This window comes from Citricoccus sp. NPDC055426, from assembly GCF_040677445.1.
Classification (GTDB): domain Bacteria; phylum Actinomycetota; class Actinomycetes; order Actinomycetales; family Micrococcaceae; genus Citricoccus.
The window spans coordinates 115344-229399 of sequence record NZ_JBFARZ010000002.1; the positions used below are offsets into that span (position 1 = coordinate 115344).

Here is a 114056-nt window from a genome sequence, read left to right on the forward strand (position 1 = left end):
AGTTGACCTCCTCGGGGACCGGACCCGCCGGCTCCTCGTCCAGGATCGCCAGGCTGCCCTCGCTCGAAGCCCCCTCACACCCCGCCAGGGCCGGAACGGCCAGCAGGGCGGCGACGGCCAGGCCGGTGGTGAGGGGACGGGCCGGACGACGGGGGCCGCCGGCGCGGCCGCTGTGGGACGGCATGGTGGACCTCCTCGGTTTCCACCCCACGGTAGGCAGTCCCCAGACCGTGCCACAAGGCCCGCCGCGCCCCGGGGCCCTCAGGAGACCGGGGCCGTCAGAAGATGCGGATCGGTTCCACGATGTCGGCGATGATCAGCAGCACGCCCATGCCCAGCAGGGCGATGCCGACCACGTAGGTCAGCGGCAGCAGCCGGGCGATGTCGAAGACCCCGGGGTCCTTCCGCCGGGTGAGCTTGGCCCAGCCGCGGCGGATGGACTCCCACAGGGCGCCGGCCACGTGGCCGCCGTCCAGCGGCAGCAGGGGGATGAGGTTGAACACCATCAGGGCCACGTTGACCCCGGCCACCAGGGAGAGCAGCAGGGAGGCCTTGTCCTGGATCGGGACGTCTTCCAGCGCCGCGGCCTCCCCCGCGATGCGTCCCACGCCGACCACGGACATCGGCCCGTTGGGGTCGCGCTCGGCCGGGCCGAAGACGGCGACGGCGGTCTCCCACAGCTTCACCGGCAGCACCACCACCACGTCGGCGGTCGCCTTCAGCTGCTGTCCCATGACGGGGAAGGTCTCGGTGACGGGCTGGGGGATGTTCTGCACCTCGGAGCCCATGCCGACGAAGCCGACCTCCCGGGTGACGGTGCTGCCGTCCGGATTCGTCGTCGGCCGGCCGCTGGAGTCCGTCACGGGCCGTTCGGTCAACTGCGGGGTGATGGTGCCGGTCATCTGGGCCCCGTCCCGTTCCCAGCCGATGGCGGTGGCCTGGCCGGCGCGCTCGCGGATGGCCTCGGAGAGCGGGTCCCAGCCGTCCACGGCCTGGCCGTTGAACGCGGTGATGGTGTCCCCGGGTTCCAGCCCTGCCTGGTAGGCCGGCGCAGGCGGATCCGAGGGCTCGCAGGCCTCGGATCCCTCCTGGCCGGCGGCGGCCCGCTCCTGTTGCACGGCGGCGGGGACCACGCACCGGAAGACCTCGGAGACGGTGGTCGTGGGGGTGGCCACCCCCGTGGAGGTCACGAGGACGGCCGTCAGCACGAAGGCGATGAGCAGGTTCATGAACGGCCCACCGAGCATGATGATGATCCGCTTCCACACCGGCAGGGAGATGAACATGCGCCGCTCGTCGCCCGGCTGGAGCTCCTCGGCGGAGATCTGGCGGGCGTCGGTGGCCATCTGCTGGAACAGACCGGTGCTGGCGTTGCGGGGCCGCTCCCCCTGCTCGGGGTGCTCGGGCGGGTACATCCCGATCATGGAGACGTAACCGCCCAGGGGGATGGCCTTCACCCCGTACTCGGTCTCCCCCCGTCTCCGGGAGAAGACCGTGGGGCCGAAGCCGACCATGTACTGGGTGACGCGCACGCCGAAGAGCTTGGCGGGGACCAGGTGGCCGATCTCGTGCAGGGCGATCGAGAGCGCGATGCCCAGGGCCACGGCGATGACGCCGATGATGAACCAGAGGACCTCCATGCTCAGAATCCTCCGGCCGGCCAGGCGGCGGGTGCCGCGCCCCAGCGTTCCCGCGCGGTGGTCCGGGCCCAGTCCTCGGCGGCGGCGAGCGCCTCCGGGCTCAGGGCCTGCCCGCCCAGCACGGTGGCCGGGTCGTACTGCTCCACGGCGGCCCGCACGGTGTCCACGATGTCCGTGAAGCCGATCCGCCCGGCGTGGAAGGCCTCCACAGCCTCCTCGTTGGCGGCGTTGTAGACGGCCATGTGGGTGTCGGAGGCCCGGGCCGCCTGCTTGGCCAGGCGGACGGCGCCGAACGCCTCCTCGTCCAGGGGTTCGAAGCTCCAAGTGGCGGCCCGGGTCCAGTCGCAGCCGGTGATGGCGCCGGGGACCCGGTGCGGCCAGCCGATCCCGAGGGCGATCGGCAGGCGCATGCTCGGCGGGGAGGCCTGGGCGATCGTGGAGCCGTCCGTGAACTCCACCATGGAGTGCACGATCGACTGGGGGTGGACCACCACGTCGATGTCCGCCAGGTCGATGTCGAACAGCAGGTGCGCCTCGATCACCTCGAGGGCCTTGTTCACCATGGAGGCCGAGTTGGTGGTGACCACCCGGCCCATGTCCCAGGTGGGGTGGGCGAGGGCCTCGGCCGGGGTGACGGTGGCCAGCTGCTCCCGGCTGCGGCCGCGGAAGGGACCGCCGGAGGCGGTGAGCACCAGCCGGCGCACCTCGGCGGCGGAGCCCGAGCGCAGGGCCTGGGCCAGGGCGGAGTGCTCCGAGTCGACCGGCACGAGCTGGCCGGGGGCGGCGGCCTGCTTCACGAGGGTCCCGCCCACGATCAGCGACTCCTTGTTGGCCAGCGCCAGCAGGTGGCCGGCGTTCAGGGCCGCCAGGGTCGGGGCCAGGCCGATGGAGCCGGTGATCCCGTTGAGCACGACGTCGGCCCCCTCCCAGGCGGCAACCTCGGCCGCCGCGGTGGGTCCGGAGTACAGCTCCGGGCTGGGCGCGCGGACGCCGGCCCGGCGGGCGGCGGAGGCGATGGCCTCGGCCAGCTCGTCCGCGGTGGCCGTGGCGCTGCCGACGGCCCCGGCACCGGTGGCCACGGCCTGGCGGGCCAGCAGCGCCGTGTTGGAGCCGCCGGCGAGGCCGGCGACCTCGAAGCGGTCCGGCGCGGCGGCGATGACGTCCAGGCCCTGGGTCCCGATCGAACCGGTGGAACCGATCAGGGTGACCCGGCGGGGTTCGGTGGGGCCGGCGTCGGGCAGGAAGGACGGAACGGTCTGGCGGGGCGCTTCGGAGGTCACCGGTCCATTATGGCCGGACCGGCTGGGAGTCCTCTCCACCACTCACAGGCCCCCGGTCGGGCCCCGCACCTCGCCGGACAGCACTCGGCGGGCGGAACGCACCGGTGCGTTCCGCCCGCCGAGTGAGAGTGGGGTGGGGTCAGTGGTCCACCGCCTTCTCGGCGCCGGCGCCCGTCAGGGACCGCACCTCCATCTCGGCCTGCTTGGACCGGTCCTCCGTGCGCCGGTCCAGCTTGGAGCCGAGGAAGCCGAGCAGGAAGGCCAGCGGGATAGAGACGATGCCCGGGTTCTTCAGCGGGAACCAGGCGAAGTCCGCGCCGACGATCATGGACGTGTCCGTGCCGGAGACCACCGGGGAGAAGGCGATCAGCACGATGGCCGCGCCGAGGCCGCCGTACATCGACCACAGGGCGCCCTGGGTGGTGAAGCCCTTCCAGAACAGCGAGTAGAGGATGGTCGGCAGGTTCGCCGAGGCCGCCACCGCGAAGGCGAGCGCCACCAGGAAGGCCACATTCTGGCCCTGGGCGCCGATGCCGCCGACGATGGCCAGCACGCCGATCACCACCACGGTGCGCCGGGCGATCTTGACCTCCTTCTCCGGGGACGTCTTTCCCTTGGCGATGACGTTGGCGAAGATGTCGTGCGCGAACGAGGCCGCCGCGGTGATCGTCAGCCCCGCCACCACGGCGAGGATCGTGGCGAAGGCCACGGCCGAGATCAGGCCCAGCAGCAGCGGTCCGCCGAGTTCGAAGGCCAGCAGCGGCGCCGCCGAGTTCACCCCGCCCGGTGCGCTCTCGATCCGCTCCGGGCCGATGAGTGCGCCCGCGCCGTAGCCGAGCACCAGGGTGAACAGGTAGAAGGCGCCGATGAGCACGATCGCCCAGACCACGGACTTGCGGGCCTCCTTGGCCGTGGGCACCGTGTAGAACCGCATCAGCACGTGCGGCAGGCCGGCGGTGCCGAGCACCAGGGCCAGCCCCAGGGACAGGAAGTCGAGCTTGGTGATCTCGCTGATGCCGTACTGCAGGCCCGGGTTGAGCAGGGCCTCGTTGCCGCCGGCGGTGTCCACCGCCGCGCCCAGCAGGGCGGAGAGGTTGAAGCCGAACAGGGCCAGGACCCAGATGGTCATGACGAAGGTGCCGGCGATCAACAGGCAGGCCTTGATGATCTGGACCCAGGTGGTGCCCTTCATCCCGCCGATCAGCACGTAGAGGATCATCAGCGCACCGACGATCGCGATGACCACGGACTGGCCGGCCCGGGAGTCGATGCCCAGCAGCAGGGAGACCAGGGCCCCGGCCCCGGCCATCTGGGCCAGGAGGTAGAAGAGGCAGACCATGAGGGTCGCCAGGGCGGCCGCGATGCGCACGGGGCGCTGGCGCAGCCGGAAGGACAGCACGTCCGCCATCGTGAACTTGCCCGTGTTGCGCAGCAGCTCGGCCACGAGCAGCAGCGCCACCAGCCAGGCCACCAGGAAGCCGATCGAGTAGAGGAAGCCGTCATAGCCGTTGATGGCGATGGCCCCCACGATCCCCAGGAAGGACGCCGCTGAGAGGTAGTCCCCGGCGATCGCCGTGCCGTTCTGGGTCCCGGAGAAGGAGCGGCCGCCCGCGTAGTAGTCGGCGGCGGTCTTGGTGTTCTTGGAGGCCCGCAGGACGATGATGAGGGTCACCGCCACGAACAGGCCGAAGATGAGCATGTTCAGCCACGGCTCACCGACGTTGGTGCCCTCGGCGGTGGCGGCCAGGACGGGGGTCGGCAGGGAGAGGACGTTCACTTCTGGCCTCCGTCGGTCGGTTCACCGGAGCCGGAGAGGCTCTGGCTGGCGATGCTCGGGTCCAGGGCCTCGAGCTCTTCACGGATGGCCGTGGCCTGTGGATCCAGCTTCCTGTTGGCGAAGGCCACGTAGAGCCCCGTGATGACGAAGGTGGAGACGAACTGCAGCAGGCCGATGAGCAGACCCAGGTTGATGTTGCCGATGACCTTGATGGACATGAATCCCGGCGCGTAGGCCGCGAGTATCACGTAGAGGAAGTACCAGACGATGAAGACCACGGTCCACGGGAACACGAAGCTGCGATGCGTCCTGCGTAACCCCTGGAACTGGTCCGTGGCCTGGACGGCCTGGAAATCGACGTGGCCGTTCTCGGCCAGGTCTGGATGTGGTGTTGATGACACGTAATCCCCCTGTCGGTGTGACACCGGATAGCTACCGGTGAGTATGACCCGCTCATCCTAAGGGGATAGTGACCCGCCTCACACCCCTGCGGCCGAAAATTCTCCGCAGGGGTGTGGTCCGCTCCGGGCCTCAGAGACCCAGTGAGCGCGCGATCAGCATCAGCTGGACCTCGGTGGTGCCCTCGCCGATCTCCAGGATCTTCGAATCACGGTAGTGACGCGCCACCAGGGACTCGTTCATGAACCCGTAGCCGCCGAACACCTGCGTGGCGTCGCGGGCGTTGTCCATGGCCGCCTCCCCGGCGACCAGCTTGGCGATGGCCGCCTCGGTCTTGAAGGGCTGTCCCGCGAGCATCTTGGCCGCCGCCTCGTAGTAGGCCAGCCGGGCCGTGTGCGCGCGGGCCTGCATGCGGGCGATCTTGAAGGAGACGGCCTGGTTCTTGCCGATGGCCTGGCCGAAGGCGGTGCGCCTCTGCGCATAGGCGATCGACTCGTCCACGCAGCCCTGGGCCGCCCCGGTGGACAGGGCGGCGATGGCGATCCGGCCCTCGTCCAGGATCGAGAGGAAGTTCGCGTAACCCCGGCCACGCTCCCCCAGCAGGTTGGCCTCGGGGACCTGGGCGCCGTCGAAGAACAGCGGGTGGGTGTCCGAGGAGTTCCACCCCATCTTGTCGTAGGCCCCGCCCACCGTGAACCCGGGGGTGTCCGAGGGCACCAGGAGGGTGGAGATCTCCTTGCCCGGCGCGCCGTCCCGGCCCGGACGGGTGCCGGTCACGGCGGTCACCGTGACGAGGCGGGTGATGTCCGTCCCGGAGTTGGTGATGAACTCCTTGGCCCCGTTGAGGGTCCAGGTGCCGTCCGCCAGGGTGGCGGTGGTCTGGGTGCCACCGGCGTCCGAGCCCCCGTTGGGCTCGGTCAGCCCGAAGCCGGCCAGGGCCTTCGCGGTCACCAGGTCCGGAAGCCAGCGGTCCTTCTGCTCCTCGGTGCCGAAGCGGTAGATCGGCATCGCGCCGAGTGACACCCCGGCCTCCAGCGTGATGGCCACGGACTGGTTCACCCGGCCCAGCTCCTCCAGGGCCAGGGCCAACGCGAAGTAGTCCCCGCCCATGCCGCCGTACTCCTCCGGGAAGGGCAGGCCGAACAGGCCCATCTCACCCATCTGCCGGGTGATCTCATAGGGGAACTCGTGGCGGGCGTCCAGCTCCGCGGAGACCGGCGCCACCACCTCGTCGGCGAACTCCCGGACCGTGGCCACCAGGTCCCGGTAGTCCTCGTCCAGCTCGGGGCCGGCCGTGCGCCCGCCACCCGGGGCGGAGTGATGCGTGGTGCTCATGGTGTGTCCCATCTGAGTAAATACTGATTAACTGAAGCTATGCTGTGATCGTATTCACCTCCACCGCCCGTTGTCCACCAGCACGCCCCAGGACGCCATGACCACCGAACAGACCACTCGGGCCGCCGCCAAGGCGGACCGCCGCCAATCCCTGCTGCGGGCCGCCGCACGGCTCTTCGCCGAGCGGGGGTTCACCTCCGTCCGGCTGGAGGACCTCGGGGCCGCCTGCGGCATCAGCGGCCCCGGCGTTTACCGCCACTTCCCGGGCAAGGACGCCGTGCTCGGCGAGCTCCTCCTCCAGGTCAGCGACGACCTGCTCACCGGGGCGCGCCGGGTGGTGGCTCGGGACGAGCCGGCCACCGGGATCCTCACCGCCCTGGTCCGGTTCCAGGCCGACTTCGCGGTGGCCCACCGGGACGTCATCGCCGTGCAGGACCGGGAGATCCGGCACCTCCAGCCGGCGGACCGCGCCGAGGTGATCCGGCTGCAGCGGGCGTACATCGACCTCTGGGCCGACCAGCTGCTCCGGGTGCACCCGGGCGAGGACCGGGCCACGGCCGTCTTCCGCGCGCAGGCGGCGTTCGGGCTCCTGAACTCCACCCCCCACTCGGTCCGCCGCTCCCCCGCTGAACAGGCCGGCCGCGGCGCCCTGTTGGAGCAGATGGCGGTCTCCGCCCTGCTGGCCGGTCCGCGGGACGGTTAGGATTCCACGTACAGTGTGATGGCCACACCGTGACGAGGAGGTCACCATTTCCGTGCAACTTCGTGAAGTCCGGTCCGAGGACCTGGACTACTTCTTTGAGCACCAGCAGGACCCCGAGGCCAACCTGATGGCCGCCTTCGCCCCGCGCAACCCCCAGGATCGCGGTGTCTTCGACTACCACTGGTCGCTGCTGCTGGACGACCCCGCCACCCGGGTGCGGACCATCGAGCAGGACGGGAAGGTCGCCGGAGCCGTGGTGGTCTCCGGCATCGGCACCGAACCTGAGCTCTCCTTCTGGACGTCCCGCGACTACTGGGGGCAGGGCATCACCACCTCCGCCGTGGACGCGCTGTTGACGTCCTTCACCGAACGTCCCCTGCGTGCACTCGTCCCGGCGGACAACATCGGCTCGCAGAAGATCCTGACCCGCCGCGGCTTCTCCGTGGTTGGCGAGGACAAGTCCTTCTCCAACGCCCGCTCCGAGGTGGTCACCGAGCTGGTCATGCAGCTCGGCTAGCACCTGCTGGGATCGGCTCGGATCGGCCGGGATCGGCCGGCACCGCCTAGAACAGGGCCAGCGCCATCCCCGGCCGGTTCAGCACGGCGCCCACGTCCGCCAGGAACCGCGAGCCCTGCTCGCCGTCCACCAGCCGGTGGTCGAAGGACAGGGACAGGGTCATCACCTGGCGCAGGGCGATCTCCCCGCGGTGCTCCCACGGGGTCCGCCGGACCTGCCCGATCGCGAGGATCCCGGCCTCCCCGGGGTTGATGATCGGCGTCCCGGCATCCACCCCGAAGACCCCCACGTTGGTCAGAGTGAACGTCCCCCCGGTCAGCTGGGCGGGCTTCAGGGCACCCTCCCGTGCCACGGCCGTCAGCTCGGCCAGCCGGTCCGCCAACCCCCTCAGGTCCAGGGCCTGCGCATCGGGGATGTTGGGCACCATGAGCCCCCGCGGCGTGGCGGCCGCGATGCCCAGGTTCACGTAGTTCTGCCGCACGATCCGCCCGCCGTCCCCGTCCCACCGGGAGTTGAGCTCCCCGGTGCGCTCCATCGCCAGGCACGCCGCACGGGCCACCAGGGTCAGGGGGGTCAGCTTGAGGTCGCGGAAGTCCCGGTGCCGCCTCAACTCCTCCAGCAGGTCCATGGACTCGGTCACGTCCACGGTCAGGAACTCCGTGACATGCGGCGCGGTGAAGGCGCTGGCCGTCATGGCCGCGGCCGTCGCCTTGCGCACCGAGCGGATGGGTTCCTCCTGGGTGCGCGGGCGCCCCCCGAGGGTGCGGACCCCGCGATCCGGCGCGGCCTCCAACGGCGCGGCCTCCAACGGAGTGTCCGACGCCGGCCGGGCGCCTTCCGCTGCCTGCCGGACATCCTCGCGGGTCACCACGCCCCCGCTGCCGCTGCCGTCGAGCCGGGCCAGGTCGACCCCGAGGTCCTTGGCGAGCCGGCGGACCGGCGGCGTGGAACGGGGCCGCTCGGCGGTGAGCGTGGCGGTGCCTGCGGGACTGGCGGACCCGGCAGACCCGGCTGACCCGGCGGCAGCCGACACCGGCGCTCCCGCGGGAGGGCCTGCGGGCACGGGATGTGGAGCGGCCGGGCGCCCCACCCGGGTGCGCCGGGCCGGGCGGCCGGCACCCTCCACGGCCGCGCCGTAGCCGACCAGCGTCGGCACGCGACCGTCCGGCAGGCTCGCCGAGCCGGCGTCGGGCCCGGTGTTCTGGGCGGCGGAGGCCTCCGGGGCGGTGCCGGGCTCGTCACCGGGTTCGTCACCGGCCAGGTTGAAGGAGATGATCGGCGCACCGACCTGGACCACGGTCCCGGCCTCGCCGTGGAGTGCGGCGATGGTCCCCTCATACGGGGAGGAGAGCTCCACCACGGCCTTGGCGGTCTCCACCTCGGCCAGCACGTCATTGACCTTGACGGTGTCCCCCACGCCGACCTTCCAGGTCAGTAGCTCGGACTCGGTCAGGCCCTCGCCCAGGTCGGGCAGGTTGAAGATCTTGAGCATCTCAGGCACCTCCGGCCTTCTCGGACAGTTGCTCGGTCAGGGCGCCGAGTGGCCGCGGTGCGGCGAAGGGGTCCAGCGAGTCGAGCGAGTTCGGCCGCTCCAGGGCCCGGTCCACGCCGTCGAGGATGCGGTCCAGGTCCGGCACGTGGTGGTGCTCGAGCTTGGCCGGCGGGTAGGGGATGTCGAATCCGGTCACGCGCACCGGCGGATGCTCCAGCCAGTGGAAGCAGCGCTCCGTCACGGTGGCGGCGATCTCCGCGCCCAGCCCGCCGGAGCGGGAGGCCTCGTGGGCGATCACCAGCCGCCCGGTACGACGGACCGAGGCCTCGATCAACCCGAAGTCGATCGGCGCCAGGGAGCGCAGGTCGATCACCTCGATCGAGGTCCCGTCCGCGGCGGCGGCCTCGGCGGCCTGCAGGCACGTCTTGACGAGGGGGCCGTAGGCCACGAGCGTGACGTCCGTGCCCACCGCGGCCACTGCGGCCGGTCCCATGGGGCGCAGCGGCGCGTCGAGGTCCACCGGCGCCTTGTCGTGATAACGGCGCTTCGGCTCGAGGTAGACCACCGGGTCGGTGCTGGCGATCGCCGCCCGGATGAGGTCGAAGCCCTCCTGCGGCGTGGAGGGGGACACCACGCGCAGCCCGGCGGTGTGGGCGAAGTAGGCCTCGGGCGACTCGGAGTGGTGCTCCGGCGAGCCGATGCCTCCACCGAAGGGGATGCGGATGGTCAGCGGCATCGTCACGGCGCCCCGGGTGCGGTGGTGCATCTTGGCCACCTGGGAGACGATCTGGTCGAAGGACGGGTAGACGAAGCCGTCGAACTGGATCTCCACCACGGGCCGGTAGCCCCGGTAGGCCAGGCCGACCGCGGTGCCCATGATGCCGGACTCGGCCAGGGGCGTGTCCACCACCCGGTCCACGCCGAACTCGTCCTGCAGTCCGTCCGTGATCCGGAAGACGCCGCCGAGCTGGCCGATGTCCTCACCCATCAGCAGCACCTGGGGATCCTCCGCCAGGGCGGAGCGCAGGCCGGCGTTGATGGCCTTGCCGAAGGTCATGGTCTCGGCGCTCACAGCGCACCCGCCGTCAGCTGCGGGCCGTCGAACTGCTCGAGGTAGAGGCGGTAGTGCTCCCGCTGGCGCTCCAGCTCGTGATGCGGCTCCGCGTACACCCGGTCGAATAGCTCGTCCGGCCCCGGCTCCTGCAGGGCCGCGACGCCGGCCCGCAGCTCGGCGGCCATGGCATCGGCCTCGCTGGCGGCGGCGGACCGGACCGCCTCGAGGTCCTCCCCCAGCTGTTCGAGGTGCTTCTCCAGGCGGTCGATGGGGTCCTTGGCACGCCACTGCTCCACCTCGGCCGCGTCCCTGTAACGGGTGGGGTCGTCCGCCGTGGTGTGGGGGCCCATCCGGTAGGTGACGGCCTCGATGAAGGTGGGTCCGCCGCCGTTGCGGGCCCGCTCGAGCGCCCGCCGGGTGGCGGCCATCACGGCGAGGACGTCATTGCCGTCCACCCGCATGGCCGGGATGCCGAAGCCCCAGGGGCGGTCGGCGATGTGGCGCTTGGCCTGCAGGCCCACGGGCTCGGAGATGGCCCACTGGTTGTTCTGGCAGAAGAACACCACCGGGGCGTGGAAGCTGGCGGCGAAGACCATGGCCTCGTTGACGTCGCCCTGGCTCGTGGCGCCGTCGCCGAAGTAGCCGATGGCCGCCGCGTCGGAGCCGTCCCGGGTGATCCCCATGGCATAGCCGACGGCGTGCAGCGCCTGCGCGCCGATGATGATCTGCTGGGCGGCCACGTTGTGGTCCGAGGGATTCCAGCCGGCATAGGTGGACCCGCGCCACAGGCGCACCAGCCCCAGGGGATCGATGCCGCGCAGATAGGCGACGCCGTTCTCCCGGTAGGACGGGAAGACGTAGTCCTCGTCCTGCATGGCCAGGGCGGAACCGACCTGGGCCGCCTCCTGCCCCAACAGCGGGGGCCACAGCGCGAGCTCTCCCTGGCGCTGGAGGTGGGTGCACTCGGTGTCGATCCGGCGGATGACCGTCATGTCCCGGTGCAGGGAGGTCAGCATCTGGGGCGTGACGTCCGTGAGCCAGGGATCGAGATCAGGGTCCGCGCGGCGCTGCCCCTCCGGGGAGAGGACCTGCAACAGGTCCGGCTCGGGGATGTGGTGCATACCGGTGGATGGGGGAATCAGGCTGGTGGATCCCATGACGACCTCCTCGATCTGGCCCGCACCGGGTGGGTGCTGCGCCACAGCGGATGCGGTCATCGGTGGCGACCGCTCGATAGTGTGAGAATAGTCACTGCGGTAGGATCTGCACAAGATATCCTGTACGCGTTGAGCACTCTGCGCGGATTTGCCCCAGACCTGCCGAGCGAATGTGAGCATCATGCGCACCCTGGACACCACCGACCTCAGAATCCTCGCAGAGCTGTCCAGGGCGCCGGACGCCACCACGGTGGCGCTGGCCCAGGCGCTGTCCGTCTCCCGCAACACGGTCCAGGCGCGGTTGGCGCGGCTCACCGAGGAGGGGGTGTTCCTGCCGTTCGAGCGGCGCATCAGCCTGGACGCGCTGGGGCATCCGCTGACCGCGTTCGTGCAGATCCACGTCCATCAGCAGCAGCTCACCGAGATCACCGAGGCGCTGAAGGGGATCCCGGAGGTCGTCCAGGCCCATGGCCTCACCGGCTCGGCGGACGTCCTCGCCCGGGTGGCGGCGCGCCACGCGGAGGACCTGTTCAGGATCCACTCACGGATCCTGCGGATCGAGGGGGTGGACCGGGCGGACACCTCCCTGGCCATGACCGAGCTCGTGCCCTGGCGGGCGGTGCCGCTCGTGAACTCGCTGCTGGAACAGGGGTGAGCGAGGTGCGGGGCCGATGCGGGCCCGGGGACCGACCCGTTCAGTCCAGGACGGTCAGGACGTCGATGGCGGCGTCCAGGTAGGCGTCCACCTGGGCCTCGTCATAGCCGTCGGTCCCGGCGCCGGGCGCGAAGACCGCGCGGCGCAGGTCGTCGGCAGCCAGCCCCCGCTCCCCCGGTCGCCGGTCGAAGCGGGCGGACAGCCGGTGGCAGAGGGCGTCCACCTCGGCCCGGTCGTAGCTGGCGTCCCGGCCCCGTGCCGGGCGGCGGAAGCGCTCCCCGTCCGGGCGGTCCAGCCGGCCCCGCAACACGTCGACGGAGGCCTGAACCCGGGCCTGCCAGGCGTCCTCCCCCTCCGCCTCGATCCGGCGCTCACGCTCGGACCGGGCCAGGGCGTCCTCCAGCCGGTCCAGCACGTCGTCGACCTGATCGGCCCGGTAGCCACCCTTGACGGCGTCGAATGAGAGGTGGCGGATATCCGCGGCCCGCAGGCCCCCGCCGCCCTCGTATGCCACCCGGGCGCGGGCCATGAACTGGTCCACCTGCTTGCGGTGATAGCCGTGGGTTCCGCGCTCCGCCAGGTCGAAGGGCTGGCGCTGGGCCGAGTCCATCACCTGCCGCTGGAGTCCGCCGGAATCCTGCCGCGTGCCGTGGTCCATCGAGAAGGCTCCTTGAGGATAGGGGGTCCGCCACCGTGTCCATCGTAGCCAGCGTGACCGGCGGTGCCCGTGAGGGCGGGCGAGCGTGCCGGGCGCGTCTCAGACAAACGGCAGGGCGAAGACCATGTAGGCCACGGGGGCGGAGAACACCAGTGAGTCCAGCCGGTCCATGGCGCCGCCGTGGCCGGGCAGCATGGAGCCCATGTCCTTGATGTTCAGCTCGCGCTTGATCATGGATTCGGCGAAGTCCCCGGCCGTGGCGGAGGCGACGGTCAGCAGCCCCAGTAGGCTGCCCACCCACCACGGGTGGTCCAGGAGCAGGAGGACGGCGAGCGTGCCCACCACCACCGAGCCGGCCACCGAGCCCGCAAAGCCCTCCCAGGACTTCTTGGGGCTGATCTTCGGGGCCATCGGGTGCTTGCCGAGGCTGGCGCCGACGATGTAGCCGAAGGTGTCATTGGAGACCACCATGAGCAGCATGCAGGCCACCATCAGGTTGCCCTGGTCCTGCCCCAGCAGCGCGATCGCGAAGGACAGCAGGAACGGGACCCACAGGACGATGAAGCCCGAGGCCATCACGGACTCCCCGCGCGCCGGCAGGTCCTCCACGGCGGCCCACACCAGGATCAACAGCAAGGTACCCAGCAGGGCCAGCACCAGGGCCTCCACGCCCCCGGCGAAGGCGCCGAGGGGCATGGCGATCGCCCCGACCCAGAGGGGGACCCGGGGGATCTCGAGGCCGCGGCCGGAGATCGCCCGGGAGGTCTCGGTCACGCCCAGCAGCAGCAGGGCGATGACCAGGATCGCCAGCACCACGGGCCACCAGATCAGGCCGACCAGGGCGCCACCGAGCAACAGCAGGCCGACGGTGATGGCGGCCGGCAGGTTGCGGCCGGCCTTCGCCTTCCGGGCCGAGGCCTGCTCGGACTCCCGCCGCTGACGCCGGGTCATCGGCGGCCCCGGCTCAACCGGTGGCAGGTCCGGCCGCGGGGTGGCCGGGGCGGGGGAATCGGTCATGGCAGGACGGGTCACTCAGACTTCGAGGAGTTCCGCTTCCTTGCGCTTGGACATCTCATCGATCTCGTCGGTGTACTTGCGGGTCGTGGCGTCGAGTTCCTTCTCGGCGCGGCTGCCGTCGTCCTCGCCGATGTCCCCGTCCTTGACCATCTTGTCCAGGGTCTCCTTGGCCTTGCGGCGCGTGTTGCGCAGCGAGACCTTGTGGTCCTCGGCCTTGGTCTTGATGAGCTTGACGTACTCCCTGCGGCGCTCTTCCGTCAGCTCGGGGATGACCACGCGGATGACCTTGCCGTCATTGGACGGGTTGGCCCCGACCTCGGAGTCGGACAGGGCCTTCTCGATGTTGCGCAGCGCCGTGGTGTCGAAGGGCGTGATGAGCAGGGTACGGGCGTCCGTGGTGGTGAAGGAGGCCAGCTGCTGCAGCGGGGTGAAGGAGCCGTAGTAGTCCACCATGACCTTGGAGTAGAGCCCCGGGTGGGCCCGGCCGGTTCGGACCGAGGCGAAGTCCTCACGGGTAGCTTCGATGGTCTTTGCCATCTGCTCGGTGGCGGCCTGAAGCGTTTCCTGCGTCACGTTCTCTCCTGGGGTCTGTGGTTTTGTCATCAATCCTAGGACACCGGCGTCTCAGACGGTGACGGTGGTCCCGATCCGGTCACCCAACAGCGCCCGGGTGACGTTGCCCTGTCCCTCCATGCCGAACACCATCATGGACAGCCCGTTGTCCTTGCACATGGTCATGGCCGTCTGGTCCATGACCCGGATGTTGTTGAGCAGCGCCTCGTCATAGGTCAGGCGCTCGTACTTCTGGGCCGAGGGATCCTTCTTCGGATCCGCGGTGTAGACACCGTCCACGCCGGACTTGGCCATCAGGACCTCGTCGGCGCCGATCTCCAGGGCACGCTGGGCGGCCACGGTGTCCGTGGAGAAGTACGGCAGGCCGGTGCCGGCCCCGAAGATCACCACGCGCCCCTTCTGCATGTGCCGGATGGCCCGCAGCGGGATGTAGGGCTCCGCCACCTGCTCCATGTGGATGGCCGACTGCACGCGGGTGGACACCCCGGCCTGCTCCAGGAAGTCCTGCAGGGCCAGGCAGTTCATCACCGTGCCGAGCATGCCCATGTAGTCGGCCCGCCGCCGGTCCATGCCGTTCTCGGAGAGCTCGGCCCCGCGGAAGAAGTTGCCGCCGCCGACCACGATGGCGATCTCCACGGCGCCCCGGGCGTCCGCGATCTGCTCGGCCATACCGCGGACGGTCGAGGGGTCCACGCCGACCTTGCCGCCACCGAAGACCTCCCCGGAGAGCTTGAGCAGGACACGGCGCTTCTCGGTCCGGCCGGTGTCACCGTGGGTGTCCCCCGCCTGGGCGCGCTGCAGGTCCCGCGATTCACTGAAGGACGTGGCATCGCGGATGTCCGGGCTGGTGCGCTTCTCAGGGCTCTCCATGGGCTGGCCTCCTGGGCTTGGCTGATCTCGTGGTTGGGGTGGCGCGGGCAGAACAAAGGGGGTGGCCATCCAGTGTGGATGACCACCCCCTTCCAGGTTCTTCCGCTACGCGGTCGGTCCGATCCTACCGTGCGGGCGAGGGGCCCGCCGTTCGGTGGATCAGTTGCCGACGCGGAAGCGGGCGAAGCCGGTGACGGCGGTGCCGGCCTCGGACAGCACCTTGCCCACGGACTGCTTCGGGTCCTTGGCGAAGGGCTGGTCCACGAGCACGATCTCCTTGAAGAACCCGGTCAGGCGGCCTTCCACGATCTTGGCCATGGCCTGCTCCGGCTTGCCCTCGGCGCGGGCCGTCTCGTCGGCGATGCGACGTTCGTTCTCGACGGTCTCCGCCGGCACGTCCTCGCGGGACAGGTAGGTCGGGGCGAAGGCGGCGGTGTGCACGGCGACGTCGTGGGCCGCGGTCTTCGCGGCCTCGGACTCGGCGTCCACGGCCATCAGCACGCCCACCTGGGCCGGCAGATCCTTGGAGGTCTTGTGCAGGTAGGCGTCCACGAAGGAGCCCTCCACGCGGGCGATGCGGCGCACAACGACCTTCTCGCCGAGCACAGCGCCCTCGTCGATGACGTGCTCGCCCAGGGTGCGGCCGTTGTACTCGGAGGCCAGCAGGGCCTCGAGGTCGGCGGCGCCGGTGGACACGGCCTGGCCGAGGACGACATTGCCCAGCTCGATGAACTTCTCGTTCTTGGCCACGAAGTCGGTCTCGCAGTTGACCTCGACCATGACGCCGACGGTGCCGGAGACGGTGGCGGCGACCAGGCCCTCGACGGCCGCACGGCCCTCGCGCTTGGTCGCGCCCTTGAGGCCCTTCACGCGGATGATCTCAATGGCCTTCTCGGAGTCGCCGTCGGCCTCGTCCAGGGCCTTCTTGACGTCCATCATCCCGGCGCCGGTGCGCTCGCGCAGGGCCTTGATGTCAGCAGCGGTGTAGTTCGCCATGCGTGGTACCCATCCTTACCTGTAGCGGGGTTGTCCCGAAGTGGTGTTGTGGTAGTTGGTGGTTCTGGCGCCCGGACCCAGGCCCGGGCAGACACCGGCCGGCCCCGTGTGGGGCCGGCCGGTGATGGATCACTTGGCCTCGGGGGCCTCTGCTGCCGGGGCTTCAGTTCCCTCGGCGGCCTTTGCGACCTCGGTCGCATCGGTGGCGGAGGGCACGGCGCCCGCTGCCTCGACGTCCTGCTCGGCAGCCGCGCCGGTGGCCGGAGCAGACTGGTCGGCGGCGGCCTCTGCTGCCGGGGCCCCAGCGGCCTGGGCGGCCTGGTGCTGCTCGAGGAGCTCGCGCTCCCACTCGGCCATGGGCTCCTCAGCGGCGGCGGAGCCGGACTTGCCCTGGTTGCGGGCGATCAGGCCCTCGGCCACGGCGTCGGCCACCACGCGGGTGAGCAGGTTGACGGACCGGATGGCGTCGTCGTTGCCCGGGATCGGGTAGGTGACCTCGTCCGGATCGCAGTTGGTGTCGAGGATGGCGACCACGGGGATGCCCAACTTCTGGGCCTCGTCCACGGCGAGGTGCTCCTTCTTGGTGTCCACGATCCAGACGGCGGAGGGGGTCCGGGTCATGTTGCGGATGCCACCGAGGTTCGACTGCAGCTTGGTCAGCTCGCGCTGAAGCAGGAGCAGCTCCTTCTTGGTGTGGCCGGAGCCGGCGACGTCCTCGAAGTCGATCTCCTCGAGCTCCTTCATGCGCTGCACGCGCTTGGAGACGGTCGCGAAGTTGGTCAGCATGCCGCCGAGCCAACGGTGGTTGACGTAGGGCATGCCCACGCGGGTGGCCTGCTCGGCGATGGCTTCCTGACCCTGCTTCTTGGTGCCGACGAAGAGGATGGTGCCGCCGTGGGCCACCGTCTCCTTGACGAACTCGAAGGCCCGGTCGATGTAGGACAGAGACTGCTGCAGGTCGATGATGTAGATGCCGTTGCGCTCGGTGAAGATGAAGCGCTTCATCTTGGGGTTCCAACGGCGGGTCTGGTGTCCGAAGTGGACGCCGGAGTCCAGCAGCTGGCGCATGGTGACGACAGGCATGTCGCTCCTTGTAGAGGTTGTCGGTTGTCGACCGGCCCGTGGTGGTCCGGTCCCTGGCATGGCCTGCGGGCGAACCCGGCGCCCCCGACGCTGACCCGACCACGCCCGCGGAGGGGCGATGTCGAGACCGATGGTGGGGACCTGCCGTACCTGGAACAGGTCGGCATCAGTCATACGCGTAGTCAGCGATGCACCACGGACGCTCGGCTGGAGGCCCGGGCACACAACTGCTGGGTCAATCTTACCCCAGCGTTGCCCCTGCTCCGAACCGGCGGACTGCTCCACAGGTGCCGGTGCGGCCCCTCCCCTCCACAGCGGGAACCAGCCGGGCCCCGCGCACGACGCCGGCCCCGCAGGATGGTGGGCATGTCACCTTGGTCCTGGCCCCGGCTGCTCGGCTTCGCCCTCCTGCTCGCGCTCTCAGCCGGCGGCACGGCCCCGCCGCCCCCTGCGGCGCCGGCGGCTTTCGCCGCGGCCGCGGGCAACGGCACGTGGTCGCCGCCGGCGGCTGCAGGCCTCCTGCGCGGCTTCGATCCTCCGGCGCGCCCCTGGGCCGCGGGGCATCGCGGGACGGACTGGGCCGCCCCGGACGGGAAGGTGGTGGCCCCGGCGGCCGGGACGGTGCACTTCACCGGGAACGTGGCGGGACGTCCGGTCATCACGCTGGCCCATCCGGACGACCTGTTCTCGTCCCTGGAGCCGGTGTCCGCCGCCGAGGGCCTGGCCGTCGGCGACCGGGTGGGTGCCGGCGAGGTGCTCGGCACCGTGCCCGCGGGGCCAGGGGTGACACCGCACTGCCCGCAACGGTGCGTGCACTGGGGTGTGCGGATCCCGGACGGGTGGGTGGTGGACGGCTCCTCCTGGGACCGCTACCTCGACCCGCTCGTGCTGCTGGGGTGGTCCGGGCCGTCCGTACTGTGGCCCCTCGAGGGCGGCCCGCCGGGCGACGCCCGCGGCTCAGCCGCGGGCCCGGGAGCGCCTCTCGGCCAGGGCACCGGCCAGGTGGACGAGGGCCCGCGCCGAGTCGTCCCAGCTGAAGGCGGCCGCGCGGTCCACCGCTGACCGGGACGCCGCGGCGAAGGCGCCGGGCGCTTCCAGCTCGAGCACGCGGGAGGCCACGGCGGCGGCCGCGTCACTCCCGCTGGGAGCCGCTCCCGGAGCCACCGGCTGGGGCCCGAGGGGCACATACCGGGCCGCGCCGCCGTCGAGCCCTCCGATCTCACGGAAGATCTCCAGGTCCGAGACCACCACCGGGGTGCCGTGGGCCATGGCCTCGGCCAACGGCAGGCCATAGCCCTCGGCACGGGACAGGGTGACCAGCGCGGTGGCCGTGCGCAGCAGGGCGGTGTAGTCGGCGTCCGTGGTGCCGTGGTGGAAGACCACCGCGCCCTCCGGAGCCCCGGCGGCCTGGCCGGCGGCGACGAGTTCGGCCTCACGGTCCGCGGTGATCCGGGACAGCAGGTGCAGCCGATAGCCGGGCAGGTGGGCCATGGCCCGGACGAGCGTCTCGACGTTCTTGTAATCCATGAAGGAGCCCATGTAGACGAGGCTCTTCTCGGGGGTCAGCGCGGGGTCGCGGGGCGCGGCGACCGCCTGGGGGGCGTTGCTGATGATCCGGATCTCGCGGCTCGTCAGACGGTGGCGGCGCATCAGCGTCCGGGTCGTCTCCGAGACGGTGGCGACCGCGTCGGCCCGGTCCAGCACCAGGCGCTGAGGCCAGTAGGCGAGGTGGAAGGCCCGCCACAGCAGCCGGACCGGGGCGGGCAGGTCCCGCGGCGGGGTGCGGTGCTGGTAGTAGATCAGGTCATGCAGGGTGAGGATCAGCGCGTAGTCCCGGCCGGCGGAGCCCATGGTCTGCATGGGTGAGAAGACCACGTCCGGCCGGTGCGGGTTCAGCTGGCGGGCGAGCAGCGGCTCCGCCGGGGACGTCGGGTCCGTGACCTTCACCCACGGCAGCCCGGGCGGCAGCAGCGCCAGCTGCGCCTCGTCCGAGATGACCATGGTGACCTCGACCCCCGGGGACAGCCGGGCGACGGCCGCGATCAGGCTTGAGCCGTAGCGGGAGATCCCGTCATGGAAGTCGGTCCGGGTGTAGCGGGCGTCCATGAACAGGCGCAGGGGATTCTCGGCGGTGGGCACGGTTCCACGGTACCGGGCAGATGCGGGCGGGCCGCCGTGGGGCGGCCGCAAACCATTGCGGCACCGGTCTCATCCCGAGCACCGCACCTCAAGGTGACGTTTCTATAACGGTGCGATATTCTCGATCACGGTTGCGATTCACCCGGACACACAACACATGTTCCACCCGTGCCTCGCCACCGTCTCCGCGCGTCTTCCCCTGGACTCGGATTGTCCGGCGTGGGCTCCGTCCTGCTCGCGATCGCATCCTTGAAGGGGATCACTGTGTCTTCATCCGCACGCCGCCGCCCCCGGCCACACCGCACCCTCCGTCATCGCCTGGTCGCCGCGCTGGCCGCCGGAACGCTCGCCGCCGGTGTGGCGACGGCGGGACTGGGCGCCCACGTTGCCACCGCCCCGGCCGCCGACGCGGCCCAGTGCTCCTCCTCGAACTTCACGGATGTCCCGCGGACGAAGAGGAACTACTATCCGGCCGTGACCTGGATGTCCTGCAACGGGATCACCCAGGGCTACGCGGACGGCTCGTTCGGGGTGGGCAAGCCGGTGACCCGCGGCGAAGTGGCCACTTTCCTCTACCGGCAGACGACCCCGAACCATCCGAAGAACGGCGCGGTGTACTTCACGGACGTCCCCGCCACGCAGCGCTTCTACTCCACCCCCGTCGCCTGGATGGCACAGGGCGGGTTCGCGAATCGCGACGCTCCCACCTTCCGGCCGAACGACCCGGTCACCCGCGGGGAGTTGGCCGCGTACATCTACCGCCTGGCCGGGGCCACCGCGAAACGCCCACAGGTCTCGGCGTTCAAGGACATGGGCTGGTCCACGCAGTTCTACCAAGAGGCCAGCTGGCTCAGGACTGCGGGGATCGCGAAAGGATACGCCGACAAGACGTTCAGGCCTGAACAGATGATCACCCGCGGCGAGACCGCCATCATGCTCCAGAACGCCAACCGGCACCTCATCGGCCGGGGGAATGTCACCACACCGGCGCTCAATCCCCTGCCGCACGGGGCCGGCAATACGGGATCCACCGCCGCGTGGAAGGCGAAGGCCGCCACCTGGGCCGTGGCCAAGGCCCAGAGCTCCAGCTCGTACTACCAGTACGGCGGCAACGGCCCGAACGGCTACGACTGCTCCGGATTCATCATCGGGGCGTTCGCCGCCGGTGGCAAGGGCGGCCTGCCGCGTCGGGCCGCCGATCAGTACAAGGCCGCGGACTCCTACGTCCCCCTATCCCAGGTGCAGGTGGGTGACCTCGTGTACTGGTCCAGCGGCGGGTCCGTCTACCACATCGCCATCTACGTGGGGAACGGCCAGATCGCCCATGCCCGCAACCCGAAGGAGGGCGTGTCCGTCACCAGCATCAACTACGCCCCCTACAACATGCTCTCCGTGGCCGGTCGATACAGCTGAGCGTCACTGACGAGCACGGCCGGTGGGCCGGGGCCGAGCTCTCGTGTTGTTACGGTGGATTGAAGAGATCCAGTCGGCTCACCGACCGGACGACCACAGAATGGAGCACCACGCATGTCTGAGTTCACCGAAGCCCGGAACGAGGCGGCCACCGCCCTGCTGCAGAAGATCACCGAGCAGGTCCAGGCCGAGGACAGCCCGAAGACGACCCGCCTGCTCGCCGAGGCCTACGCCCTCGTGCAGGGCACCTTCACCGGCGGTCCCCAGCTCAACGTCAAGAAGTAGGGCGTGCGGGACTTGAACCCGCGACCAAAGGATTATGAGTCCTGTGCTCTGACCAACTGAGCTAACGCCCCGCGGCGCCCGGCGAGACCGGGCGCACGAGTGACCATCCTAACGCGCGGCCACGGGCTCGATGACGACGCGGCCGGCAGAGCGGATCCAGTACTGACCGGTGGCCCGGCGCTCGGCGCGCGTGGCGAACCGGTACCGGAAGGTCCGCACCCGGATGAACCGGGGTGGGCGCCCCTCGAAGGGGTCGCGGCGCAGCAGTCTCAGCACGGCCGGGTCCGCCGCCAGCAGCCGGGCGAGCAGGGCGTAGAACCAGCGCTGATGGATGCCGCTGAGCGGCAGGAACCACATCATCCAGTCCAGCCGCAGGTGATACGGCGCGAACTGGCGTGGACGCCGACGGACGTCGCCGGGCTTGCCCTTGAACTCGTAGGCGTGCCACGCGGCGTCGTCTCCGGGTGGCGGTCCTGGGGCCCCGGCCTCCATGCCGGCGCCGGTGCCGGAGCCCGCCGGAGGATCCTCGGTACCCTCGATGACGACCTCGATCCGCTCCTTGGTCACGGAGCCGAAGGCCCCGTAGGCGTTGCCCACCTGCCAGCGGTTGAACGAGGCGTTCATCAGCTGCCGCGGCGAGAACAGGTTCCGCAGCGCCGGGATGCTGGCCACCACCACCGCCAGGGTTCCGGCCAGCACGATCACGGTCCAGTAGGCCGGGATCCCGCCGGGGTCTGCCACCAGTTCGGCCGCTCCCAGGTCCACCGGCACGGCAGGCACCAGTGTGTGCAGCGCCGTGTCCCCCAGCGATCCGGCCGCAAGGACGATGGTGGCCCAGTTCAGCCACGCGAAGTTCCCGGTCGCCACGAGCCAGCCCTGGGTGAGGATGATCACCGCGGCCCCGATCGAGGCCACGGGCTGGGGCAGGAAGAGCAGGAAGGGCACCCCGAGCTGGGCCACGTGGTTGCCGAGGACCTCGCAGCGGTGCCACCAGTGCGGTTTGAGATGCGCCTGCCGGCTCCACGGGTTCGGCATCGGCTGGGTCTGGTGGTGGTAGTCCAAGGCGGTGAGGTCACGCCATTCGCGGCCGCCCCGCATCTTGATCATCCCGGCCCCGAACTCGAGACGGAACACCAGCCAGGCGATCAGCAGAATCACCGGCGCCGGCGGCGGCACCTGGTTCGACCCGAGCAGGCCCACCGTGAATCCGGCCTCCAGCAGGAGCATCTCCCAGCCGAATCCGTAGAACACCTGGCCCAGGTTCACCACCGAGAGGTAGAGGCCGTACAGGACCAGGAACAACGCGAGGGGCAGCCACGGCGGCCCGGCCTGCGGGAGGCCGACCACGAGCAGCAGCGCGACCGCGATCCCGAGGGCGGCCACCGCCACCAGCTTGGCGTCGCTGTAGCCCCAGCGGCGGAAGAGCGTGGGCCCGCGCTGACGTCCGGCCGCCAGCAGGTCGGTGGCCGGCAGCAGGCCCCGCTCCCCGAGCAGGGGACGGAACTGGTTCAGGGTGGAGACGAATGCCACGAGGTACAGGGCCGCGACCCCGCGTTGCAGGACCTGCCGCGCCCACTCCGCGTCGGGCGCAGCCAGCCATTCCGGCAGGACCTGGGTGAACCACTCCACAACGCCGATCCTAGACCTCGAACCGGATCCCGGCCCGGACTCAGAACCGGCGCAGGCTCAGAGCCGGGCGCGGACCTCTTCCACGGTGGCACCGCGGTAGAGCATCTCGAACAGGTCGACCGTCGTGTCCTGCGAGTGCTGCATGGCGCGCTCGTGGGAGGCCCGCCCCATGCGGGCCCGTTCCTCCTCGCTGGCCGTGAGCACGGCGGCGAGCTTGGCGGCCAGGTCCTGCGGATCCCCCGGCGTGAACAGGTAGCCGTTGTCCCCGTCCTCCACGAGGTGGGGCAGTGCCAGGGCATCGGCCAGCACCACAGGACGGGAGGCACTCATGGCCTCCAGGGACACCAACGACTGCAGCTCCGCCGTGCCGGGCTGGCAGAAGACGTCGGCACGCAGGTAGGCCCGGTGCAGTTCGTCGTCGCTGACGTGACCGAGGAGGTGCACCCTGTCCTGCAGCCCCAGTTCCGCCACCAGGGACCGCAGGGCCGTGCGTTGCTCACCGTCCCCGACGATCTTAAGGTGTGCATCCACCGTGCCGGCGAGTTCACCGATGGCCCGGATGAGCACGTCCACGTTCTTCTCCACGGCCAGCCGGCCCACGAACAGGACGGTGGGGTGTTCCGGACGGTCGATGCTCTCCCCGGGCGCCAGCTCATAGGCCGAGGAGTCGATGCCGTTGGAGATGGGCAGCACGAAGTCGAGGTCGGCATGCTCGGACATGGTCCGGGCGGCCAGGGCGGTGGGCGTGGTGACGGCCGCCGTCTTGCGCATCAGCCGGCCCATGTCCTTCCATGAGTTCCGGGACACGATGTCCAGGAACCACTGCGGGAACGGCAGGAACGGCTCCAGGTTCTCGGGCATGAAGTGGTTGGTGGAGATGGTGCGCACCCGCCGCTTCTCCGCCTCGGTGATGGCCGCGTCCCCGATCATGTAGTGACACTGCACGTGCACCACGTCCGGCCGGATCTCGTCCAGCAGGGCACCGATGGACGCGCGGGCGTGGCGCGGGAACACGAGCCGGTAGTACTCGTGGGTGAACGCCCGAACGGACTGCAACCGGTGGACGGTGGCCTCGTCGTTGTACTCCACGGAGTCCGGCCCGGACTCGTTGCGGGCCGCCACCACGTGCACCTCATGCCCGCGGGCATGGAGCGCCCGGGCGAGCCGATAGCAGAACACCGAGGCCCCGTTGACGTCCGGTGGGTAGGTGTCTGCTGCGATGAGGACCGTGAGCTTCTTCTCGGATGCTGCCGTCACGGGGAAGGGGCTCCTTAGCGAAGGTGGTGGGTGGTGCCTCGCGGATCTACTCCGCCACCGTCGGGGTGGCGGCACGGCGGGACATCTCCCGGCGCTTGATCACGTCCGGGTGGTGACGCGACAGGGCGATCACCCCGAGCGTAGCAATCCCGGCCGCCGTGACCATGCACCAACCCACCCACCAGGGCTGATCCGGCTGCAGTTCTCCGAGCACGATGATCCCCGTGAGCACCCCGACCATGGGGTCCACCACGGTCAGTCCCGCCACCACGAGGTCCGGCGGGCCGTGCCGGTGCGCCATCTGGACGAAGTAGATCCCCAAGAGCCCGGCAGCGGCCATGATGCCCAGCTGGTACCAGGGGATGCCGGCCACCCCGCCCGTATCACCGCGCAGCAGGTGGATGGAGGCCAGCCGCACGAAGACGGCGACGAAACCGAACAACACGCCGGCGCCGAGGATATAGACGAAGGCGCTGGGCCGGCGTCGTACGACCACCGCCAGGAGCGCGAACAGCGCCGTGGCGGTGAGGGCCACGATGGCCGTGAGGTACTCCTGGGACCTGGAGGGCGCCGGGTTCTCCTCGGTGGCCACGATGGCGATCAGCACGAACCCGGCCGAGCCCGCCACGCAGGCCGTGATGGCCCAGATGGTCACGCGGTTCAGCCGCAGCCGCTGGATCCGGGCGTTGAGCACCGTGGTGATGACCACGGCGATCGCCCCGATCGGCTGCACCACGGTCAGCGGCGCCGTGGCCAGGGCGTAGACGTTGAGGATGGTCCCCAGCACCATGAGGCCGCCGCCGGCCAGCCACACCGGGGAGCGGAACAGGGTGAGGAACCCCGAGCGTGGGTGCAGGCGGAGCGTGGACTCGTGGCGCCGGACCCCGACGGACTGGCGCTCACTGCCCAGGGCGAGGCAGAAGGCGGCCGCCAGGGCGGCCAGGATGGAGATCCATTTCATGAACGGGCCCAGCTGGGCCGGTCCCGGGGGTCCAGCCCCCGCCTGATCAGCTGCCGACGCTTGCGCAGGCTCCCCACCAGGTAGTCCCCCGCGGCCCAGAGGTGGCCGAGGCAGCCCAAGGCCAGCAGGATCGTGGCCACCACCGTGAGTGGGGCCTCCGCCAGTCCGGGAACCTGGGCCAACAGCAACAGGGGGGCTCCCACCAGCAACAGCGCCGTGCGGATCTTGCCCAGCGCCGTGACCTCGAGCTCGGGGCTGCCGCGGAACATCATGAGTGCGGCCGCCGCCAGGACGACATCCGGGATGACCAGTGCGGCCACCAACCACCAGGGGGCGATCCCCGTGGCCACGAGGGTGACGGCGACGACCACCAGGGAGAGCCGGTCCGCCAGGGGATCCAGCCACTGCCCCACCGTGGAGATCTGGTTGAAGCGCCGGGCGATGTACCCGTCCACCCAGTCGGTGCTGGACAGGACCGCGAGGAGGATGAAGGCCGTCAGGTACTGCTCGGTGACCACCAGCCACACGAAGACCGGGACGAGGCAGAAGCGCAGCAGGGTGACACAGTTCGGGACGGTCCAGAAGCGGTCCGTGACCACGTAGTCGATGTCATCACGGGTGCCCGCACCGATCAGCCGCATGTCCCCGAGCGCCTTGGGAGGGTGACTACTTCTTGAGCTGACGGGCGAAGACGGCGATGGCCGTGGAGGCCGCACCCAACAGGGCCAGCGGCTGCCAGCGTTCCTTCACGTACTCGCCGGCGTCGTTGGCCTTCTGGCCGGCCCGGGCCCCCGTGTGGTGCGGGGCGGTCTGGGAGGTCTGGTCCTCCCCGGCCGCGCCGGCCGCTGGACCGTGCTTGGCCTGGGAGGTGAAGGCGGAGAACTGCGACTTGAGGTCCGTCTTCTCCTCGAGCCCGGAGCGCAGGTCCCCCAGGTGCTGCCGGCGCAACTGGGTGCGGCGGCGCAGCTCGGCGTAGGAGGCGGCCTGGACGGTGGCGTTCTTCGGGGCCTCTCCGCGCTTCCTGGCAGCTTTGTCCTCCGCGGCGGCCGCCTTGCGGCGTTCCTCCTCGCGGGCTGCGGCGATCTTCTTCTCCTCGGCCCGCTGGGCCTCCAGGCGGTCGAACTCCGCCGGGTCGAAGGCGTTGCCTTCCTTGAGGTAGCCGATGTCATACTTCACGCCCTGGATGGTCTCAGCGGGGACCAGCGGCATGGCCGCCTTGACGCGCAGCAACCCGATCAGGATGAAGATCAGGGCGACCACCAGCGCGCCGGCGGCCACCATCAGGGCGGAGAACCAGATCGGGCGGTCCTGGGCGAAGCCGCCGATCATCGCGACGATCAGGGAGACGACCGTGATGAACAGGAACGCCAGGCCGACCACGGCCAGGCCGATGCCGATGCCGGCGGTGATGCCCTTCTTGCCCATCTGGCCCTTGACCATGGCCAGCTCGTCCTTGAGCTGCAGCGGGAGCAGACGGACCGCAGTGGTGACCAGGTCGCTCAATGAGCTGGAGCGAGTCTGGTCCGAAACGCGGGGAGAACCCTGGTTGGCCATGGAGGAGTGCCTTCCCTGTGGTCTACGACTGGAATCCGGAACTGACCCGGACGGGTCCGGGCAGGACAAACCTACCACCGACTTTCGTGGCCTCCACCCTGCTCGATTGACAGTTCAAGTGACTGGGGTAGAGTCGCGTCCAGCCGGTGCCGCCCCACCCCCCTTTCAGGCGGCACCGGCTTTTGCGCGCCCGCATCGGGGCTCGCGGGGTGCGGCGTCAGTGGGCCTCTGTGGTGCCCACGGAGCGGGAACCGAGTTCCGCATCCAGGCGGAGCAGGCCGGCGCCGTCATCGCCGATGAGCTTGATCCGGCCGACGATCTCGCTGACCGTGGCCTCCTCCTCGAGCTGCTCATCCACGAACCAGTTCAACAGCGGGCGGGAGTCCAGGTCACCGGCGGCGTCCGTCTCGCGGTACAGGTCCCGGATGGCGTTGGACACCTTCACCTCATGGGCCAGGGAGGCCTGGAAGATGGACAGCGGCGAGAGCCCCCGCTCGACCTCCGGGGCGTTGATCGCACCGATCTCGGCGTGGTTGTCCCGGTCCACCACGTGATCGATGAACTTGTTGGCATGGACGATCTCCTCGTCCGCCTGATGACGCAGCCATGCGGCCATGCCGCTCAGGTCCTGCTCATCCGCCTCGATGGCCAGCTGGCGGTAGACCAGCGACGCCTCGAATTCGAGGGTGATCTGTTCGTTGAACTTCTTCAAGAGGTCATCTGAAAGCTTCATGGGACCACAGTAGGACTGCGGGTTCGCCTTGTCACCGAAGGGAAGGCTGGTCTAAGGAAGGCAAGGCACGCCTGACCGGGAGCCGGAGGCCTGGCGCGTCAGGCGCCGGAGGCAGACACTCAGGAACCGGCAGCCTGGCGTGGAGCCGCAGTCACCCGGTGGCTCAGCACCGCCTGGACGGCGGAGACCACCAGAACGACCACCAGGGCCGCCGTCCAGTCCCCCAGCATCCCGTTCATCAGGCCCAGGCCGAACGGACCGAGGGCAGCGCCGAGGTAGCCCAGTGACTGCGCGAGGGTGGACAGGGCGGTGGTCTCCGCCGAGGTGCTCCCGCTGCGGCTGATCAGCAGCATCAGCAGCGGGAAGACGCAGAAGCCGAACCCCATCAGGATCGAGGTCCCGACCGCCCAGTCCACCGGCGCGAACAGCAACACCACATAACCGCCCAGCGAGGCACCGCAGGTGATCATGAACGCCGTGCGCAGCAGCCACGGCCGGCCCGCCATCGCCAACAGCACCATCATGGTGGGGATCCCCACCAGCTGCATCAGTCCCAGCATCAGCCCGGCCGTGGTGGCATCCAGTCCCCGCGAGACCAGGATGTGCGGGTACCACCCGAGGACGCCGTAGGCCAGGAAGGCCTGGGCCGCGAACAGCGAGGTGAACAGCAGCCCCTTCCGGGTCTTGAGCAGCGGCCACGGTGAGACGTAGGGGACGCCCTGGCGTGCGGCCCAGTCATCGGCCACTCGGCTGCGGACGGCCAGGGGCAGGAACACGGCGAAGGCCACGGCTGCCGGGACGGCCCACGCCGCCAGGCCCAGGGTGGGCGAGCCGAGGCCGCCTGCGATCGGCACGGCCACCGCCGCGGCGGTGGTGGCACCGATAGTCATGGACACCGTGTACACGGCCGTCATGGTGGCGGCACGATCCGTGTGGTGCTGACGGATGTAGGAGGGCATGGCCACGTTGCACACCGCCAGTCCGCTCATGCCGATCACCGTTCCGGCCATCAGCATCAGGGTCGAGTCCACCGCCCGGGCGGCCAGGCCCCCGGTGAGCAGGAGCAGGGCCAGGGCGATGGCCGGCTCCAGCCCCACCCGCCGGACCAGCCAGGCGGTGGCCGCTCCGGCCACCGCGAAGCACAGCACCGGGACGGTGGGCAGCAGGGCGGCGGCCAGCGCGCCGTAGCCCAGGAGGTCCTGCAGATCATGGAACAGCGGACCGGCCGAGGCGATCCCGGCCCGCAGGTTCAGGCCGATCAGCACCACGGCCGTCACGGAGATCAGCACGAACCGCGTGCGCCGGGGCTCACGCCCGGGTGGCTGCGGCGGTCCCGCGGGCGTTCTGATCATGGATCGAGGATATCCGGGGGTGACACGCGGACCCTCCCGGATAGAATGGCCCGCATGCATGATCTCGGCATCGCCTCGGTGAGGCTGCGCCCCGCCCGCTGACGGCGGCCGGCCCCTCACCCCTCACCACCGACCGTCGTCCCGGTTCCCGCCGGGCGGCCCTTCGGCGTGCCCGGCTCCATGACGAGTCGAAGGCAGTACCGTGAACCATCCCCATCCCCACACCACCTTGTCCATGCTGTCCCCGGCCCTGCCCGCCGGCGCCACGGCCCATCTGCGGGCCGAGGGCCTGCGCGTGGTCCGCGGCGGCCGGGAGATCCTGCGCGGAGCCGAGGTGACCGTATCCGCCCGCTCACGGCTGGCGATCGTCGGCGAGAACGGCCGCGGCAAGAGCACCCTCCTGCACGTCCTCTCCGGAATCCTGACGCCCGACGGCGGCTCGCTCACCCGGGCGGGCACGTGCGGGATCGTGGGTCAGACCCTCGACGCCGGCCCCGGCCAGACCGTGGGCACGCTCGTGGGTGAGGCCATCGGCCCCGCCCTGACCGCCCTGGCCGCGCTGGATGCCTCAGCCGAGGACCTGGCCCAGGGCAAGGCCGGTGCCGCAGACGACTACGCCGCAGCGCTGGAGGCGGCCACCCTGCTGGACGCCTGGGATGCCGAACGACGCGTGGATTTGGCCCTGGCCGGGCTGCACGCCGTGACGGAACGCTCCCGGCCGCTGGCCAAGCTCTCCGTGGGCCAGCGGTACCGGGTCCGCCTGGCCTGTGTGCTCGGCGCCCGGTACGACCTGTTGCTGCTGGACGAACCGAGCAACCACCTGGATGCCCAGGGCCTGGCCTACCTGACCGAACGGCTGCGCGCGCACCCGGGCGGGCTGGGCCTCGTCACCCATGACCGGGCCCTGCTGCGGGACGTGGCCGAGGAGTTCCTCGACCTGGACCCGAGCCAGGACGGCCGCCCGGTGCTCTACGCCGGCGGCTACGCGGGCTGGCAGTCCGGACGGTCGGCCGCCCGAGAGCGCTGGGTGCAGGATTTCGAGGCCCAGGGGGCCGAGCACCGGCGCCTGGCCGAGGCCGCCGACGCGGCCCGGGACCGGCTGGAATCCGCGTGGCGCCCGGCCAAGGGACACGGGAAGCATCAACGCCAGAGCCGGGCACCCGGCGTCGTACAGGCTGTGCGGCGGCGCCAGGCGGAACTGGAGGCACACCGGATCACGGTGCCGGAACCACCCCTGCGGCTGACCTTCCCCCAGCTGGCGGTCCGCGCGGGGCGGCCGTTGCTGCACTGCCGGGGGGCCACGGTGGCCGGCAGACTGGAATCCCCGGTGGACGTGCGGCTGGCCGGCGGCGAACGGCTGCTCGTGACGGGACCGAACGGTGCGGGCAAGTCGACGGTGCTGGGCGTGCTGGCGGGCATGATCACACCGGACACCGGTGAGGTCCGGCGCCTGTCCGCAGCACGGGTCGCACTGCTCGGGCAGGAGCCACCGAGCTGGCCCGCGCGGCTGCTCGCCCATGAGGTGTACCGGAACCACGTGCACCGGCTCCTGGCCGACGGGACGCACCGCGAGGAGGATCTGGCTCCGATCGGAGCCACCGGCCTGCTCGGTGCGGAGGCCCTCCGCACGCCGGTGGGTGCCCTGTCCGCCGGGCAGCAGTCCCGCCTGCACCTGGCGCTGCGGCTGGCCGAACGGCCGGACGTGCTGCTGCTGGATGAGCCGAGCAACCACCTCTCGGCGCCACTCGTGGACGATCTCACCGAGGCGCTGCTGGGCACGCCGGCCGCCGTGGTGGTCGCCACGCACGACCGGCAGATGCTGCGGGACCTCGGCGGCTGGCCGCGCCTGGAACTCGGTCCCCCTGCCGGTGCGGCCTAGTGGTTGGCCTCGTAGGCGCTGGCCGGGGTGCCGGGGCCGTAGTGGCGTAGCAGCCGGCCGGTGCCCACGGCCGCAGCGGCGATGACCGCGGTGACGATGACCAGGACCCAGACGAACGCCGTGTCATAGGCGGCTCCGGCGGCGGCCAGCAGGGCCGGGTCGCCCTCGGCGAGGGCTGCCGCGCCGGACATCGAGTCCGCGGCCCCCTCCGGGGCACCGGCCGGCAGCTGGACCGTGACCGTGTAGATCAGGGTGGCCAGGCTGCCCAGCAGGGCCACGGCGAGCAGGTTGCCGAACTCGTAGGACACCTCCTCCACGGAGGAGGCCATGCCGGCTTGGCGGGCGGGGACGTTGCCGATGATGGCCGTGGAGGCCACGGACATGGTGGCGCCCAGGCCGGCCCCGGTCAGCACCAGCCCGGCCACGAGCCACGGGACACTGGTGGTGGCGGCCAGGGCGGTCACGACCATGCCGACGGTGGCGAGGGCGAATCCCCCGGCGACCAGGGCGCGCAGCCCGAGCCGGTGCAGGCTGGCCCCGCCGGCGAGTGCGGCCGGCAGCGAGCCCACGGCCACGGCCGCCACCAGCAGCCCGGACTGCAGGGGCGTGAAGCCCTCCACGAGCTGGAACCGCTGGGTGGTGACGAGCTGGACGCCGCCGATCACGAACATGGAGCAGGCCGCCGCGAGGACCCCGGCGGAGAAGGCCCGGTTGCGGAAGACCGCGAAGTCCAGGACCGGGGCTCCCAGCCGGTCCTGGAGGACGCGCTGGCGGTGGGTGAAAGCCCAGCCACCGGCCAGGGCCACGGCCGCGGCGAGGCCGAGGACGGGCCAAGACGGCTCCGGGCCGGTGGCCTGCTTGATCGCGAACACGGCGCCCGTCAGCGTGACCATGGCGTAGACCGAACTCAGGGCGTCCCAGCGGGTGGAGCGGTCCGCCCGTCCGCGCGGGGCCACCCACGGGGTCAGCACCAGGGCGGCGAGGACCACGGGAACGTTGATCAGGAAGACCGACCCCCACCAGAAGGCCTCCAGCAGCAGTCCGCCGATGATCGGGCCCAGGGCGGCCCCCACCAGGGAGATGCTCCCCCACACGCCGATGGCGAGGTTGCGCTCCCGCACGTCGTCGAAGCCGATGCGGATCAGGGCCAGCGTGGCGGGCATCATGCAGGCCGCGCCGACCGCCAGCAGGGCCCGCGCGGCGATGAGGACGGCGACCTCCGGAGCGAAGGCGGCCACGAGGGAGGCCGCCCCGAAGAGCACGAGGCCGGTCAGGAAGAGCCGCCGGTGCCCATACCGGTCCCCCAGGGTCCCGGCCCCCAGCAGCACTCCGCACATCACCAGCGGGTAGGCATTGATGATCCACAGGGACTCGGAGGCGTTCGCCCCCAGCTCGGCCGTCAGCGTGGGCAGGGCCGTGTAGAGGATGGTGTTGTCCAGCGTGATCAACAGCACCCCGGCGCTGACCGTGACCAGGAGCAGCCACCGGCGGGCAGGGCTCAGCGGGGCGGGCGCAGGAGCGGTGGTCACCGCAGAACTCTAGCCCCCTGCGGCCCGACGGCGGCCGGTCCGGTGGATTTCACAGTTCTGCCGAACTTGGGTACAGTAGAACCCGCTGTCCAGCTGTTCTATGAACGGCGGCAACAGTCCCGCGTAGCTCAATGGCAGAGCATTCGACTGTTAATCGAAGGGTTGCTGGTTCGAGTCCAGCCGCGGGAGCTTCTCAAGGTCCTCGTCCCGCACTGCGGGGCGAGGGCCTTCGTCGTTGGTGCCGGCGGCGCCGCGCCGGAGGAGCAGGCTCGAGAGGGCCGTGCCGGCCCCTGCCACCACCGCGGCGGCGCGTTCCCGCACGCCGTGGGCGCCGAAGGCCGCGATCGAGGCCACCAGGTGGGTGGCATCGCGGACGGACAGCGTGACCGGGAACCGCTCGGCGCCGATTCTCAGGCTGGCCGTGCGGCCCCGGGGCCCGGAGCGTCGCGTGCCCCGGGAGAGGGAGACCTCGATCCACCGTCCGTCCCGGCGGATGCGCCCGGAGTAGGTCCAGTCGCCTCCCGGAGATGAGGCCGTGCGGGTCCCGTCTGCCAGTGCGGCCGGGGCGTCCCAACCCGTGGCCCCCACGAACCCGGTGACCCTCCCCTGCCGGCGGTCGTGGCTGGGCCTCCAGACGGTGAGCCGGGCGAGGGCGTCCCGGGAGGACCACCGCTCGGTCCAGCGGGCCCCGGGCGGGGGCTCGGTCATGGCGGTGCTCGTGTGGTCCGCCGACACCCCGCCGGGATCCCGACCGGCCAGGTAGGCGGTGGCGTCCCGGTACCCCATCCCGATCAGCGTCTCCGCGTCGATGCGGCCCAGATAGAACTCCGGGTCCAGGGGCAGTGGATGCTCCGGCTTGATCACGTGCAGGACGAACGGACGGCCGGCGGCCCGCGCCACGGCGAAGTCGGCGAGCAGCGCCCCCGTGGCGCTCATCTCGATCATGTGCACGTACTGCTCCAGCGGCCCGAGCCCCCAGTACGGGGAGTTCCCCACGCACCAGATCAGCCACACCTCGTCGGCGCCGCGGTCCAGGGCCTCCGTGATGTTGGCGTCGCGGATCCACGCGGCGTCCGTCCAGACCGCCGGCCCCTGCCGGAACGGGGTCATGAAGATCGGCAGGCTCATCCCGGCCGCCAGCACCTCGGCGTCCACGGCCGAGGCGTCGAGCGCCACACTGGTCTTGCGGGTGAAATCGGTGACGTTGAAGGAGCCCTCCACCGGGGAGGACCGGATCCGCGCCACGTCGATGCCCAGCGCCGGGAACACCGAGGTGAGGATCCCCTCCGGGCTGCTGAGGGCGGGGAGGTTCCACGGCCCCCTCAGGTAGTCGGCCACCGGCAGTGGGGAGGCGAAGTCGCGGACCCTGACCGTGCGCCAGCGGCGGATCAGCTCCTCGGCGCGGACGCCGGAGAGCAGTGCAGCGGCATTGAGGATGCCTCCGGAGGTGGCGTCCACGTGCGCGAAGTCCAGCCCCTCCTCCTCCAGGGCCTGGAGGACCCCGGCCTGCCACGCGACCCGCATGCCGCCGCCGGCCAGCACCAGTGACCGCCTCATGGCCGTCAGCTCCCCCGGTGCGCCGGCGGGAGAGCGGCCCGGTCCCCCACCTGTTTCGCATAGGCCGCCACGACCCCGGCCGAGAGGAGGTCGAAACCGGCGACCGCGAGCGCCCGGGGCCGGAAGACCCCGCGGGCAGTGCCGATCCCGACGGCGGCCACGGCACCGGCCTTCTGGGCGCCGGCCCAGACGAGCGTCACGTGGGGCGGGGACTCCTTGAGGGTGGCATGGGTCAGCGAGCCGCCGACCACCACCATGAACAGGCCTACCGTGGCGAACAGCTGCTTGGCGGTGGGGGTGCGCTCGGCTCCCACCAGCCCCAGGACGAATCCCGGTGCCACCACCTGGGCGGCCCCGGAGAGTACGGTCACGGCGCCGATGCCGCAGGCGGCCAGCCGTAGTGGGTCGCTCATGTCAATCCCTCCCAGAGGTGGACGGCGCTCACCAGGAATCCCATCGCGGCGAGCCAGTAGATCACGGTGACGAGCACCCGGAGCGCGTTCCGGCGGTTCCACTCGGTGATGAGGTCCTGGACCTCGGCATCGTCCGTGACGTCCCCGGAGAGCAGTCGGGTGTTCACGGAGGCGATCGGCGTGGCATACCACCCCACCAGGAACACGTAGCAGCCGGCTGCGATCCAGGCGAAGGTGACGGGGAGGGGGTACCCCCACCCGGACCAGACCAGCAGCCCGCCCGAGACCAGGAAGGGCACGAACATCGCCTTGAGGAACCTCGTGGCCGCGCTGATCGGCACCTCGAAGAAGCCGTGCAGGGTGTCCACGGTCAGGAAACCCCACGCGGGGCGCAGGAACATCCACACCACCAGTTGCAGGCCCATGTAGAAGGAGGCCGCGAACGCGGTGAGCAGGGCGTTGGCCAGGGCCAACCAGGCGATCACGGTCATCGCGGCACCTCTCGTCCAGCCGGTGGTCCGGCCCGCCGGCCGGCCCGCCGTGGCGGGTCCGGCCAGGCCTCCCCCTGCCCCAGGTGGGCGACGCTGTCCAGGCCGTCGCCGCCGTCGGGCACCTGGTGGCGGCCGTACTGGAACCAGGACTCCACGTGGTCATCCAGCACCCCGTGGGAGTCCGGGATGTACACGGTGAACAACGGCTTCTCGCCGACTCGGAGCCCAGCCAGCCCGGCCACCTGCGGCAGGGGGCCGAACTCAAGCCGGGCGCGGGCTGCGCGGCCGAAGGCGACGTCGGCGGTGCCGGCGAAGTAGATGGTGGAGGCATAGAGCATCCCGCGGAAGGTGCAGTAGTTCACGGCCCGGATCTTCACGGGCAGGGCCGTGGCCGGCGGACGGTCGATCTCCACGAGGGCCCCCTGCACCCCGTCGATCTCGTAGGCGCTGGAGACGGTGGTCCCGCTGACCCGGAAGTCGAGGCTGGCCTGGTGCTTCGGCATGCCCCAGATGCCCTTGCCGCCCTTGACGGAGACCTCGGTGCTGACCGGCAGGTCCACCACGTACTGCCCGAAGTCCAAGGGCTTCTGCAGCAGCAGCGGCAGCACCGGCGGGGCGGGCCGGGCCCCGCGCGTGACGGCGATCGCCAGGGAGTACTCGATGTAGGCGCCGATGTCCGTGGCCTGGTAGTCGATGACCGTGACCATCAGGATCCCCTTCCCGCCCGGCAGCCGGACGGGATGCAGTTCCGCGCCGGGCAGCAGGGCCGCGGCGGCCCGTGCGTCCACGGGGAACGCGGCCATCAGGACCGGGGACGGCTCGGAGTTCACCGGCAGGACGTAGTCGATGCCGTCCACGGTGGCCCTGGCCCCGGCCAGGCGACGCTGGCGGGCGGGGACGGCCGGGGGCAGGCGACGCATCAGGGCTCGGACGGGTGGCAGCAGCTGGGTGAGGCGGGGGTTCATGATCGGAGCTCCTCGAGGATCGTGGGGTACACGTCGCGCCAGGCATTGCGGCCGAAGACCACGTCCAGGTGCCCGTAGTCCGGGATCAGGTGCAGGGCATCCCGGCCGGGGCGGTGCCGGGCGAAGAACTCGAAGCTGCGGACCTGGCTGTCCGGCAGGAAGCAGCGGTTCTGCGCCCCCGTCAGGAAGACGAAGCGGGCATCCGTGCGGGGTGCGACGTCCACGAGGGACGCGGGGAGGCCCGGGACCGCGCCGGTGGGGACCAGGTGCCCGGCTGCGGCGCAGCGGGCCATCTGGTGGAAGAAGGTCAGGGGCGCGCCGGCGAACTCCCCGATGATCCAGTGGTGGGTGGCCTCGTCCAGGTTCTCGTGCGACCACAGGGCCGGCCGGCCGCTGCCGTAGGTGAAGCTGACCATCCGGCACACGGTGTTCTCGCATTCCGGGTGGGTGGCCCGCACCCCCGCCCGCACCAGGCGGGAGAAGTACCCGTTGGACTTGTAGCCCCAGCGCGGCGAGAGCGAGGGGGTGAACGCGTCCAGCAGGGGCAGCAGCCGGGTGACCTTGGTCCTCGAGAGCAGCGGGAGGCTGACGTGCAGGGCGACCGCGTTGGTCACCACCGTGCGGACCTGCGGCAACAGCCCGGCCACGGCCGCCATGGTGAAGGACGTGGAACCCTGGCAGTGCACGAAGGCCGCGAGGGTATCCGCCCCGGTGGCCTGCAGCACGGCCCGGACGGCGGCCGGGTGGTCGTAGGCAGCCGCCTCATCAAGGGTCCAGGGCACGGGGTCCAGGTCGATGGAGGCCCGCCAGTTGGACATCCAGACATCCCAGCCGTCATCGAGCAGGGCGTCGACCAAGGTGCGGTCCAGGGGTGGCCGGAAGATCTCGGCGCGGACGCCGGCGCCGTGGACCAGGAGCACCGGTCCGCGCGGCGCCGGGCCGAGGCGCGGGTTGGCGACGTGGACGAGGCTCAGGGGTGTGCCGTCCCCGGCCGTCAGCGGGATGACCTCGGTGACGTGGTCCGCGCGGGTGGTCGGGGGCGGGCTGGTGCCGGCTGCCGTGCCGGCTGCGGTGCCGGTGGCGCCCCGGTGGGTCTCGGAGGTGCGCATCAGGACCGTCCTTCCGGTGCATCGTGGGTTCCCTCGCCCGGCTGGGCCGGGCCCGTGCGTCCGATGACCACCGGGTCCTCGAGAAGGCGCATCCTCGGCAACCCGCCGGCCGGGACCGGGATGGCCCGCCCGCCGGGTTCGGCCCGGATCTCCCAGTCGCTCACCACGGTGTCCATCACGAGCGGGTAGAGCGTCAGCGTGCCGTCCGGGGACAGGTGCATGCGGACGAAGCCCTTGCCGCCCTCGTAGGCGAGCCCGGTCATCTTCAGGTCGCCGATCGTCCCCGGCGGGGACAGCACCAGGTGCAGGGCGAAGGCCTCCGAGCCCACCAGGCAGCCGGCCACTGCCACGGCCCCGAGGACCGCCGGCAGCGGGAGCCGCGACACCTCGGCCAGGCCGATGACCAGCAACAGCACCCCGCCGGACACCGCCAGCTGCACCACCAGGAACAGCAGGGCCTGCCAGCTGCCCGGCGGCGCCCGGCGGAGGCCGGCGATCACCGTGAACACGGCGACGGGCAGGGCATAGACCCACCCCAGGATCACCAGCGCCTCGAGCAGGTCGGTGCTCCGGATCGCGGCCGGGACGCTGAGCCGCGCGCTCACGGCGATCCCGGAGGCCAGCACCAGGAACAGCACCACGTGCAGGGCCCCCATCCAGAAGCCGAACCACGGGTTGCGCAGGGGCAGCCAATGCCGGTCGAAGGGGTTGAGCAGCCGGCGGTGCAGGGCCCGGGCCTCCGCCCGTGTGGGGTAGACCGCGGGGCCCAGCGCGTACGGCGTGTGACCCGTGGTCCGGCGGCGCATCCGGGACTCCACCGGGGGCAGGACGAGCTCCGGAGCCAGCCGGTCCGTGCCCATCAGGTAGGCGCCTCCCAGCCCGCAGGTCACCAGCTGGCCAGCCGTCGGCTGGGCGCCGGACCCGGCGCCCACGCCGGCTCCTGGCGACTGCTCCTGACCTTGACCTTGACCCTGGCCTTGGCCCTGGCCCTTCTCCTCGTAGCGTGCGTAGTGGTGCTTGTCCCCGCTGATGCGCAGCCGCACGGTGGCCCCGGTGGGCTCCAGCTCGCCCGTGGCCGGATCACGCCGGTTCACCAGGTAGTTCTCCTCGAAGAACGTGAGGGAGTTGAACGCGTTGGGGTCCTCGGCGGTCGAGGCCCAGGTGGGCGAGGCTGCGCACAGGATGATGGCGTCTCCCGGCCCGAGGTGGACGGTGACCGCCTGGTGGAAGTACTCCAGCTGGGGGCGGTCGATGTAGGAACCGAGCTGGCTGTCCAGCCCCACCAGCCACCAGCCGGGTTGGAGCTGGGTGGCGAAGTAGCTGCGCGACTGCAGCGTCTGCCACCGGCCCACGGCCTCCCCCTGGCCGAACATGCGCATGAAGGCCGTCAGCCCGTCATACCAGTCGTGGTTGCCGGGCAGGGCCAGCAGTGCGGCCTGGACGCCGGACTCCCCCGAGGCGGCCCGGTACGGGCCGACCATGCGGTCCTCATAGGCCGGGCTGGACGCCGTCGGGTAGACCAGGTCACCGCCCAGGATGAGCAGCTGGGACGTGGGCAGTTCCACGGTCCCGCCCCCGGGGGCGGTGGCCGCCAGCCGCGGCCGGCACAGCTGCATCGCCACCGTGTGGGTCGCATCGAAGCCATCCCCCAGGTCCGCCACGAAGTCGATCCACCAGTGCCCGTCCGCGCCCCGGAACCGGTCCACGCCCAGCAGTTCCTGCGGCATCACGGCCTGGGTCTCGCGGCTGTCCGCGAAGGAGGCGAAGGTCTGGGCCACGAGGACGCGCACGCCGCTGCGCACGAGCTCCGGCGGTGACAGCCAGCGCACCTGGCCGCGTGGCCGGAACCCGAGCGCGGACTCGAACCGGGACAGCTCGCCGGACCTCACGGCGCACCCACGGTCTGGGCCGGGCCCCGGTAGCTCTCCCACAGCGATCCCAGGAACAGCCGGCCGAAGCGGGCCAGCCCGGCCCAGCCGTCCGGCCCGCTGGTGGTGAAGGTGGTGAGCTGCCTGGCGAAGTCCAGCGGCTGGATGTAGAGGATCCCGGCGCCCGCCACCCGGGGGTCCGTCGCTTCCAGCAGGGGCGTCTGCACGGGCAGCAGCGGTTCGGGCGGCGGCACGTGGCCCTGCAGCACCTGCACGTAGAGGGTGGTCGTGTCCTGCCAGACATCCAGGCCCGGGCCGTCGTGGACGTCCTTGTACCCCACGAAGGTCAGCGCCACTCCCCCGGGGCTGGTCAGGAACAGGCGGTAGAGCATGAGCTTGCCGGCCTCGTCCTGCCGCACGAACAGGTTGAACCATCCGCGGCCGACCTCGCACCGGCCGCCCAGCAGGTCCGCCGTGAGGTAGCCGGTGGCCACGCCGGGGTGGGCCGGGTCGGCGACGAAGCGGTCCACGTCCTCGGTGGTGATCGTCAGCTCGAACATCATCCGCTGGTCGCGCAGACGGGCCTGCGCATTCGCCTGCTGGGGATCGCCCAGCCCGAGGGCGAAGTTCCCCTTCATGCGTTCGGTGAAGGAGACGCGCGTGGGCACCCCGCCGGAGGGCACGACGCCGGCCCCCGCGCCGCCGTCGTGCCCCTCACCCGGGTGCCGCCGGACGGCCGCCGGCCGGGACGCCGCCCGGACCACGGGCTGGGCCCACGGTTCCTCGAGCATCCGCTCACTCGCCCGGTCCGCGCAGGCGGCGATCGTCAGGGCGGGGTTGGCCCCCACCGGCCCCGGCATGGCCGACCCGTCCACCACGTGGAGCCCGGGCTGGCCGTAGACGGCGGAATACGGGTCGCAGACGCCGACCCCGGGGTGGGCCCCCATCGGGGCGCCGCCCAGGGGATGCACCGTGATGACCCGCTGGGCCATCCACAGCGGGTTGTCCCGGAAATCGGCGCCCAGCTGTCCCGCGATGTCCCGCATGGTGGACTGGACCCGGTCGAAGTAGTCGCGCGAGGTGGACAGGGTCCAGTCGACGGCGAGCCGTCCGTCCCGCAGGAACATCCGGCCGTCCGGGATGTCCCGGCCCATGCCCAGCAGGGGCAGCGAGGACTCCGAGAAGCTCCCCGGTCCCAGGAGCGCGGCCAGGTCGGCGGAGATGTTGCTCCGGTGCCCGCCGAACAGGCGGTTCGCCACGATGCGGGTGGCGAACTGCGCAAGCCGCGGAACGGCCGAACGGATCTGGGAGGCCTCCATGAGCCAGTTGACGAACCCCGGATAGCCGGCGTCCTCGATGTAGTAGCCGCGGCCGGAACCGCCCTCGCCGTCCGCCGCATCGCCGACCCGGATGGCCGTGGTGATGACGGGCCCCGTGCTGCCCAGCATCCGCCGGGGTCCCGGCAGGTCCGCGGCCAGCTGCGTGGCGTTCATCAGGAAGCCGAGCAGGTCTCCGTTGCCGCTGAAGCGTGTCCCCAGCGCGTTGCTGAGGCCCGGCAGGGTGACCCGGTTGCGCAGCAGCAGGAAGGTGGTGCCGAAGGTGCCGGCCGCGAGGATGAGCCGGGAGCAGCGGATCACCCGCTCGGGCAGGTCTCGCGTCGCCGCGGGGTCGTCCGGGGTGTGCACCACGTAGCGGACCAGCCACGTGCCGTCCGGCTCCCGGCTGAAGGTGCGGACCTCGTGCAGGGGGCGGATGTCACAGTGGCCGGAGGCCTGCGCGGCGGAGAGGTAGGTGTGGTCCAGGGTGTTCTTGGCCCCCTCGTTGCAGCCGATGTCGCACTCCCCGCACAGGGTGCAGGTCCGCCGGGGGCGGCCATGGTAGTTCCCGTAGCCCGGTGCCGGGATGCCGCGGCCGGGTGCGGCCTCCGCCCCGGGGCGGGGCGCGAAGGTCACCGCCAGCGGCGGCCGGGACACGCTGAGTCCCAGGGCCCGCGCCGCCCCCTCGACCGCCTCGGTCTTGGGGGTGTCGCTGTAGGGGTAGGTGGCGGTGCCGATCATGTCCTCGACGCGCTGGTAGTGCGGTTCGAGGTCATCCCGGGTGAGGGGCCAGCTCTCGTAGCCGCCGCCCGGCAGCGGGGACTCGTTCACGAACCAGTGCTCGTCCTTGCGCAGCAGCACGTTGGCGTAGATCAGCGAGCCGCCGCCCAGTCCGCTGGAGACCAGGCTCTCGAGACCGCGCATGGTCCACGCGTTGAAGAGCCCGTGGAGCCCTGCGCTGGGGTCCCAGAGGGCCTGGCCGAACTCGGACGGGGTCCGCGCGAAGCTCCCCGGCGGATAGGCCCGGCCCCGCTCCATCACCACCACGTGCCGGCCCTGCTCCGAGAGCCGGTGGGCCGCGACCGAGCCGCCGAAGCCGGAGCCGACCACCACGGCGTCGACGAAGTCCGCAGCCAGTGGGGATAAGGCCCCACCACCATCCGCACCGCCCATGGGCCCGCCCCTGCTCCATCAGCTGGGCCCCACGGCCCCGGTACTGCTGACATCGGCTACCAAAATCGGATACCAAGGAGTGAAAAAGGAAACGACAAAGACACGCGACTGAATGCGCCTCAGCATACGGCGGTGCAGGGTGCCGGGGACAGGTTCTGCGGCCCCCTCCGGGGCCGCCCTCGGTGGTCCACCACCGTCTGGCGGGGGGGCTCTCATGATCGCTTCACCGGCCTCTCATGGACGGCTCATCCCGCTTTGACAGACTGAGGGCATGACACAGCACACCGGAACCTCCAGCACCTCCACCAAACCCCTCATGATGACCGGGGGCGGGCTCCTGGCTCTGGCGCTGCTGACCGGCTGCTCGGTGGCCGACCCCGGAACCTCGGAGTCCGACACGAGCACGGCAGCGACCGCCGAGTCCTCCCCGGCCACCGCCGAGACCTCGTCCCCCACCTCGGACGGCTCCGGCACGCCCACCGCCGCGGCCTCCACGGGCGACGCCGCCTCCTCCGGCTCGGAGGGCGCCGCGACCGGAGAGGACCCGGTCTTCGCGGCCATCGACGCCCTGCTGGCCGAGCACTCCGACGCCGTCATCGTGCAGATCGACCTGGACGACGACGACACGGTCTACGAGATCGAGGCCGTGATCGGCGACCGCGTGGTGGACTTCGACGTCCGCACCGACGGCTCGGTGACTGAGGACGACGACGACCGGGACGACGACGACATCCGCCGCGCCGGCGAGGCCCAGGTGAGCGCCGAGGACGCCGCCCGTGCCGCCCTGCAGGGCCGCGACGGCCAGAGCATCGACGACATGGAGCTGGACGAGGACGACGGCACCCTGCGGTGGGAGGTCGACCTGGACCGCGCGGACGGCAGCGACGGCGACGAGCTCTACGTGGACGCCGCCACCGGCGAGGTCACCCAGGACGACTGAGGCCTCAGTCCCGGGCGCGCAGTGAGCGGCGCTTGGCCTCCAGGTCCATCAGCTGGCGGTTGAGCGCCGCGAACTCCGCCGGGTCCCCACCGGGCCCCAACCGCTGCAGGCGGCCCATCAGGTCCCCCTTCTGATGGGTGATCTGCAGCTCGAACAACCGGTTCATGATGTCCCGGCAGTAGCGCACCAGGTCCTCGTCCGTGCGGGCCGGCAGCGGGGTCACCGCCAGCTCGCTGACCAGCGGCGCCAGCTCGGCCGGGACCTCCTGGCGCACCTGCTCGACCCACTGCGAGGGGGTCGCCCCGGCCATGCCCGCGGCACGGATCCCGGAGTGGATGACGGCGAACGCCGGCACCTTGAAGTCCGCGGCGTAGAAGGCCTGCCACTGCTCGGCGGAGAGCAGGGTGGGCTGCTGCAGCACCACCTCGAGGGCCTCCTTCTCCATCCGGGCCGCCGGGTCGCGGGTGTCCGGGCGCTGGTAGCCGGAGCGGTCCTCCCCCGGTGCCCGGCCGCCGTCGGGCCCGGGCTGGTCTTCCCGGCGGTGGCCCGACGACGGCCCGGTGCCGGGGCGCTGCGCGTTCTGGACCGCGCGGTGCACGGTGGCCGGGTCCATGCCGAGCCAGCCGGCCAGCTCCCGCTCGTAGCCGGGCCGCACCACGGAGTCGCGGATGCCGGCGACGATGGGGGCGGCGTGGCGCAGCGCCCCGGTACGGCCCTCCACGGTGTCCAGGTTGAAGTTCTTCATCCCGGCCTTGATGGCGAACTCGAACAGCGGCCGGCGCGAGTCGATCAGGGCCACCACGGCCTCGGGGCCCTTCTCCTGACGCAGGTCGCACGGGTCCATGCCGGAGGGCTCCACGGCCACGAAGGTCTTGGCCAGGAACTTGCTGTCCTCCTCGAAGGCCCGGAGGGCGGCCTTCTGCCCGGCCGCGTCCCCGTCGAAGGTGAAGATGATCTCCCCACCCGTGCCGTCGTCCGAGATCAGCCGGCGGGCGATCTTGACGTGCTCCGAGCCGAACGCGGTGCCACAGGTGGCCACCGCGGTGTCCACGCCGGACAGGTGCGCGGCCATCACGTCCGTGTAGCCCTCCACCACCACGAGCTGGCGCCTCTTGGCCACCTGCCGCTTGGCCGCATCGATCCCGTAGAGCACCTGGGACTTCTTGTAGAGCTGCGTCTCGGGGGTGTTGAGGTACTTGGGGCCCGGGTCGTCCTCGAAGAGCTTGCGGGCACCGAAGCCGATCGTCGCCCCGGTCATGTCCCGGATGGGCCAGACCAGCCGGCCCCGGAAGCGGTCGTAGATCCCCCGCTGACCCTCGGAGAACAGGCCCGTGAGCCTGAGCTCGTCCTCGCGGAAGCCCTTGCGCTGCAGGTGCTTCAGGAGGTTGTCCCAGCCCTGCGGCGCGTAGCCCACGCCGAACTGGGCGGCGTGCTCCGAGGTGAAGCCGCGGCCGGCCAGGAACTGCTGTCCGGTGGCCGCATCAGGGGTGCCGAGCTGGGCCCGGAAGTACTCGTCGGCGATCTTGTTGGCCTCGAGCAGCCGCTGGCGCCGCCCCACCTGCTCCCGGTCCGGGCCGGTCCCGCCGTCCTCGTAGTGCAGCTCGATGCCCGCCTTGGCGGCCAGCCGCTCCACCGTCTCGGCGAAGGTGGTGTGCTCCATCTTCATCAGGAACGCGATGACATCCCCGGACTCACCACAGCCGAAGCAGTGGTAGCTGCCCACGGAGGGCCGCACGTGGAAGGAGGGGCTGCGCTCGTCGTGGAAGGGGCACAGGCCCTTGTAGGAGCCCACGCCGGCGCCGCGGAGCGTGACGAAGGCGTCCACGATCTCCTTGAGGTCCGACCGCTCGCGGACGAGGTCGATGTCCTCGCGTTTGATCAGGCCTGCCATGGAGCCAGTCTAGGCCGAGATGCGCTCGCGTTCCTCGGCGCCCACCGGCACGGACGGGTCCGGCGCCGCGTCCTTGCGCTGGTCCCGGCGCATGGTGCGCATGCCCGTCACGGCGAGCCCGCCCAGGGCCCCTGCGATCGCGAAGCCGAAGAAGCCCCAGGGGTAGGCGATGCCGGCGGCCACCATGGTGCCGCCCATGATCGGACCGGAGATGGCGCCCAGGCGGCCCACCCCGGCGGCCATGCCCAGCGCGGTGCCGCGGACCTTCGGCGGGTAGTTGGTGGCGGCGAAGGCATACACCAGGTTCTGGGCCGAGAACACGAAGCAGCCGGTGATGAAGATCATCACGTAGATCCCCAGCAGCGGCAGCTTGATGGCCAGGGCGGCCAGCAGGATCGCGGAGCCGATGAACCACAGGATGGCGGCGTTGCGCGGGGTGATGGCGTCGCCCACCTTGCCGGCGATGATCAGGCCGATCACCGCGCCGGCGTTGAGGACCACGAGGAAGCCCAGGGAGTTGCCGAGGTCGTAGTCCGCGGCGCGCATGATCTGCGGCAGCCAGGTGTTCAGGCCGTAGACCAGCAGCAGGCCCATGAAGGAGGCGAGCCACATGAACACGGTGTTGCGGCGGTACTTGGCAGACAGCAGCAGCGCGGCGCCGGTCTTCTCCGGCTGCTCCGGGGAGGCACCGGCGAAGGCCTGCTCCGGGTCCTCGTCGATCTGGACGCCGTAGTGATCGGCCACGAGCCGGGCCTCGGCCGTGCGGCCCTTGGAGAGCAGGAAGTCCGGCGACTCGGGCAGGTAACGCCACATCAGCGGCACGAGGACCAGGGCGGGCAGCCCGCCGATGAAGAACATCTCGCGCCAGCCGGAGACGGTGTTGGCGGCGGCCCAGAGGGCCAGCAGGGCGGTGATGACCGCGCCGACGTGGTAGCCCGTCATCATCAGGGTGGTGGCATTGGAGCCCTTCTTGGCCCCCGCGAACTCGGTCACCATGGAGATGCCGGTGGGCAGGCAGCCGCCCAGCCCGAGCCCGGCCAGGAAGCGCAGCACGCCGATGGTGGTGGCGTCCTGGGCGAAGCCGGTCACGAAGGTCAGCAGGGAGAAGACGATGACCGCGCCGATGAGCAGCTTGCGGCGGCCGAACCGGTCCGTCAGCCAGCCCATGCCGAGGGCACCGATCATCATGCCCACCAGGCCGGCGGTGGCGATCACGGTGCCGGTGCCGTTGTCGATGCCCATGGAGGCGTCCGAAGTCAGCATGGGCATGATGGCACCGAGGACCACGGCGTCGAAGCCGTCCAGCAGCACGGCGAACCAGCACAGCGGCGCCACCCAGGCGCGGCCGCGCAGCACCGGCGGTCGGTGGGTTCCGGCGCCGGCTCGGACGGTGGTGGACGTGGACATGAGGCCTCCGTGAGGGATACGACGACTGCGGGTGACGGAGCGACGGGGACGAGTCCTGCGTCATGGCGATCCATGACGGCGCTCACACATTCGTTGAACACTGTACCTTACGTATACGAAACTTTGTAGTCGGAGTCACAGGCCGACGAGACGCCGCCCACGGCCCGGGCATCACCGCCCTGATGATCACGGCCCTGAGGATCACGGCACCGCCAACTGTCGACCGGCTCGGCGTGTCTCGACGACTGGCGCTCTCGTGATGCGGGGGGCTGATGGAATGGCCTCATGGACTGTGAGACGATCCCCGGACTCGCCCAGGCCGCCTCGCTGGCCCGCTCGGCCCGGCGCGTGGTGGTGCTCTCCGGCGCGGGCCTGAGCGCCGAGTCCGGCGTGCCCACGTTTCGGGAGGCGCAAACCGGGCTCTGGGAGCGCTATTCCCCCGAGCAGCTGGCCACCGAGGACGCCTTCCGGGCCGATCCCGAGCTGGTCTGGGCCTGGTACCGATGGCGCGCCCGCCTGATCCGGTCCTGCACGCCCAACGCCGGACACCGCACGGTCGCCGCCTGGCAGCGGCGGCTGTCCGGTACCCCGGAGGCATCCGGCCACGGCCAGGGGCACGACGCCGGCCCGCCCGGCCCCCGCGGCTGGCTCACCATCGCGACCCAGAACGTGGACGACCTGCAGGAGCGCGCCGGGGCCGCGGTGGCGGCCCACCTGCACGGCTCCCTCTTCGACTACCGCTGTGCCGACTGCGGCGAGCCCGCCGAGCACGACCCCGGCACCGCCGCCGAGGATGCCGCCGAGGGCGCCGCCAGATCCGAACCGGACCTGGAGTCCCTGCTGCGGATCGCCCCGCCCCGCTGCATGGGCTGCGAGGGGATGCTCCGGCCCGGCATCGTGTGGTTCGGGGAGATGCTGCCGGCGGATGCCCTGGCGGACACCCTCGCGGCTCTGGAGGACTGCGACCTGGCCGTGGTCGTCGGGACCTCGGCCACCGTCCAGCCGGCCGCCTCTCTGCCGTACGCGGCGCTGGGAGCCGGCGCCGCCGTCGTCGAGGTCAATCCGGAGACCACCGATTTCTCGACCGCCGCCACCGTGAGCGTGCGGGGCGCCGCCGGGCAGGTGCTGCCGGCCCTGGCCCCGGCCTACGATGGACACCATGGCCCCTCCCGCTAGAACCGGCACCGCGATCGAACCCACCGTGACCTCCGTGCAGGCCGAGCTGGCCTCCCTCGAGGATCCGGCGATGCGCGCCGCGAACGAGAAGCGCGGCGATGACCACGGCGTGAACCTGGGCAAGCTGCGCGGGGTGGCGAAGGCGGCGAAAACGGACCCGGCCGCCAAACAGCAGCTGGCCCTGGACCTCTGGGCCACCGGGGACACCGCCTCCCGGCTCGTCGCCCTGCTGCTCGTGTTCCCGAAGAGGCTCGCGGCCGAGCAGGTCGACGCCATGCTGCGCGAGGCCCGGGCCCCCAAGGTCCATGACTGGCTCGTGAACTACGTGGCCAGGAAGTCACCGCACCTGGAACAGCTGCGGATGAGGTGGACCCAGGACACGGACCAGCTGGTGGCCGCCGCCGGCTGGGACCTCGTCAGCCACCAGGTCTACAAGCGGCCGGAGGTCCTAGACCTGACCGCGCTGCTGGACACCATCGAGGCCCGGATGAAGGACGCCCCGAAGGACCTGCAGTGGTCCATGAACAACACCCTGGCCGCCATCGGGATCGAGAACCCGCAGCTGCGCGAGCGGGCGCTGGCGATCGGCGAGCGCCTCGAGGTGCTCAAGGACTATCCCACTCCCCCGAACTGCACGTCCCCGTTCGCCCCGGCCTGGATCACCGAGATCGTGCGGCGCAACGAGGCACGAGACGGAGCACAGGCCGGCTAGACCCAGCTGCGGCGGAAGGGCTCGCCGCGGACCAGGGTGGAGTGCCACTCGATGGCCGTGGAGTCGGTCAGGGAGGCCACCTGGTCGATCACCACGCGGCGGCGGGCGGCGTCATCGGCGGCCTCACGCCAGTCCCCGGCGAAGAGCGGATCCAGGTAACGGTCCCCGGAGTCCCAGAACAGCTCGACGAGCTCGGTGAGGATCTCCCGCTGGCGCACGTACAGCGGCTGGCGGGCCTCGGAACTCATCACGTAGGCCGCGGCGATCCCCTTCATGGTGGCGATCTCGATGTCCGTCTCGGCGGGCACCACCACGTCCGCCTCATGGCGGGTCAGGGGCTCGTTGCCGAAGACCTCCCGGGTCGCGTCGAAGGCCGCGTTGGAGAACCGGCCGATCAACTGGCTGGTCATGTCCTTCAGGGCCGCCCGCGAGCGGCGGGTCCCGTCCGCCTGGCGCACCCACACCCGGGTGCCCTCGAGCCGGGCCAGCGCGGCCTCGACCTCGGCCGGATCGGTGTCCGGCAGGTACCACTGGCGGGTGCGCTCGACCACGAGGGCCCGGTGGTCCGGATCGGCCAGCCAGTGCAGCTGGAACTGCCCGTTGACGATCCCGTCCTCCACATCGTGCACGGAGTAGGAGATGTCGTCGGCCAGGTCCATGACCTGGGCCTCCATAGACTTCCGGATCCCGGTCACGCCCCGGCGGATCCAGTCGAACACCGGCAGGTCGTCCAGGTAGACGCCGAACTTCCGGCTGCGTGTCCCGGCGGAGGTCAGCGGCGCCTCGTCCCGCGTCCACGGGTACTTGCAGGAGGCGTCCAGCGAGGCCCGGGTGAGGTTGAGCCCGGCGGAGGCGCCGTCGTCGAAGAACTTCTTCGTCTCCAGCCGCGCCAGCAGCCGCAGGGTCTGGGCGTTGCCCTCGAAGCCGCCGATGTCCTGGCTCATCGCGTCCAGGGCCTTCTCCCCGTTGTGCCCGAACGGCGGGTGCCCGAGGTCATGGGAGAGGCAGGCGGCGTCCACCACGTCCGGGTCGCAGCCCAGGGAACGGCCCAGTTCACGGCCCACCTGGGCCACCTCAAGCGAGTGGGTCAGCCGGGTCCGGGCGAAGTCGTCCTCGTCCGGGGCCACCACCTGCGTCTTGGCCCCGAGCCGCCGCAGCGCCGAGGAGTGCAGGATGCGGGCGCGGTCCCGCTCGAAGTCCGATCGATAGGAGCTCTTGGTCGGCTCCGGCAGCCAGCGCTCCCGGTCGGAGGGGCCGTAGCCGGGCAGCTCGGCGGGCCGGCCCGCGTAGGGCGGGCGCCCCTCCGGACCGAAGAGCACCGCCTGGTGGTGGCGGACCCTCGGAACCCCCGGGGACGACGCCGGCCCGGTCGCCTGATCACCCACCGGAGACGTCCAGCTCGGCCGAGGCGATCATCGCCTTCTGCTCCGCGTCGAGCTCACGGGAGTCCAGCCAGCCCTGCGGCAGGTGGGGACGCTTGGGCGAGCCGGCGCGGCCGCGCGGCCCCTCGGCGTCGGCCCCGGGGTACGGGGCGTCCGGGTCCAGCTCATCCAGCAGTCCGCGCAGGGTGGCCAGGTCCGGGACCTGGGCGAGGCGGGCGCGCAGCCCGCCACCGACCTGGTAGCCCTTGAAGTACCAGGCCACGTGCTTGCGGACGTCCCGCAGGGCCTTGCCCTCGTCCCCGCCGAAGGTGTCCACGAGGAGCTCGGCGTGGCGGTAGAACGTGTCCGCCACCGTGGCCAGCCCGGGCCGGAAGCGCTGCGCCGAGCCCTCGAAGGCGTTCTGCAGGTCCCCGAACAGCCAGGGCCTACCCTGGCAGCCGCGGCCGATCACCACGCCGTCCACCCCGGTGTGCCGGACCATCGCGATGGCGTCCTCGGCGGACCAGATGTCCCCGTTGCCGAGCACGGGGATGTCCGGCAGGGCCTCCCGCAGCCGGGCGATGGCGTCCCAGTCGGCCTTGCCGGAGTAGTGCTGCTCCATGGTGCGCCCGTGCAGGGCCACGGCGGCCACGCCGAGCGACCGGGCCGCGCGGCCGGCGTCGAGGTAGGTCAGGTGGTCCTCGTCGATGCCGCGGCGCATCTTGATGGTGACCGGGATGTCCTTCTTCGAGGCCTCCCGGACGGCGGCGCCGACGATGGAGGCGAAGAGCTCGGACTTCCACGGCAGGGCCGAGCCGCCGCCGCGCTTGGTGACCTTGGGGACGGGGCAGCCGAAGTTCAGGTCGATATGGTCCGCCCGGTCCTCCTGCACGAGCATCCGCACGGCCTGGCCGGTGTGGACGGGGTCCACGGAGTAGAGCTGCACGGAGCGCGGGGTCTCGTCCGCATCGTGGTGGATGATGCGCAGGGACTCGGCCCGGCGCTCCACGAGCGCGCGGGCGGTCACCATCTCGGAGACGTACAGCCCGCCGCCGTATTCGCGGCACAGCCGGCGGAAGGCGTTGTTGGTGATGCCGGCCATGGGGGCCAGCACCACGGGGGTGTCGATGGTCAGCGGGCCCAGCGTCAGGGCGGGCAGGTTCAGTCGCTCTGGGGTCTGGGCCGTGGATTCGGTGCCCTCGCTGCGGGGCGAGGCGTCAGTCACGGCAGTCATTGAACCCATTATCCCAGAATCCGCGGATTCCCGCGGGCCGGAGGTGGATCACCGTGGAGCATGCGGCGGACACCACAGCGCAACACTGGAAGAACGCGGGCAACACTGGAAGAACGCAGGTGGCTGTGGTGTTGTTCGAACCATGAAGAAGATCGGATTCCTGAACTTCGGGCACTGGAGCTCCGTGCCCGGCTCCCGCACCCCCGACGCCGGCGCCACGCTGCGCCAGACCATCGAGATGGCCGTGGCCGCCGAGGAGGCCGGCATGGACGGGGCGTGGGTCCGGTCCCACCACTTCCAGAACATGCTCTCCGCGCCCTTCCCGCTGCTGGCGGCCATGGGCGCGGCCACGAAGAGCATTGAGCTGGGCACCGGAGTGATCGACCTGCGGTACGAGAACCCCCTGTACATGGCCGAGGAGGCGGCGACGGCGGACCTCATCTCCGGTGGCCGGCTCCAGTTGGGCGTCTCCCGGGGATCCCCCGAGGCCGCCCGGGACGGCCAGCACCAGTTCGGCTATGACCTGGAGCCCGGACAGTCCTGGTCCGAGCTGGCCCAGGCCCGTGGTGAGCGGTTCCGGGAGGCGATCTCCGGCGCGGAGGTGGCCGAGGCCGATCCGGACTCCGGCTGGGCGCAGCCCGGTCAGCAGAGGCTCTCCATCCAGCCCCAGTCCCCGGGCCTGGTCAACCGCATCTGGTGGGGTTCGGGAAACACCGTCTCCGGCGTCCGGGCCGGCGAGCAGGGCTACAACCTGCTCTCCTCCACCCTGTTACTGCAGGACGACGGCCGTCCCTTCCACGTCCAGCAGGCCGATCAGATCGCCCAGTACCAGCAGGCCTACGCGGCTTCCGGACACACCACCGGCGGGATGAGTGCCGTGACCCGCTCGGTGTTCCCGATCGTCTCCGCCGAGGACGACCGCTACTTCGGCGGACGCCGGGAACGCTCGGACTCCTCCGGCCAGCTCGAGGGCGGCAGGGCCCGCAGCGGGCCCACGTACTCCGGCACCATGGACGAGGTGGTGGAGCTGCTGCGCGCCGACGAGGCGGTCCAGGCCGCCGACTACCTGCTGCTGGCCAACCCCAACCAGCTCGGGGTGGAGTACAACGCCCACCTGTTCACCCAGTGGGTGGCGCTGGCCCGGGCCCTGGGCTGGAAGTGATCCGAACCCCCCGGCCGGTAGCCTGATCCCATGGAGTTCTGGCTCATCATGCTCATCGTCTGCGCCATGGTCCTCGGCGTGGGTGGCTGGGCGTCCGTGGCCGCGATCCAGCGCCACCAGCTCCACGGCCGGCAGGAGCGCTGGCGTGCCCTCGAGGGCCGGTTCAACCAGGTGACCCTGGACGCGGACCGCTACGAGCGCAGCCCCGGCGACGCCCTCGCCGCCCCCGGCTGGCTGGACCACTCCAGCCCCGTGGTCCGCGGCTTCTCCGGAACCCTCAAGCGTGCCCAGCGGGACCGTGCCGAACTGGAGCGCTCCGTGGCCCCCGCGCCGGGACGCGCCGGACGGGAGATCACCGGCGGGAGCCGGGATCCGGCGTCGGGCCTGAATCCCACCGAGACGGACCTGCAGGAGCTGGAGCTGCTGGTGGAGCGGCTCGAGGACGCCTACCGGGATGCCGACCGCGCCGTGCGTTCCACCGGCTGGAGTTCGCCCGGTTCCCTGCAGGTCCCCCACCCGCAGTTCCTGCTGGACCCGCGGTGGGGCCAGGCGGCGGTGCTCCCCCGGCTGGGATCGGTGGACAAGGATTCCAAGGCGGCCGAGCGTTCCGTCAAGGAGTTCCTCGACTCCGCCTACCCCCTGCGCCGGGAGACCGCCCTGAAGGCCCTGCGGGAGCGCAGTGGCGGCGCGTCCAACGCCTACCGCGCCCAGAAGGCCCTGGACCGCGTCATCCAGACCCGCCGGTACACCGCCGACCGGCACGGGTTCCTGTGGCCCTCCGCCACGGTGGTCGAGTACTGGGGCGTCTACCGCACCTTCGGCCGTGGCGCGGACCTGCACGCCCAGGACATCCCCCCGGTGGAGGTCGCCAATGCCCTGTGGTTCCTGCTGCCGGAGGACCGCGGGATGCCGGACGAGGAGCTGCTCCGGCTGGCCCAGGACCACCTGGCGTTGACGCCCGGCTTCGCCGCCGGGCTGACCCAGACGCTCAACGAGGGCATCGCGCGGGGGCTGAAGTCCCTGCCGGAGGGCGTGCAGCGGACCCTGGGCGAGGTGGCCCCGAACGGGGTGCAGCTGCCCGCGTCCAAACCCCGGATCCACCAGTTGCTGGCCGAAGGCCTGCACGAGGGCCTGATCACCGGACGCCTGCAGCGTCAGCCCGACGGCCTGGTCCGCCGGCTGCGGACCGGCTGGCCCAACACCTACCGACGGTGAGGTACCCCGACGGCGGCCAGGCCCGGATCACCAAGTCGGTACCGAATCGTCACCTCCGTCCGGCGTGAAACGACACCTGACTGGGCCAGGAGTCAGTCCCGTGGCACCGTCAGGACCATCGAATCGGGGGAAGCACATGTCCAAGCGCTCTATGACCACTCAGGCGCCCCGCGCCCGACGAGGGGCCCTCTCCGTGGCCGGGCTGGCACTGGCGGTGACGCTCGCCGGCTGCGGCGCCGCCGGCGGCGAGGACACCACCTCACCCACCGCCTCACACTCTGCCTCCGCCACCGCGGTGCCGACCGACAGCACTGCCGGCACCCCGTCCGCCTCCACCTCGGAGACGGCGGATCCGGGGCCGGCCGACGACGGCTCGATGACCGCAGCGGATCTGCCGGCCACGCCCTTGGAGACCACCGGGTACACCGGTGAACCCCGCCCGGTGGACGAGGTCTACCAGGTGGCCTGCCTCGAGGCCTTGGCCCCGGGCGAGGAGATTCCGGAGACCGAGGGCACCGGGACGGACGAGAACGGCGAACTGCAGGTCACCCCCTGGTCCCTCCGGTCCGGTCAGGCGCTCACGGAGGGCTGGACGTACTGCCCGACGGAGATGATGGGAGGGATGGCCATCCCGGCGACCTTCGAGGTGACCGCTGACGCCGGCGCGGGACAGGTGACCGGGCTGAGCATCGCCGACTCCGCGGGACAACCGGTCGGCGGGTTCCGTGCCGAGGTGTCCGGCGGCGCACCCGAGGGGGCCGAGGTGGTCGAGGTCGTCGAGATCGAGGAACGTGCGGACTACGTCGGCGCCGGTGACGAGGCTGCCTACCTGCGCTCGCTCGTGGTCGAGGCCGAGTCCGGGACCCAGCTGATGGTGGACCTGGTCTCGGCACCGGCCGGCACCGATCCCGAGTCCCTTGACGTGTGGGACCTGGGAGTCCATGACGGCTCCTCGCGCACCGTGGTCTACGGGACGATCCCGCTGGAGTCCGCCGGCGCCGCCCAGGAGGCCGCCGAGTCGGAACTGCACGCCGTCCTGCGGGAGATGGTCGGCTCCTACCAGCCCTCGGTGCAGTGACCTTCTGCGGTGACGCCGGGCATCGGGCTCAGCGGAGGGCGGGACGGGAATCCGGGGCGGGTGCGCCCGCCTGCACCGCGGTCGCCACCGCCACGGCGATGCCCGTGGTGACGGGGATGGCCAGCACCAGGCCGATCGAGCCCACCAGGATCCGCACGATCTCCTCCACGAGCTCCCCGGACATCAGCGTGTCCCACAGGCTGCGGTCGTACAGGGAGACCACCATCAGCACCGGCAGGGCGGCACCGGCGTAGGCGAAGGCGATCGTGTAGACGGTGGAGGCGATGTGGTCCCGCCCGATCCGCATCCCGGAGGCGAACAGTTCCCGCCTGGACGCGCGCGGGTTCGCCGCCCGCAGCTCCCAGACGGCGGAGGCCTGCGTGATGGTGACGTCGTTGAGCACACCCAGCCCGGCCACCAGCAGCCCGCACAGCACGATCCCGGACAGCCGCACCTCGGGGGCCACGGTGGCCAGGATGTAGGAGTACTCGTCCCCCAGCCCGGTCAGGTACGCGGCGTCCGTGCCCCACAGGGCCAGCACGGCGGTCAGGGCCAAGCCGATCAACGTCCCCAGCAGCGCCGTGGTGGTGCGCAGCGAGAAGCCGTGGGCGAAGTAGAGCACCACGAGCATGATCAGCCCGCAGCCCACCAGGCCGACCCAGAGCGGCGGTCCGCCCTCCAGCAGCGCCGGGAACATGAACACGAACATCACGGCGAAGGCCAGCCCCAGGCCCACCATGGCCCGCAGGCCCCGCCAGCGGGCCACGGCCACCACCACCAGCGCGTAGAGCAGGGCCAGCAGCACCACCGGGACGGTGCGCTCGAAGTCGACGAACACGAAATCCGCGGCACCCTCGGTGTCCCCGCCCGGCAGGCCGGACAGGTCCAGGGCCTTGATCCGGTCTCCGACCGCCACGTCCATCGAGGCGCTGACGGAACTCGGGATCGGCACCAGCGCACGGTCCGTCCCGCCGCCGTCGGGGTCCACCACGGCGTCCACGCACTGCACGTGGGCGGCGGAGGGGTCCCCGACCATCCCGCCGCCGGGGGTCTCCAGGGTGGCCGCCTCGGGTCCGCAGTCCCGCGGCTGGACCTCGGTGACCGTCCCGGTCACCATCGAGATCCCCTGGCTCGTGCCGTAGGGATCGGCCAGCGATATCTCCCGATGGGCCCCGGAGGGCCAGAGCGCGATCATGCCGGCGATGAGCACCACGGCCAGGGGCACCAGGATCGCGGTCAGGGCCACCACCACCCGGCGGCGGCTGCCGCCGCCGGAGCCGGTCAGTGCCTCATCGGCGCCCGGCCCGGCGGGCAGCCCATGGCCATGGCCATGGCCATGGCCATCGTGCCCGTGGTGGTCCTCAGGAATCGGCTGCGGCATCAGGTGGCGTCGGTGGCCCAGATCCGCGTGTCCAGCAAGACGCGGGCGTGCCCGCTGGTGAGCAGCCGGTCCAGGACGGGGGCGAGCACGTCCATGGCGTCGTCCACCTCGAGCTGCACCGGGTACTGGGCGGTCAGCAGGGCCAGCAGGGAGACGGCCGCCGCCTGGGCGTCCGCGGGGGCGAGCTCCGGGTTCCACCCCAGCAGCACGTCCGTGGGATCCTCCGAGCGCTCCGGCGTGTAGGAGATGGCGAAGGCGTCGATGGACCCGCCCTGCTCCTTCGGCGCCGGCCGCAGGACCACCGCGCCGGAGGCCCCGGTGGCCGGGCCGAGCAACAGCTGCTGCGCCCGCCCCACCGTCATCTCGGCCGGGTCCCAGCCGTGGGTGGCCTGGTAGAACGCGGCCACGGCCCGGGTCAGCTCCACCGAACCGGTCGCCAGGTCCTCCACGGCCAGCCCGGTCCCGTCCAGCTCCGGGGCGGTGATGGACCCGGGCCCGACGGCGATGCGCCGGGAGCGCTGCAGCGGCGCGAAGCCCTGCCCCGCCAGGAAGGCCGCAGCCGGGTGGTCGGCCGGGCTCCCGGCCGGGTGGGAGTCGGCGTCCGCCGCCGTCTCGGCTCTCTCCACGGTTTCCGGAAGGCCCGCGGGGACGACGGCGAAGCGCGTCTTCAGCTCGCCGGTCACCACGGTGCCCGCGGACCGGGCCTCGGCCACCTCCGCGCGCAGGGCTCCGGTCAGGGCCGTGGCGATCCCCCGTCCGCGCTGCTCACGGGCGGTCTCCGCATAGAACCAGAGCCGCCGCGGGTGCACCGAGGAGGCGTAGACCACCGCCGCCGCCACGGGGATGCCCTCGTCCTCGGCCACGAGGCAGCGGGCCCAGGGCTGTCCCTCGCGGCCCTGCCCGGTGCTCGAAGGCCGGAGCATGGCCCGGTCCTGGTGCTGCTGGGCGTCCGTGGGATCGCCCCAGAGCTCCAGCAGGCGCAGGTCGTCCCCCTCGGCCCACGGCCGGGAGGTGACGCCCGCTGGAAGCTGCGGGCCGGCGTCGGGAACCGTCATGGTGTCCTCCCCGTGCTTCGGATCACTTCGAGAGCCGCTCGAAGAGCCAGCCGCGCACCTTATCCAGCGCCACCCGCTCCTGCGCCATGGAGTCACGCTCACGGATGGTGACGGCCTGGTCCTCGAGGGAGTCGAAGTCCACCGTGATGCAGAACGGGGTGCCGATCTCATCCTGGCGGCGGTAGCGGCGGCCGATGGCACCGGCGTCGTCATAGTCGATGTTCCAGACCCCGCGCAGCTCATCGGCCAGGCGCTTGGCCGTGGGCACCAGCTCCTCCTTGCGGGACAGCGGCAGCACGGCGGCCTTGACCGGGGCCAGCCGAGGGTCCAGGCCGAGCACGGTGCGCACGTCCGTGCCGCCCTTGGTGTTCGGGGCCTCCTCCTCACGGTAGGAGTCCACCAGGAAGGCCATCATGGCGCGGGTCAGGCCGAAGGACGGCTCGATCACGTACGGGGTGTACCGCTCCCCCGAGGTCTGGTCGAAGTACTGCATCTTTGTGCCCGAGCCTGACGTGTGGGAGTTCAGGTCGAAGTCCGTGCGGTTGGCGATGCCCATCAGCTCGCCCCACTCGGAGCCGGCGAAGCCGAACTTGTACTCCAGGTCGATCGTGGCCTCGGAGTAGTGGGCGCGCTCCTCATCCGGGACGTCGAAGCGCCGCATGTTCTCCGGGGCGATCCCGAGGTCGATGAACCAGTCCCAGCAGGCCTCGACCCAGGTGTCGAAGTGCTCCTTCGCCGCCTCGGGATGGGTGAAGTACTCGATCTCCATCTGCTCGAACTCGCGGGTGCGGAAGATGAAGTTGCCCGGGGTGATCTCGTTGCGGAAGGCCTTGCCGATCTGCCCGATGCCGAAGGGCGGCTTGCGGCGGGAGGCGTTGACCACGTTGAGGAAGTTCACGAAGATGCCCTGGGCCGTCTCGGGGCGCAGGTAGTGCAGTCCCTCCTCGTTGTCCACAGGACCCAGGAAGGTCTTCATCAGGCCGGAGAAGTTCTGCGGCTCGGTCCAGGACCCGCGGGTGCCGCAGTCCGGGCAGACGATCTCGTCCATGCCGTCCGAGCCGCCCTCGGGCTTGCGGCCCTTCTTCTTCTCGAAGCCCTCGATCAGGTGGTCCTGGCGGTGGCGCTTGTGGCAGGAGGTGCACTCGACGAGCGGGTCGGTGAAGGTGGCCACGTGACCGGAGGCGTTCCACACGGGCGTGGGCAGGATGATGGAGGAGTCCAGGCCGACCATGTCCTCGCGGCCGCGCACGAAGGTGTTCCACCACTGCGTCTTGATGTTGTCCTTGAGCTCCACGCCCAGCGGACCGTAGTCCCAGGCGGAGCGGGACCCGCCGTAGATCTCTCCGGCCTGGAAGACGAAGCCGCGGCGCTTCGCGAGGGAGATGACCTGGTCGAGGGTGGTCTTGGGGGCCATGGGGGCATCACATCCGTGTCTGATACTTCGGCCGCTGGCGGCGGTCGGCGCACTGGGGCCGGCACCCTTTAGGGGTGGCGGCATGGGGTTACCCGGTCAGTCTAGGTGCACCGGCCACCGTGCGAGGTGCGGACCGCACCGCGACTGGTGCACCGGCACGGTACTTCAGGCCACAATGGAGGCATGTCCGCACACCCTGCCCCTGAGAACCACGGAAACCACCGTCAAGCACCCGAGGCCCCGGCCGCCCACCCGGCACCGCTGGAGATCCGAGACGAGGTGATCCGCCTGGGCCAGGCCCTCAAGCTGGCCAGCCTGGTGGAGGACGGGGCGGACGCCCGCGTGGTGATCGAGGCCGGGCTGGTGCAGGTCAACGGCGACCCGGAGACCCGCCGCGGCCGGCAGCTGCGGCACGGCGACGTGATCGAGTTCTCCGGTGAGGCCGTGAGGGTGGTCCCGGCCGGGCGCTGAGGCTACCTCACGGTGTAGTCGAGGAACTCCCCCACGTGCCGCAGCTCCTGCGGGCCGATCCCGTGGCCGATCCCGGCGTAGAGCACCTTGGTCATGTCCACGTGCTCGTTCATCCAGGCGTGCGTGTACTCCACCTTGTCCTGCGTGATGACCGGGTCGGCCTGGTCCCGGCCCCAGAAGACCTTCGGCTGGGCGGCCTTGACCGCCTCGTCGTCGAAGAAGCCGGCCAACGGGCCGGTCCCGGACACCTCCGAGGGAACGACGTCGGCGCCCTGGCCCGCGCTCTGCGAACCCGGTGTCATGGCCGGGTCGACGGCGAACCCGGAGAGCCCGACCACGCAGGCGTAGGCCTCCGGCTCCCGGCGCAGCAGCGAGGTGGCCATCGCCATGCCCATGGAGAAGCCCAGCAGGGAGGTGCTGGCGAAGTACGGGCGCTGCGTGGCGACCCACGCCTGCAGGTCCTCCACGGCGGCGCGCACGGCCAGCGGTGAGGACTGCAGGGAGTTGGTCAGCGGGAACCACGTGTACCCGCCGTGGTCCATGGCCAACGGCGCCCGGACGGAGGCGATGGTGAACTTCTCCGGCAGCTCCGGCACGATGCCGAACAGGTCGTTCTCGTCCGCCCCGTAGCCGTGCAGGACCACCAGCAGGTGCGTGTCCGCGCGCTCGGCCTCGGGACGGGACCAGCGGACGAACGGCTCGGTGGGTGCGGCGTGGGACGGGGTGGGTGTCTGCGATGCGGGCATGATCCCAGCGTAGGTGAGGTTTGAAGTGACTCGCGGGTAACGCTGGATCTAGGATCGGCGTATGTCCGTCCCCCCGTCCGCTCCGCGCTCCGCTACTCCCCTGCACCCGGTCCACCCCTGGCGCCGCTACGTGGCCCTCGGCGACTCCTTCACGGAGGGCATCGGCGACCCGGATCCGCACCGTCCCGGCTACCACCGCGGCTGGGCGGACCGGGTGGCCGAGGAACTCGCCCACCGCGTCCCGGACCACGAGGACTTCTCCTACGCCAACCTGGCCATCCGGGGCCGGCTGATCGACCAGATCGCCGCGGAGCAGGCCGAGCCCGCGCTCGAGCTGAGGCCGGACCTGATCACCCTGTGCGCCGGCGGCAATGACGTGATCCGGCCGGGCGGGGACCCGGACGCGATCGCCCTCAGGCTGGACGGACTGGTGGGCCGGCTGGCCGCCGGCGGTGCCACCGTGGTGCTCTTCACGGGACCGGACATCCGGGACACCCCGGTGATGGGCCGGATCCGCGGCAAGGTGGCCATCTACAACGAGAACGTGCACACGGTGGCGCTGCGGCACGATGCCGTGGTGGCGGACCTGTGGGCCCTGCGGGAGCTGACCCGCCGGCAGATGTGGGCCGAGGACCGGCTGCACTTCTCCCCCACCGGCCACCACACCATCAGCGCGATGGTGCTGGAGACCCTGAACGTGCCCCATGACCTGGTCCCGCTCGAGCCCAAGCCCGCGGTGCACCAGACGTGGCGTCAGGCCCGGACCGAGGACGTCCACTGGGCCCGCGAGCACCTCATGCCCTGGGTGCTGCGCCGCTTGCGGCGGCAGTCCTCCGGCGACGGCCTGGCCCCGAAGCGCCCGGCGGCCGAGCCCCTGTTCGGCCATCCGATGCCGCAGGGCACCGACCCCGGCGAGTAGAGGACCGGCGGCGGGCCCTGCCGCGATGCCGGACGCGGTGGGATAATTCCTCCACGGAGGGGCTCGCTTCGAGCTGGGGTGTTCACACGCGGTGTGGACGCCAAGAGGTCATGGTCATGTCCCCGATTGCAGAGGTCCGGTCCCTGCCGGCGCCCGGTGGGCAGCCGTCCCTGGCCCACGACGTGGCCGGCTCCGGCAGGCCGCTCCTGCTGCTGCACTCGTCTGCCGGCGACCGGCGCATGTGGGACCCGCAGTGGAGTGGCCTCCTGGACTCGGGGTACCGCGTGGTGCGGTGCGACTTCCGCGGCTACGGGCAGTCCCCCGTGCCGACCGGACCCGGTCAGGACGCCCAGGACGTGGTGGACCTGCTCGACACGCTCGGCGTGGGGCGCACCGACGTGGTGGGGGCCTCCTACGGTGGACGGGTCGCACTGGAACTCGCGGCCGGCTGGCCCACCCGCGTCGATGCGCTGGTCCTGTTGTGCGCCGGGTCCCCGTTCCACCCCTCCACCGAAGAACTGGACGCCTTCGACGACCGGGAGACGGCCCTGATCGAATCCGGTGCGATCGAGTCGGCCGTGGAACTCAACGTCCGAACGTGGCTGGGTCCGGAGGCGGATGCGGGGGCCCGCGACCTGGTGCGCCGCATGCAGCGGCGTTCCTATGACCTCCAACTGGCCGCCCCGGAGCAGTTCGACCCCCTGCCGACGCAGTCCGAGCTCTCGCACGTGCGGGCACGCACCCTGGTGGTGACGGGTCGGCACGACCTGACCACCTTCCGCCGCATCGGTGCAGATCTCGCGGCCCGCCTGCCCGGCGCGAGACGGGTGGACCTGCCCTGGGCCGGCCACCTGCCCAGCCTCGAACGGTCGGACGAGATCCTGTCCCTGCTGGTGGACTTCCTGGAGGGCTTATGGTGCAGAAGGAGACCCTGTTGAGCACGGCACGGGAGGCCTACGCCCGCGGCGAATGGGGCAGCGCCCACCGGGACCTCGCCCGCGCACGGGAGTTGGGCCACCTCTCCACCGCGGACCTGGACCTGCTGGGCAGCACCCAGTGGTGGGTGGGAGAGGTCTCGGAGTCGCTGGCGGTCTCGGAGGAGGTCTACCACCGGTACCACGACGGCGGTGACCTGCCGCAGGCCGCCATGAAGGCGCTGAACCTGGGCCTGTTGTGGTTCGTCCGGGGAGAACTGGTGATCGCCTCCGGATGGGCCAGCCGCGCCCGCCGCATCCTCGCGGCCCTGCCGGAGTGCCCCGAGGACGGGTACCTGCTGTACCTCGACGCGTCCATCGCCCTGGATTTCAACGACATGGAACCCACCCGCCAGGCCGCCCTCCGGCTGGAGGAACTGGGCCGACGACTCCAGACCTCGGGGTTGACCTCGTTCAGCCTGGTGCTCTCCGGACTGACGGAGACCTGGCAGGGGGACCCCTCCCTCGGCTTCGCCCAGCTCGATGAGGCCATGCTCCCCGTGCTGGCCAGCCAGCTGCCGCCGGAATGGGCCGGGGACATCTACTGCACCGTCATGCACATCTGCCACACACTGGCCGACCTGCCGCGCATGCGCGCCTGGACGGACGCCACCGAGCAGTGGTGCCGGCAGTTCCAGGGCGAGGTGGTGTACTCCGGCATCTGCCGGGTGCACCGCCTCCAGCTGCTGTGCGTGGAAGGCCACTGGGACCAGGCCGAGGAGGCGATCGAGCGCAGCGGATCGGAACTGATCGACCGCAACAACTGGGTGGCCGGCGAGGCCTACCACCAGCTCGGTGAGATCCGCCGGCTCCGCGGCGACGCGGCCGGCGCCCAGGACGCCTACGACCAGGCCCGGCGCCTCGGCACCGATCCGCAACCCGGGGAGTCGTTGCTCCGGCACGCCGCGGGACACTCCGAGCAGGCCTGGGCCGGCCTCTGCGCCGCCCTCGCCGAGCGGGGCCGGCCGGCCGGCGCGGGACTCTTGAGGGCCGGCGTCGCCCTCGCCCTGGACCTCGGCCGCCAGGACGAGGCCGAACGACTGTGCGCCGAGCTCGAGGCCACGGCCGCGGCCTTCAGGACCACGGGATTCCGGGCCTGGGCCGCCCACGCGCGGGGGATGGTCCTGGTGGCGCAGGGCCGCTTCGCCGAGGCGCTGCCCGTGCTGCACGCGGCGGCCGCCGGCTACGGGGCCCTGCACGCCCGGTATGAGGGCGCCCTGATCCGCGAACTGCTCTGCGGCGCCCACCTGGGCCTGGGAGAGACGGAGGCAGCGGCCGCCGCCAGGGCGCAGGCGTTGGCCGTGTTCCGCACCCTCGGCGCGGGCCCCGACGCCGGCCGGTTGGACGGCGGCCCCCTGCCCGGTGGCCTCACCACCCGCGAGGCCGACGTGCTCTGCCTCATCGCCTCCGGCGCCAGCAACAAGGAGGCCGCGCAGGCGCTGTTCATCAGCCAGAAGACCGTCAGCAGGCATCTGGCCAACCTCTTCACCAAGATCGGCGTCTCCTCCCGGACCGCCGCCGCGGCGTGGGCCCACGAACACGACCTACACCGAATGACCCATACCGCCCGCGCCACAATGGGTCCTGCTGCCGATGTGACGCCGGGCCCGCGTCCCTAGCGTTGGTGGTGTCAGGAACACCGGCACCCCAACGAAGGAGAAGGCGATGGATCTCAGCCCACCGGTCGTTGCCGGCAGCATCTCCAGCATCGTCTTCGCCGCCAGTGTCATGCCCATGCTGACCAAGGCCGTGCGGACGCGGGACCTGAGCTCGTACAGTCCGGGGAACCTCCTCCTGGCCAACGTCGGCAACCTCGTGCACTCCGTGTACATCTTCAGCCTGCCCGCCGGACCCATCTGGGCCCTGCACAGCTTCTACCTGATCACCACCGGCTTCATGTTGGCCATGTACCTGCGCCACCGCAAGCCCACACCCCCCGAAGGACAAGACCATGACCACCCAGCCGCACACCGAACCGACCACCGACCGGAGGAGCTCCAGCCGGCCGGATACCCCGGGGGCGCCAGCACCTGAGGTCACCGCCGCGGCCACGGAATTCGCTGGCCGCTGCGTCGGGATCATGAACCAGGCCGCCATCGCCCTGCTCACCAGCGTGGGGCACCAGACCGGACTCTTCGAGTTGCTGGCGGCCCACCCGGGGGCCACCAGCCATCGGCTCGCAGAGGCCGGCGGCCTCCAGGAGCGCTACGTCCGGGAGTGGCTGGGCGGGATGGTCACGGCCGGCTTCGTCCGGTACGACCCGGCCGACGGCACCCACGTGCTGCCACCCGAGCACGCCGCCGTCCTCACCCCGGCCGCGGGGCCGGACAACATGGCCCACCTCATGCAGTACATCGGCATGATGGGAGACGTGGAACAGCAGATCGTGGAGCGCTTCCACACCGGTGGCGGCCTGTCCTACGCGGACTACCCGAACTTCCACCGGACCATGGTCCAGGAGAGCGCGGCCGTGAACGACGCCTCCCTGATCGACGGGATCCTGCCGCTGGTCACGGGGCTGCCGGAACGGCTGGGCGCGGGGATCGAGGTGGCCGATGTCGGCTGCGGTTCGGGCCACGCGGTCAACCTCATGGCCGCCGCCTACCCGCGGAGCCGGTTCACCGGCTACGACTTCTCCGCGGCGGCCATCGCCACGGCACGTCAGGAGGCCACGGCCTGGGGACTGGCCAACGCCCGGTTCGAGGTCCTCGACGTGGCCGAGTTGGACCTCGAAGGCGGATTCGACGCCGTCACGGCCTTCGACGCGATCCACGACCAGGCCCACCCGGCCCGGGTCCTGGCCAACATCCACCGCGCCCTGCGGCCCGGCGGGGTGTTCCTGATGGTCGACATCAGGGCGGAGAGCCGGGTGGAGGACAACATCGACCTGCCGTGGGCCAGCTACCTGTACGCGATGTCGATGTTCCACTGCATGAGCGTCTCGCTCGGGCTCGGCGGGGACGGACTGGGCACCGTGTGGGGCCGGCAGGTGGCGCAGCGGATGGTCCTCGAGGCGGGCTTCGGCAGCGTCGAGGCCCGAGGCATCGAGACCGACCCGTTCAACACCTACTACGTGGCGCTGCGGGACTGACCCGGCGCTACAGCCCGAGGGCCCGCGTCATGTCCGCGGCCACCTGGTCCAGGTCCGTCAGGAAGCCGTCGTGGCCGATCGGCGAGTCGATCATGGACACGCGCACCTCGCCCGGCAGCTGGCGCGCCAGCTGCCGGGACTGGTCCGGGAAGTACAGCCGGTCGGACTCCACGGCGGCGATGAACGGCGCGGCGGTGATCCCGGCCAGCACCTCGGCCTCGGGGCCGCGGCCCCGGGAGACGTCGTGGCTCATCAGGGCCTCGGTCAGCACGAGGTAGCTGTTCGCGTCGAAGCGCTTGACCAGCTTGGCCGCCTGGTAGTCCAGGTAGGACTCCACCTGGTAGCGCCCCTGCCGCCGCTGCGACTGCCCGAAGGGGTCTTCCTCGGCCTGGGCGCCGCGGCCGAAGCGGCCGTCCATGTCCGGCTGGGACCGGTAGGTGATGTGCGCGATCTTGCGGGCGATGCCCAGGCCGCCGTCCGGCGTCGGGCCCGGGTAGTAGTCCCCGCCGCGGAAGTTCGCGTCCAGCGTGATCGCCTGGATCTGGGCCTGGGCGAAGGCGATCTGCTCGGCGGTCGAGTGCGCGCCGCAGGCGATGACCGCCATCCCGGCGACGCGGTCCGGATAGGTGGCGGCCCACTCCAGGGCGCGGGCCCCGCCCATGGACCCGCCGACCACGGCCTGCCAGCGGCGGATGCCCAGGGCGTCGGCCAGCCGGGCCTCGGCGTGCACCGAGTCCCGGATGGTGGTGAACGGGAACCGCGAGCCCCAGGGGGTCCCGTCCGGGTCCAGCGACGACGGGCCGGTGGTCCCGTAGCAGCCGCCCACGATGTTCGGGGCCACCACGAACCACCGGTCGGTGTCGATGGCGCAGCCGGGCCCGACGACCCCCTCCCACCAGCCCTCCTCCGGGAGGGCCGTGGAGGAGGCCACGTGCGTGGAACCCGTCAGGGCGTGCAGTACCAGCACGGCGTTCGAGGCCCCGGCGTTGAGCGTGCCCCACGTCTCGTAGGCCAGCTCCACCTCCGGCAGGTGGCCGCCGGTCTCGAAGTCCAGGGCCCCGATGCGCTGGGTGTGCAGGCCGCCTTCGGGCAGGGCCGTGGCCGCGTGCTGGGCGGTGATGGCGGTCATCCGGTCGACTCCGTCCCTAGGCGCTCACGTCGGCTGCGGCGAAGCCGGAGTCGAGGTCGGCCAGGATGTCCTCGATGCTCTCCACGCCCACGGAGAGCCGGACCAGACCCGGGGTGACGCCGGCGGCGCGCTGCTCGGCCTCGGTGAGCTGGGAGTGCGTGGTGGATGCGGGGTGGATGACCAGCGAGCGGACGTCCCCGATGTTGGCCACGTGGTGGTGCAGGCTCAGTGCGTCCACGAACCGGGCCCCGGCCTCGCGTCCGCCGACGATCTCGAAGGACACGAACCCGGCAGGACCCTTCGGCAGATACTGCTTCGCCCGCTCGTGCCAGGGGCTGGAGGGCAGTCCGGGGAAGATGACGGACTCGGCCAGGGCGTGGCCGTCCAGGTACTCGGCCACCCGGCGGGCGTTGGAGACATGGCGCTCCATACGCAGGGACAGGGTCTCCAGGCCCAGGTTGAGCAGGAACGCGTTGAACGGGCTGATGGCGCTGCCGAAGTCCCGCAGCAGCTGCACCCGGGCCTTCAGCACGAAGGCGAGGTTGGCGCCGAGGATGCCGTCCACCCCGAGGTCGCGGGCGAAGACGAGGCCGTTGTAGGACTCGTCCGGGGAGTTGAAGCCCGGGTACCGCTCCGGCTGGGCGGCGAAGTCGAAGGTGCCGCCGTCCACGATCACCCCGGCCATGGCGGCCGCGTGGCCGCCGAGGTACTTGGTGGCCGAGTGCACCACGATGTCCGCGCCGTGCTCGATCGGGCGCAGCAGGTACGGGGTGGCCAGGGTGTTGTCCACGATCAGCGGGAGGCCGGCGGCGTGGGCGGCGTCCGCCACGGCGCGGACGCCCAGCACGTCACCGCGGGGGTTGCCCAGGGTCTCGGCGAAGAAGGCCTTGGTGTTCTCCTGCACGGCCCCCGCCCATTCCTCCAGGTTGTCCGGATCCTGCACGAACGTGGTGGTCACCCCGATCTTGGCCAGGGTGTGCTTGAAGAGGTTCTGGGTGCCGCCGTAGAGCGAGGCGGAGACCACCACGTGGTCACCGGCTCCGGCGAGGTTGAGGATGGAGAAGGTGGTGGCGGACTGGCCCGAGGCGAGCAGCAGGGCACCCACGCCGCCCTCGAGGGCGGCGATCTTGCCCTCCACGGCCTCCTGGGTGGGGTTGCCGATGCGCGTGTAGATCGGACCCAGATCCTTCAGGGCGAACCGGTCCGCGGCGACCTCGGCGGAGGGGAAGTCGAAGGAATTGGACTGGACGATCGGCAGCACGGTGGCGCCGTAGGGGTTCTCCTCGGGGATGCCGGCGTGGATCTGCCGGGTCTCGAAGCCCCAGGCGCCGGGATCGGTGGAGTCCGTGGCCGGGGTGGTGGGGGTGTCAGTCAAGTGACGGCTCCTGTCAGTCCAGGGCCACCCGCGGGTGCCAGCGGGCGTGATCCGTCAACCCGCTGCGCCGTGGTGGCCCGCGCTTGCAGATGCCGGTCGGCACCCGCCTGGTCCTCACCCGGGGCACCCCACCGCGAGCTGGAGGGTTGCCGGCCAGCAAGCCGGGGCTTGATGCTGGCACTCATGACCTGCCTCCAGTGTGCCAGATCGGTCCGGACGATTCATCCCCCGGCGCCGCAGGGGGGTCGCAGAGGGACACAGAGTCGGGACGGAGGCGAAGCGGAGGTGGAGCCGAGATGAAGGCGGGACGAAACCGCGCGGAGACCTGTGAGGTGCACCACATTTCAAGTGAGGTTAACCTAACCGGTCCGGGGTCCACAAAAGTGCGACGATATGCGCATGATGCGCTTGGATCACGTCTCGTACGCCGTTGGACCCGAAGAAGGCCTCGCCGCCACGGTGGCCCGTCTGGCCGATGCTCTCGGCATCGAGCGGGTCAAGGGTGGTGTGCACCCCCGCTTCGGCACCCGCAACGCGATCTTCCCGCTGCGCAACCGCCAGTACCTCGAGGTCGTCGAGGTCCTGGACCACCCCTCCTCGGACAAGGCACCGTTCGGACAGGCCGTCCGCGCCCGCTCCCAGATGGGCGGCGGCTGGATGGGCTGGTGCGTGGCCGTGGACGACCTCGCCCCGTTCGAGGAGCGCCTGGAGCGCCAGTCCGTGCCCGGCAACCGCAAGTTCCCGGACGGCCGCGAACTGACCTGGCGCCAGATCGGCATCAAGGGCCTCATCGCGGATCCGCAGGTGCCCTACCTGCTGCGCTGGGATGACGGCACCGAGGAGCTGCACCCCTCCCAGGCCGCCGAGCCGCAGGCCGAGCTGTCCTCGATCACCATCGCCGGCTCCCGGGACCGCGTGCGCGACTGGCTGGGGATGGACGATCCGAACGAGAAGGTCGGGGACCTCAACGTGGTCTTCGAGTCCCCCTCCGGCACCCCGGGTCTGCTCGAGGTCACCTTCGAGACCCCCCAGGGCACCGTCACGCTCTGACGGCTCCTCAGGTGCCGAACAGGCCCGCGGCCGCCAGCAGCGGGTAGGCCACGAATCCTGCGGCGTCCAGCAGGAAGTGCGCCACCACCAGCGGCATCACCCTCTGGTACCTGAGGTAGAAGGCCCCGAAGACCAACCCCATCAGCAGGTTGCCGAGGCCCGGCCCCACCCCCTGGTACAGGTGGTAGGCGCCGCGCAGCACGGCACAGGCGATCACCACGGCGGTCAGGTTCACAGGCACGACGGCGCCGCTCGCCCAGGTGCGCAGCCCACCGGGTGCGTGGGCCGGGTGGACGGACGTGCCGGCGGGCAAGCCGGGTCGCACCCCGGCCCGGAGCTGCTGCAGGTAGCCCAGCCGGTCGAACAGCCAGGCCACCACGATCACCTCCTCCAGCAGGGAGTGGCGCAGCGCGGAGAGCAGCAGCACCGGGGTGGTCCACCAGTACTCGTTCAGCGCGTTGCCGACGATCGCCGTGGTGAGCCCGGCAGCCCGGCCGGCGGCATAGACGGCCAGCGTGCCCAGGCCCATGGCGAGGAACAACCCGATCCCCCACGCCGCGTCCCGCCCCGGACGCCGGAAGTCCAGCCCGAAGGCCCGCAGCGGGTTGCGCCCGCGGATCCACACCAGGTGCAGGACCAGCAGTACCGGCACGAGGGCGAAACCGATGTCCAGCAGCTGATAGGTCAGGTCGAAGAGCTGCCGGTCGTCCAGCGCCGGGTTCAGGGTGGTGGTCTGCCCGGACAGGGGTGCCTGCGTCCACTTGTCGATCAGGTTGACGATCGCGTACACCGCCGAGCGGCCCAGGGACAAGGCCAGCACGATGACGATCTCCCAGCGGACGGTGCGGGCCGAGGGCGGGACGGTCTGGGCGGGCCGGGAGGGCCGGGCGGTGGTGGTCACCGCACCAGTGTAGGAACCCCTACTGGCCAGCACGCCCGTTCCACCGCGCTAGCGTGGATCCATGACCTCCGCCCCGAGCCCCGAGGACGTCGCCCTCGCCCGTGCGGCCGCCGCCCGCCCGCTGGCCTCCGCCGTCGCGACAGACCCCGGACTGCCGGGGCGGCTCGCCACCGCGGACTGGTCCGCGGGCACGATCGACGAGGGCGGGCAGTTCCACCGGGTACTCGTGCTGCCCGGCACCGGCGCCGTCCGGATCACGCGCACCGCGCAGGCCGCACAGCTGCTGCCGGACCGGATGGCGGTGGTCGAGCTCCTGGGCACGACGCCGGCCCTGCCGTTCGCGCTGCCGGTGCCCCTCACGGAGGTGGTCACGGCGGGAGTCACGGTGAGGCCCGGGGAGGTGGCGGGACCGCGGGAGGCGGCGGGATCGCGGGAGGGGACGGCCGCCGTCGTGCAGGAATTCCTGCCCGGCCAGCCGCACCCGCCCCACGAGGGCGACGAGGCCACCCTACGCGGGCTGTGCCGGACGCTGGCGGGGATCCAGACGGCACCGCTGGCGCCGCACCTCGGTCCCCCGTTCGCCTACCGGGGGCCGTGGACGGCCCGGAAGGTGGCGGAGGTCCAGTCGGTGCCGACCCAGTTGGTCCGCGCCTACGGGCCGGCCGCCTGGACCGGTGAGGGGGCGGCCTCCGCCGAGCGGTGGGCCGGCACGGTGGCCACCCTGACGGACACCGCGACGGAGTGGACCCGGCGGCCCGTGGTGCCGCCGTCCCTGGTGCACGGTGATCTGGCCGGGCACAACATGCGCTGGCAGCGGTGCGGTGGCGGCGAAGACGGCGGCGGGGGCCGTTGGGAGCTGACCGGGATCCTGGACTGGGACCTGGCCGCGGTGTGGGACCCGGCCCTGAACCCGGCCTATCTGTCCCTGTGGCACGGCGAGGAGAAGCTGGAGGCGATCGCCCGGAGTGCCGACGAGGCGTTGCGGGCCCGCGTGTGGCTGGGCTGGATGGCCCTCGAGTCCGTCTACGACGCCTCGCTGCGCGAGGCACCGGGCCATCCCGAGGCCCCGCCGAATTGGGCGAAGCTGCTGCGCAAGGTGCTGCCCCGGATCGAGCGGGCGGTGGCCGCGGAGGCATCGTGGCGAGCCGGGGCCACCCGGTGAGCGCACCGTGAGCGGGCGGTGGGGGTGGTGGGGGTGGTGAGCGGGCTGCACAGGCCCCGGGATCCGTGGCCGCGGCTGCGGGAGGCCGTGCTGCTGGAGGCGCTCCAGGCCGGGGGGAAGGTGCTGGACACGGGCCAGCGGCAGACCGTGCGGTTGCTGACCGGGCGGGTGGGCCGCGGGGTGTACCTGCACGGTGGGGTCGGACGCGGCAAGACCTGGATCGGCGGCGAGTTCTTCAACGCCCTCGAGGTGCCGAAGATCCGGTTGCACATGCACGCGCTGCTGGGCCAGGTGAACCAGGTGATGGCCTCGGCGCGGGCCGGGGCCGACCCCGCGGTATCCGGGGCGGCGTCCGGGATCGGCCACGCGGTGGAGCACCTGGTCGGGGACGCCCTTCGCTGCCATCACTCACAACCTCTCGTCGGAGTCGGCTCGGATCGAGCCTCCGGGTCACCGTAGGCACGGCAACTCCACGGCACCTCCGGGTCACCTGAACGGGACCTGAGCGTGAGGTAGCCGATGCCCAAACCCTGCAAGCAGCTTGATCAAGTTGCTTGTAAGGTTGGTGCATGACCGAAGCCCCGCACCCCGACCCGCTCGCGGACTCCGCGCCGACCGCGGAACTCCTGGAGGCCCTCCAGCCGATCCTGCGCCGGATCGTCGCCGAACGCACCCTCTCCCCGGGCAAGGTGGGCATCCTGCGGCACGTGGCCGAGACCGGACGGGCCAGCACCGCAGAGCTGGCGGCAGCCGTCCAGGTCAGCCCCCAGGCGATCTCGTTGGCCACCCGGGAGCTCGAGGACCTGGCCCTGGTCCGGCGGATCCCGGACGAGACGGATCGGCGCCGGACGTGGATCCACCCCACCGAGGCCGGGCGTGCCCGGCTCGCCGAGGAGGCCCTGGCCGGCCGCTCCTGGCTCTACGGGGTCATCCAGGACCGCCTCACGCCGGCCGAACGCCGGGCCCTGACCGAGGCCATCCCCGCGCTCCGCAAGCTCACCGCCACCCCTGAAGCCGAGCCGCCCCGTGGCTGAGGCCCGGCGCCTGGAACCGGCGCTGGTCTATGCCGCCCTCTCCACAGCCGTGGTCAGCTCCCTGGGCATGCTGCTGGTGCCCTCGATCGCCGAGGCCATGCACGTGTCCGTCAGCACGGCCCAGTGGATGCTGACGGTCAACCTCCTAGTGGGGGCCGTCGCGACCCCGGTCATGGGCCGGCTCAGCGACGGGCCGCGCCAGAAGCGGCTCCTGCTGCTCTCCCTGTCGGTCATCCTGCTCGGCTCCGTGGTGGCTGCGGTGGCACCGAACTTCACGGTCTTCCTCATCGGGCGGGCCCTCCAGGGGCTGACCTACGGCATCGTGCCGGTGACCATCGCCCTGGCGCGCCGGTGCCTGCCCGCCCCCAGGGTCCCGTCCGCGATCTCCAGCCTGTCCGTGACGGTCGCCACCGGGCTCGGCGTCGGCTACCCGCTGACCGGGATCATCGCCGGAGCCCTGGACTACCGGTTCGCCTTCTGGTTCGCCGCGCTCTTCGTGGTCACGGCCCTGGCGGTGGTCGCCCTGGCGGTGCCCGGCCGGCCGGACGGCGAGACGGCCCGGGCCCCCTTCGACCTGACCGGTGCTGTCCTGTTGGGGACGGGCCTCGGGAGCCTGCTGCTGGGCATCAGCGAGGGTCCCACGTGGGGTTGGGCGTCACCCTGGACGGTCGGCGTCCTGGTGGTGGCGGTCGGGCTGCTGGCGGTGTGGGTCCGCTGGTCCCTGCGCACCCGCCACCCCTTGATCAACCTGCGCGTCTTCGCCCATGGGGAGGTCCTGTTGGCCAACGGCTCGGCGATCGGCCTGGGCGCCGCCATCTACATCGGCCTCTCGGTCTCCAGCCTCGTGGCCCAGGCCCCGGCCGACACCGGATTCGGGTTGTCCATGCCCGTCTTCTGGGCCGGGTTCGTCATGCTGCCCCTGTCCGTCGGCAGCTTCCTGGCCAACCGCCTCGTCCGCCGGCTCTCCCGGCGGGTCCCGCTCACGGCGCTGCTGCCGGTCGGGGCGGGGCTGACGGCCGCCTCCGGAACCCTGCTCTGGCTCGCGCACAGCGAACTGTGGGAGCTGCTGCTCGGGATGTTCGTGTTCGGCCTGGGCATCGGCTCCAGCTACGCGGCCATGCCCGCCCTGATCGCACGGAACGTGGCCGCGGAGGGACTGGGCAGCTCCGTCAGCTTCAACCAGGTGCTGCGGACGATCGGCAGTTCCTTCGGCACCGCGGCCTCGGCCGCGATCCTCGCCGTGACCGCCGATCCCGCCGGCCAGACCACCGACGCGGGTATCACCGGCACCTTCGGCCTCGGCGCCATCCTCTGCCTGGGCGTCTGCCTGGCCCTGGTCGCCCACGCCGTGGTGCGCCGGGTCAGGTAGGGAACGGGTCAGGTAGGGAACGGGTCAGGTAGGGAACGGGTCAGGCAGGGAGCGGCTCAGGCAGGGAAGCCGTCCGCGGGGGCGAAGAGCAACTCCCGCCCCACCGGCCGCAGCAGATCCAGCTCCGGCTGAGCGGCGAAGACCAGGGCGAAGTACGCGGACCATGCGGCGGCGCGGGTCCACCGGGCGGACCGGCCGGCGCTGGCGGTCTCCGCGGGCTCCCCCGCATCGTAGGCCCGGCGGAAGACCTCCCGCCCGGCGGGGGTGAAGTGAGTCAACGCGGCCCCCAGATCCGAGGCCGTGTCGCCGGCGCACAGGTCACCGTAGTCCACGAGCACCGGGCCGGCCGGGGAGAGGATCGTGTTGTTCGGGTGGGGGTCGCCGTGGAGCCAGAGCCGCGGACCGGAGTGGGGTGGGGCACCCAGGGCGGCGTTGAAGACCGCGGTGAGTCGCCGGCGTCGGGCCTCCCCCAGGTCACCGGCGAGGTCGCCCAGGCGCGCGTGGAATCGGTCGGCGAGGTCGACGATCGAGGTCCCCCGGAGGGTGGGGTCGGGGGCACCGGTCACGGCCGGCCGGTGCAGGCTGCGCAGGGTATGGGCCAGGTCCGCCGCGTAGGCGTCCCGTGCCTCCCCGGGGGCGTGGACGGCGGGGCGCCCGTGGACCCAGGGGACGACCGCCCAGCGGAACGGGTACCCGGCTCCGGGCACCCCGGTGCGGGCCGGCGTCGGGATCCAGGGGGCGCCGGGGCCGGCACCCGGCCCACCCGTCAGGGAGGCGAGGACCGGCAGCCACTCCACCTCACGGTCCAGCAGCGCCTGGCCCACCGCGTGCCGGGGCAGGCGCAGGGCGAGGTGCTCCCCCAGACGGGCCACGGTGTTGTCCCAGCCCTGCACGCACTCCCCCAGGGGCAACCCGGCCAGATCCGGGTGCTGGGCCCGCAGCAGCGCGCGCAGGAGCCCGTCCGTGATGACGGGTTCCTCCGCGCGGCGCTGCTGCGGCACGGCGGTTACTCGGTGACGCCGAGGCGCTCCATGACAATTTCGCGGACGCGCGCGGCATCGGCCTGGCCGCGAGTGGCCTTCATGACCGGGCCGATCAGGGCGCCGATGGCCTGCAGCTTGCCGGCCTTGATCTTGTCCACCACACCGGGGTTCTCGGCGATCGCGGCGTCGACCGCGGTATTCAGGGCGCCGTCGTCCGAGACCACGGCCAGGGAGCGGGCCTCGACGATGGCCGACGGGGAGCCCTCCCCCTCGGCCACGAAACCGAGGACCTGCTTGGCGATCTTGTCATTGATCGTCTTGGCGGCGATCAGCGCCTCGACCTCCACCACGTCGGCGGGGGTGACCCCCAGCTCGGCGATGTCCTTCTCGGCGAGGTTGGCCAGGCGGGCGATCTCGCCCATCCACCACTTGCGTGCGGCGGCGGCCGAGGCACCGGCCTCGATGGTCGCGGCGATCTCGTCCAGCACGCCGGCGTTGACGACGTCCCGGAACTCCTCGTCCGAGAAGCCCCAGTCCGCCTTCAGGCGCTTGCGGCGCTCGGCCGGCGGCTCGGGCAGCTCCGCGCGCAGGCGCTCGATCCACTCGGCGTCGGTGTGGATCGGCACGAGGTCCGGCTCCGGGAAGTACCGGTAGTCGTCCGCATCCGACTTCGGCCGGCCGGAGGTCGTGGTGCGGGTGGCCTCCTGCCAGTGGCGGGTCTCCTGGGTGATGGAGCCCCCGGCCTGCAGCACGGCGGCCTGGCGCTGGATCTCGAACGTCACCGCGTGGGCCACTGCCCGGGTGGAGTTGACGTTCTTGGTCTCGGTGCGGGTGCCGAACACCGTGGCGCCCCGGGGCATCAGGGAGACGTTGGCATCGCAGCGGACGTTGCCGCGCTCCATCCGGGCGTCCGAGATGCCGAGGTTCTTGACGATGTCCCGGATCTGCGTGACATAGGCCCTGGCCAGCTCCGGCGCGCGCTCACCGGCGCCGGTGATCGGCTTGGTGACGATCTCCACCAGCGGCACGCCGGCGCGGTTGTAGTCCACCAGGGAGGAGGCGGCGTCCTGGATGCGGCCCGAGGCCCCGCCCTGGTGGGTCAGCTTGCCGGCGTCCTCCTCCATGTGGGCACGCTCGATCTCCACCCGGAAGACCGTCCCGTCCTCCAGCTCCACGTCCAGCCAACCGTCGTAGGCGATCGGGTCGTCGTACTGGGAGGTCTGGAAGTTCTTCGGGGTATCCGGGTAGAAGTAGTTCTTCCGGGCGAAGCCGCAGACCTCCGCGATCTGGCAGTTCAGCGCCAGGCCGAGCTTGATGGAATAGTCGACAGCGGTCCCGTTGACCACGGGCAGCACGCCCGGCAGGCCGAGGTCCACCGGCGTGACGGACGTGTTCGGCTCGGCGCCGAAGCCGTTGGGTGCCGAGGAGAACATCTTGGTCTTCGTGTTGAGCTCCACGTGGACCTCGAAGCCGAGCACCGGCTCGTAGGCGGCCATGGCCTCGTCGAACGTGAGCACCTCGTCGGTGACGGCGGCCATCAGTTCTCTCCTCCAGCGGTAGTGGCGGGTGCAGGGGTTGCCGCGGTCGACGCGGCGTCCAGCTCGGGGGCCTGGGCCCAGAACGGGGAGCCCCAGTTCTCCTCGAGCCGGGTCTCCAGGGCGGCGGCGGCGCGGTACATGGTGGCGTCGCCGCGGGCCGGGGCCAGGAACTGGATGCCCACGGGCAGGCCGCCGGACAGTCCGGCGGGCACGGAGATGCCGGGGATGCCGGCCAGGTTGGCGGGGATCGTGGCGATGTCGTTGTTGTACATCGCCACCGGGTCGTCCAGCTTCTCCCCCAGCGCGAAGGCCGTGACCGGGGAGGTCGGCGAGATCAGCACGTCCACCTGTTCGAACGCCGCCGCGAAGTCGCGCTGGATCAGGGTGCGGACCTTCTGCGCCGAGCCGTAGTAGGCGTCGTAGTAGCCCGCCGAGAGCGCGTAGGTACCCAGGATGATGCGGCGCTTGACCTCGTCACCGAAGCCGGCCGCACGGGTGGCGCCCATGACCTGCTCGATGGTGCCGCCGCCGTCCGGGACCACCCGGTTGCCGTACCGCACGCCGTCGAACTTGGCGAGGTTGGAGGAGACCTCCGAGGGCATGATCAGGTAGTAGGCGCCCAGCGCGTAGCCGAGGTGCGGGCAGGAGACCTCGCTGACCTCGGCCCCGGCCTCCTTCAGCACCTGCACCGACTCCTGAAAGCGTGCCAGCACGCCCTCCTGGAAGCCCTCGCCCTCCAGCTCGGCGATGATGCCGATGCGCAGACCGTTCAGCTCGCCGTTGCGGGCGGCCTCCAGCAGCCCCTCCAAGGGCTCGGGCAGCGAGGTGGAGTCCTTGGGGTCATGGCCGCCGATGAGCTCCTGCAGGGCCGCGGCGTCCGCCACAGTGCGGGTCACGGGGCCCACCTGGTCCAGGGAGGAGGCCATGGCGATGACGCCGTAGCGGGACACGGCGCCGTAGGTCGGCTTGGCGCCCACGGTGCCGGTGACCGCGCCGGGCTGGCGGATGGAGCCGCCGGTGTCCGTGCCCAGGGCCAGCGGCGCCATGAAGGCCGCCACGGCCGCGGCGGAGCCGCCGCCGGAGCCGCCGGGAGTCCGGTCCAGGTCCCAGGGGTTGCGGGTGTCCCCGAAGGCCGAGTGCTCGGTGGAGGAGCCCATGGCGAACTCGTCCAGGTTGGTCTTGCCCAGGATCGGCAGCCGGGCCGCACGGATCCGCTCCACCACGGTGGCGTCGTAGGGGCTCATCCAGCCCTCAAGCATCTTCGAGGCGGCGGTGGTGGGCTGCCCCACGGTGACGATGAGGTCCTTCACCGCGATCGGCACGCCTGCCAGCGGGTGCAGGGCCTCCGCCTCCGGGCCACCGGCGGCGCGGACGGCATCCACCTCGGCGGCGACGGCGAGCGCCTCCTCCGTGTTGACGTGCAGGAAGGCGTGGACACCGCGGCTGCCCTCCGGGACGGAGCCGTCGGCTGCACCGTCCACGGCGGCGATGCGGTCCAGATGCGCCTGGGTCAGCTCAACCGAGGTGACCTCACCGGCACGGAGCCGTTCGGCCATCTGCAGGGCGGTCAGCCGGATCAGTGCGTTGTGCTGCTCAGCCACGTCCGATCACTCCCCGTCCAGAATCGCGGGGACCTTGAACTGGCCGTCCTCGGCGTCCGGTGCCATGGCCAGCGCCTGTTCCTGCGTCAGCATGCCGGTGGGCACGTCCTCGCGGAACACGTTCTTCAGCGGGATCGGGTGGGACGTGGGCGGCACGTCCTGGCCGGCGACTTCGCTGACGGAGGCGATGGCATCCATGATGACGTCGAGTTCCCCGGCCATGGTGGCCAGTTCGTTCTCGTCCATCCGGATGTGGGCCAGTCGCGCCAGGTGCGCGACGTCCTCACGGGTGATGGCGGACATGAATCTCCTGCGGTTGAGGCGGGATGGATGGTTCGGTCACCCAGTCTAGTGCGGCGGCCGGTGCCCACCGGATCAGGACGGGCTCAGACCGTACGCCGGTAGACCCAGTACAGCTGGTCGTCCCCGTCCGTGGGCGCCTGGCCGATGTCCGAGAGGCGCCAGTCCCGCTCGGGGAGCCGCACGAAGCCCTCGGACTCGTAGAGCCGGTGTGCCCCGGTCATGGTCTCCATGGTGGTGAGCACCACGGCGCCGATCCCCTGAAGCTGCTCGGCGCGATCGATCGCGGCGCGCACCAGGGCGCGGGCCACCCCACGGCGCTGGACGCCCGGGTCCACGGCGAGCATCCGGAACTCCAGCTCACCCTCGCGCGCGGTCTCGGACATCGGCATCCCCGGCAGCGTCAACACCACGGAACCGGCGACGACGGCCCCCTCCCGGGTGCCCACCTCACCCACCAGCACCCTGGCGTGGCGAGCCCGGGTGGCGACGTCGGCCAGGTGCTCGAGGTATTCGTCCGCCGGGTCGATGTGGCCGCCGTCCACATAGGAGGTCACCGTGAGGTGGGCGATGGCCGCGTGGTCCGCCTCCCGCGCATCTCGGACGGTGACGCCCTCCACGCGGGAGGACGGCTCAGGCCAGTCTGGGAGGTCGTGGGGATCGTTGTGCGGCACGGCAGAGATCCTACGCCGTCCCGGGAAACCCACCCCCGGTTTCCGCCTCGGGTAACTTGGACAGCACACCAACGATTCTGACCGCTCGGGCCCCTCGGCGCCGCGGCGAGGACACTGCGAGAGCGAGCATCATGACCGGCAAGGCCTACTCCGTGACCTCCGACAACACCGGCCTGGGCCTCGGCTACCGGCTGCGCTGGCGACTGGCCTACATGGTCACCTTCGTCACCGGCTCTGCCAGCCGGCAGGGCTCCCTGGATCCTAGCGCCCAGTTGCGCCGGGAACGGGCCCAGCGCCTCCTGAAGGGCTACGAGGCGCAGGGCACCGAGCCCCCGGCCGCACTGCCCCGGATCGCCCGAGGGTCCTGACGACACGTGGTACCTGAGGGCCCGGGTCAGCCGCCGGGTCAGGTCCCCGGCCTCAGCCGCGTCGGGTCCGCAGGAACGTCCTGAAGTCCACCGGAGCCGTCCCGGTCACCTGCTCGATGTCCCCGCTGACCACGTCCAGCTCTCCCGCGGCGATGGCCGTGTAGGTGGAGACCCAGGCGTCGGCCTGCCAGGGCGGCGGGTTCCAGGCCTTCCGGGACTCGTAGGCCTCTTCCACGGTCTCGTCCTGGAAACGCACCGGGCGCCCCTCGACCTCGGTGATGGTCCGGGCGACGTCCTCGAAGGTCAGGGCCTCGGGGCCGGTCAACCGGTAGGCGCGCCCCTGATGCGGCGTGGGGTCACGCAGGATGTGGGCGGCCGTGCGGGCGATGTCCCGGTGGGCCACGAAGGCACACCGCCCCATCCCGGCCGGCCCGCGGATGACGCCGTCCGGACCGGCCACGCCACGGGCCATCGCCATGTAGAAGCTGTCCTGCAGGAAGGTGTATCCCATTCCCGAGGCCGCCAGGTCCACTTCCGTGTCCGCATGCGTCCGGGCCAAGGTGAAGGTGGCCTCCGGGCTGGCCCCGAGGAAGGAGGTGTAGACCACGTGCCGTACCCCGGCATTCGCGGCTGCCGCCACGAATTCCTCGTGCTCGGCCTCCCGGTCCTCGGACTCGGAAGCGGAGACCATGAACACGATCTCGACGCCGGCCAGCGCCTCGGTGACCGCGTCGGCCTCCGCATAGGGGGCCCGGTGGACGGTGGCGTTCGGAAGCTGGGGGGCCCGGCCCGGCTCTCGGACCAGCAGGCGCAGCGGCAGATTCGCCTCGGCGAGCAGGCGCGCGACCCGCCCGCCGAGTTGGCCGGTGGCCCCGGTGACGGCGATGGGCGCGGTGGAAGGGGCAGGCGCGGTGGAGGGGGTGGTCATGGACTCACCTTAGGACCCACAACACGGGCCGTCCCGGTCTGCCCGCCCCTTCTCCGGATCCCCCGTCTAGACGGAGACCGGCGTGCAACAGGCGTCCCCGCGCCAGGCCTCGAGGCCCTCCCGGATGGCGAAGGCGGCGATGAGCAGAGCAGCCACCGGGTCGGCCCAGGCCCACCCGAGGAGGCTGTTCAGCAGCAGGCCGATCAGCAGCACGGCGGAGAGATAGGAACAGATCAGGGTCTGCCGGGAATCGGCCACCACGGAGGCGGAGACGAGCTCCCGGCCGATGCGGCGCTCGATCCAGGACAGGACCGGCATGACGGCCAGGCTGACGGCGGCGAGTGTGATGCCGACCGGGGAGTGGTCCGGCTCCGCCGCGCCGAGCAGGACGCGAACGGCGTCGAAGGACACGAACGCCGCCAATCCGAAGAAGGAGACCGCGATCAACCGGAGGGCGACCCGCTCACGGCGGTGCGGATCCGGGGCGGCGAACTGCCAGGCCACGGCGGCCGCGGAGAGCACCTCGACCATGGAATCGAGGCCGAAGCCGACCAGCGCGGAGGAAGAGGCCGCGTGCCCGGCTGTCAGGGCGATGACGGCCTCGATGACGTTGTAGCTGATGGTGGCGGCCACGATCCACCGGACGCGGGCGGTGCAGCACGTTCCGCCGTTCCTCGGCGATCGGGCGTGGAGCCTGCGGGGGCACGCTCATCGGCAGGCGCAGCCCTGTGGGGAACAGCAGTCCGGGTCGACGTGCACCACCAGCTCCAACAGGTCCCCCAGGGCGGATCCGATGCGCGGACTGCTCAGGGTGTACCAGGTGCTGCGCCCCTCAGCCGCGCCCTGCACCAGACCGCAGCCGCGCAGGCAGGCCAGCTGGTTGGACATGGACTGCCGGGACACCCCGAGCTGCTCGGCCAGGTCCGAGGGTCGGGCCGCACCGTCGCGCAGGGCGAGCAGGATCCGCGTGCGGGTGCCGTCGGACAGTGCGTGGCCCAGTTGGGCCAGCGCCGTGGAATGGGCGGAGGTCACCGAGGTCATGCCTGAATAGTACACATTTTGCTGAACTGACGACCGCCCTCCGGGGCATCAGCATCCGGCGCCGGGCCATGGTGACCGGTCAACCGATGTCGAGTAGCCCGCGCAGTTCGCGGAACGCTTCCGGGACCACCGTGTAATGGGCCCACTTGCCGCGTTGCTCCCGAGTCAGCAGGCCGGCATCGACCAGCTTCTTCATGTGGTGACTGACGGTGGACTGACTGATGCCCATCTCTCCGGTGAGGTCACAGGCGCAAACGGAGTCGCAGCCCTGGGCGACCACATGGGACAGGAGACGTAGGCGCACCGGCTCCGCCAGCGCCTTGAACATGCCGGCGGTCCGTTCGGCATCGCCCGCGGAGATCGGCCCTTCCGACAGCGGGCAGCATTCGACGGCGACCCCGGATCGACGGCGGCGCTCGGTGTCATCGAGGAGGGGCAGCGTAGTGGTGGCCATGCGCCCCATCTTACATTGACGTTCATCGATATGTCCCGCTAGTGTTCACTTCGACATCGATCGATATGAAAGCGGGTCGTCCGTGAGTTCTCCCAGCCCCACCACCCTCGCGCCTGTCCACCACGGCCGCCCCGTGGCGCGGGAGATGTCCTTCCTCGACCGCTGGCTCCCCGCCTGGATTCTGCTGGCCATGGCCGCCGGTCTGGCGCTGGGCCGGTTCATCCCCGGGCTGGACACCGCCCTGGAGGCGGTGAAGATCGGGGAGGTGTCCCTGCCGATCGCGATCGGGCTGCTGGTGATGATGTACCCGGTGCTGGCCAAGGTCCGCTACGACGAGACCCACCGGATCGCCGGGGACAAGTGGCTGATGATCACGTCCCTGGTGCTGAACTGGGTCGTCGGTCCGGCGCTGATGTTCGCCCTGGCCTGGCTGCTGCTGCCGGACCTGCCCGAGTACCGCACTGGGCTGATCATCGTCGGCCTGGCCCGGTGCATCGCCATGGTGTTCATCTGGAACGATCTGGCCTGCGGCGACCGGGAGGCCGCCGCCGTGCTGGTGGCCGTCAACTCCGTCTTCCAGGTCATCGCCTTCGGCGCCCTGGGCTGGTTCTACCTCCAGGTGCTCCCCTCCTGGCTCGGCCTGCCCACCACGTCCGCCGACTTCTCGGTGTGGGCGATCGTGCTCAGTGTCCTGGTGTTCCTGGGGGTCCCCCTGCTGGCCGGGTTCCTGACCCGTCACTTCGGGGAGAAGGCCAAGGGCCGCACCTGGTACGAGCAGGCGTTCCTGCCCAAGATCGGGCCGTGGGCCCTGTACGGGCTGTTGTTCACCATCGTGCTGCTCTTCGCCCTGCAGGGCGAGGCCATCACTTCCAACCCCTGGGACGTGGCCCGGATCGCGCTGCCGCTGCTGGCCTACTTCGTGCTGATGTTCGGCATCGCACTGTTGGCCTCCAAGGCCGTGGGCCTGAACTACGCCAAGTCCACCACCGTGGCCTTCACCGCCGCCGGCAACAACTTCGAGCTCGCCATCGCCGTGGCCATCGGCACCTTCGGCGTCACCTCCGGCCAGGCCCTGGCCGGCGTGGTCGGCCCGCTCATCGAGGTCCCGGTGCTCGTCGGCCTCATCTACGTCTGCCTCTGGGCCGGCCGCCGGCTCTTCCCCGGGGACCCGACCGTCCCGGACCCGCGCGCCTCCGCCGTCGACTCCTGATCCGCCCCGGCCTTGTCCACTACAGATCGGCTCCCCGTGAACGCTGAACACCACCCCAGAGCCTCCGTCCTCTTCATCTGCTCGAAGAACGGCGGCAAGTCCCAGATGGCCGCGGCCCTGATGGAACACCATGCCGCCGGTGCCGTCGAGGTCCACTCGGCAGGCACCCACCCCGGCTCGCAGCTCAATCCGCTGTCTGCCGAGGTCATCGCCGAGGTCGGCGCGGACATGTCCGGCGGTCACCCCCGGCCACTCGACCCGGAACTGTTGCGCCGGGTGGACCGGGTGATCCTCCTCGGCGAGCAGGCCCAGGTCGAGTCCGTCGAGGGCATGACCGGCACCATCGACACCTGGCACACCGACGAGTCCTCCACCCGCGGGATCGAGGGCATCGAGCGGATGCGCCTGGTCCGGGATGACATCGACGCCCGCGTCCGGGGGCTGCTCTCCGAACTGTCCCCGGACACCATCGACGCCCAGAAGCCCTCGGTGCTGTTCGTCTGCGTCCACAATGCCGGCCGCTCCCAGATGGCCGCCGCATACCTGGCCCACCTGGCCGGGGGCCGCATCGAGGTCCGCTCGGCCGGCTCCGAACCTGCCGACACCGTCAACCCAGCAGCCGTGGCGGCCATGGCCGAGGAGGGCATCGACATCAGCGCCAACCGGCCCAAGGTGCTCTCCGACCAGGCCGTGAAGGACTCCGACGTGGTCATCACCATGGGCTGCGGCGATGCCTGCCCGTTCTTCCCGGGCAAGCGCTACGAGGACTGGAAACTCGATGACCCCGCCGGCCAGGGGCTGGACGCCGTCCGACCCATCCGCGACGACATCAAGGCCCGCATCGAGCAGCTCATCTCCGAGTTGCTGCCCGCCCACGACCGAGGAGACGACCGTGCCTGAGACCACCACCCCGGGCAACGCCACCCCGGAAACCGTCCTGGCCGGGCTGCCGGTCGTCGTCATCGGTGCCGGCCCGGTGGGGCTGGCCGCCGCCGCCCATCTGGTGGAGCGCAGCCTGGTGCCGCTCGTCCTCGAGGAGGGGCCCGACGTCGGTGCCTCGGTGCGCGCCTGGGGCCACACCCGCCTGTTCTCCCCGTGGGAGTACAACATCGACACGGCCGCCCGACGGCTGCTCGAGGCCGCCGGATGGGCCTCCCCGGACCCGCAGGACCTGCCGACCGGCGCCGAGCTGACGGAGCGGTACCTCGAGCCCCTGTCCGCCACCGAGGCCCTGACCGGCCGGATCCGCACCGGCACCCGCGTGGTCGCCGTGTCCCGGTCCGGACTGGACAAGACCCGCACCGCCGGTCGCGAGCAGACCCCGTTCCTGGTCCGCATCCGTCGGGCGGACGGCACTGTAGAGGACCAGCTGGCCCGTGCCGTGATCGATGCGTCCGGCACCTGGTGCACCCCCAATCCCCTGGGCAGGGCCGGGCTGGAAGCACCCGGTGAGGCTGTGGCCCGGGCCGCCGGATACATCACCGATCCACTCCCGGACGTCACCGGCCGGGAGCGCCAGCGATTTGCCGGCCGGCACGTGTTGGTGGTCGGCGCCGGTCACTCCGCGGCCAACACCCTGCTGGACCTGGCATCCCTCGCCGAGGACGCCCCGGGCACCAGGATCTCCTGGGCCATCCGCTCGGCCGACGTCGCGAAGGTCTACGGTGGCGAGGACCGCGACGAGCTGGCCGCCCGCGGGACCCTGGGCACGCGACTGCGCCGGCTCGTGGATTCCGGGGCCATCGCGGTGCACCCTTCCTTCACCATCACCGGCCTCACCACCCGATCCGGCCATGTGGAGGTCCACGCACGCATCCCGTCCCGGGATCAGGTCCTGACGGTGGACCTCGTGGTCCCGGCCACCGGGTTCCGCCCGGACCTCGGGCCACTCTCCGAGCTGCGCCTGGACCTGGACCCGGCCGTGGAGGCACCCCGGCAGCTGGGTCCGCTGATCGATCCGGAGTTCCACTCCTGCGGCTCCGTGGAACCGCACGGCGAGCGCGTACTGGCGCACCCCGAACCCGGCTTCTACATCGTGGGGATGAAGAGCTACGGCCGGGCCCCGACGTTCCTCATGGCTACCGGCTACGAGCAGGTCAGGTCCATTGCGGCAGCTCTGTCCGGGGACCGCGCGGCGGCGGACGACGTCCAGCTGGATCTGCCGGAGACCGGTGTGTGCTCCACCGACCTGGGCGGTTCCTGCGATGCCCCGGCAGACTCGTCGGAACCGGCAGACGCCTGCTGCTCCGCGCCCCAGCCCGTGACTCTGCTGACGGTCCCGCCCGTCGGTCAGTCCGCCCTCCTACCCGCCAGCCAGTCCACCTGTTGTTGAGTCCCATCCCGCCGAGTTAAGGACCAGCCATGAACCTGTGCCTCACAGACGTCATGGACACCAACGTCCTGCGACGAGCGGCTGAACCGCTCGGAACGAAACCTTGGCGCCTGGCGCCCGCAACGATTGGTCCCCCCAGGCCACACTGAGCCCACCCAACAGGCTCCAGAGCGGCAACTTCGGCCTCCATACCGGCAACTTCGCGGAGGCCAGGGGCCAATCGTTCACCGGGCTTGGAACAGCGCACCGCTCACACCACCGGCCTAGCCCGCCCGATCGCGGCCTTCGCCCGGTCGTAGGACTCGGCGTCCTTGGCCACGAAGTGCCCGTCTGAGGTGACCACCGTCGGCACGGTCTCGTTGCCATGGTGGTACTGCCGGACGCTGGCGGCGGCCTCGGGGTCGGTCCAGATGTTGACCCAGTAGGGCACGGACCGGCCGCCGGAGCCGAGCTCACGGATGAGTCGGGCGCAGAACTGGCAGCCGGGGCGCCAGTACACCACCACTCCCCCGGCGGCCAGGTGCGCGTCCACCCCGGAGACGGGGCGGGACTGCACCTGGGTGGTGGAGACGAAGCGCAGGGCGAAGAACAGCAGGATGGCCGCGGCCACGTAGTTCAGCGGACCCCGGCCGATCAGTCCCCAGTAGGCGAACAGCGCCCCGAGCGCCAGCATCACGGCGGGCAGGAACCACGGCTTGGCGAACAGCTGGCGCATGGCCTCAGTCTCCCACGTCTCCGTCACCCACGGCGTGGGCCGGGTCCGGCCTCGGCAGGTCGTACTCCCCGTCCGCCCACGTCGGGTCCAGCACCCCGGCCACCGTCCAGTCGGGATGGGCCGTGCCGTCGCCGGAGGCGGGCCGACGCACGGCCACCCCGGCCTCCTCGGCGATGAGGACACCGGCGGACCAGTCATGCTCCTGGATCCCGAACTCGGCATAGGCGTCCAGCGTGCCGTCGGCCACCAGACACAGGTCCAGGGCGGCCGAGCCGATCCGCCGCAGGTCCCCGAAGTGGGGCAACAGTTCGGCCAGGGCCCGCAGCTGGAAGTCCCGGCGCTGGCCCGCATACCCGAAGCCGGAGGCGAGCAACCGTCCCGACCGCCCGGGGATCGGCCCGTTCAGCCGCACGGGCTCCCCGTCCACGCCGGGCCCGTCCAGCGTGGAGAACGCCCCACTGCCGGCGGCCGCGTACCAGGTCCGGCCCAGGGCGGGCGCGACGACGGCCCCCGCCAACCAGCGCACCTCGCCCGGGCCGTCGGCGCCGGGCGTGGAGTCAGACGCCGCCGGGTCGGCCGGACCCTGGACAGCCACCGAGGTGCAGAACTGCGGCACGCCCCGGATGAAGTTGGTGGTGCCGTCCAGCGGGTCGATCGACCAGCGGAAGCCCGAGGGGTCTGCCGGCTCCGTGTGCCCGTACTCCTCGCCCGAGATCGCGTCGTTCGGGCGGTAGGCCGTGATCACCTCGCGCACCGCCTGCTCGGCCCGGCGGTCGTAGTCCGTCACCCAATCCGAGCCCGAGGACTTGGTCTGCGCCCCGAGCGCGTCCTGCGTGGCCGGCGTCGGGCCCAGGGTCCTCTCGGCCAGCACCGCGGCACCGGCGCGGGCTGCGGCCCGGGCCACGGCGAGCAGTCCCTGGCTCATGATGGTTCCTCCTCGGATTCCGGCTCCGGCTTCGGCGGCCCCTCGGCCAGCAGGGTCCGGAAGCCCTCCTCGTCCAACACGGTCACGCCGAGGGACTCCGCCTTGTCCAGCTTGGTCCCGGCGTTCTCCCCCGCCACCAGGTAGTCGGTCTTCTTCGAGACCGAGCCGGAGGCCTTGCCGCCGCGGACGATGATGGCCTCCTTGGCGGAGTCCCGGCTGAAGTCCTCGAGGGACCCGGTCACCACGATCGTCAGCCCCTCCAGGGTGCGTGGGGTGTTCGCGTCCTGCTCGTCCTCCATCACCACACCGGCCGCGTGCCAGCGCTCGACGATCTCGCGGTGCCAGGGTTCGGCGAACCAGTCGATCACGGCCTCGGCGATGATCGGCCCCACGCCGTCCACATCGGCCAGCCGCTGCTGGGCGGCGGCGCGGGCCTCGTTCATCGAGCCGTCGGCCTGTTCGCCGCCGTCCGCCGTACCCGTGGCTTCGGCGGCCAGTGCCTGCAAGGCCTGCAGGGAGCCGAACGCAGTGGCCAGGGAGCGGGCCGCCGTCGGACCCACGTGGCGGATGGACAGGGCCACCAGCACGCGCCAGAGCGGCTGGGTCTTCGCCTTGTGCAGCTCCTGGAAGAGCCGTCGGGTGTTGGCGGTGGGCTCGGAGGGCTTCTTGGCGGTGCCCTGCGTCCAGAAGTAGGGCTTGAGCTCCCAGGTGCCCGAGGGCACCAACTTGCCGGTCTCCGGGTCCTTGGCGCGCTTCTCGCGCCAGACCATGACCTCGGCCAGCCTCGCCTGGACCTCGGACAGCTCTGCGGGGTCGAAGGGGGCCTTGAGGTCCTCGGCGGTCTTCGTCCCGGTGTCCGAGAGCTCGAAGAGCTGCGCGTCCTCGGTGATGATGCCGGGGCCCTCGGGGCGGACCCGCTGGCCGTTCTCGGCGGGGTCCGGGCCCGGGCCGTTGGTCAGCCAGAGGGCGGCCTCCTCGCCGAGGGCCTCGATGTCGAAGGCCCCCCGGGAGGCGGCGTGCTCGATCCGGCCGGTGAGCTGGGCCGGGCAGGACCGGGCGTTGGGGCAGCGCAGGTCCACGTCCCCCTCCTTGGCGGGCGCCAGGGGGGTGCCGCAGGAGGGGCAATCGGTGGGCATGATGAAGGGCCGGACCTGGTTCTCACCGATCGGCCCGTCGTCCGCGGACCCTGCGACCTCGGTCTTGCCCTCCCGCAGGGGCATCACGGGGCCGACGATCTCCGGGATGACGTCCCCGGCCTTGCGCAGCACCACGGTGTCCCCGATCAGCACGCCCTTGGCCTGCACCACGTCCTGGTTGTGCAGGGTGGCCATGGAGACGGTGGACCCGGCCACCAGGACGGGCTCCATCACGGCATAGGGGGTGACGCGGCCGGTGCGGCCCACGTTGACCCTGATGTCCAGCAGCCGGGTGTGGACCTCCTCCGGCGGGTACTTGTAGGCCGCCGACCAGCGGGGCACGCGCGAGGTGTGGCCCAGGGCCCGCTGCAGGGCGAAGGAGTCAACCTTGATGACGATGCCGTCGATCTCGTGGACCAGCCCGTGCCGTTGGGCGCCGTTGTCCTCGATGAACTGCAGGATGCCGTCCGTGCCCTCGAGGGAGTCCACGATCCGCGTGTACGGGCTCGTGGGCAGTCCCCAGGAGGCCAGCAGCTCATAGGTGGCGTGCTGGGATTCGGCCTCGAGGCCGGTGTGGGCGCCGATGCCGTGCACGAACATGCTCAGCGGGCGCTTGGCCGTCTCGGCGGGGTCCTTCTGGCGCAGCGACCCGGCCGCCGAGTTGCGGGGGTTCGCGAAGGGGGCCAGGCCCTCGGCCACCCGCTGTTCGTTGAAGGTGCGGAAGTCGGCGCTGGGCATGAAGATCTCCCCGCGGACCTCCATCTCGGCCGGCCAGCCGGAACCGGCCAGCTGCTGCGGGATGTCCTGGATGGTCATCACATTGTGGGTGACGTCCTCCCCCGTGGTGCCGTCCCCGCGGGTGGCGGCCCGGACGAGGACGCCGTCCCGGTAGAGCAGGTTCACGGCCAGGCCGTCGATCTTGACCTCGACGAGCCAGCGGACCCCCTTCTCGGCCGAGCCGGGCGCGATGGCCTCGATCGAGGCGGAGGTCTTCTCGTGCCAGGCGCGCAACTCCTCGATGGAGAACAGGTCGTCCAGGGAGTACATCCGGGCCAGATGGGTGACTGGGGCGAACGCGGTGGAGACCTCACCGCCGACCTCCTGGGTGGGCGAGTCATTGGACACGATCTCCGGGTGCAACGCCTCGAGGTCCTCCAGGCGGCGGTACAGGGAGTCGTACTCAGCGTCCGAGACCTCCGGGGCGTCATTCTGGTAGTACGCCGTGCGGTGCTTGCGGACCTCGTCCACGAGGTGCTCGTACTGCTCCCGCAACGCCTCCGGCGGGATGTCCTTGGACTCCGGCTGGACGGCGGAATCGACGTTCGGATCGACGCCCGGATCCTCAGTGTTGGTCTGCTCGGTGCTCACCGGCCCAGCCTAGCCGCGCGCGGCGGCTCCGGTCCCGAGGACGGCGCCCCCGGCGTCCAGGGCCTGGACGGCGGTGTAGGCGGCGTCCGCGGCCTCCGCGGGCACCGGGATGGCGGTCTCGAAGCCGTCGCGGTCCACCGTGGCCTGCTCGGTGGCACTGGCCTCGTCTGCGCCTGCCATCAGCCGCCACCGGGCCACCTCGGTGGCCCCGTTCCAGGAGACGAAGGCGACCGGGCCGCCGTCGTTCTCCTCCGCCCCGTCCTGGACCACCACGTCCGGGTCCGTGGCCGGACGGCCCTCCCAGGGGAACTGGTAGGCGCGGTAGCTGCCCCCACCGCCCTCGAAGTCCTCCCCCATGCACTCATCGCCGTGGCAGACGTCGTAGATCAGCTCGCCCCCGGGGGTGTGCTGGGAGTAGTGGGGGCGGGCGCCCCAGCCCAGGATCACGTTGCCGTTGGGCAGCTCCTGCATATTGGCCATGGAGCCGGCCACCCGATCGGCCGGCGGGAGGTACTCGGTGGCGACCTCGGCGGTCATCGCCTGCTCGTCCAGGCGCAGGCGCAGCCCCCGGGAGGACTCGTCGTCATCGCCGCCGTGGGCGTGGTTGTCGAACAGGGTCAGGGTGCCGTCCGGCGCCCGGTGGGCATCGTGCTGCCAGCTGAAGGTGGCCCCCTCCCCCATCTCGAAGTCACTGGCCGAGCCGCCCAGGGTCCAGTCCACCGCCCCGGTGCTGCGGTCCAGGCGGTACACCGCGTTGGTGTGCCGGGCGGAGACCAGCAGCGAGCCGTCATCGTCCTCCGTGATGGAGTTGATGTGGAAGTAGTCGAAGGGATGCTCCTCGCTGCCGAGCACGGGCGACTCATCCTCCTCGGCTTCCTGCTCCAGCTCCGCCTGCTCGTCCTCGAAGTCCAGCAGGGTCTGGCTCAGGGGCACGTGCTCCTGGGCGCTCCACTCGAAGAGGACCTCCCCGGAGTCGATGTCCACCTCCTGGATGACGGCGTCCTGGATGTAACCGTCCTCCGGGCCTCCCAGCTCACGCAGATCGGCCGGGGTGGGCTCATAGGCGGCGAGCAGCATGGTGCCGTCGCCGGTGATGGTGCTGTCGTGGAAATCCGCGTGGCCCGGGTCCAGGGAGCCACCGGTGGTGACCCGGGCGATCTCCTCGTAGGACCGGTCCAGGATGAGGAACTCGCCGTCACCCATGCCACCGTCACTGGTGCCCTCATATACGGTGAGGACCGGTTCGCCGCGATACTGCTGGACCCGCAGGTCAAAGGGGTTGTCCCCGGGGTCGTCATCCTCGGCGGGACGCATCCACACCAGGTCACCGGCGGCGTCGAGGATGATGGAGCCGTCCGAGGGGGTCTCCGAGCCGTAGTTCGGGCTGATGAAGCTCAACTCATCCGTGTCACCGTACTCGTCCGACCAGGCGGGGCCGTGGGTGACCTGCACGGCAGGCGGCTTCAGGTCCGGTCGGCTGACGAACTGCTGGTGCGGGATCGGACGCGTGCCGTCCTCCTCGGCCGCGCTGCAGGCCGAGGAGGTCAGGATCAAACCTCCCGAGACGGCTGCCACCAGCACCCGAAGGGCTCCCCTGCGTGGATTCTGATGGTCACCCATGGCTCAGGCCTCTCCCGCTGTTGTTCCGGCGTCAGTGTATCCCCCGGCCTCGTCCCGGAGCCGGGGCAGGTCCTTCAGCGCCGTCCAGCGCCGTCCGGATTCGATGACGCCCTCCCGTTTCCACCGGCTCATCACCCGGGAGACCGATTCCGGGGTCGAGCGGGCCAGCCCGGCTAGGTCCGCACGGGTCAGCGGGACCTCGAGCATCATCCCCTCGGCCCCGCGGTCCTCCCCGAGCTTGTCCGCCAGGCGCAGCAGGGCGGTCGCGACCCGCTGGGAGACCAGGTCGCCGGTCTGTCCGCTGATGTCGGACTGCGCCCGGGCCAGCCGCGCCGCGACGTCGTCCAGGACCGCCAGACCGACCAGCGGGTATTCGGCCAGCACCTCGCGGAAGTCGCGTTGGTCGATCCGCAGCGTGCACGAGCCGACCAGCGCGGAGGCGGTCTGCCGGTGGTGCGGTTCCCCGAGGGTGGTCATCCCGCCGAACAGCTCGCCGGGGACCATGATGTCGGAGACGGTCTCGGTGCCGGCGGCGGTGGACTGGGAGAGTCTCACGCGGCCTTCGGCCACCACGTAGAGCGCACCCGCCGGCTCGCCGGCCTGGTACAGGAGGTCCCCGGCGGCCCAGGAGTCCGTCCGCATCCGCCGGTCGATTCCGTCCAGCTCGGTCTCGGTCAGGCCGCGGAAGTAGGGGGCCCGGGACAGTACCTTCAGACGCACCGGCCGCGGGCAGTGATGGGGCGGAGTGATCTCCCGCAGCGGGATGGTGCGGCGACCCTGAGTCGCCGGTCCCCGTGCGGACCCCCGCGCCGTCTCGACGCCCTGGAATGCCATCGTGCCCTCCTGTCAACCCTTTCCGGCAGGTTACCCTGCGGACAACTGACGCGCGTCATGTCGCTTCCACGGACCGCTGCCTAGCTTGGGACTATGACCCCGGGAGGGACCCGGGGCACAGAAGCATCAGGGAGCACACCGTGACCACCGCGAACACCACCACCCACACCCTCCTGCGCGCCGAGGGCTTCTCCTGCCCCTCCTGCGTGAACAAGATCGAGAAGCAGGTCGGGCGGCTGAAAGGCGTGGAGGGCGTGAAGGTCCACTTCGCCTCCGCCCGCATCGAAGTCGACCACGACGAGTCCGTCACCTCCGTCGAGGACGTCGTGGCCGCCGTCGCCAAGGCAGGTTACAAGGCCACCCCGTCCGCGTTCTGACCACCCGCCTGCCTCACCCCCTTCACCCCCTTCACCCCCTTCACCCCCTTCACCCCCTTCACCCCCTTCACCCCCTTCACCCGAAAGGTCGCATCACCGTGAACAGGTTCCAGACATGGGTCCATGGAAACTGGGCCGTCCCCATCGTCTCCGGCGTCCTCATCCTCCTCTCCTTCGGCGTGCAGCACCTCGCCGGGGGCGCCGGGAACCCGATCCTCACCCCACAGTGGTGGATCGACGCCGGCGAGCATGCCCACGCCGTCTCCCACGGCTTCACCCTGGCGGACGCCTTCATGCTCGCCGGCGCGGTCGTGGCCGGTTACGGCATCGTCGTCAAGGCCATCAACGCCCTGATTACCAAGGTCATCGGCATCGACCTGCTGGTCTCGGTCGCCGCCATCGGAGCCGTCCTCATCGGCAACTTCTGGGAGGCCGCCGCCGTCACCTTCCTCTTCTCGGTGGGCCACGCCCTGGAGGCCGCCACCATGAACAAGACGCGTTCGGCACTGGCCGAACTGGTTGCCGTCGCTCCGGACCGTGCCGTCGTGATGCGGGACGGCGAGCAGGCGGAGGTTCCGGCACACCTGGTCCGGATGGGCGAGATCGTCCTGGTGAAGAACGGCGCCAAGGTGCCCGTGGACGGTCAGGTCGTGGCCGGCACCGGCGCGATCGACGAGGCCTCCATCACCGGCGAGTCCATTCCGGTGGAGAAGTCCACCTCGGACCAGGTCTTCGCCGGCACCGTCTCCCGCGGCGGCTTCCTGCAGGTGCTGGCCACCGGGATCGGCGCGGACACCACCCTGGCCCGGATCATCCACCGCGTGGAGGAGGCCCAGGATGCCAAAGCCAAGACCCAGGCCTTCATCGACCGGTTCTCCACCTGGTACACACCCGCCGTCATGGTCCTGGCCCTGGTGGCCGGGCTCATCAGCGGCAATGTGGTGCTGGCCCTGACCCTGTTGGTCATCGGCTGTCCCGGCGCCCTGGTGATCTCCATCCCGGTCGCCATCGTGGCCGGCATCGGCCGTGCCGCCCGCAACGGCATCCTCATCAAGGGTGGGGAGTACCTGGAGACCTCCGCGAAGATCTCCGCCGTGGCCGTGGACAAGACCGGAACCCTCACCGAGGGCGCCCCGCAGCTGACCGATGTCGTGGTCCTGGATCCTGCGCTGGACCGCACCGAGGTGCTGCGCTGGGCGGCCGCAGCCGAGGCCGGGTCCGAGCACCCGCTCGCCCGTCCCATCCTGGACACCGCCCGCGAGGAGGGCGTGGGTCCGCAGGGCATCCCCGGCACCGTCACCCCGGTGCCCGGCAAGGGGATCGTCTCCGACGTCGGCGGGCAGCGGGTACTGATCGGCAACCTACCGCTGCTGGACCAGTACGGCGTGAGGGACGACGTCGGCGCCGGGCCGGCCGCTCAGGAGCTCGCTGCCGCGGGCCGGACCCCCATGATCGTCGCCGTCGACGGTCAGGTCATCGGCGTGATCGCCGTCGCGGACCGGATCCGCGAGGACGCTCCGGCCATGGTCGCCCGGTTGCACGATGCCGGCGTCAAGAAGGTCGTCATGCTCACGGGCGATACCCGCCTGGTGGCGGAGTCCATCGGAGCGATGACGGGGATCGACGAAATCCACGCCTCGCTGCTGCCGGAGGACAAGCTGGAGGCGGTGGCTCAGCTGCAGCGGGAGGGTCACACCGTGGCCATGGTCGGTGACGGCGTGAACGACGCCCCGGCGCTGGCGACGGCGGACATCGGCGTGGCCATGGGTGCCGCTGGTTCGGCCGTCGCGGTGGAGACCGCTGACATCGCGCTGATGGGCGACAACCTGATGAAGCTGCCCGAGTCGATCAGCCTGGCCAAGCGCACGGTGAACGTGATGAAGCAGAACATCGTCATCGCCCTGGCGACCGTGGTGGTCCTGCTGGCCGGAGTCTTCGCCGGTGGCGTGACCATGTCCGTCGGCATGCTGGTCCACGAGGGATCCGTGCTGGTGGTGATCCTCAACGCCATGCGCCTGATGCGCAACGACCAGAACTCCACGGCCATGTCCAAGGAGCTGCGGAAGCCGAAGCGCCAGCAGACGCCGGAGGAAGCGGGCACGACAGCCGTCGACGCCTGAGCACCGGATACCGACAGACGCGCTGCAAGCGCTACCAGAACTATCAGCACGACGTAAAGGAAGAAACCATGACTGAGAACCACTTCACCCTCGAAGGCAACGTTGAGCACTTCACCATCGCGGACATCGCCCGGGAGAATCCCGACTTCCGCAAGGTGTTGTGGACGGGTGAGCATGCCCAGATCGTGGTGATGACCATCCCAGCAGGCGGCGAGATCGGGGACGAAGTCCACCCGGACACGGACCAGATCCTGACCTTCGTCTCCGGCAGCGGCGAGGCCGACCTGAACGGCGAGTCCCACCCGATCGAGGCCGGCGACCAGTGCGCCGTCCCCGCCGGGGCCCAGCACAACTTCCGCAACACGGGCGAGGAGCCGCTGGTCCTCTACACCATCTACTCGCCGCCGGAGCACGCCGCGGACGCCCAGTACGCGACCAAGGAGGAGGCGGACGCGGCAGAGGCCTCCGGCGAGGACGCCCCGCCGCAAGGCTGAACCCGGCCCTGAGCCAACCACGGATGATGTGACAAGGAATGCAGGAGGAGCAGATGTCGAAGGTATTGGTCTTCGCAGCCTATGGCGGAGCGGAGAACCAGGAGGTGGTCGAGCGCGAGGTGCCGCAGCCGGGCCCCGGCGAACTGGTGATCGAGGTCAGGGCCGCCGGCGTGAACCCGGCGGACATCATGATGCGCTCCGGCGGCTTCGGTACCCGGCGGAGCCTGCCCTCCCCGATGGGGCTGGAGGCCTCCGGCGTGGTCAGCGCCGTGGGCGAGGGCGTGGACGCCTTCGCCGTCGGTGATTCCGTGCTCGGGCACCCCACCGCAGGTGAGGGCACTTTCGCGGAGCACGCCGTGCTGGATGCCGCCAAGACCGTGGCCAAACCGGAGGAGATCTCCTTCGCGGATGCGGCGGCCATCCCGGTCGCCGGGTCCACCGCCTATGACGTCACCCACCAGATCGAACTCGAGGCCGGTCAGACGTTGCTGATCCTGGGAGCCGGCGGCGGCGTGGGACTGATGGCGGCCCAGATCGGGAAGGTCCACCAGTTCACGGTGATCGGGGTGGCCAGTGCGTCAAAGCGGGAGCTGGTGGAATCCACCGGGGCCACGTTCGTCGAGTCCGGTGACGGCGTTGCAGATCGGGTGCGTGCCGTAGCCCCGGACGGTGTGGACCTGGTGGTCGACCTGGTCGGAGGGCAGCCGCTGCGAGACATCGCCGCGGTGGCCAAGGTCCCGGAGAGGGTCATCTCCACCGTGGATCCGGACCTCGTCGGGGAACTGGGCGGAGCCGCCGTCGTGCGGACGGCCGAGGCACTGGCCAAGATCACCGACGTCATCTCCTACGGCCTCGTCACCCCCAACGTGGGCCGGCGCTTCAGTCTGGCGGACGCCCAGGACGCGCTGGCCATCGTCGAGAACGGCCACACGGCCGGCAAACTGGTGATCGTCCCCTGACGCCTGGCCCCCCGAGCGCCAGGGCCATCTGGGGCCGGAGGACATCCCCTGAGACCCTCAGTCCTCGTCGCCGAGGGACTGGTCCAGCAGCGGCAGGTCGTCCGGGGTGATCAGGTGGGAGGTCACGGCGTGTTCCACGAGGCGGGCGCGGCGGTTGGTGGCCAGCTTGCCGCCGCCGCCGCGCAGCCCGGCCACGCCCACCCGATCCAGCTTGTCGCAGACGTTGTCCAGCTTGCGGTTGAACCGGGTCAGCGGCCAGCCCAGACGCTTGGCGGCGTTGGCGGAGGAGGGCACCGTGGAGAACCCGGTGCCGCCGCGGCGCAGGATCGGCTCGGCCAGAGCCACGATGATGGCCTTCTGGGACGGGGTGAAGACCACGGGGCCGATGGTCGTGTCCCCCACCGCCTCACTGCCGTTGGACTGCTGCAGGAAGGACGGGCTCTTCAGGTGCACGGCGAACTCGTAGGTGGTGGGTCCCGCGGTGAATACCACGTTGAGCTGGCCGAAGACCAGGGGGATCCGGGACCCCGGCGAGACCCAGGCCTGCATGCCGCCGGAGGAGTCCGCCACGGTGGCCGAGATCATGGTCCCCACGTTAGCCAGCCACCACAGGCCGCCGATGCGCTGGATCTCCATGAAGCGGCGGTGCAGGTAGGGATTGTCGTCGATCTCGAGGTCGCCCTCCCGCCCGATGGTGAAGACCGCCTCCGGAGAGACCTCGTACCATTCGCCCACGAAGTCGATCGAGAGCTCGCCGGCCCCCTCCCCGGCCGGCAACCCACCGTCAACCGACTGGGCCGACCCGTCCGGCTGCTCCTGGTCCTCCACGCTCATGACCACTCCCCCTGATAAACCGTCACAGTCCCATGATGCCCGTCAAACCTGTACAGCAGCCGCATTGAGACAGGACCTATTCGAGACACCCCACGGTCGGATCCGACTGCTTGCCGTTGGACCGGATCACCACCACCTCGATGCAGGTCCGGTCCCCGTCCAGGACCGGCGTGCTGGCCGTGGCCTCGTCTGCGGTGGTGATCCGCCCCTTGCCGGTGGCGGTGGTGGTCCGCCACATGTACGTGTCGCCGTCCTTCGGCTCCGGGTTCTCCCACGTGAAGACGGCTTCCCCGCCCTCCTCGCTGGCGGTCACGCCCTCCGCGGCGGCCACGGGGTCCTCGGGCTCCGGCACCGGCAGTCCCGGGGACTCGCTGATGAACGTGGGATCCGGGTCCTCGCGCGGCTGGACCGCGAGGTTGTTGGCCAGCCACACGGCCCCCACGATGCCCAGCACGAGCACCACGAGGGAGGCGACGATGCCGATCCTGTTCTCCGAGATCCAGGCCGAGGCGGGTGAGGACCCGGTCTTCTCCTCCACCCGGTGCGCGGTGGTGCCGTCCGGCTCCCACTCGCCGCCGGCGTCGGGGTAGGTCCTGGCGGGGCGCTGCGGCGCCCGGGACCCGGCCCAGCCGTCGCCGACCCGGCCACCCATGATGGTGGGGTCGTCATCCGGCGAGACCCCGGCCGGAGTCCGGCCCGGGGCAGCGCCCGGGGTGCCGCCGGGGCCGGGCCGCATGACCGTGGCCCCCTCGATGTCCTCGGGGCTCCGTGGCGGCGCGGAGGGCGGGGGCATCGGCGGGAAGTGGCGGGAGGTGTTGGTGGAGCCGCGGTCCGGGTCGATCGAGACGATCTGCCGGACGCGGGTGGCGTCCCCGCCCTCCTCGTCCTCCTCGTCCTCGGCCTCCAGCGAGCCGGACTCGTCCATCACCTCGAAGGGGGTGACGGACAGTCCCAACTCGGTCTGGACCCGTTGCAGGGCCAGCGCGAAGGAGTGGGCGGAGGGGAAGCGGGAGCCGGGGTTCTTGGCCAGGGCCGTGGACAGCACCAGCTCCAGGGAGGCCGGCATGTCCGCCCGGTTCAGGGGCGGCAGCGGAGCCTTGGCGATCCGGGAGATCAACTCCTTCTGGGAGTTGTCCGCCCCCGGGCGCACGAACGGGGACCGCCCGGCCAGCAGCGTGTACAGGGTGGCCCCGAGGGACCACACATCCATGGCGAAGCCGTCCGGGCTGCCACCGGCGAAGGCCTCCGGCGCGGACCACGGGATGGACATGCCGGCGTCGTCATCCAGCATGTCCGTGGTCCCGGAGATGCCGAAGTCCGTCAGCGCAGGGCGGTTGTAGTCGGTGGTGAGGATGTTGGCCGGCTTGATGTCCCGGTGCACGATCCCCGCGCGGTGGGCGCTCTCCACGGCGGAGGACACCTGGATCCCCAGTGCCAGCACCTCGTCCACGCCCAGCCGGGACCGGCGGTAGCGCACGTCCAGGGAGGGACGCGAACAATACTCCATGGCCAGGTAGGAGTGGCCGTCCTCCGTGATGTCCGCCTCGTAGATCGTGACGATGTACGGGTGCGAGGACAGCTGGGCCATCAGGTTGGCCTCGGACTCGAAGGACTTGCGCGCCCGCTCGGTCTTCAGCCCGGAGAGCAGGACCTTGATAGCCACCTTGCGCCGGGGCCGGTCCTGCTCGTAGAGGTAGACATCCGAGAAGCCGCCGGAGCCGAGCAGGCTGACGTACCGGAAACCGCCGATGTGCGGGGGCGGTGCCGGTGGGCGCTTTGCGCTCACAGCAGCCCCTCGAAGCGCAGCGAGACGCCGTCGCCCAGGTCAGCGATGTCCCCGTCCAGGACCATGAGCGACTCCCCCTGGCCTAGCCGCCGCGGCGGCTGCCCCTCGCGGATCAGCACCGTGCCGTTCGTGGCCTTGAGGTCCCGCAGCTGCACGTGCCAGCCCTCCAGCACCACCTCGCAGTGGGAGCGCGAGATGTCCCCGTTGGGGCTGCGGACCTGCACCATCCGGGGCATGGTTCCGGAGCCGACCCGGTGGGCCTGCGGCTGGCGGCCGACCACGGCCGGGCGGTCCAGTTCGACGACCTCACCGGTGGACATCCGGATGCGGCCCAGCGACGGGCGGCGCACCTGCTGGGCCTCACCGCTGAGCGACTGCCCGCAGATCCCGCAGGTCGCGCTCGTCGGCGGGTTGGCGTGGCCGTCGGAGCACTGGCGTGCCAGCACCACGGGGCCGGTGCTCGGCGGCGGCGCCGGTGCCGGGGTGGGGGCGCCGGGCGACAGGTCCGCCGGGTCCAGGTCTGACTTCATGACGGTCTCGCCGTCGTGGTCTTCCGCGGCGGGGGTCGGCATCCCGGCCACGGCCTGGCCCGACGTCGGCCCGGCCGGTGGCGTTGCCGGCGCCGGTCCGGGCGCGGTGCCGGTGGCCTTCCGCGTGAGCACGGTGTCCGCGTCATCGGCGTCCGCAGCGTCCTCCGTGCCTTCTGTGTCCAGGGGGTCGGCGCCGTGCTCGTCCTCGAAGGACGGTGCCGGGGCCACGGTCATGTTCAGGTCGGCGGGCATCTCGACCATCTCCTCGGCGGCCGCCTCCGGAGGCGGCGGGGGCACCGCCTTGCGGGCCGCGGCCAGCCACGGCACCGAGTCGATCAGTTCCTGGGGTCCCGGCACGGAGGCGGCAGGCCCGGCCGGCTGCTCTGGGGCGGTTTCCTGCTCGGGCGGGGGGCCCGGCGGGGCACTGGACGGGGAGTTCGCGATGGTCTGGTCGTCGACATCGTCCTCGTCCTCGGCTCCCTCTTCCTCGCCCCCCTCGTCCTCGGTAGTGCTCTCCGCCGCGGTCGTGGAGTCGGGACGGGGCTCGGGCACCATGGTGGCGTCCTGGTCCGTGACATCGACCGCGACGGGTTCCGGTGACTCGTCCAGCTCTGGTTCTGGCTCCGGTTCCGGTGACTCGGTTTCAGGCTCCGGGTCGATTTCAGGCTCAGGCTCTGGCTTCGGTACGGCCTCTGGCTCTGGCTCCATCTCAAGCTCGGGCGCTGGCTCCGGTATGGGCTCGGGCTCGGGCTCGGGCTCTGATCCCGGTACAGCCACTGGTCCTGATGCAGGCGCGGTCTGCGGCGCAGCCGACTCGGGCACCTCCGACTCGCCCCCGTGGTCGGGGTGGTCCCCTCCGAGATCGGCGTGCAGGGACCCCAACCGGACGGCGCCGGACTCCAGGGGCAGGTTCTCGACGTCCGAGACGGCGTCATCCACGAGCACCTCGAAGGCGCTGATGTCCCGGAACACCCGCTCGTTCCAGGTGGCCACTCCCGTGCCGTACAGCTCGGCCTCGCCCCCACCGGTGGTGGTCATCCGCAGGGACACCTCGCCGCGCAGGATGGCGTGCACCGACGCCCCCTCGCGGAAGGACACGATGGCGAAGGACGGCAGTCCCGTCAGGTCCAGCCGGCCGGAGAGCACCGTGGCGAGCAGCTGCTCCACGCCGGGGGTCCCGGACAGCAGATCCCAGGCCACGGCGGCCGTCTCCTCACTGGCGTCCGCGGGCAGCGCCACGAGGCAGCGCCCGCGCATCAGGCCCAGCCACCCTCCAGCGCTGTAGCGCACCCGCACCGTCTGGCTCATCGACCGTCTCCCCTTCCATCGGACCCGGTGGGTCCGTCCGCGGCTGAACCGGCATCCGGATCCATGCCGAACACGCGACCGCCGTTGACCAGCCGTCCGCCACTGCCGCCGTCGATCCGGGGGCGCGTGGTCTGGTGCTCATCCTCATCGTCCGGTCGCGGCGAGGTGGTGACCCGTTCCCCCTCGGCGTCGGTGTCCTCCACATCCACCACGATCACGGTGATGTTGTCCCGGCCGCCTCCGTCCAGGGCCATCCGGATCAGCGCGTCCACGGCGTCCTGCGGTGAGTGCCGATCGGCCAGTTGCCGGCGGATGTCCTCATCGGAGACCTCGGAGGTGAGGCCGTCCGAGCAGATCATGAGCCGGTCACCGTCATGCACGGACAGCATCCAGAAGTCGGCCTCAGAGGCCTCCCCGGTGCCCAGCGCCCGGGTGATGACATGACGGCGGGGGTGGTGGCGGGCCTCCTCGGCACTCAGGTACCCCTCGTCCACCATCTCCTGGACCTCGGAGTGGTCCACGCTGATCTGGGCGAACTCCCCCTCGGAGAGCCGATACGTGCGCGAGTCCCCCACGTTGAAGACCATCCAGTAGAGGCCCTGCAGTTCCCGGACGATCGCGACGCCGGCCAGCGTGGTGCCCGCCCGGGACCCGCCAACCCGGCGGATGGCATCATCCGCGGTCACCATGAGTTGCTGCAGCTCGTCCGCCGTGAGGTCGTTGCGGACCTCCTTGACCCCGGTGGCCAGGGTCTCCACACAGATCCTGCTGGCGACCTCGCCCGCCTCGTGTCCGCCCATCCCGTCCGCCACGGCGAAGAGGTTGCCCGTGACCACCAATGAGTCCTCGTTCAACTGCCGGCGCAGGCCACGGTGTGAGCCGAAGCCGTAATTCAGCCGGAACGGGCGCTGGGGTGCATCCTCGGTCGTCTCCAAGGTCATGCAGCCGACACCGTGAAGGAGCGGTCACCGAAGTGCACGGTGGCGCCCACCGGAGCCAGCACGGGCTGTCCGGGCTCGAGCCGTTGACGCTCGCCGCCTCGCGGGGTGACCCCGGAGCCGTTGGTGGAGTTGCGGTCCGTCACCCAGACACCGGTCGAGTCCACGATCAGGTGCAGGTGGGTCTTGGACACGGAACGGCCCATGTCCGCGAACGGGATCAGCAGGTCAACGCTCTCGCCGGCAGCCGAGGCGGGGTTGCGGCCCACCAGCGCCGAGCCGGCCAGCACGTGCTGCTGGCCGTCGTCGAACCGCAGCTTCACCGCGGACGGCGTCTCGGAGACCTGGCTGCGCAACTGGGTGGAGCCCATCTCCTGGTCGGGGTCGGTGGGCCCGGCCGCGCCGCCGACCACCACGACCTGGCTCTCCTGGTACCCGGAGGAGGACTGCCCGGCACCGGACGTCGCCGGGACCGACGGCGTGGCCGGGGCGCTCGGCGTGGCGCTGGGGGCCGGCGCTGCCGGTGCGTGAGCCGCGGGCTGGAGGGCCGGTGGCGCCGGTGGCGCCGGTGCGTGCCCGGGCGGGGCGGCCTGCGGCGGCTGGGCCGGCTGCTGCAGCCCAGCTGCGGGGACTCCGGATCCGGGCACGGAGGTGATGGGCCCGGCGGCGACCGCCGGGTTGAAGGCGGGCCAGCGTGAGGCCGGTGGCACCGAGACGCCGGTCTCCGGGTGGCCGGGGTCCCCGGGCTGCAGGGCGCCGGGGGCGAAGGTGGTCGGGCCGAAGAGCCCGCCGGTGGTCAGCGGGTTGCGGCCGGCGTTGACATCCACCACGAGGGTGCGGGCCACCTTGTCATGCCAGCCCTGGCGCTGGTGGTTCGTGTCCCAGAGGTTGGACAGCAGCATGAGCACGGGCCCCACGACCGGGACGAGCCCGCTGACGGAGATGATGACCCACCGCAGGAAGATGGGTCCCCAGCCGGCACCGGTGCCCTCCTCCGAGGTGACCCGCAGCCCCAGGACCAGGTTGCCGGGCGTCTTGCCGGCGGAGGCCTGCCAGCCCCACAGCCACACCGTGTACGCCAGGACCACCACGGAGGTCACCAGCATGGCCATGGTGTAGGTGGCCAGGGCCTGTTGCTGGGCCGCTCCGGCAGAGTTCAGCACGGCAGGGAACGTGGCACCGGCGACGATGCCCACGGCGGCTGCCGGCAGGATCTGGTCGATCAGCCAGGCCGCCAACCGCTTGCCGGCCGGCGCGTTGACCAGGTTGAGGGTTTTCTGCACGGGGTACCTTATTCCTGTTCCTTGCTTGCTTGCTGGTCCACTGTACGGACAGACCGGGGACGCTCGCCACGCCGGAGGGCCCGGGTCTGGCGCTCGGCGGTCCGGCTGCCCCGGCGGCGTTCGGCCTGACGGTCCCGGGCTGCCTGACGCCGCAGCCTCTTCGCCTGGCGGCGCCGCCGGCGGCTGGCCCGGGCCTCATGCACCAGGGAGCGCGGCGAGTACTTGGCCCGGAAACGGGCCCAGCCTCCCACCGAGTCCCGCATGCCGGTCAGGTTCTCGTCCACGCGCGCCCAGTAGTCGGCCACCTGTGCCTCGCTCGGTTCCCCGGGGCCGAAGACGGCCTGGTCCGCGCGGCGGGCCAACAGCGTGGTGCCCGCGGCCGCCGTCGGGAAGCTCCCGGCCAGCAGGCCGGCGTGTTCGCGCCGGGTGCCCGAACCCTGGGGCTCGGAGCCCAGGTCCGTGGCCAGGGAGAGCACCTCGGACCACCCGCCCGAGACCTGTTCGGCGGGGGTGTCCGCGGACCGGCGCCGCTTGCGCCGGCGGGTCTTGAGGATCGCGATGATGATCAGCGGGATCAGCAGGATGATCAGCGGGATCAACGAGTAGGCCACGATCATCACGAGCTGGCCCCACTGGTCCCACCAGGAACGCTCCTCCTGCTCGGCGTCCTGGGGCTCTGGTGCCGTGTCCGGGGGCAGGTCGGCCTGCTCCTGGGGCGGGGGCGGGGGCTGGAGCACCTGCGGCTTCGGGGTGGACTGGGGCTCCTGCTGCGGCGGGGTGGGGACGTTGTCCTTGTCCGGGGTGGGGTCCAGGGCGATCCAGCCGATGTTCTCGAAGTTGACCTCGACCCAGGCGTGGACGTCCTTGCCCTTGATCTGGACCGGGCCCCCGTCGGCCGGGTGGTTCTCCGGGTAGAAGCCCATCACCACGCGCGCCGGGATGTCCAGGGACCGGGCCATCAGGGACATGGCCACGGCATACTGCTCGTCATCCCCGATCCACTGTTCGGCGTCCAACAGCTGGGTGATCCGGCCGGCGTAGTGACCGGAGAGCGAGGTGACCTCCCCCTCGCGGCCGTTCGAGAACGCGCCGGACTCGTGCAGGGTGGAGGCCAGGCCGCTGGCGATGGCGAAGGGCTGGTCCTGGTTGCCCGTCAGCTCCGCGGCCTTCTCCGGCACGATCTGTGGCACGCCGGTCAGCTCCGGCATGACGAGCTCCCCGAAGTCCTGTCCCTCGAGCGCCTCCGGGGCCACCTGTACCGGGAAGACGACGTCCGCGGAGTAGGAGTCCCCCTGCTGCAGCGGGATGGTGGACAGGGCGGTCTCATTGCCGTCGTTGTAGTACAGGGACTGGGAGAGCTGGTCCGCCCGCGGTCCCTGGAGCTCGGCGCCGTTGAGCTTGCCGCCGCCGGGCAGCCACACCCCGTTGTAGGCCTCGATCGAGATGTCCAGGGTGCCGGAGGACCGGTTCGGGATCTCGGTGTCCGAGGTGCCGGTGAGCTTGGAGGCGTCACCGACGGGCGAGAAGTTGCCGCCGGACTGCGGGTTCACGTTGTAGACCATGCCGTCGTAGGCGTCCAGGGCGGCCAGCCGGACCCGCTGGCCCTCCGGCAGTCCGTCCACCGTGAACAGCACCTCCTCGTGCTGGTCCTTGACGTACTGGCGGAACTTCATCAGCGGACTCGGGTAGTCGAAGAGCTCGATCGGAGGGTCCACCACGTCCCGCAGCACCTTGCGGTCCTGGCCTTGCAGCAGCAGCGGCGAGGCCGCGGCCGTGAGCAGGCCGGCCACGGCCAGCACGGCGGCCCCCATGCCGACCCGACGCCACAGCATCCTGCGCGCTGTGGCCGGGTTGGACACGGTCGTCGTATCGGCACTGTCCCGGGAGGCGCCCGCCTGGGTCCCCTGCACCCGCATCCGGTGGTGCCGCCAGGCCAGCCAGGCCACGGAGGCCATCACCAGCACCATTCCACGCACCAGGGCCATGGGCGCGTCCTTGGTTCCGAACATGATCCCGACGGCGGCCAGGGCCAGGACCGGGATGATGGTCCAGTAGGGCAGGCGGACCCGCCACGCCAACAGCCCGGCCACCAGGGCCGTGAGCATCCCGGCCAGGTACGGGGCCACGAGCATGCCGCCGTTGATGCCCACGGGGGCGGCCACCGTGAGGATGTCCTTCCACGCCGTGACGGGCCCGGTGAGCAGGACCATCAGGGCGTCCAGGCTCGGCAGGAACCCGGCGGCGGCCTCCACGGGAGCCGCCAGCGCGAAACCGAACACCAGGTAGGTGAGGACCGCCGCGCCGGCGGTCCTCCAGACGTTCCAGCGCAGGTGCGCGCTGGCCAGGGCGAGGCCCAGCCCGAGCACGATGCCGCCGAAGCCGGCCACCACGTAACGCCAGCCGCCCGCGAAGGTGTCATGGAAGCCGAGCACGCCGAGACCGAGCAGGAGCACCAGCACGGCGGCGTCGACGCCGATCTGGGTCCAGGTGAATCCGTGCCGCAGACCCCGCGGGCGGGGCTGCCTGGGCGGGCGGGGCCGCGTGGGCCGCTGGCCGGCCGCCGCGCGGGCATCGGTGCGCCGGGTGGGCTTGCCGCGGGCCATCATGCTGCCGCCTTCCGCAGGGCCAGGCCGAGGTCCTGGAGGTCACCGATCGAGATGACGGTCAGGTCGCCGATGTTGGCGCGCTGGGTCTCCAGGCCGTGGGCGCAACGGATGGCGAAGGCCCGCACGCCCGGGGGCACGTGGTTGGTGGCCTTGCGCAGCTCACCGGCGTTCGGCTGATCGCCGGTGATGAGGAAGAACACTGAGGCGTTGGGGACGTGGTCCGCCGTCTCGCGGGACACGTCCACGCTGGTCTTTCGCAGCGGCCTGCCCTCGATCCGGGTCATGTCATCGAGCATGTTCCGCCCCGTCTCGGTGTGCACCGGCCCCGCGTGGGTCCGGATGGACAGGTTGCGCTGCTCCTTGAAGGCCTCCAGCCCGATGGAGGCGGCCACGGAGATCGCCAGCTCGAAGTCGTTCTCGGTGGAGTACTCGGAGGTGTTCGTGGACAGGGCGATCGCCAGGTGGGCGCGCCGGGTCTCCTCGAACTGACGCACCATGAGCTTGTTGGTGCGGGCCACCGTCTTCCAGTGGATGTGGCGGCGGTCGTCCCCCGGGACGTAGTCACGCAGGGCGTGGAAGGAGACGTCCGCGCTGGAGAGGTCCTTGGTGGGCAGACCCTCGAGGTCGCGGATGAAGCCGGCCGAGGACCCCTGGAGGGCCACCGTGCGCGGGTGGACGAACAGCTCCTCCGGCTCGGTCCACTTCAGCTGGCGGCGCAGCAGGGCCAGCGGGTCCTGGCGCACGGAGCGCACCGGGCCCACCGTGATGACGGCGCGGCGGTTGGTCGGGATGGTGAAGAGGTCCTCGTGGACCGCCCCGGAACGCATGCGCGGCAACTGGAAGACGGCGGTGGCGCGCCCGACGGGGAGCTCCATGGCGGCCGGCATCAGCGCCTTGTCCGCCGTGTTGGTCACCTCGATGGCGCCCACGGCGCGGTCCCCCACGGCCACCCGGGAGCGGGCCAGGTCCAACACCACCCGGTAGGAGGACCGGCCGAGGATGAACCCGATGGCCAGCAGCAGCAGGAAGACGCCGACCAGTCCGGCGATGAGCGCCTCGGCCCACCCGAACACGAGCCCGACGATCCAGGCCCCCACGGTGATGGACAGCACGAGCCACCCCAGGGGGGAGACCACGTCCAGGACCGGCTGGACGGACCGGCCCCACCAGGAGGTCGCGGCCTCACGGGCCGGCTCCGTGGTGACGGCCGTCGACTCCCGCAGTCGGCGCCAGCGGTGCTGCAGCTGCTCGGAGGTCTGTTGCGCCCTCTGCCCGGCGACGGCGGCGGTGCGGGCCCCGCGCCGGCGGGTCGGCCGCGGTGCCTGTTGGGACCGTTGCGACCGTTGCGACCGTTGCGAACGGCGCGTTGGGGGTGATGACTCAGTGCTCATGCGGTGCGGTGAACCCTCAGGCGCCGGTGGCGGAGGAGCCGCCACGATAGACGGTGTCCTCGTTCGCCTCGTCAGCGGCGGACGGGCCGGTGCCGGACTGCGCGGCCCCGGCCATGGCGGCGGCGGGCGCCTCCGCTCGGTGCTGCGGGGCACCCACGGTGGCCAGGACGCGGGAGAGCACGGCCTGCGGCGTGGCACCGGCGAACTCGGCCTCCGGGTCCAGGACCAGCCGGTGGGTCCACACGTGCGGGGCCAGGTCCTTGACGTCGTCCGGCAGGACGTAGTTCCGCCCCTCCGAGGCGGCCCGCACCTTGGCGGCCCGCACCATGGCCATGGCACCGCGCACGGAGACGCCCAGGCGGGTCTCGTCCGCGATACGCGTCTCCTCGGTCAGCTCGGCGATGTAGTTCAGCACGGCGCCGTCCACGTGCACCGTGGTGGCCAGCTCCGTCATGTCCCGGATGGCCTGGGTGGTGATGATCGGGGAAAGCCCGCCGGAGCGGTCCTTCTGGGCGGCGCCGGAGAGCAGCTCCACCGTGGAGGCGCGGTCCGGGTAGCCGATCGAGGTCTTGATGAGGAAGCGGTCCAGCTGCGCCTCGGGCAGCTTGTAGGTGCCGGCCTGCTCGATGGGGTTCTGGGTGGCGATGACCATGAAGGGCCGCTCGTTCGTGTAGGTGATGCCGTCCACCGTCACGCGGGCCTCCTCCATCACCTCCAGCAGGGCCGACTGGGTCTTCGGCGAGGCGCGGTTGATCTCATCCGCCAGCACGATGTTCGCGAAGATCGGTCCACGGTGGAACTCGAACTCCTGCGACTTCTGGTCGTAGATGGTCACGCCCGTGACGTCCGAGGGCAGCAGGTCCGGGGTGAACTGGATCCGCGAATGGGTGCCCTTGACCGTGGCGGCCAGCGAGCGGGCGAGCATGGTCTTGCCGGTACCGGGCGCATCCTCGAGCAGGACGTGGCCGTCGGTGAGCATGGCCGTGAGGACCAGGGAGATGACGTCTTCCTTGCCCAGGATGGCCTGGCCGATGTTGTCCGAGATCTTCTCGAACGTCCCGGCGAACCACTCGGCCTGTTCGGTGGTCATGGTCATGGGTGTTGCTCGCTTTCGTGGTGCTTCGTTCAGTGCTGAGTGGTGGTCGGGGGGGCGGATGGCGCGCCGGTTCCTACCAGGGGTTGATCCGGTTGGAGTCGGTGCTGCCGACCTTCGCCCAGACCTGGGATCCGTTGGACATGGCGCCGTGCCAGCAGTTGATCATCTTGCGGGCGCTGCCGCTGGACGGCACGGAGATGGAGTGCGTGCTGTTGTTGAACCGGTGCGCGCCGCCGTTGCTGGTCCAGCACTGCACCTCGTGGGTGCCCGCCGGGAAGTCCTGGACGGACACGTCGAACTTCCGGCAGTCGATGTTGCAGCCGGAGACGCTGACCGGGTCGCCGGCACGCAGGGTGGCACTCGGGTTCGGCGGAGGCGGCGGGGCCGCGTCCGAGACATCCGAGGCAGACCACTGGCCGGACTGCTGTGCCGAGGAGCTCAGGGTGGTCTGCACCTTGACCACCACGGTGGACCTCGTCGAGAACCCGACGTTCTTGGTGTAGGAGCCCCTGGCAGCATCGACCTTCTGCCCGTCCACCGTGACGGTCATGGTCAGCCCCCGTCCGTTCTCGTAGTCCCTGACGTTGGGGTTCCAGGAGAACGAGACCTTCTTCTCGCCCCCGCTGGCCTTGACGTTGGACGCGTTCCTGATCGGTCCGTACGCGCTGTTCTGATTGGAGGCACTCGAGGGATCGCCGGCGCCGGCGGCGTTGAGCGCCCGCACCTTGACCGTCACGTTCTTGCCGTTGCTTCCCACGTTGATGGTGCTGCCCGGTCCGTTGAAGCGCTGCCAGTTGCCACCGCTGACCTGATACTGATACCCGGTGATCGGCGAGCCGTTGGCGGAGCCGGCCGTGAAGTCGACCTTGATCTGGTGGTTCGAGCCGGTGGCGCTGATCGACGGCGTCGAGGGGGCCTTCGGCCGCCCGTAGGGGGTGACGGCGGTGGAGCGCGGCGAGGCCTCGGAGGTGCCCACGCGGTTGGTGGCCTCCACCGAGAACGTATAGGAGGCGGTGGTCTTCAGGCCGGTGACCTGCTGCGAGGTGCCGCTGGTGTCGATCGACTTGAGCAAGGAGCCGCCCTCGTACACGTTGAGCGTGTATCCGCTGATCGTGGCGCCGTTGGCGTTCGGGGCCTTCCAGCTGACATTGGCCACGCCGCCGTTGACCGCGGACTCCGCGCGGGACGCCGAGGGCGCCAGCGGCTGCATCGGCAGACCGGCCGGGGTGATCGAGGACGACCAGCCGGAGAACTCGCTGGGCCGGTCGGCGTCGTTCACCGCCTGGATCCTGAACTGGTAGGCGGTGCCGTTGGTCAGCCCCTCCCACGTGGTGGAGGTGCCGGACACGGACTTCTGGGAGATGCCGTTGGCCGGTGCCGGGGAGATCTCCACGGTGTAGGAGGTGATGGGCGAGCCGCGGTTGACCGGGGCCGTCCACGTCAGGTCGATCTTCTTGTCTCCGTCCGTGCCCTTCGGCGGGGCCGGGCGCTCTGGCTCCACGTCCGGGCGGGCCGGGGCGGAGGCCACGGAGGGATCGGACTCGCCGACCTCGTTGGTGGCCGTGACGGTGAAGGTGTACTCCTGGTTGTTGGTCAGGCCGGAGATGGTGCACGTGGTGGCGGCGCACTCCTGGTTCACGCCGTCCGCGGTCACGGTGTACCCGGTGATGGCGGCGCCGTTGTTGGCCGGGGCGTCCCAGGTGAGCACCACCTCGGAGTCACCCACCGAGTCCACGCGCGGGACGCCGGGGGCCTCGGGCGCACCCTTGACGTTCAGGGTGATGGTGCCCTGGACCTGACGGTCCGGGTCCTCGGTCATGTCCTGCACGGAGTACTGCACGGTCATCTGCCCGACAAGGTCCTCGCTGGGGGTGACCACCACGGAGTCACCGGAGACCACCGCGGTTCCCGAGCCACCGGAGACGTCGGTGCTGACCAGCCTCAGATCACCCTCCCCCTCGAAGGGGTTGACGTCATTGGCCAGCACGGGCACGGTCTCGGCCCGGCCCTGGTGGGCGTCCGGGACGGTGTCCGGGTTGGCCACGGCCAGGGGGCGGTCCGAGGCGTTGACGGTGAGGGTCACCTGGGCCGGAACCGGATCGGACTTGCCGTCCGTCACCGTGACCTGGACGGTGCCGCGGGTCCCCTTCGGGGTCTGGGCATCGGCGGAGGCGGTGAGGACAGATCCCTCGAGGTTCACGTCCACGCCGTCGATCGAGGACTCCCCCACCGCGAAGGTGAGGTTCTCGGCGTCGTCCGGGTCCGGGTCAGAGGCGGCCTGGGCCAGGTCGAGGCGGGCGGGGTCGCCGCCGGCGGCGACCTCCATGGTGTTGGACTGGAACACCGGTGGCTTGTTCTCGTCCGGGCGCGGCAGCACCCGGACGGGCTGGGTCAGCACGGCCTTCAGGCCCTCGGCGTCATCCGGCCCGGAGCCGTCCGTGACCTCGAAGGTCACCGAGGCGGCACCGGAGAAGTCGGCCGGAGCCGTGAAGACCAGCTCCGTGGCGGAGCGGACCAGCCCGCCCTCGGACTGCGGCGAGGAGGACACCTTGGACTCCTCGGTCAGCCGGGGCGACGTCCCGTCCCGGACCACCACGAGGTCGTTCAGGTTCAGCGGCAGCTCATCCCCGGCCGTCACCTCGATCGGCGCATCGGAGCGCAGGGTCGGGCGGGCCTCCCCGGCGCCGGGGACGATCACGAAGGCGTAGGACGATAGGTCGTCGGCGTCCGTGAGCCGGTAGGTGATCACCTGCGGATTGGACTGCACGGGCACCACCAGCTGGTTCTCCTCGGTGAGCGTGACGCCCTCCGGGCTGTCCGGCAGGTCGACCGCCAGGTCGTCCGGGGTGCCGTCCGGGTCCTCATCGTTCTTGAGGATGTCCACCGTGACCTCGTCCTGGTCCACGGTCTCCTGGAAGGACACGCGGTCGTCGCGGGCGATGGGGGCACGCAGCGGGGCATCTGGATCGGACTCGACCGTCAGGGTGCCGGTGTCCTGGCCGCCGCGGCCGTCGGTGATCGTGTAGCGCACGGAGGTGAAGCCGGCCTCGGCCGGGGAGGTCAGCAGGATGCGGCCGTCCACCAGGGCGGCGTCCGAGCCCTCGCTGGCCTCCAGGGTGTCCACGAACCTGAGCTCGTCCCCGTCCGCGTCCGTGTCATTGGACAGCACGTCCACGGCCACCGGGCGGTCCGGGCGGACCCGGATGGAGTCGTTGACCGCCACGGGCGGGGTGTTCTCCTGGGCCACCGGGGCTATCCCGACCATCACGGTCCCGGTCGCGCGCGCCCCGAGCCGGTCCTCCACCACGTAGGTGAACACATCGGTGCCGGTGGCGCCGGCCGTGGCCGTGTACTCGATCGAGTTGGCGGTGACCTTGGCCGAGCCCTTGGTGGGCGGGCTCTCCAGCTGCACCAGGGACACGGAGTCGCCGTCCGGATCGATCCCGTCCAGCGGGATCGGCATGGCCACGGTCTCGCCGGAGAACACCCGGCCCTGAACGGTCTGCGGGGTCGGCGGGGAGTTGTTCTCCAGGTCCAGCTCATTGACGTGGAACGTCACCCGGGCGGAGGCCTGCTGCCCGTCCGGCCCGGACACGGTGTAGACGGCGGAGACCGTCTGGGCCTCCTGGCCGGCCCGGAAGCGGATCTTGTTGTCCGAGACGGACACCAGTCCGTCGGCGGCGTCCACGCCCTCGGCCAGCTCCGGCTCGAGGGTCAGCTCTGCGTCGTTGGGGTGTACGTCGTTCTCGAGGACGGGCACGGTCACCACATCACCGGCCCGCACCACGGCGGTGTCCGGGTTGGGCCGCGGCGGCTGCATCGTCTCGGGGGCCGGGATGGGGATGACGGTGACCTCGCCCTGGGAGGCTGCGGTCCCGTTCGTCACCGTGTAGGTGAAGGTGACCGGTTCGGTCATGCCCTGCTGGTCGGTGATGCGCAGCACCGCATTGCGCTCCACGGACACGTTGAACGGGGCGTCGTCCGGGACGTCGACCTGCTGGGCCACCAGCACGCCGCCCTCGGGGTCGGTGTCGTTGCCGAGGATGTTGACGAGCACCTCGCCGTTGGCGGGCAGCAGGGCCACATCACGCACGGCCACCGGCGCACCGGCGTTCTGGTCGGGGTCCTTGACGTCCACCCGGATCAGTCCGGGGGCCGAGGAGGGCCCGTTGGTGGCCACGTACTTCAGGTAGAAGGTCTTCTCCTGGTCCGAGCGGAAGGACACGGTGCCCGTGTCCGAGTTCATCTCGGCCTCGGCCCCGGAGACGGGGTCCACGTGGGCCAGCCGCAGTTCGCCACCGGTCGGGTCGAAGTCGTTCTCCAGCGGTGAGAAGGTGGCCTCCTCCCCCACATTGACGGTCACGTGGTCCGTGGCGGTGATCGGCGGGGCCGCGCCCTTCGGCAGCACCTCCACCACCACGCGGCCGGTCTCGGACTCACGGCGGTCGGAGACGGTGATCTCCAGCTCCTTGGTGCCGTCCGACTTGCCCACGTCCTCGAAGGTCAGCACGCCGTCCGGGCGCACCCGGACCACGTCCCCGTCCTCGGAGACGGCGCCCATCAGCTGCAGGTCGTCCCCGTCCGGGTCCTGCCAGTCCGTGAGGATGTTCTGCGAGACCTCGGTGCCGGCCTGTACCCGCAGGGTGGTCACGCGCTTCTGCTCCGGCTTGGAGTTCTCGTCCTCCGGGACAACCCGCACGGTGGCCTTCGCCTGGTCCGTGCCACCGCGGCCGTCGTCCGCGGTGTAGGTGAAGTTCGAGGAGCCGCTGGCGTCCTCGGGGACCACCATCTGGAAGCCCGTGCCGTCGTAGATCTGCTGTAGGGTGCCCGTCTTGGGCTGGTCCCCGGAGAGTTCCGCGGTCAGCAGGTCCCCGTCCGGGTCCACGTCGTTGAACAGCACCGGCAGGGCGGTGGTGCGCCCGGCGCGGACGCCGAAGGAGTCGTCCTGCGCCACCGGCTTCTGGTTCTCCTCCTGACGGTCGGGGAGTTCGATCGAGTCGGTGATCTCGTCCGACTCCTCCTCCTCCTGCTCACCCTCCCCCTTCGGCGGCTCCAGGTCGGACCAGTTGTTGACGATCTTCATGCCGTCCGCCACCAGCCAGGTGTTGCCCTGGGTCATGTCGTTGAGGACCACCACGTCCCGGTTGACCCGGAAGACCATCTCGGCCTCGGCCGGCATCTCCGGGATGCGCTCGGTGGTGTCCCGGGAGTCGTCGTCACAGTCGCGGTGGTAGATCCCGCTGCCCTGCCACGCGGCGTGGGTGCAGGTGCCCACGCGCACCGGCTGGATCGGGCTGCCGGTCTCCTCCACGGGGGTGTACAGCGCCTCGCCGCCGCCCAGGGGCACGGTCGCGGTCTTGTTCGCCAGGGCGACGACGGTCCCGGCGGCGTCCGGGCCCGGTGCCTGGAGCTTGCCCTCCTGGGGGTCGACGACGGCCGAGGAGTTGCCCTCGGAGGTCACCAGGGTGCCGGAGGCGGCGTCGAAGACGACGCCGGTCTCCCCCACCGCCGAGATCTGCGGCTCCGCCAGTCCGGAGAGCCCGTCGACCTCGGTGGAGGAGATCTCCCGGAACCCGGCAGGATCGGTCTCCGCGCCGCCGTCGTCCTCCTCGGTGTTGTCCGGGTCCGCCGCGCCCTCGGGCGCCGTCTCGCCGTCCCCGACCGACTCGGTCTGGCCGGCCTGCTCGCGCAGCTCCTCGTCCGTCAGCGGACGGAAGCCCTTGATCAGGTCGGCGTCCAGGTCCGCCACCCACACCGTGTCATCCCGGCCCACGGCGGAGATCACCCGGCCCTCGGCCTCGTACAGCGGGTCGGCGGTCTCCGAGGACATGGCCCCGAGGTTCTCGGTGGTGGCGGCGTAGACGCGCCCTTGTTCGGCGTCCGAGACGGCCACGATCCGCTCCCCGAAGGAGAAGGAGGAGTTCGCCGGCAGCATCGTCTCATCGGAGAGCACGAAGGCGGCGGGGTCGATCGCGGTGGCCGCGCCCATCTCCAGGTCCCGCAGGTAGACCCGGTCCGCGTGCTGCGCCAGGTCGTACTCGGTCATGGTGGTGGCCACGCCACCATCCAGGGTCTGCGACTGGTAGTTGAGGTGGGCTACCTTGTTCTCCTCCTGGTTGACCACCCAGACGCCGCCGTCGTTGAGGTCCACGTCAGCGGTCTGGAAGCCCGGGTAGAGGATGGCGCCGGTGACAGCCACCGCAGAGACGCCGATGAGCGCCGTGGCCTTGAGGGCGCCCTGCCGCCCCGCGCCGAATCCAGTCCCCACGTTGTTCCCCCGTCAGCGAATGTGCCGGGCTGCTGCGCGTGTGCGGCGCAGGAGCCACTCGGGGGAGTCTACCGGTTCCGCTCATGGCACAAACCCGGTTTGGCCCCCTTCCGATGGGGAGAACTCCCCATGCGGGCCGGTTGCGGACACCGGGCCGGTCAGGGCCGGATCAGTCGACGACGAGCCCGTTTCCGGTGCCGGCCATCAGGATGGACGGGCGGATCTCGCCGAAGCCGCGGACCATCTGCGGCGGCTGCGGGACCAGCACGAACCGCTCGTCGCCCTCCAGGGCCATGGCCGTCATGGCGTCCACCAGCACGGTTCCCGGGTCCGCGAGCGAGGTCAGCCGGGAGGCCAGGTTCACCGTGGGCCCGTAGATGTCCCCCAGCCGGGAGAGCACCCGGCCCCAGACCACGGAGACGCGGGAGGAGGGCAGCACCTGGTCCTCAGACATGGCCCGGGCCAGCGCCAGACCGATCTGGGCGCCCGCCTCCGGGGTCTCGGCGTTGAACATGACCTCGTCCCCGATGGTCTTGACCAGGCGGCCACCGCCGATCGAGATGATCTCCGCGCACTTGGACTCGAAGCGCTGCACCATCTGGGCCAGGGTGCGCTCGTTCATGCGCCGGGACAGGGAGGTGTAGGAGACCATGTCCGCGAAGCCCACGGCGCGGGCCAGCGGGAGCGGGGCGTCGTCCTCGGAACCGTCCCGCCCCACGGCGCTGGCCGCCAGCCCGGCCTCCACCCGGACGGTCAGCCGCTGCAGGGCCGAGTTCAGCTGGCGCCGGTAGGAGTAGGCCATCACCTCCTCGAGGGGTTCGATGATCTCCGGCAGCATGCGCACCACCTCGCGGCGGGCCTGCGGGTCCGTCATCCCCTCGCTGATCTTGTTCTCCACCAGGGCCTCGATCTGCCACACCACCATGCGGTCCGTCATCTGGCCGATGGAACGGGTCAGGGAGATGGCGGTCTCCTCGTTGAGGATGCCTCGGCGGACCAGGTCGATCATGGTGCCGATGGCGTCCGTGTCCAGCTGGGTGAACGCGCGGGCCTCGTCCTTGACGTTGGGGAAGCCCAGGGCCCGCCACAGCTTGCGGGCGGAGACCAGGGAGACGCCGAGCTCGCTGGCCATGTCCCGCCGGGTCATGGTGCGGGAGCCGCCGAGCAGCTCCTTCTCGAGGGTGGAGATCGCCTGGGTCCAGGAGCTGGCGTCGTCCGCGTCCTGCAGGGCGAGGGCGGCCGTGGCCGTCGAGTCCGGCGGCGGCGTCCGGCGGGCCTGAGGGGTCTGGTCTATGGGCGGCACCGCCTCCATCTGCGCGGTGCGCGGGATCGGGCCGGCGGCCGGGCCGGCAGAAGAGTCGGAGAGGCCCTCGAGGAGCTCGCCGAGGTCGCTGTCTGCGGCGTCCAGGTCGAGGGGTCCGGGCAGCTCGTCCCAGTCGTCGACCGGTACCGGGTTGTCAGCGTTCTCAGCGTTCTCAGCCACGGTGAGCACGTCCCCTTCCACCCAGGATGCCGCGTGTGTTCGCCCCGGAGGGCGCGGGAGCCGGTGCCGGCCGATGCCCGGGTGGCATCGCCGGCGCCTGCGCCGGAGCCTGCATCGGTGCGTGCATCGGCGCCTGCGGGGCACCGCCTTGGAGGGCGATCTCCCGGCGCAGCGCGCCGACCTCGAGCAGGATCAGCTCCCGGAAGCGGACCGCCTCGGGCATGTTCGCCAGCACCCAGGAGCCCCCGGAGCCGTGGTCCACCATCAGGTCACCGGACTGGGACATCCGTTGACCCCGGCGTTGGCGCATCCGGACATCGTAGACGGAGAGCAGGTGCAGGGCACGCTCCCGGGAGGCTCCGATGCCGGTCCGTTGGATGATCCGGCGGGTGGTGAGCAGGGTGCGGCGGTTGAGCCAGCGCCAGGCGGGGCGCAGGCAGCCGAAGAACAGGGCGGCGGCGGCCAGGATCCAGACGATACCCACGAGCCAGCCACGGGCCTCCACCAGCATTCCGGGCAGGTCCGGCCGGGCCAGCAGTCCCTGCACGTAGCTGGTGGCCAGCGCGATCAGCATCAGGCGCAGGATGGGACCGGTCAGGGCGCGCGGGTGTGAGCGGGTGCGCACGCGCACCTGTTCACCGGGTGCCAGCTTCAGCCCCACCTCGTCACCACCCTCTCGTCCTCAGCGCGTTCTCACCGCGTTCTCAGCGGCGCAGGTGCACCACGTCGGCCGCGGACACCTCCAGCAACGCACCCCTGCGGGTGGTGCCCGGCACCGCCGTGTCCATCTTCCCACGGTCGGCCGGTTCCACGAGCAGGGTGCCGCCGGATCCCAGGCCACGGGCGGTTCCCGCCAGGGTGGAGCCGTCCGGCAGGTGCAGGGTCACCGCGGTGCCCAGGGTCGCCACCTGACGCACGACGTCGGCCGCGGCCGGGTGCGTCCCGTCCACCTCCCCGGGGTGGGCACGGACGGCGCGGCTGAAGGCGTCCAGGCTCGCTGACAGCGCCCTCAGCACGGCCTCGAGCAGGTCCGAGGCCGTGCTGAGGGCTCCCTCGGGCACCCACTCGGCGACCGACGTGGCTGTGGGGACGGGAGGGCCGCCGGGGCCGAAGTCCAGGTTGAGTCCCATCCCCAGCACGATCCCGGACTGGTCCGGCAGGACGGAGGCGAGCATGCCGCAGAGCTTGCGTCCGTCCTCGGCCAGCAGGTCGTTCGGCCACTTCACCTGTGCCGGGACCCCGCGGTCCTGCAGTTCGCCGCAGGCGGCGGCGGCGGCCACGAGGGTCACCCAGGTGTAGTGCTCCAGGTCCAGGTCCGGCCGCAGCACCACGGAGACCGCCAGGGCGGTCCCGGGTGGGGTGGTCCAGCCGCGGCCCCGCCGGCCGTGGCCGGAGCGCTGGTCCAGGGTGGCCGCGGCGGACAGGTGGGGCCAGTTCTCCGGCTGGGCCGCTGCCGCCGTCAGGACGTGGTCCTGCGTGG

At 71.3% G+C, this 114056-nt stretch carries 99 protein-coding genes, 2 tRNA genes, 2 pseudogenes and 1 riboswitch (2 of these 104 cut by a window edge); of the genes and pseudogenes, 34 read left to right on the forward strand and 69 right to left on the reverse strand.

The window, feature by feature from the left end; all coding sequences use genetic code 11:
• From AB0K08_RS04375 to AB0K08_RS04400, 6 genes are all read right to left on the reverse strand, one after another.
• A protein-coding gene (locus tag AB0K08_RS04375; protein ID WP_363352070.1) for a hypothetical protein crosses the window boundary here: on the reverse strand, window positions 1-184 show its beginning. The gene continues 290 nt to the left of window position 1, outside the view; 184 of the gene's 474 nt are visible here — the first part of the coding sequence; its start codon is at window positions 182-184; the stop codon falls past the left edge of the window.
• A gap of 94 nt (window positions 185-278) precedes the next feature.
• Window positions 279-1640, reverse strand: a complete 1362-nt coding sequence (locus AB0K08_RS04380; RefSeq protein ID WP_363352072.1) for a site-2 protease family protein — start codon at window positions 1638-1640, stop codon at window positions 279-281.
• Window positions 1641-1642: 2 nt separating this feature from the next.
• The gene (gene dxr / locus AB0K08_RS04385; protein WP_363352560.1) at window positions 1643-2881 is read right to left on the reverse strand and encodes a 1-deoxy-D-xylulose-5-phosphate reductoisomerase; all 1239 of its coding nucleotides are present in this window, start codon (window positions 2879-2881) and stop codon (window positions 1643-1645) included.
• A 178-nt stretch (window positions 2882-3059) separates the two neighbouring features.
• On the reverse strand, window positions 3060-4619 hold the full coding sequence (locus AB0K08_RS04390) for a cation acetate symporter (protein ID WP_363352561.1): 1560 nt from the start codon (window positions 4617-4619) through the stop codon (window positions 3060-3062).
• A 74-nt stretch (window positions 4620-4693) separates the two neighbouring features.
• Entirely contained in the window at window positions 4694-5098 is a 405-nt protein-coding gene (locus AB0K08_RS04395) for a DUF485 domain-containing protein (protein ID WP_363352074.1), read from the reverse strand.
• Between the two features lie 130 nt (window positions 5099-5228).
• A complete protein-coding gene (locus tag AB0K08_RS04400; protein ID WP_363352076.1) occupies window positions 5229-6431 on the reverse strand; it encodes an acyl-CoA dehydrogenase family protein in 1203 nt (400 codons plus the stop codon).
• Window positions 6432-6528: 97 nt separating this feature from the next.
• Between AB0K08_RS04400 and AB0K08_RS04405 the strand changes: the two genes are divergently transcribed.
• Together AB0K08_RS04405 and AB0K08_RS04410 are read left to right on the forward strand one after the other, a co-directional pair.
• Window positions 6529-7134: a TetR/AcrR family transcriptional regulator gene (locus tag AB0K08_RS04405; protein WP_363352078.1), complete on the forward strand. Its 606-nt coding sequence runs from the start codon at window positions 6529-6531 to the stop codon at window positions 7132-7134.
• A 52-nt stretch (window positions 7135-7186) separates the two neighbouring features.
• A complete protein-coding gene (locus AB0K08_RS04410) occupies window positions 7187-7651 on the forward strand; it encodes a GNAT family N-acetyltransferase (protein WP_363352080.1) in 465 nt (154 codons plus the stop codon).
• A 46-nt stretch (window positions 7652-7697) separates the two neighbouring features.
• Here the strand turns inward: AB0K08_RS04410 and AB0K08_RS04415 are convergent, their stop codons facing one another.
• Genes AB0K08_RS04415 through pdhA form a run of 3 tightly spaced genes read right to left on the reverse strand, consistent with a single transcriptional unit; the run spans window position 7698 to window position 11354 of the window.
• On the reverse strand, window positions 7698-9143 hold the full coding sequence (locus tag AB0K08_RS04415) for a dihydrolipoamide acetyltransferase family protein (protein WP_363352562.1): 1446 nt from the start codon (window positions 9141-9143) through the stop codon (window positions 7698-7700).
• Window position 9144: 1 nt separating this feature from the next.
• Window positions 9145-10200 carry an alpha-ketoacid dehydrogenase subunit beta gene (locus AB0K08_RS04420; RefSeq protein ID WP_363352563.1) on the reverse strand — a complete coding sequence of 352 codons (1056 nt, stop codon included), beginning with the start codon at window positions 10198-10200 and terminating at the stop codon, window positions 9145-9147.
• Between the two features lie 11 nt (window positions 10201-10211).
• Entirely contained in the window at window positions 10212-11354 is a 1143-nt protein-coding gene (gene pdhA, locus AB0K08_RS04425; RefSeq protein WP_363352564.1) for a pyruvate dehydrogenase (acetyl-transferring) E1 component subunit alpha, read from the reverse strand.
• A gap of 181 nt (window positions 11355-11535) precedes the next feature.
• Between pdhA and AB0K08_RS04430 the strand changes: the two genes are divergently transcribed.
• Window positions 11536-12009, forward strand: a complete 474-nt coding sequence (locus AB0K08_RS04430) for an Lrp/AsnC family transcriptional regulator (RefSeq protein ID WP_363352082.1) — start codon at window positions 11536-11538, stop codon at window positions 12007-12009.
• Window positions 12010-12049: 40 nt separating this feature from the next.
• Here AB0K08_RS04430 and AB0K08_RS04435 read toward each other — a convergent pair whose 3' ends face one another.
• The 6 genes from AB0K08_RS04435 to rpsB all read right to left on the reverse strand — a co-directional run bounded on the left by AB0K08_RS04435 (window position 12050) and on the right by rpsB (window position 17206).
• Entirely contained in the window at window positions 12050-12667 is a 618-nt protein-coding gene (locus tag AB0K08_RS04435; protein WP_363352084.1) for a DivIVA domain-containing protein, read from the reverse strand.
• A 99-nt stretch (window positions 12668-12766) separates the two neighbouring features.
• Entirely contained in the window at window positions 12767-13684 is a 918-nt protein-coding gene (locus AB0K08_RS04440) for a phosphatidate cytidylyltransferase (protein ID WP_363352086.1), read from the reverse strand.
• 15 nt (window positions 13685-13699) lie between these two features.
• Complete coding sequence (frr, locus tag AB0K08_RS04445; protein WP_363352088.1) at window positions 13700-14257, reverse strand: ribosome recycling factor; 558 nt, start codon at window positions 14255-14257, stop codon at window positions 13700-13702.
• 51 nt (window positions 14258-14308) lie between these two features.
• Window positions 14309-15127 (reverse strand): UMP kinase, encoded by an 819-nt coding sequence (pyrH, locus tag AB0K08_RS04450; protein WP_363352090.1) that lies wholly within the window; start codon window positions 15125-15127, stop codon window positions 14309-14311.
• 159 nt (window positions 15128-15286) lie between these two features.
• A complete protein-coding gene (tsf, locus tag AB0K08_RS04455) occupies window positions 15287-16123 on the reverse strand; it encodes a translation elongation factor Ts (RefSeq protein ID WP_363352092.1) in 837 nt (278 codons plus the stop codon).
• 129 nt (window positions 16124-16252) lie between these two features.
• Complete coding sequence (rpsB, locus tag AB0K08_RS04460; protein WP_363352094.1) at window positions 16253-17206, reverse strand: 30S ribosomal protein S2; 954 nt, start codon at window positions 17204-17206, stop codon at window positions 16253-16255.
• A gap of 366 nt (window positions 17207-17572) precedes the next feature.
• Between rpsB and AB0K08_RS04465 the strand changes: the two genes are divergently transcribed.
• On the forward strand, window positions 17573-18268 hold the full coding sequence (locus AB0K08_RS04465; protein ID WP_363352096.1) for a M23 family metallopeptidase: 696 nt from the start codon (window positions 17573-17575) through the stop codon (window positions 18266-18268).
• Here the strand turns inward: AB0K08_RS04465 and AB0K08_RS04470 are convergent.
• Window positions 18164-19312, reverse strand: coding sequence for a glycosyltransferase (locus AB0K08_RS04470; RefSeq protein WP_363352565.1), 1149 nt, complete (start codon window positions 19310-19312; stop codon window positions 18164-18166). The genes AB0K08_RS04465 and AB0K08_RS04470 overlap by 105 nt on opposite strands.
• Window positions 19313-19609: 297 nt before the next feature.
• Between AB0K08_RS04470 and AB0K08_RS04475 the strand changes: the two genes are divergently transcribed.
• Complete coding sequence (locus AB0K08_RS04475) at window positions 19610-20758, forward strand: S-layer homology domain-containing protein (protein WP_363352098.1); 1149 nt, start codon at window positions 19610-19612, stop codon at window positions 20756-20758.
• 114 nt (window positions 20759-20872) lie between these two features.
• A complete protein-coding gene (locus AB0K08_RS04480) occupies window positions 20873-21043 on the forward strand; it encodes a hypothetical protein (RefSeq protein WP_363352100.1) in 171 nt (56 codons plus the stop codon).
• Here the strand turns inward: AB0K08_RS04480 and AB0K08_RS04485 are convergent.
• The 8 genes from AB0K08_RS04485 to AB0K08_RS04520 all read right to left on the reverse strand — a co-directional run bounded on the left by AB0K08_RS04485 (window position 21041) and on the right by AB0K08_RS04520 (window position 28529).
• Window positions 21041-21114, reverse strand: a tRNA-Ile gene (locus tag AB0K08_RS04485). The genes AB0K08_RS04480 and AB0K08_RS04485 overlap by 3 nt on opposite strands.
• Window positions 21115-21151: 37 nt before the next feature.
• Window positions 21152-22672: a lipase maturation factor family protein gene (locus AB0K08_RS04490; RefSeq protein ID WP_363352102.1), complete on the reverse strand. Its 1521-nt coding sequence runs from the start codon at window positions 22670-22672 to the stop codon at window positions 21152-21154.
• Between the two features lie 57 nt (window positions 22673-22729).
• The gene (locus AB0K08_RS04495; RefSeq protein ID WP_363352104.1) at window positions 22730-23929 is read right to left on the reverse strand and encodes a glycosyltransferase; all 1200 of its coding nucleotides are present in this window, start codon (window positions 23927-23929) and stop codon (window positions 22730-22732) included.
• A gap of 46 nt (window positions 23930-23975) precedes the next feature.
• Window positions 23976-24890, reverse strand: coding sequence for a DMT family transporter (locus tag AB0K08_RS04500; protein WP_363352106.1), 915 nt, complete (start codon window positions 24888-24890; stop codon window positions 23976-23978).
• Window positions 24887-25531 (reverse strand): CDP-alcohol phosphatidyltransferase family protein, encoded by a 645-nt coding sequence (locus AB0K08_RS04505; protein WP_363352108.1) that lies wholly within the window; start codon window positions 25529-25531, stop codon window positions 24887-24889. Before AB0K08_RS04505 ends, AB0K08_RS04500 begins: the two co-directional genes overlap by 4 nt.
• A gap of 25 nt (window positions 25532-25556) precedes the next feature.
• Window positions 25557-26393: a phage holin family protein gene (locus AB0K08_RS04510; protein ID WP_363352110.1), complete on the reverse strand. Its 837-nt coding sequence runs from the start codon at window positions 26391-26393 to the stop codon at window positions 25557-25559.
• A gap of 268 nt (window positions 26394-26661) precedes the next feature.
• On the reverse strand, window positions 26662-27177 hold the full coding sequence (locus tag AB0K08_RS04515) for a ferritin (protein WP_363352112.1): 516 nt from the start codon (window positions 27175-27177) through the stop codon (window positions 26662-26664).
• 119 nt (window positions 27178-27296) lie between these two features.
• Window positions 27297-28529 (reverse strand): MFS transporter, encoded by a 1233-nt coding sequence (locus tag AB0K08_RS04520; RefSeq protein WP_363352114.1) that lies wholly within the window; start codon window positions 28527-28529, stop codon window positions 27297-27299.
• A 235-nt stretch (window positions 28530-28764) separates the two neighbouring features.
• Here AB0K08_RS04520 and AB0K08_RS04525 point away from each other — a divergent pair, with 235 nt between their 5' ends.
• Window positions 28765-30408, forward strand: a complete 1644-nt coding sequence (locus AB0K08_RS04525; protein WP_363352566.1) for an ATP-binding cassette domain-containing protein — start codon at window positions 28765-28767, stop codon at window positions 30406-30408.
• On the opposite strand, the gene AB0K08_RS04530 is transcribed toward AB0K08_RS04525, so the two are convergent.
• Window positions 30405-31937: an MFS transporter gene (locus AB0K08_RS04530; RefSeq protein WP_363352116.1), complete on the reverse strand. Its 1533-nt coding sequence runs from the start codon at window positions 31935-31937 to the stop codon at window positions 30405-30407. The two genes, AB0K08_RS04525 and AB0K08_RS04530, sit on opposite strands and share 4 nt — an antisense overlap.
• A gap of 117 nt (window positions 31938-32054) precedes the next feature.
• Between AB0K08_RS04530 and AB0K08_RS04535 the strand changes: the two genes are divergently transcribed.
• A tRNA-Asn gene (locus AB0K08_RS04535) sits at window positions 32055-32126 on the forward strand.
• On the opposite strand, the gene AB0K08_RS04540 is transcribed toward AB0K08_RS04535, so the two are convergent.
• The 7 genes from AB0K08_RS04540 to AB0K08_RS04570 form a co-directional block, all read right to left on the reverse strand.
• Window positions 32088-33425: a patatin-like phospholipase family protein gene (locus AB0K08_RS04540; protein ID WP_363352567.1), complete on the reverse strand. Its 1338-nt coding sequence runs from the start codon at window positions 33423-33425 to the stop codon at window positions 32088-32090. The genes AB0K08_RS04535 and AB0K08_RS04540 overlap by 39 nt on opposite strands.
• 74 nt (window positions 33426-33499) lie before the next feature.
• Window positions 33500-33907 (reverse strand): hypothetical protein, encoded by a 408-nt coding sequence (locus AB0K08_RS04545; RefSeq protein ID WP_363352118.1) that lies wholly within the window; start codon window positions 33905-33907, stop codon window positions 33500-33502.
• Window positions 33904-34398, reverse strand: a complete 495-nt coding sequence (locus tag AB0K08_RS04550; protein WP_363352120.1) for a hypothetical protein — start codon at window positions 34396-34398, stop codon at window positions 33904-33906. The genes AB0K08_RS04545 and AB0K08_RS04550 overlap by 4 nt, the downstream gene beginning before the upstream one ends.
• Window positions 34395-35363: an acetoacetate decarboxylase family protein gene (locus AB0K08_RS04555; RefSeq protein WP_363352122.1), complete on the reverse strand. Its 969-nt coding sequence runs from the start codon at window positions 35361-35363 to the stop codon at window positions 34395-34397. The genes AB0K08_RS04550 and AB0K08_RS04555 overlap by 4 nt, the downstream gene beginning before the upstream one ends.
• Window positions 35360-36472, reverse strand: a complete 1113-nt coding sequence (locus AB0K08_RS04560; protein WP_363352124.1) for an alpha/beta fold hydrolase — start codon at window positions 36470-36472, stop codon at window positions 35360-35362. Before AB0K08_RS04560 ends, AB0K08_RS04555 begins: the two co-directional genes overlap by 4 nt.
• Entirely contained in the window at window positions 36472-38361 is a 1890-nt protein-coding gene (locus tag AB0K08_RS04565) for a hypothetical protein (protein WP_363352126.1), read from the reverse strand. Before AB0K08_RS04565 ends, AB0K08_RS04560 begins: the two co-directional genes overlap by 1 nt.
• The gene (locus AB0K08_RS04570; RefSeq protein ID WP_363352128.1) at window positions 38358-40829 is read right to left on the reverse strand and encodes a GMC family oxidoreductase; all 2472 of its coding nucleotides are present in this window, start codon (window positions 40827-40829) and stop codon (window positions 38358-38360) included. The genes AB0K08_RS04565 and AB0K08_RS04570 overlap by 4 nt, the downstream gene beginning before the upstream one ends.
• A gap of 271 nt (window positions 40830-41100) precedes the next feature.
• Here AB0K08_RS04570 and AB0K08_RS04575 point away from each other — a divergent pair, with 271 nt between their 5' ends.
• The gene (locus AB0K08_RS04575; protein ID WP_363352130.1) at window positions 41101-41769 is read left to right on the forward strand and encodes a PepSY domain-containing protein; all 669 of its coding nucleotides are present in this window, start codon (window positions 41101-41103) and stop codon (window positions 41767-41769) included.
• 4 nt (window positions 41770-41773) lie between these two features.
• Here the strand turns inward: AB0K08_RS04575 and dnaG are convergent, their stop codons facing one another.
• Both dnaG and AB0K08_RS04585 read right to left on the reverse strand, forming a co-directional pair.
• Window positions 41774-43660, reverse strand: coding sequence for a DNA primase (gene dnaG, locus AB0K08_RS04580; protein WP_363352132.1), 1887 nt, complete (start codon window positions 43658-43660; stop codon window positions 41774-41776).
• Between the two features lie 9 nt (window positions 43661-43669).
• On the reverse strand, window positions 43670-45067 hold the full coding sequence (locus AB0K08_RS04585; RefSeq protein ID WP_363352134.1) for an aromatic acid/H+ symport family MFS transporter: 1398 nt from the start codon (window positions 45065-45067) through the stop codon (window positions 43670-43672).
• A 285-nt stretch (window positions 45068-45352) separates the two neighbouring features.
• Here AB0K08_RS04585 and AB0K08_RS04590 point away from each other — a divergent pair, with 285 nt between their 5' ends.
• Entirely contained in the window at window positions 45353-46243 is an 891-nt protein-coding gene (locus tag AB0K08_RS04590) for an NAD-dependent deacylase (protein ID WP_363352136.1), read from the forward strand.
• A complete protein-coding gene (locus AB0K08_RS04595; RefSeq protein ID WP_363352138.1) occupies window positions 46227-46955 on the forward strand; it encodes a DNA alkylation repair protein in 729 nt (242 codons plus the stop codon). The genes AB0K08_RS04590 and AB0K08_RS04595 overlap by 17 nt, the downstream gene beginning before the upstream one ends.
• Here the strand turns inward: AB0K08_RS04595 and AB0K08_RS04600 are convergent.
• Together AB0K08_RS04600 and dusB are read right to left on the reverse strand one after the other, a co-directional pair.
• Entirely contained in the window at window positions 46952-48223 is a 1272-nt protein-coding gene (locus AB0K08_RS04600) for a deoxyguanosinetriphosphate triphosphohydrolase (protein WP_363352568.1), read from the reverse strand. The genes AB0K08_RS04595 and AB0K08_RS04600 overlap by 4 nt on opposite strands.
• A 109-nt stretch (window positions 48224-48332) precedes the next feature.
• Window positions 48333-49550, reverse strand: a complete 1218-nt coding sequence (dusB, locus tag AB0K08_RS04605) for a tRNA dihydrouridine synthase DusB (RefSeq protein ID WP_363352140.1) — start codon at window positions 49548-49550, stop codon at window positions 48333-48335.
• Between the two features lie 142 nt (window positions 49551-49692).
• On the opposite strand from dusB, the gene AB0K08_RS04610 reads away from it, so the two are divergent.
• The 3 genes from AB0K08_RS04610 (at window position 49693) to AB0K08_RS04620 (ending at window position 53005) form a co-directional block, all read left to right on the forward strand.
• The gene (locus tag AB0K08_RS04610) at window positions 49693-50712 is read left to right on the forward strand and encodes an LLM class flavin-dependent oxidoreductase (protein WP_363352142.1); all 1020 of its coding nucleotides are present in this window, start codon (window positions 49693-49695) and stop codon (window positions 50710-50712) included.
• Between the two features lie 30 nt (window positions 50713-50742).
• On the forward strand, window positions 50743-51927 hold the full coding sequence (locus AB0K08_RS04615; protein ID WP_363352144.1) for a hypothetical protein: 1185 nt from the start codon (window positions 50743-50745) through the stop codon (window positions 51925-51927).
• Between the two features lie 136 nt (window positions 51928-52063).
• Window positions 52064-53005: a hypothetical protein gene (locus AB0K08_RS04620; RefSeq protein ID WP_363352146.1), complete on the forward strand. Its 942-nt coding sequence runs from the start codon at window positions 52064-52066 to the stop codon at window positions 53003-53005.
• A 28-nt stretch (window positions 53006-53033) separates the two neighbouring features.
• Here AB0K08_RS04620 and AB0K08_RS04625 read toward each other — a convergent pair whose 3' ends face one another.
• The 3 genes from AB0K08_RS04625 to AB0K08_RS04635 are packed head-to-tail and all read right to left on the reverse strand — an operon-like array spanning window position 53034 to window position 56855.
• On the reverse strand, window positions 53034-54386 hold the full coding sequence (locus AB0K08_RS04625) for a YibE/F family protein (protein ID WP_363352148.1): 1353 nt from the start codon (window positions 54384-54386) through the stop codon (window positions 53034-53036).
• Window positions 54386-55441 (reverse strand): GNAT family N-acetyltransferase, encoded by a 1056-nt coding sequence (locus tag AB0K08_RS04630; RefSeq protein ID WP_363352150.1) that lies wholly within the window; start codon window positions 55439-55441, stop codon window positions 54386-54388. Before AB0K08_RS04630 ends, AB0K08_RS04625 begins: the two co-directional genes overlap by 1 nt.
• A 22-nt stretch (window positions 55442-55463) precedes the next feature.
• Window positions 55464-56855 (reverse strand): glycine--tRNA ligase, encoded by a 1392-nt coding sequence (locus tag AB0K08_RS04635; protein WP_363352152.1) that lies wholly within the window; start codon window positions 56853-56855, stop codon window positions 55464-55466.
• A gap of 183 nt (window positions 56856-57038) precedes the next feature.
• Here AB0K08_RS04635 and AB0K08_RS04640 point away from each other — a divergent pair, with 183 nt between their 5' ends.
• The gene (locus AB0K08_RS04640) at window positions 57039-57326 is read left to right on the forward strand and encodes an RNA-binding S4 domain-containing protein (RefSeq protein WP_363352154.1); all 288 of its coding nucleotides are present in this window, start codon (window positions 57039-57041) and stop codon (window positions 57324-57326) included.
• A 2-nt stretch (window positions 57327-57328) separates the two neighbouring features.
• On the opposite strand, the gene AB0K08_RS04645 is transcribed toward AB0K08_RS04640, so the two are convergent.
• Window positions 57329-58072 carry an alpha/beta hydrolase-fold protein gene (locus tag AB0K08_RS04645; RefSeq protein ID WP_363352156.1) on the reverse strand — a complete coding sequence of 248 codons (744 nt, stop codon included), beginning with the start codon at window positions 58070-58072 and terminating at the stop codon, window positions 57329-57331.
• A gap of 61 nt (window positions 58073-58133) precedes the next feature.
• Here AB0K08_RS04645 and AB0K08_RS04650 point away from each other — a divergent pair, with 61 nt between their 5' ends.
• The 5 genes from AB0K08_RS04650 to AB0K08_RS04670 all read left to right on the forward strand — a co-directional run bounded on the left by AB0K08_RS04650 (window position 58134) and on the right by AB0K08_RS04670 (window position 63056).
• On the forward strand, window positions 58134-58991 hold the full coding sequence (locus AB0K08_RS04650) for an SGNH/GDSL hydrolase family protein (protein ID WP_363352158.1): 858 nt from the start codon (window positions 58134-58136) through the stop codon (window positions 58989-58991).
• 116 nt (window positions 58992-59107) lie between these two features.
• Window positions 59108-59929 carry an alpha/beta hydrolase gene (locus AB0K08_RS04655; protein WP_363352160.1) on the forward strand — a complete coding sequence of 274 codons (822 nt, stop codon included), beginning with the start codon at window positions 59108-59110 and terminating at the stop codon, window positions 59927-59929.
• Window positions 59926-61584, forward strand: a complete 1659-nt coding sequence (locus AB0K08_RS04660) for a response regulator transcription factor (RefSeq protein ID WP_363352162.1) — start codon at window positions 59926-59928, stop codon at window positions 61582-61584. Before AB0K08_RS04655 ends, AB0K08_RS04660 begins: the two co-directional genes overlap by 4 nt.
• A gap of 46 nt (window positions 61585-61630) precedes the next feature.
• Window positions 61631-61999, forward strand: coding sequence for a hypothetical protein (locus AB0K08_RS04665; protein ID WP_363352164.1), 369 nt, complete (start codon window positions 61631-61633; stop codon window positions 61997-61999).
• Window positions 61917-63056 carry a class I SAM-dependent methyltransferase gene (locus tag AB0K08_RS04670; protein WP_363352166.1) on the forward strand — a complete coding sequence of 380 codons (1140 nt, stop codon included), beginning with the start codon at window positions 61917-61919 and terminating at the stop codon, window positions 63054-63056. Before AB0K08_RS04665 ends, AB0K08_RS04670 begins: the two co-directional genes overlap by 83 nt.
• A 7-nt stretch (window positions 63057-63063) precedes the next feature.
• On the opposite strand, the gene AB0K08_RS04675 is transcribed toward AB0K08_RS04670, so the two are convergent.
• A complete protein-coding gene (locus tag AB0K08_RS04675; protein ID WP_363352168.1) occupies window positions 63064-64185 on the reverse strand; it encodes a homoserine O-acetyltransferase in 1122 nt (373 codons plus the stop codon).
• Between the two features lie 16 nt (window positions 64186-64201).
• A complete protein-coding gene (locus tag AB0K08_RS04680) occupies window positions 64202-65560 on the reverse strand; it encodes a PLP-dependent transferase (protein ID WP_363352170.1) in 1359 nt (452 codons plus the stop codon).
• 74 nt (window positions 65561-65634) lie between these two features.
• Window positions 65635-65749, reverse strand: a riboswitch (SAM riboswitch).
• A 204-nt stretch (window positions 65750-65953) separates the two neighbouring features.
• Between AB0K08_RS04680 and AB0K08_RS04685 the strand changes: the two genes are divergently transcribed.
• Window positions 65954-66610: a VOC family protein gene (locus AB0K08_RS04685; protein WP_363352172.1), complete on the forward strand. Its 657-nt coding sequence runs from the start codon at window positions 65954-65956 to the stop codon at window positions 66608-66610.
• Window positions 66611-66617: 7 nt separating this feature from the next.
• On the opposite strand, the gene AB0K08_RS04690 is transcribed toward AB0K08_RS04685, so the two are convergent.
• Window positions 66618-67511: a CPBP family intramembrane glutamic endopeptidase gene (locus tag AB0K08_RS04690; RefSeq protein WP_363352174.1), complete on the reverse strand. Its 894-nt coding sequence runs from the start codon at window positions 67509-67511 to the stop codon at window positions 66618-66620.
• Between the two features lie 61 nt (window positions 67512-67572).
• Between AB0K08_RS04690 and AB0K08_RS04695 the strand changes: the two genes are divergently transcribed.
• The 4 genes from AB0K08_RS04695 to AB0K08_RS04710 all read left to right on the forward strand — a co-directional run bounded on the left by AB0K08_RS04695 (window position 67573) and on the right by AB0K08_RS04710 (window position 71076).
• Window positions 67573-68673 carry a phosphotransferase gene (locus AB0K08_RS04695; RefSeq protein ID WP_363352176.1) on the forward strand — a complete coding sequence of 367 codons (1101 nt, stop codon included), beginning with the start codon at window positions 67573-67575 and terminating at the stop codon, window positions 68671-68673.
• A 36-nt stretch (window positions 68674-68709) separates the two neighbouring features.
• Window positions 68710-69132, forward strand: a complete 423-nt coding sequence (zapE, locus tag AB0K08_RS04700) for an AFG1/ZapE family ATPase (RefSeq protein ID WP_363352178.1) — start codon at window positions 68710-68712, stop codon at window positions 69130-69132.
• A 110-nt stretch (window positions 69133-69242) separates the two neighbouring features.
• Complete coding sequence (locus AB0K08_RS04705) at window positions 69243-69707, forward strand: MarR family transcriptional regulator (protein ID WP_363352180.1); 465 nt, start codon at window positions 69243-69245, stop codon at window positions 69705-69707.
• Complete coding sequence (locus AB0K08_RS04710; protein ID WP_363352182.1) at window positions 69700-71076, forward strand: MFS transporter; 1377 nt, start codon at window positions 69700-69702, stop codon at window positions 71074-71076. Before AB0K08_RS04705 ends, AB0K08_RS04710 begins: the two co-directional genes overlap by 8 nt.
• Window positions 71077-71132: 56 nt before the next feature.
• Here the strand turns inward: AB0K08_RS04710 and AB0K08_RS04715 are convergent, their stop codons facing one another.
• The 5 genes from AB0K08_RS04715 to AB0K08_RS04735 form a co-directional block, all read right to left on the reverse strand.
• Window positions 71133-72077: a phosphotransferase gene (locus AB0K08_RS04715; RefSeq protein ID WP_363352184.1), complete on the reverse strand. Its 945-nt coding sequence runs from the start codon at window positions 72075-72077 to the stop codon at window positions 71133-71135.
• 5 nt (window positions 72078-72082) lie between these two features.
• Window positions 72083-73597 carry an Asp-tRNA(Asn)/Glu-tRNA(Gln) amidotransferase subunit GatB gene (gatB, locus tag AB0K08_RS04720; RefSeq protein WP_363352186.1) on the reverse strand — a complete coding sequence of 505 codons (1515 nt, stop codon included), beginning with the start codon at window positions 73595-73597 and terminating at the stop codon, window positions 72083-72085.
• On the reverse strand, window positions 73597-75153 hold the full coding sequence (gene gatA, locus AB0K08_RS04725) for an Asp-tRNA(Asn)/Glu-tRNA(Gln) amidotransferase subunit GatA (protein WP_363352569.1): 1557 nt from the start codon (window positions 75151-75153) through the stop codon (window positions 73597-73599). The genes gatB and gatA overlap by 1 nt, the downstream gene beginning before the upstream one ends.
• Window positions 75154-75204: 51 nt before the next feature.
• Complete coding sequence (gatC, locus tag AB0K08_RS04730; protein WP_363352188.1) at window positions 75205-75501, reverse strand: Asp-tRNA(Asn)/Glu-tRNA(Gln) amidotransferase subunit GatC; 297 nt, start codon at window positions 75499-75501, stop codon at window positions 75205-75207.
• 83 nt (window positions 75502-75584) lie between these two features.
• Complete coding sequence (locus tag AB0K08_RS04735) at window positions 75585-76172, reverse strand: N-acetyltransferase (RefSeq protein ID WP_363352190.1); 588 nt, start codon at window positions 76170-76172, stop codon at window positions 75585-75587.
• A gap of 131 nt (window positions 76173-76303) precedes the next feature.
• On the opposite strand from AB0K08_RS04735, the gene AB0K08_RS04740 reads away from it, so the two are divergent.
• Window positions 76304-76540, forward strand: coding sequence for a hypothetical protein (locus tag AB0K08_RS04740; protein WP_363352192.1), 237 nt, complete (start codon window positions 76304-76306; stop codon window positions 76538-76540).
• A 52-nt stretch (window positions 76541-76592) separates the two neighbouring features.
• Here AB0K08_RS04740 and AB0K08_RS04745 read toward each other — a convergent pair whose 3' ends face one another.
• From AB0K08_RS04745 to AB0K08_RS04760, 4 genes and pseudogenes are all read right to left on the reverse strand, one after another.
• Window positions 76593-77468 (reverse strand): SDR family oxidoreductase, encoded by an 876-nt coding sequence (locus AB0K08_RS04745; protein WP_363352194.1) that lies wholly within the window; start codon window positions 77466-77468, stop codon window positions 76593-76595.
• Between the two features lie 66 nt (window positions 77469-77534).
• A pseudogene (locus AB0K08_RS04750) lies at window positions 77535-78180 on the reverse strand (cation transporter).
• Complete coding sequence (locus AB0K08_RS04755; protein WP_363352196.1) at window positions 78177-78509, reverse strand: metalloregulator ArsR/SmtB family transcription factor; 333 nt, start codon at window positions 78507-78509, stop codon at window positions 78177-78179. The pseudogene AB0K08_RS04750 and the gene AB0K08_RS04755 overlap by 4 nt, the downstream one beginning before the upstream one ends.
• A 79-nt stretch (window positions 78510-78588) precedes the next feature.
• The gene (locus tag AB0K08_RS04760) at window positions 78589-78963 is read right to left on the reverse strand and encodes a metalloregulator ArsR/SmtB family transcription factor (RefSeq protein WP_363352198.1); all 375 of its coding nucleotides are present in this window, start codon (window positions 78961-78963) and stop codon (window positions 78589-78591) included.
• 145 nt (window positions 78964-79108) lie between these two features.
• On the opposite strand from AB0K08_RS04760, the gene arsB reads away from it, so the two are divergent.
• The 4 genes and pseudogenes from arsB to AB0K08_RS04780 all read left to right on the forward strand — a co-directional run bounded on the left by arsB (window position 79109) and on the right by AB0K08_RS04780 (window position 82505).
• The gene (gene arsB / locus AB0K08_RS04765) at window positions 79109-80173 is read left to right on the forward strand and encodes an ACR3 family arsenite efflux transporter (protein WP_363352570.1); all 1065 of its coding nucleotides are present in this window, start codon (window positions 79109-79111) and stop codon (window positions 80171-80173) included.
• A gap of 36 nt (window positions 80174-80209) precedes the next feature.
• Window positions 80210-80488 (forward strand): annotated as a pseudogene (locus AB0K08_RS04770) (low molecular weight phosphatase family protein); the annotation flags it as partial.
• 153 nt (window positions 80489-80641) lie between these two features.
• Window positions 80642-81073, forward strand: a complete 432-nt coding sequence (locus AB0K08_RS04775) for an arsenate reductase ArsC (RefSeq protein WP_363352571.1) — start codon at window positions 80642-80644, stop codon at window positions 81071-81073.
• Complete coding sequence (locus tag AB0K08_RS04780; protein WP_363352200.1) at window positions 81066-82505, forward strand: FAD-dependent oxidoreductase; 1440 nt, start codon at window positions 81066-81068, stop codon at window positions 82503-82505. Before AB0K08_RS04775 ends, AB0K08_RS04780 begins: the two co-directional genes overlap by 8 nt.
• A 250-nt stretch (window positions 82506-82755) precedes the next feature.
• Here AB0K08_RS04780 and AB0K08_RS04785 read toward each other — a convergent pair whose 3' ends face one another.
• From AB0K08_RS04785 to AB0K08_RS04805, 5 genes are all read right to left on the reverse strand, one after another.
• Window positions 82756-83220, reverse strand: coding sequence for a glutaredoxin domain-containing protein (locus AB0K08_RS04785; RefSeq protein WP_363352202.1), 465 nt, complete (start codon window positions 83218-83220; stop codon window positions 82756-82758).
• A gap of 4 nt (window positions 83221-83224) precedes the next feature.
• Window positions 83225-84145, reverse strand: a complete 921-nt coding sequence (locus tag AB0K08_RS04790; protein ID WP_363352204.1) for an inositol monophosphatase family protein — start codon at window positions 84143-84145, stop codon at window positions 83225-83227.
• Complete coding sequence (ligA, locus tag AB0K08_RS04795; protein WP_363352572.1) at window positions 84142-86568, reverse strand: NAD-dependent DNA ligase LigA; 2427 nt, start codon at window positions 86566-86568, stop codon at window positions 84142-84144. Before ligA ends, AB0K08_RS04790 begins: the two co-directional genes overlap by 4 nt.
• Before the next feature lie 90 nt (window positions 86569-86658).
• Window positions 86659-88203, reverse strand: a complete 1545-nt coding sequence (locus AB0K08_RS04800; RefSeq protein WP_363352206.1) for an arylsulfotransferase family protein — start codon at window positions 88201-88203, stop codon at window positions 86659-86661.
• Between the two features lie 69 nt (window positions 88204-88272).
• The gene (locus tag AB0K08_RS04805; RefSeq protein ID WP_363352209.1) at window positions 88273-89103 is read right to left on the reverse strand and encodes a Crp/Fnr family transcriptional regulator; all 831 of its coding nucleotides are present in this window, start codon (window positions 89101-89103) and stop codon (window positions 88273-88275) included.
• Window positions 89104-89243: 140 nt separating this feature from the next.
• On the opposite strand from AB0K08_RS04805, the gene AB0K08_RS04810 reads away from it, so the two are divergent.
• From AB0K08_RS04810 to AB0K08_RS04825, 4 genes are all read left to right on the forward strand, one after another.
• Window positions 89244-89480, forward strand: a complete 237-nt coding sequence (locus tag AB0K08_RS04810) for a heavy metal-associated domain-containing protein (protein ID WP_363352212.1) — start codon at window positions 89244-89246, stop codon at window positions 89478-89480.
• A gap of 98 nt (window positions 89481-89578) precedes the next feature.
• Window positions 89579-91600 (forward strand): cation-translocating P-type ATPase, encoded by a 2022-nt coding sequence (locus AB0K08_RS04815; protein WP_363352214.1) that lies wholly within the window; start codon window positions 89579-89581, stop codon window positions 91598-91600.
• A gap of 68 nt (window positions 91601-91668) precedes the next feature.
• Window positions 91669-92094, forward strand: coding sequence for a cupin domain-containing protein (locus tag AB0K08_RS04820; protein WP_363352216.1), 426 nt, complete (start codon window positions 91669-91671; stop codon window positions 92092-92094).
• Between the two features lie 53 nt (window positions 92095-92147).
• Entirely contained in the window at window positions 92148-93053 is a 906-nt protein-coding gene (locus tag AB0K08_RS04825; RefSeq protein ID WP_363352218.1) for an NADP-dependent oxidoreductase, read from the forward strand.
• Window positions 93054-93110: 57 nt separating this feature from the next.
• Here the strand turns inward: AB0K08_RS04825 and AB0K08_RS04830 are convergent, their stop codons facing one another.
• The 12 genes from AB0K08_RS04830 to AB0K08_RS04885 all read right to left on the reverse strand — a co-directional run.
• Complete coding sequence (locus AB0K08_RS04830; protein ID WP_363352220.1) at window positions 93111-93887, reverse strand: hypothetical protein; 777 nt, start codon at window positions 93885-93887, stop codon at window positions 93111-93113.
• Between the two features lie 76 nt (window positions 93888-93963).
• Window positions 93964-95673: a serine/threonine-protein kinase gene (locus AB0K08_RS04835; RefSeq protein ID WP_363352222.1), complete on the reverse strand. Its 1710-nt coding sequence runs from the start codon at window positions 95671-95673 to the stop codon at window positions 93964-93966.
• Window positions 95670-97511 carry an FHA domain-containing protein gene (locus AB0K08_RS04840; RefSeq protein WP_363352224.1) on the reverse strand — a complete coding sequence of 614 codons (1842 nt, stop codon included), beginning with the start codon at window positions 97509-97511 and terminating at the stop codon, window positions 95670-95672. The genes AB0K08_RS04835 and AB0K08_RS04840 overlap by 4 nt, the downstream gene beginning before the upstream one ends.
• Entirely contained in the window at window positions 97508-98452 is a 945-nt protein-coding gene (locus tag AB0K08_RS04845) for a protein phosphatase 2C domain-containing protein (protein WP_363352226.1), read from the reverse strand. Before AB0K08_RS04845 ends, AB0K08_RS04840 begins: the two co-directional genes overlap by 4 nt.
• The gene (locus AB0K08_RS04850; RefSeq protein WP_363352228.1) at window positions 98449-99732 is read right to left on the reverse strand and encodes an RDD family protein; all 1284 of its coding nucleotides are present in this window, start codon (window positions 99730-99732) and stop codon (window positions 98449-98451) included. Before AB0K08_RS04850 ends, AB0K08_RS04845 begins: the two co-directional genes overlap by 4 nt.
• 8 nt (window positions 99733-99740) lie before the next feature.
• Window positions 99741-102338: a DUF3488 and transglutaminase-like domain-containing protein gene (locus AB0K08_RS04855; protein WP_363352230.1), complete on the reverse strand. Its 2598-nt coding sequence runs from the start codon at window positions 102336-102338 to the stop codon at window positions 99741-99743.
• Window positions 102335-103729: a DUF58 domain-containing protein gene (locus AB0K08_RS04860; RefSeq protein ID WP_363352232.1), complete on the reverse strand. Its 1395-nt coding sequence runs from the start codon at window positions 103727-103729 to the stop codon at window positions 102335-102337. Before AB0K08_RS04860 ends, AB0K08_RS04855 begins: the two co-directional genes overlap by 4 nt.
• A 16-nt stretch (window positions 103730-103745) precedes the next feature.
• Window positions 103746-104825, reverse strand: a complete 1080-nt coding sequence (locus AB0K08_RS04865) for a MoxR family ATPase (protein ID WP_363352234.1) — start codon at window positions 104823-104825, stop codon at window positions 103746-103748.
• A gap of 73 nt (window positions 104826-104898) precedes the next feature.
• Window positions 104899-111093: an Ig-like domain-containing protein gene (locus tag AB0K08_RS04870; protein ID WP_363352236.1), complete on the reverse strand. Its 6195-nt coding sequence runs from the start codon at window positions 111091-111093 to the stop codon at window positions 104899-104901.
• Between the two features lie 169 nt (window positions 111094-111262).
• Window positions 111263-112576 carry an adenylate/guanylate cyclase domain-containing protein gene (locus AB0K08_RS04875; RefSeq protein ID WP_363352238.1) on the reverse strand — a complete coding sequence of 438 codons (1314 nt, stop codon included), beginning with the start codon at window positions 112574-112576 and terminating at the stop codon, window positions 111263-111265.
• Entirely contained in the window at window positions 112569-113237 is a 669-nt protein-coding gene (locus AB0K08_RS04880) for a PH domain-containing protein (RefSeq protein ID WP_363352240.1), read from the reverse strand. The genes AB0K08_RS04875 and AB0K08_RS04880 overlap by 8 nt, the downstream gene beginning before the upstream one ends.
• A 43-nt stretch (window positions 113238-113280) precedes the next feature.
• Window positions 113281-114056, reverse strand: partial view of a biotin--[acetyl-CoA-carboxylase] ligase gene (locus AB0K08_RS04885; protein WP_363352242.1) — the 3' portion only. 79 nt of this gene lie beyond the right edge of the window; only the last 776 of its 855 coding nucleotides appear in the window; its start codon lies beyond the right edge, outside the window; the stop codon is at window positions 113281-113283.

Coding starts and splice junctions, on each gene's coding strand:
- AB0K08_RS04380 (WP_363352072.1), bottom strand. CDS start 1,640: ATGGAGGTCCTCTGGTTCATCATCGGCGTCATCGCCGTGGCCCTGGGC.
- AB0K08_RS04390 (WP_363352561.1), bottom strand. CDS start 4,619: ATGCTCATCTTCGGCCTGTTCGTGGCGGTGACCCTCATCATCGTCCTG.
- AB0K08_RS04400 (WP_363352076.1), bottom strand. CDS start 6,431: ATGAGCACCACGCATCACTCCGCCCCGGGTGGCGGGCGCACGGCCGGC.
- AB0K08_RS04405 (WP_363352078.1), top strand. CDS start 6,529: ATGACCACCGAACAGACCACTCGGGCCGCCGCCAAGGCGGACCGCCGC.
- AB0K08_RS04415 (WP_363352562.1), bottom strand. CDS start 9,143: ATGCTCAAGATCTTCAACCTGCCCGACCTGGGCGAGGGCCTGACCGAG.
- AB0K08_RS04420 (WP_363352563.1), bottom strand. CDS start 10,200: ATGACCTTCGGCAAGGCCATCAACGCCGGCCTGCGCTCCGCCCTGGCG.
- pdhA (WP_363352564.1), bottom strand. CDS start 11,354: ATGGGATCCACCAGCCTGATTCCCCCATCCACCGGTATGCACCACATC.
- AB0K08_RS04430 (WP_363352082.1), top strand. CDS start 11,536: ATGCGCACCCTGGACACCACCGACCTCAGAATCCTCGCAGAGCTGTCC.
- AB0K08_RS04435 (WP_363352084.1), bottom strand. CDS start 12,667: ATGGACCACGGCACGCGGCAGGATTCCGGCGGACTCCAGCGGCAGGTG.
- AB0K08_RS04440 (WP_363352086.1), bottom strand. CDS start 13,684: ATGACCGATTCCCCCGCCCCGGCCACCCCGCGGCCGGACCTGCCACCG.
- pyrH (WP_363352090.1), bottom strand. CDS start 15,127: ATGGAGAGCCCTGAGAAGCGCACCAGCCCGGACATCCGCGATGCCACG.
- tsf (WP_363352092.1), bottom strand. CDS start 16,123: ATGGCGAACTACACCGCTGCTGACATCAAGGCCCTGCGCGAGCGCACC.
- rpsB (WP_363352094.1), bottom strand. CDS start 17,206: ATGCCTGTCGTCACCATGCGCCAGCTGCTGGACTCCGGCGTCCACTTC.
- AB0K08_RS04465 (WP_363352096.1), top strand. CDS start 17,573: ATGTCACCTTGGTCCTGGCCCCGGCTGCTCGGCTTCGCCCTCCTGCTC.
- AB0K08_RS04470 (WP_363352565.1), bottom strand. CDS start 19,312: ATGGACGCCCGCTACACCCGGACCGACTTCCATGACGGGATCTCCCGC.
- AB0K08_RS04480 (WP_363352100.1), top strand. CDS start 20,873: ATGTCTGAGTTCACCGAAGCCCGGAACGAGGCGGCCACCGCCCTGCTG.
- AB0K08_RS04500 (WP_363352106.1), bottom strand. CDS start 24,890: ATGAAATGGATCTCCATCCTGGCCGCCCTGGCGGCCGCCTTCTGCCTC.
- AB0K08_RS04505 (WP_363352108.1), bottom strand. CDS start 25,531: ATGCGGCTGATCGGTGCGGGCACCCGTGATGACATCGACTACGTGGTC.
- AB0K08_RS04515 (WP_363352112.1), bottom strand. CDS start 27,177: ATGAAGCTTTCAGATGACCTCTTGAAGAAGTTCAACGAACAGATCACC.
- AB0K08_RS04520 (WP_363352114.1), bottom strand. CDS start 28,529: ATGATCAGAACGCCCGCGGGACCGCCGCAGCCACCCGGGCGTGAGCCC.
- AB0K08_RS04525 (WP_363352566.1), top strand. CDS start 28,765: ATGCTGTCCCCGGCCCTGCCCGCCGGCGCCACGGCCCATCTGCGGGCC.
- AB0K08_RS04545 (WP_363352118.1), bottom strand. CDS start 33,907: ATGAGCGACCCACTACGGCTGGCCGCCTGCGGCATCGGCGCCGTGACC.
- AB0K08_RS04550 (WP_363352120.1), bottom strand. CDS start 34,398: ATGACCGTGATCGCCTGGTTGGCCCTGGCCAACGCCCTGCTCACCGCG.
- AB0K08_RS04555 (WP_363352122.1), bottom strand. CDS start 35,363: ATGAACCCCCGCCTCACCCAGCTGCTGCCACCCGTCCGAGCCCTGATG.
- AB0K08_RS04560 (WP_363352124.1), bottom strand. CDS start 36,472: ATGCGCACCTCCGAGACCCACCGGGGCGCCACCGGCACCGCAGCCGGC.
- AB0K08_RS04570 (WP_363352128.1), bottom strand. CDS start 40,829: ATGGGCGGTGCGGATGGTGGTGGGGCCTTATCCCCACTGGCTGCGGAC.
- AB0K08_RS04575 (WP_363352130.1), top strand. CDS start 41,101: ATGACACAGCACACCGGAACCTCCAGCACCTCCACCAAACCCCTCATG.
- dnaG (WP_363352132.1), bottom strand. CDS start 43,660: ATGGCAGGCCTGATCAAACGCGAGGACATCGACCTCGTCCGCGAGCGG.
- AB0K08_RS04585 (WP_363352134.1), bottom strand. CDS start 45,067: ATGTCCACGTCCACCACCGTCCGAGCCGGCGCCGGAACCCACCGACCG.
- AB0K08_RS04590 (WP_363352136.1), top strand. CDS start 45,353: ATGGACTGTGAGACGATCCCCGGACTCGCCCAGGCCGCCTCGCTGGCC.
- AB0K08_RS04595 (WP_363352138.1), top strand. CDS start 46,227: ATGGCCCCTCCCGCTAGAACCGGCACCGCGATCGAACCCACCGTGACC.
- dusB (WP_363352140.1), bottom strand. CDS start 49,550: ATGACTGCCGTGACTGACGCCTCGCCCCGCAGCGAGGGCACCGAATCC.
- AB0K08_RS04610 (WP_363352142.1), top strand. CDS start 49,693: ATGAAGAAGATCGGATTCCTGAACTTCGGGCACTGGAGCTCCGTGCCC.
- AB0K08_RS04615 (WP_363352144.1), top strand. CDS start 50,743: ATGGAGTTCTGGCTCATCATGCTCATCGTCTGCGCCATGGTCCTCGGC.
- AB0K08_RS04620 (WP_363352146.1), top strand. CDS start 52,064: ATGTCCAAGCGCTCTATGACCACTCAGGCGCCCCGCGCCCGACGAGGG.
- AB0K08_RS04625 (WP_363352148.1), bottom strand. CDS start 54,386: ATGCCGCAGCCGATTCCTGAGGACCACCACGGGCACGATGGCCATGGC.
- AB0K08_RS04630 (WP_363352150.1), bottom strand. CDS start 55,441: ATGACGGTTCCCGACGCCGGCCCGCAGCTTCCAGCGGGCGTCACCTCC.
- AB0K08_RS04635 (WP_363352152.1), bottom strand. CDS start 56,855: ATGGCCCCCAAGACCACCCTCGACCAGGTCATCTCCCTCGCGAAGCGC.
- AB0K08_RS04640 (WP_363352154.1), top strand. CDS start 57,039: ATGTCCGCACACCCTGCCCCTGAGAACCACGGAAACCACCGTCAAGCA.
- AB0K08_RS04645 (WP_363352156.1), bottom strand. CDS start 58,072: ATGCCCGCATCGCAGACACCCACCCCGTCCCACGCCGCACCCACCGAG.
- AB0K08_RS04650 (WP_363352158.1), top strand. CDS start 58,134: ATGTCCGTCCCCCCGTCCGCTCCGCGCTCCGCTACTCCCCTGCACCCG.
- AB0K08_RS04655 (WP_363352160.1), top strand. CDS start 59,108: ATGTCCCCGATTGCAGAGGTCCGGTCCCTGCCGGCGCCCGGTGGGCAG.
- AB0K08_RS04665 (WP_363352164.1), top strand. CDS start 61,631: ATGGATCTCAGCCCACCGGTCGTTGCCGGCAGCATCTCCAGCATCGTC.
- AB0K08_RS04670 (WP_363352166.1), top strand. CDS start 61,917: ATGACCACCCAGCCGCACACCGAACCGACCACCGACCGGAGGAGCTCC.
- AB0K08_RS04675 (WP_363352168.1), bottom strand. CDS start 64,185: ATGACCGCCATCACCGCCCAGCACGCGGCCACGGCCCTGCCCGAAGGC.
- AB0K08_RS04685 (WP_363352172.1), top strand. CDS start 65,954: ATGCGCATGATGCGCTTGGATCACGTCTCGTACGCCGTTGGACCCGAA.
- AB0K08_RS04695 (WP_363352176.1), top strand. CDS start 67,573: ATGACCTCCGCCCCGAGCCCCGAGGACGTCGCCCTCGCCCGTGCGGCC.
- AB0K08_RS04705 (WP_363352180.1), top strand. CDS start 69,243: ATGACCGAAGCCCCGCACCCCGACCCGCTCGCGGACTCCGCGCCGACC.
- gatB (WP_363352186.1), bottom strand. CDS start 73,597: ATGGCCGCCGTCACCGACGAGGTGCTCACGTTCGACGAGGCCATGGCC.
- gatA (WP_363352569.1), bottom strand. CDS start 75,153: ATGGCCGAACGGCTCCGTGCCGGTGAGGTCACCTCGGTTGAGCTGACC.
- gatC (WP_363352188.1), bottom strand. CDS start 75,501: ATGTCCGCCATCACCCGTGAGGACGTCGCGCACCTGGCGCGACTGGCC.
- AB0K08_RS04740 (WP_363352192.1), top strand. CDS start 76,304: ATGACCGGCAAGGCCTACTCCGTGACCTCCGACAACACCGGCCTGGGC.
- AB0K08_RS04745 (WP_363352194.1), bottom strand. CDS start 77,468: ATGACCACCCCCTCCACCGCGCCTGCCCCTTCCACCGCGCCCATCGCC.
- AB0K08_RS04755 (WP_363352196.1), bottom strand. CDS start 78,509: ATGACCTCGGTGACCTCCGCCCATTCCACGGCGCTGGCCCAACTGGGC.
- AB0K08_RS04760 (WP_363352198.1), bottom strand. CDS start 78,963: ATGGCCACCACTACGCTGCCCCTCCTCGATGACACCGAGCGCCGCCGT.
- arsB (WP_363352570.1), top strand. CDS start 79,109: ATGTCCTTCCTCGACCGCTGGCTCCCCGCCTGGATTCTGCTGGCCATG.
- AB0K08_RS04785 (WP_363352202.1), bottom strand. CDS start 83,220: ATGCGCCAGCTGTTCGCCAAGCCGTGGTTCCTGCCCGCCGTGATGCTG.
- AB0K08_RS04790 (WP_363352204.1), bottom strand. CDS start 84,145: ATGAGCCAGGGACTGCTCGCCGTGGCCCGGGCCGCAGCCCGCGCCGGT.
- AB0K08_RS04805 (WP_363352209.1), bottom strand. CDS start 89,103: ATGGCATTCCAGGGCGTCGAGACGGCGCGGGGGTCCGCACGGGGACCG.
- AB0K08_RS04820 (WP_363352216.1), top strand. CDS start 91,669: ATGACTGAGAACCACTTCACCCTCGAAGGCAACGTTGAGCACTTCACC.
- AB0K08_RS04825 (WP_363352218.1), top strand. CDS start 92,148: ATGTCGAAGGTATTGGTCTTCGCAGCCTATGGCGGAGCGGAGAACCAG.
- AB0K08_RS04830 (WP_363352220.1), bottom strand. CDS start 93,887: ATGAGCGTGGAGGACCAGGAGCAGCCGGACGGGTCGGCCCAGTCGGTT.
- AB0K08_RS04840 (WP_363352224.1), bottom strand. CDS start 97,511: ATGAGCCAGACGGTGCGGGTGCGCTACAGCGCTGGAGGGTGGCTGGGC.
- AB0K08_RS04845 (WP_363352226.1), bottom strand. CDS start 98,452: ATGACCTTGGAGACGACCGAGGATGCACCCCAGCGCCCGTTCCGGCTG.
- AB0K08_RS04855 (WP_363352230.1), bottom strand. CDS start 102,338: ATGATGGCCCGCGGCAAGCCCACCCGGCGCACCGATGCCCGCGCGGCG.
- AB0K08_RS04860 (WP_363352232.1), bottom strand. CDS start 103,729: ATGAGCACTGAGTCATCACCCCCAACGCGCCGTTCGCAACGGTCGCAA.
- AB0K08_RS04865 (WP_363352234.1), bottom strand. CDS start 104,825: ATGACCATGACCACCGAACAGGCCGAGTGGTTCGCCGGGACGTTCGAG.